The organism is Martinezella lusitana (genome assembly GCF_010668395.1).
In the GTDB taxonomy this organism is placed as follows: domain Bacteria; phylum Pseudomonadota; class Alphaproteobacteria; order Rhizobiales; family Rhizobiaceae; genus Rhizobium; species Rhizobium lusitanum_A.
In genome coordinates this window covers 1-90,161 of sequence record NZ_WUEY01000024.1, presented here as the reverse complement: position 1 = coordinate 90,161, position 90,161 = coordinate 1, and the positions used below count along the sequence as shown (strand labels likewise).

Sequence of the window (90,161 nt, the reverse complement as noted above, 5' to 3'; positions counted from 1 at the left end):
CCCGCTCCTGAACAGCACCTACAATCATATCAACTCCCCTCTTCCCACATAGGCAGCGCGCGACCAGCGCCATAGTTTTAAGCGCACGCAATCCCCCGCAGACCAACGACCTGATGGGACGGGCTTGTCCCACTGGCCGCTGTCTTCACGCAGCCTCGCCAGTCGTGGCGAGGCTGCGTCCTGCTTGCTTGGGAGGCAGGCGACCTGACGGAAATCTCAACCCGAGAAACTGAAGATCCCTTCGCGGCTCGGTCAGACGGGTGCTGGAATAACCCGCTTTTCAATCAGGCTCGTAAAGTGCTCCTTGAACATGTCTTCCGTGTCAATACAGTCCGAAAAGCCGTGTTTGCGCGCCTTGATCGTGCTGGTGATGTTGTCGTACGTGGTCTTCAGGACCAGATCGCCGAAGTTCCAGTTTGCGATTTCGTCATATGCGTAAGGCGCAAGACCATGGTCGCGGACAAGACCGTCCCAGATTGCTCTTTTGTCTGCCATCATCTCTTGCATCGAGAACGGAAGGGGGGCGCCGACCGGCAACTTGAAGAATTCGGCGATGCGCGGCCACAGCCGCACCCAACGGAAATAATCACCGTTGGTGATGTTGTAGACTTCGCCGCGTGCAGCATCCGTAGACCCGGCCCAGTCCGTCGCCTGCGCAAGGATCCGGGCGTCTGTCACCTGGTAAAGGGTATTGTACGAGGTATCGGTGCCAGGGAACGCTAGCGGAAGCTTGAGCGCCCGGCATATCGTCGCGTAGACAGCGATCACCATCAGCAGGTTCATCGGATTGCCGACCGCCATTCCGCAGACCGCTTCGGGTCTGAGGGCCGACCATGACCAATCCTTTCCTGTCGAATGTTCCCGAAGGAAGTCCTCCTGGTCATAGTAGAAATTCGGCGAGATATGTCTGGCGTCGTCTTCCCGTGCCGGCGTCGGGAACGGTCCAAGGTGACACCCATAGGCTTTCCCCCCCTGCATCAGCGTCACATGCTTCAGCGATGGAGACGTCTGCTCGACGGCCTTCACGACATTGCGCAGCATGGCAAGATTGGGCGCGACGAGCTCGTGACGTGTCGGAAGCTCTTTGTAGGCCGCATAGACGATGTGCGTCGTTCCGCTTGCCTCAGCAAGCTTCGACACCGTGTCGGCCTCGTCCAGAAGATCGACGGAGATGTGTTCGGCGCGGGTCTCGAATTCGGGACGGCGTCTGGACAGACCAATGATCCTGACATCTTTTTGCTGTTCGAAATGTGCAAGGACAGCGCGTCCGATGACACCGACGGCGCCCGCGACCAAAACTGTTTTCATGATGATTGTCTCCTTAAATGCTGGATGGATTACGAAGGCGGCCGTGGACAAAAGGCGTCACAAGCGGGCTTTACGGCGCCGAAGGCACATGTTTGATCGCACCATCGATCTGGCAAATCGAAAGCACGGCGAGAAAGAGGATTGCCAACCCAGTTTCAGCGCCTCACCCCCGGGATGGGGTCGGCCGACGACGACGGAAGCGATGATAGAAGACAGAACTTGATCATCCGTGGCCCGATAAGCGTGGTTCGAGCAGCCCACGAACACAAACCCTCCAGGCGCGCTCGAACCTCCGGTACTGGGAAACAGATTGCGTAAACGCCCGTCACTAGGCAAAGGCCGACGCACGCCAGGGATGACAGCAAAAATTCCAACTCGGGTCACCTCAACCTCCTCCGATGAGATGCATCACAATCTGATTGGCGCAGAACCTCCCGTAATTCGCGGCTTTCGTCAAGCAATTTTGATCAATCGATAATTTTTTTATAGCTGAGCGGATTTTCTAAGCGAATTCACCCGTCCAAGCCCGATACGCCATAAGAGGCACTGCCCTCGAGTCCCTCTCTGTAGGGGCCACAGCAACTCGCGGATTTCGCATCCTCTCTGATCTGAAATTGCCACGAGTCGATGATTGCCTAGATTCCCCGATCAGCCATTGACAAATTTTTATCGTTCGATCAGTTTTTCATGACGTGACCGATTTGGAGGAGATCCTGGCAGGCGCAAGAGCGGACGAAAGCGGAGGTCGTGCAGGGCTTTCCAGGTTGGAACCGGAACCACGCCGTTGTTTGCGCAAAATAGCGCTGGCTCGCCCTCGCCGTTCGGGAGACGGCGTACGGGGAGATGATCGGCCATAGACACGGTTGATCCAGGTGCCGCCGAAGCGTCGCTTCGAGACGTTGCGCCGTGCATCGCGTTTTGACGGTATTTTTTGAGCTGGAGGAGGGCTCGAATGGAGGATGAGGCGGAAGCCGGCATATTCACCTGGTCGCTTGCCGAGAATGCGCTTTATGCAGACACGGCTGTTGCGGCCCTCTTCGGACTTAATCCGGTGGCGACGCTGCTCGGCCTCTCCCCTGTTGACTACCTGGCCCGTGTCCACCAGGCCGATCGCGACGACGTCGTCAAACTTTGGTTGAAGGCCGTCGCCGACGGTCTGCCCTACAGCGCTGTCTACCGAGTAATGGATGGCACCGGGACGATCAGGCAAGTGATGGCGCACGGCAGATGTTTTCGCGATCGCACGGGCAGTCCCGCCCATTTCGCCGGCATTATCTACCCCTTCGAGACTCCAACGCCGAATTGAAGCAACGATCTGACGACGATCGGGATTTGAGCAAATGACAAAGCAGCTTTTCACGATGAACCATATCGGCATCAACGTCCCCGACGTGGACCTTGCCGTTTCCTGGTACCGAGACGTCCTTGGCTGTTTCGTCCTCGCCGAGCCGGCTGAGGCGAGTGACGACGGAAGTCACCTCGGCGCCATCGTCAAGGATATTTTCGGTGACGCTTTCGGCAAAGTCAGGATCGCCCATCTAACGACGGCCTGCGGTGTGGGAATTGAAATGTTCCAATTCATGGAGCCGAAAACGTACGTCCCTGAAAACACCTTCGACTTTTCTCGATCCGGAATTTTTCACATCTGTCTGACCACCGCAGACATTGACGCGACGGCCAAGCTGATCACGCAAAACGGCGGCAACGTATTGTCGAAGAAATGGCAGCTCTACCCCGAACAGAACATGCGTCTCGTCTACTGCATGGATCCCTGGGGCACGATCATTGAATTCTTCGAGGCGCCCTACGCACAATTTTGCGCCAATCGAGCGGTTCGGCCCAGTGCGTAGGGACCCTCCCCGTGAGTGAGCGGATCACCATAGGCCGCGCCGCAAGCGGCGCCTATCGAGGCATTGCGCCTTCGTCATCCCGTTCAGGACTGCACGCCCCGCCGCTGCGGGCAATCAATCAACCAAACAGCTTATCAAGGAGGAGACGAATGGAATACCGTCAGCTTGGCCGCTCAGGTCTGAAAATTTCGACGATCACAATGGGGACCATGACCTTCGGCGGCGCTGGCTGGGCGCAGAAAACCGGGGCTCTTGAGGTCTCCGAAGCCAGACGCCTCGTCGATCTCTGCATCGATAAGGGAGTCAATCTGCTCGACACGGCCGATGCCTATTCCGATGGCCGATCCGAAGAAATCGTCGGTGAAATTTTGCGGGGTAAGCAAAAAGACGGCGTCCTCATCGCAACGAAGGCGCGCTATCCGATGGGCAACGGTGTGAACAATGCCGGCAACTCCCGCTATCACCTCATCGAAGCCTGTGAGGCCAGCCTGCGCCGCCTGAAGACGGACGTCATCGATCTCTATCAGTTGCATCATTGGGACGGCCATACTCCCCTCGAAGAAACCATGGAAGCCCTCGATACGCTCATCCGGCAGGGCAAGGTCCGATACGTTGGCTGCTCAAATTTCTCGGGCTGGCATATCGTCAAGGCACTTGGGGTCAGCGAACGCAACATGCGCCAGCGGTTCGTCTGCCAGCAGATCCACTATAGCCTGGAATCACGCGACGCCGAGCATGAGTTGCTGCCGGTCGCGGTCGATCAGGGCCTTGGCGTCCTTGTCTGGAGCCCGCTCGCAGGCGGGCTGCTATCCGGCAAGCATCGCCGCAACCAGGCAGCACCCGAAGATAGTCGCCAGTTTGCCGGTTGGACAGAACCGCCGATCCGGGATGAGAACCGTCTCTGGAACATTGTCGAAACCCTCGTCTCGATTGCCGAAAGTAAGGGGGTCTCGCCGGCGCAGGTCGCATTGTCCTGGCTGATCGGCCGTAGGGCAGTTACCTCGATCGTCATCGGGGGGCGGACGGAAGCGCAGTTCCAGGATAATCTGGGGGCAGCCGAACTGAGACTTTCGTCAGACGAGCGCCAACTTCTCGACAATATCAGCAAAAGCCCTCTCCCCTACCCTTATTGGCACCAACGCAATGCGGCGAGCGACAGGCTGAGCGAAGCGGACATTGAAGCGCTCGCAGGGCACGAGAAATCCTAGAGGCATCCAGGCCGGCACTTTGGTGCCGGCTTTTTTCCTCGGTAGATGATGGCCCAATCGTCAGGAGGTGGAGCGAGCTCAACAGCTGGAAACAGTTGGCGGTGTTGGTGTGCCTAACCGAAAATGAGGGAAAATTGTCTTTTGTCGAACGGTCACCCAACCGTAATCTGCCGCGGTCTAAAAACGAGGCATATGATGGTTTTGAGAGTTGCGATCAACGGCTATGGCCGCATTGGGAGAAATGCGCTTCGGGCGCTCTACGAAAGCAATAAGCGTGATGCGATCGAAATTGTCGCCATCAACGATCTTGCGAGCGCAGAGATCAACGCGCATTTGACAGCATTCGACACGACCCATGGCAAGTTTCCGGCTGAGATCTCGGTTGCCGACGGAGTGCTTGTGGTCAACGGCGATCCTATCAAGGTTCTAGCGGAACGGGATCCGGCGAAGCTGCCATGGGGGGAGCTGGATGTTGATCTCGTTCTCGAATGCACCGGAATATTCGCAAACCGTGCGGCCGCGTCGGCTCATCTCACCGCAGGCGCAAAGCGTGTGATTATCTCCGCGCCGGCAGGCAGCGATATCGATGCAACCATCGTTTATGGTGTGAATGACAACGCCCTGAAGGACACCCATCGTATCATTGCGATTGGGTCCTGCACGACCAACTGCTTGGCAACAATCGCAAAGCCCCTGAACGACGCTGTCGGTATCATCGCGGGCAACATGACGACGGTACATGCCGTTACCAACGATCAGGTTTTAACGGACGTCTATCATCCCGATCCGCGCCGCGCCCGCTCTGCCATGGCATCCATTATCCCGACCAAGACAGGCGCAGCGTCGGCAATTGGCCTTGTCCTGCCAGAGCTGCAAGGTCGACTGGATGGATTTTCGATCCGCGTTCCGACCATCGACGTCTGCCTGTTGGTCGTAAGCTTTACTTGCGGGCGACCGACTTCCGCCGACGAGATCAACGCGTTGATGCGATCTGCCGCCGGCGAAGGGCCGCTGAGGGGACTACTGACCATCAGTGATCTGCCCCTGGTCTCCAGCGACTTCATCCATAATTCCGCATCGGCGATTTTTGATACGACACTCACCAAGGTCATCGGCGGTGGCGAGCACGCTACCGTCTATGCCTGGTACGACAATGAATGGGGTTTCGCGAATCGGTTGATCGACAATGCTGTCCAGTTTGGCAGGCTGCCGTTGGCCATGGGATAGCCGGCAACAGAACCGATCTCTGCGCATTGTCCAATTCGGCCGATTGCCGAGCGCCGTCAAGAGACACGCTTTCCCTTTCCCAATCGGCAAACACGTTACGATTCAAGCCAGTCGCTACATCATCGGCCGGCACGGCGGGGCGAACCCCTGTTGGCAACAAACGCCCAAAGGAAGAAACATATGAGGTTTGCACCGGATCAGCACCTGCATATCGGCTCGCTGATATTCGACCGCCTTGATCAGATCGACCTGACCGGTCCCTATGAAGTCCTTTCCGCTATTCCGAACGCGACCGTCCATATCGGAGCGAAGAAGATGGAAGTGGTGAAGGATTTCCACGGGCTGCCGCTCTATCCCACAACCACGCTGCGTGACATGCCAAAGCTCGACATCCTGCATGTCCCGGGCGGTCCGGGGCAGCAGAATTTGATGGAAGACGAAGAAGTCCTTGGTTTCATTCGCCGACAGGCAGCTGAAGCTGCCTTTGTGTTTTCCGTTTGCACCGGTGCACTCTTGGCTGGCGCCGCCGGCCTTTTGAAGGGCCGCCGGGCGACCACCCACTGGGCATCCATGGAAGTGCTTCCGCTTTTGGGCGCCATTCCAGTGAACGAGCGCGTCGTCATCGACGGCAATTGGGTATTCGCGGCCGGAGTGACCTCAGGCATCGATGGTGCGCTGCGCCTCGCCGCAATGGCGCGTGGGGACGATGTCGCCAAACAGATTCAGCTCTATATGCAGTATCAACCCGAGCCGCCCTTTGATAGTGGCACGCCTGAACAGGCACCGCCCCATATTCTGGCGAGACAACGCGACGCTGTCGCCGCGCTCACCGCCGCCCGCATCGAAACGGCGAAGCGTGTCGGAGAAAAACTCGGTCTCGTCTCCTCTGTCGTGGCCGATTGAAGCTAGAGGCCATGACCGGCCGATCAACGGAAAAGATTCGGAGGCCACCGCATCGGTCAGTCTTTGGCTGGAATCACAATCGGCTACCCGTTGATCAATAAGGCCAGGAACCAGGCTAGCATCTCGACTGCACGGGCCTCAGACGGTTTGCTCGATCTTCCGTACGCAGGCTTTGCGCTATTCTATCGACGACGAACTGGACGCCATGAATGTCATGAACGCCGCCAGACCTTGTCTGACGGCGTTTTCGAATTGGTCCCCGGGAAGGCCGCATTCAATGAAGCTCTGATGCGCTGGTGGAGCGGCAAGCGGAGACGACCGCACTACGCAAGCAGCTTTTTCTCGCGGGCGATCTTCAAGCGCGCGAAATCGTCGGCGGCGTGGTGGGACGAGCGGGTCAGCGGGCTCGAGGCGACCATTAGGAAGCCCTTGCTATAAGCGACCGTCTCATAGGACTTGAATTCCTCCGGCGTCACGAAGCTCATGACCTGATGGTGCTTGCGCGTCGGCTGCAGATACTGGCCGATGGTCAGGAAATCGACATCGGCGGTGCGCAGGTCGTCCATCAGCTGAAGGACTTCATTACGCTCCTCACCAAGGCCGACCATGATGCCGGACTTGGTGAACATGGTCGGATCCAGCTCCTTGACGCGCTGCAGCAGGCGGACGGAATGGAAATAGCGCGCGCCGGGACGAACCGTCAGATAATTGCCCGGTACGGTTTCCATGTTGTGGTTGAAGACATCAGGCTTGGCCGCGACGACACGCTCGAGCGCACCCGGCTTCTTCAGGAAGTCAGGCGTCAGGATCTCGATCGTGGTCGTCGGCGAAGCGGCGCGGATCGCCCAGATCACCTTCTCGAAGTGCTCGGCGCCACCGTCTGCCAGATCGTCGCGGTCGACCGAGGTGATGACGACGTGGCTGAGGCCCATCTCCTTGACGGCCTTGGCGACATTTTCCGGCTCTGCCATGTCGAGCGCGTTCGGCTTGCCGGTCGAGACGTTGCAGAAGGCACAGGCGCGCGTACAGATCTCGCCCATGATCATGAAGGTGGCGTGCTTCTTGTCCCAACATTCGCCGATATTCGGGCAGCCGGCTTCCTCGCAGACCGTGACGAGCTTGTGCTCCTTCACGATCGAGCGTGTTTCGGCATAGCCCTTCGACGTCGGCGCCTTCACACGAATCCAGTCCGGCTTGCGCAGGACTTCCGTGTCCGGGCGATGGGCTTTTTCGGGATGCCGCAAACGGAGAGCCTGGTGTTTGGTCGTATCCAAAATGGTCGTCATAGCCGTAACAACTTTCTGCCGCCGATCGCGGCGTCCCAATTTCTAATTCATCGTCGCAATCTGCCGCCTGGCGTCAAAGCGCCTCAGCCACGATGAGCGCCGGCACGGAGACGGTTGGAAATGCATTCCTCCCCCCTGCGCTCGAGCCCGCCGGAAATGTCCTTTCAGGGTGGCTCGAGCGGGCGACTAAGATATCAGTTCGCCGGTCATGATATTCAAGCGGTCAATCACCAATAAACATTTGAATTCGTTGGTTTACATCGCACGATTTTTCCAGATGCGGGATGTGGCCGGCGCCTGCTATCTCGACGATCTTGACCCCGCGCTGTTCCTTGGTTTTCTCCCCTGGGATGACCTTGTCTTCTGCGCCGAGAATGATCTGGATCGGGATGTTGATATCCGCGATTGCAGCACCGATCGATACCTTCTGCTCCGATCCGGGAAAGTTTGCCTCACGCACTGCGGTCAAGGCGGCTTGCGCACCGTCGAGACGCTTTGATTTCAGGATGTCTTCGACCATCTCGGTTGTCACCAGGCTCGGTTCAGCAACCAGCATTTCGACATAAGGCCGCAGTTTTTTGGCACGCGTCTCCCCGATAAACCCGTCGAAGAACGAACCGTTGATTTCAGACCCAAGGCCGGCCGGGGAGATGAGGGTGAGCGTTTTCACGATGTCGCCCGCATCCGAGGCAGCGATGGCTGCGACGGCGGCACCCAGGGAATGCCCGACCAGATGAACCTCGGTCAGGTTCATTTCAACGAGAAACGCCCGCAGAACGCCGGCAAGACCTTGCGCGGTAAAGTCGTCGGCCTGCTTGTACGATGCGCCGTGGCCTGGAAGATCGAGCGCGTAAGTCGGGTGACGCTCCGCGAGAGCAGCCTGATTGAGCAGCCAGCCCTTGTGATCCGCACCGAAGCCGTGCACCAGCACCACGGGCTCTCCCTCGTCAGGCCCGACTTTGAGATAGCTGACAAGTCCGCCCGCAAGAGTGATGGATTGCGCCACGGGGCTTGCTGTCGTTTGCACCACATCCTGCTGGTATTCGGCGATAAAGCCGTCAATCTCGGCATCACTGATCTCCTGTGGCGCGACCACCGCGATCAACGCACCGACCGGTACCACCTCCCCCTCTTGCACGACGACGCGTCGAAGGATGCCATTCACCGGACTTTCGTAAGCATTGGCGATTTTTGTGGTCTCGATATCGACGATTTCCTGGTCCTTGGAAACCGTATCGCCTGGGTTGACCGCCCACTTGGCGACGGTACCCTCTTCCATCGTCAAGCCCCATTTGGGCATCGTAATTGCTGTAATCTCAGTCATGACTTTTTTCCAATGATAGCAGCAGCGGCAGGCAAACGAGGCCCCGGAAGACCTCGGCGCCCTCAGGCTGCGTTAACGAGGGGGCCTCTTCCGACCGCGGCCAATATGGCGCCTGTGATTTTCTCGACCGATGGCAGGTACAGAGACTCAAGAACCGGGGAGAACGGCACCGGGGAATGCGGAGCCGTCACGACCTGCGGCGCAGATTTCAGTTGTCCAAAAATATTGGTCGAGACGAGGGAGACGATGTCGGTCGCCATCGAGCAGCGCGGCGTTGCTTCATCGACAACCACGAGGCGGCCGGTTTCACCGACCGTTTCAAGAATCGTTTCAACGTCCAGAGGCGATGTCGTTCGAGGATCGACGACCGTGCAGGAGATGCCGAGCTTCTGTGCTGCCTCCGCGGCAGTCAGCGCGAATGACACCATCCGGCCGAATGCCACGATCGTAACGTCATCGCCCTCCCGCAGGACATTCGCCTGTCCGAACGGTATCGCGTAGGGCTCATCTGGTACTTCACCCTGCGTGTCGTAGAGGGCCCGGTTCTCGAAGAAGATGACCGGATCGTTGTCGCGGATAGCCTGAATAAGAAGACCCTTGGCCTCGTAGGGGCTGGACGGGAGGACCACCTTGAGACCTGGAATATGGGTCATGATGGGATAAAGCGCCTGCGAATGCTGGGCCGCTCCATTGCCGCTCACACCATAACTGGTCCGGATGACAAGCGGTGTCGTGGCCTTGCCGCCAAACATGTAGCGAAATTTCGCAGCCTGATTCATCAGCTGATCGAGGCACACGCCGATAAAGTCGATATACATCAGCTCGGCGATCGGTCGCATGCCTGTCGCCGCGGCGCCGACGGCGGCGCCGATGAAAGACATTTCCGCCAGGTGAGTGTCGAGAACCCGGGTGGGACCAAACTGGGTGTAAAGCCCCTTGGTGACACCGAATGGCCCGCCCCATGCGTCCTGCTCACCGGCCGCCGCGGTGCCCCCCGAGACATCCTCACCCATCAGGATAACGGACGGATCGCGCTCCATTTCCTGGCGCATTGCCTCATTGATTGCTTGTCTATAGCTCTTCCTGGGCATGTATTTTCTCCTCCGCTTTTTGGGCTCAGTATTCGACGTAGACGTGGGTAAGAAGATCGGCTTCCTCTGGAAGCGGAGCGTTCTTGGCGGCGATCACGGCCTGTTCAAGCAAGTCTTTGACCTTGGTTTCGACAGCATCGAGGTCACCGCGCCCGAGAAGGGCGGCATCGAGAACACGGTTGCGAAACACGTCGAGAGGGTCGCGCTTGCGCGCTTCGGCGATCTCGTCCTTGCCGCGATAAGTCTGCGCGTCGCCTTCGAAATGCCCGTAGTAGCGCGTGAACTTTATGTGCAGGAGCGACGGACCGCCGCCCTCGCGGGCGCGCTCGATCATGCTTGCCGCGGTATCGTAGACCTGGAAGAAATCGTTGCCGTCGATCTCAGTGGCTGGAATGTCGAAGGCGTTGGCGCGACGCACCTGAGTCCCCGACACGGACCAGTGGGAAGGCGTTGCCTCTGCATAGCCGTTGTCTTCGATGACGAAGAGGACGGGAAGATTCCAGAGTTTGGCGAGATTGTAGGACTCGAGAATCGCGCCCTGATTGGAGGCGCCGTCACCGTAGAAAACAACGGAAACATCGTTCGTGCCGCGAAGCTTTGCCGTGAGTGCGGCACCGCACGCGATCGGGCCGCCGGCGCCGACGATCCCGTTTGCTCCAAGCATTCCCTTGGAAAGATCCGCAATATGCAGCGATCCGCCTTTGCCGCCGCAAAGTCCGTCGCGGCGGCCCATGATTTCCTTCACCATCCCTTCAATGTCACAGCCCTTGGCGACAGAATGGCCGTGGCCTCGGTGCGTCGAAGAGATCTTGTCGCCATCCTGCAGGAGCATGCAGATCCCTGCCGCAGACGCCTCCTCACCGCAGTAAAGATGAACGGTGCCGGGAATGCTGCCTGCCGCAAATTCGCGACGCATGGTTTCTTCGAATGTTCTGATCGCAAACATTCTCTCGTACGCGTCGAGCAATTCGCTTCGGCTTAATTGGATTGCGGCAATCATGATGTCCTCCCTGGAGAGATTGCGTAAGTAACTGGTTTCGAAGGCCCGTTTATTCCGATCGGTCGTGTTCAACGGAAACCTCTGTGGTAACCGAGCGCGCGATGAAGCAGATGTCATGAGCCTTGTTGTGCATCTTCTCCAAGGCGTCGTGATCGGGAATTTTGCCGGAAGGATCGAATTCGACACGTGGTCTGAGCACGACGCGCTTGACCCGAGCCAACGCTCCCTGGTCCTTCTCAAGATAGGCTGACGCCTCATCATAGTAGGAAAGAACCTTGCATCCCCGCATCTCCGCGATCGCAAGGAATGAAAGCATGTGGCAGCTGGAAAGAGACGAGAGGAACAACTGCTCGGGATCCGGCAGAGAAGCGTCTCCAAGATAGTCAGGAGAGGCCGATGCGCTGAGCGAGATATTGTGTCCGAAATCGACCATCAGGTTTCGGGAGTATGTATTCGGTTTGGACGGATGAGGGGCTTGCTTCCAGCTCGCCGTGATCTTGTGTTCGGCACTCACGATTTGTAATCCTTGGAACGAGTTTCGATGTCGATGAGGCTTCAATCGAAGCTGGTACCGCCGCAGACATTCAGGGCCTGGCCGGTGACATAGGCAGACTGTTCAGAAGAGAGGAACAGCGCCGGCCCGATGAGATCTTGAGGGTCGCCGAGACGGCTAAGGGCAGCGAGGCTCATCCAGTGACGCTGTTGTTCTTCAGTGCCCAATACTTTCCGTCCCATCTCGGTGACGATCACACCAGGGCAGATCGCGTTGACGCGAATGCCGAAGGTGCCGACTTCCTGTGATAGGACCCGCGTGAGGGTGATGACCGATGCCTTCGATGCGGCGTAATGGCCTTGGGTCGGTATGCCTCCCCGCCCTGCGATCGACGCAATATTGATGATCGACCCGGCCCGCCGCGCCTGCATCGACGGAAGTACAGCCTGGCAGCAGAAAAGAAGGCCTTTGACGTTGATGTTCATCGTCGCGTCGAAATCTTCTTCGCTCAGAACGTCGAGCGTCGATGGCCGCAAGATTCCAGCGTTGTTGATCAGGACGTCAATATGCTTGGCTTCCGACAGCACACGTTTCACAGCCGACTGGACATCCTTCTTGTCCGAGACATCCATCGTCTGCAGATAGGCGGCGCGCCCGTTGCGCTCGATCGCCGCCTGGGTTTCCTGCAGGCCGTCGATCTGGCTTTTCAGATCGCTGATCGCAACATCGTATCCGGCTTCAGAAAAGCCCACAGCGAGTGCACGGCCGATCCCGCGCGCTGCTCCCGTGACGAGAGCAACCTTGTTGCCAGCTTGTGTCATGTCATAGGTCTCCTGGGTTCGCGCGGCTGGGCGAATGGCCGCCTGCGCAGTTTGCTCGTTAAGAAATATTCAATCGGCTCCGCAACACAGACCCTTTGCCGAATCCGACAAAGCGCGCTTGCGCAAAAGCGCTCGGGTCCTGACGCTATTTTCGAGCGTGGCGCTGTTCGTCCGTGCAGTAGGTGATCAAGAAGATCCCGACGAGCAGCAGCAGTCCTTTGATCGTCTGGAAAATCGCATCCGTCCATCCGAGCAGGGCGCCGCCGCGGATCAGCACTGTCAGAACGAGCACGCTGAAGAGCGTCCCGAGAACATTCGGCCGACCGAGCCGGAGCATGGTTCCGCCGAGCAGGACCGCAGTTAACCCGTCCAGGAAGAGCGTGCTGGCGACCGAGGGTTGACCCGACGACAATTCGATCGTCAGCAACAATCCGCCCAGGACACCGCAGAGCGCCGAGAGCACAAACGCGCTTAGAACGACAACTCTTACGGGAACGCCTGCTTCGACGACGGCCTGCCGGTTCTCGGCCGTTGCATAGATGTAGTGGCCGACGCGAAGTCTTTCCTGCACGTACCATGCGCAGAGATAGACAACAGCGCAGAGGATAGCCAAGAGCGGGATCGGGCCGATCTGGGCAGACTCCATCGAACGCAGGACGTCCGGCACCACGATGGAAATCGACGATCCGTGTCCGACGGCCGCAGCAAGAGCGGTTGCAATGCCGCCTGTCGCGACCGTCGTCACAAGAGAGGGCAATCGAAGATATGCGACGAGGACGCCGTTGATGATCCCCACGGCAGCCCCCGCTAAAAGTGCCGCCGCACAAGCAAAGCCCCAGGAGTAATTGTCCGATACCAGACCTGCTACGAGCATGTTGCAGAGCGATGCGACCGAAACGAAGCTGACGTCGATTTCGCCGATGGCAAAGACCCACGTCAGTCCCATGAACATCAGGGCCGAGACGCTCGCTGAGCGGATCATGCTCGTCAGATTGTCCGAATGGGAAAAGGTGGGCGTTGCAATGCTGAACAGGACGACAAGGACCAGTAACGTCGTTGGCAGGCCGATCGTAAGATACAAATCGGCTCGTTTTGCATTCGATCTTTTCGAGATCGGGGGCGAGGAGACAAGCTCGTTTGTCATGAGATCACCTTTCGAGCAGCGACTTGTCGCGGGCACGCGGCCGCAACCTCTCGTGGATTAGGTTCAGGATTTCCGGTCTGAATACGGCGATCGCCATGATCAGGATGAAGCTCACGATGGCATCGCTGTAGAAATATGGCATCGACAGGATGCTGAAACCGTTCAAAAGCAGGGCCATGAGAAACGCCCCGGCAAGGGTTGCAGGAATAGTGGCGCCGCCAAACAATGCAGCTCCGAGATAGACTGCGGTATAGGCCGGCAGGAGAACGCGACTGCCCGCATTGACGGAAGCTGCACCAACGGCCGCAACGTTCAGGATAATCGCAGCTCCGACAGCGGCCCCGCAGATTGCAAAGCCGGCTGCGATATAGGTGCCAATCGTTACCCCCGATAGCCGCGCCGTGACGGGGCTTTCGCCGACGGCGTAGAAGCTCTGACCGTAGCGCGACATGTGCAACAGGTAATAGGCAACCGCCGCCGTTATCGCCAGGATGACGACTGGGAGGGGCGCAATCCAAAGCATGCTGTCGTTGATCCGCAGAATACCGGACGAGAAGAAGTGGCTCGAAAATATCGAAACGCCATAGATGAACGCCATGCCCGTGGCGATCGATCCCACGCCGATCGTCGTGACGACGTCGGGCAGTTTAAAGCGGGTTATGAGAATGCCGGACAACAGACCACAAAGGCCCCCGACGCAGATCGACCCCAACAAGGCCAGGAACAGATTGTTGGTTGCCGCCAAAATGGCCCCGAGTGTCATGGCGGCGAAAGACGCAACCCCGGCAAGGGATAGGTCGAACCTTCTGAGGACGATGACGAAGGTCAGGCCGATCGAGGCAATGCCGTTGACAGACATTTGTCTGAGAATTGCCAAGACATTGCGTTGGGATATGTAGCTCGGGGCCATCGTCCAGAAGACGGTGACGATAACAATGGTGAGCACCAAAAACATAATGGCGCGCCCGCGCAACTCTTTCATACTCATTGACGCCTCCCGACCAGACCGCCATCGAGAACCTCGTCCCTGGCCAAATCAAAACTGGGAGGAATGGACATTCTCCCACGGTAAAGACAGAAAATGCGATCGGCGACGCCGCAGACTTCATCAAAGTCAGAGGAAAGAACCAGGATCGCGGCGTGCTCGGACAAGCTGCGCATCACGTCATAAAGTTTCGAGCGCGCGCCAAGATCCACACCCACCGTCGGTTCGAGGAAGATATAGACGTCTGCCTGTCGAAACAGCCCCTTGGCCAACACGATCTTCTGCTGGTTTCCTCCCGAAAACTCTGTTGCATTGCGCCACAAATGCGGCGGTCGCAGTTCGAGCCGCTCCAGGAGGCCAGCAACCGTATCAGCGTTCTTCCGACGTCTCAGCCATCCGCCCCATCGCGAGGAAGCCCTGCCGAGGTGGGCCAAGGTCGCATTGAAGGTCACGTTCTTTGTCAGCGTCAGCCCTTGTGTCTTTCGATCACCAGGAACGAGAAAGATCCCCCGCCTCAGCGCATCCTTGGGGGTCTGCAGCGCCTGAACTGCGCCATTCAGGAGAATTTGCCCGTGGTCAAGCCGTCGATCTCCAAACAATGCAGAGGCGAGAACTTCGATGCCGGAACCGACCAGGCCGAAGCCTCCGACGATCTCACCGCGGCGGAGCTCGATATTGATGTCTTCGAGCGCGCCTTCCACACCGAGACTGCGGGTTTGAAGCAGGATGTCGCCGTCCGCGTCCGTCTGCGGGCGCTTGGCAGGATAAAGAGCGCCGAGCTCTTTCTGGAGCATCAGCTTTGACAGTGATTCCTCGGTGATCGATCCATCCTTGGCGCCGGTGACGATCTTGCGCCCGTCGCGGAAGACAGTGAAGCGATCGGCGATCGCAATCACTTCCTCCAGCCGATGCGTGATGTAGATGATCCCGATGCCGGAGCGCTTGAGGGTTTCCATCACCTCGAACAGCTTGCGGGCTTCCGGTAGGGTCAATGTGGAGGTCGGCTCGTCGAGGATGAGAACCTTGATATTGTCCTGGCGAAGGGCATGAAGGATCGCAACGATCTCTCGCTCCACGCTCGACATGTTTTCGACTTTGACCGACAGGTCGATCTCGATCGGAAATCGGGCCAGGAGTGCCTGGGTTTTCTTCTTGATCAGCTCCTGGTCAACGCGACGCAGCAGACCTTTGCCGGCGCCCTCCTGACCAAGAAAAATGTTCTCGATACCAGACAGGCTTCCGATCAATTCGGGATGCTGCTGTACGGTTGCGATACCCGATTCCATCGCGTCCGTGGGTTCGCGTATCGAAACCTCGACGCCGTTCATCAGGATTTTTCCGCCGTCGGACGAATAGACGCCGGATATGATTTTCACGAGGGTCGATTTTCCGGCACCGTTGATGCCCAGAAGCGCATGCGTCTCGCCCGCCCGAAGGTCGAAGTCGATATTGTCAAGAGCGAGTACCGAGCCGAAACGCTTCGATATGCCCGTCATTTCCAGCAAATTACTCATTCAGTTGTCCGCAAATCCTGGGTGCCCGACTTCTTGACGTAATGAAGCGGGCGGCGCCCGCCTTATCTACGGGCGCCGTGAAAGAAAGCCGCGTCTTGGCCTGAAATACATGTTCTTGGGGCTTTGCTTAAGCCACCATTGCCCAGCCTAGCTTGTCGGCGGCTCCAAACTGATCCCAGTTCTCGATATCGCCGCCCTCGCGGTTGGCAAGGTTTTCCTGTGTGACGCCATAGGCCTTGTTAACGATTAGGCGAGGTGACTGGCGGCCTGCGAGGAACTCGTGGGCGAAGTAGATGCTCTGGTACGCTTCCTGATAGAAGCTCTGCGCGACCGTGAAGAAGAATGGCGTGCCCGACTGAATGTACTCGAAGGCCTGCTTTCCGCCATCAATGCCGGTCACGAACATGTCGTTGCGCTGGGCGGCCATCACAGCAAGCGTCGCCTCGATTGCGGCTTGATCCCAGGCGGCCCAGATACCGTTCAGGTCGGGATGAGCCGTCAGCATGTTGTCGACGGCATCGCGCGGAGTGACTTTCAAGGTCGTGTCGAACGGCCATTCGACGACGACCTCGATGTCCGGGTACTGGCGCAGCGCGAAGCGCATTCCCATGCTGCGCATGGCCCAGCTTTCGTTTTGCGGGAGAGTCAGAATGCCGATCTTACCCTTACCGCCGAGCTTTTCAGCGAGCTTGCGGGCCGAGACTTCGCCCATGCCGAAGTGATTGTGCAGCGACGTCGAAACAGCGTTGGTTCCGAGGACATAACCGTCGGTGCAGAAGGTCGGCACGCCTTTGGCGACAGCAGCCTGCACGGCATTCGAGATGCCGCTCGGATCGATAGGAAGCACGATCAGGGCGTCAACGGCGGAAGAGACGAGCGTTGCAATCTGGTCGGCTTGCTTTTTCATGTCCCAATTGGAATCGACGATCGTCAGCGAGCCACCAAGAGCGTCCATCGCGCTCTTGTAACCGGCAATGATGTGCTCGTAGGATTCCTGCCCGCTATAGGGAATGGCGACGCCGAAGTGATAGTCCTTGGGATCCTTTCCCGCAGCGCGCGCCGGCGTGATGGAGAGGCCGGTCATTGCCGCCGCACCGATCGCCGCCGTGGCGCCGAGAAACGCTCTTCTGCCAAACTTGGGCAATGAGATAAGCCCGGGCACATTGGAATTATCGTTGAAATCAGTCATTTTATCCTCCCGTTGAATGAACGATGTGAGGCGGGCAATCCTGAGCGGCCGCGCCGCGATCTGCTTGCGTCACCTCAAGCCCGTTGCCGCGATCCCCTCCGAGACCAAGCCAACGGAACTTCTTTCAGGCTCTCGAGCACAGGCTTGAGTGCAGCTTTGTCGGTTTAGACCGCGGTATATCCGCCATCGACAACCATCTCGCTGCCGGTCATGAACGACGCCTCATCCGAGGCAAGGAACAGAACCGCATTCGCGATCTCTTCGGCACGCGCCGGGCGCCCGAGCAGCGAGGGACCGACCAGTTTGCGGGTCATGTCAGGATCGTTAGCGATGATGTCGGCGGTCATGGCAGTTGCCGTGAGGCTCGGGTGCACAGAATTGACCCGGATATTGTCCTTGGCGACCTCAGATGCGGTCGCCTTTGTCAGCAAGCGCACGGCGCCCTTCGACGCGACATAAGCGGCGGCATCAGGAAAAGCGACAAGGCCCCAGTTCGAGCAGACGTTGATGATCGATCCGCCGCCGGCTCGGCGCATATGCGGAATGACGAATTTCGATCCGAGGAAGACGCCTCGAACGTTGACCGCGAAGGTCTTTTCCCAGACCTCCAGGCTCGTCGATTCTGTCGTTCCGGAAAGATAGATGCCGGCGTTATTGACAAGGATGTCAATCTTGCCAAACTGGCTGGAAACTACATCGACGGCCTTGGACCAGCTGTCTTCAGATGAGACATCGAGCGCAATGAAATGTGCTTTGGTACCACGCTGCTCCAATTCCTTTACGGTCGCTGCACCCGCTTCGGCGTTGAGATCGGCAATCGCAATACTTGCCCCCTCTTTGGCAAGCGCGTCAGCGTGAGCGCGCCCCATTCCCAAAGCTCCTCCGGTAACGATGGCGACTTTGCCGGTAACTCGACCCATGGATATCTCCTCCAATATTTTTATCGATCGACCATAATTTCTGAATATGTGAGGATTTTGTCAAGCGAATTTATCGAGGTTTTTGCATTTCTGCCCGACGGCAACCCTTGGGTGCACACATGAAAAATCGCAATCATTAATGATGTAATCTGTATTTTTCGTCGCTTCTATGAAGTGACCGTCATCATAGCGCGCACGAAATCAGCTATTATTGAAATCTAATAAATATCTATGATTAGTAAATCTGTATTTATACAGAATAGATTTCATTTTATTGATTTCCTATATGATGTATAGTCGATAATTTCTCGAACAAATGATGTTAAGATTTCGCAATATGCTCTTACCCGATGAGATTTTCCACTGATTGCGATCACGAGAAAATTGGCTTCCGTTGACCGATTGACTAAATTTATCGATCGATTAAAACTCAAATCATTCTGCAAGCGACTGAGGAAGGGAAGCCGCGATGGACATTACAAATTTGATAGCGCGTGAAGGCTGGTCTCAAGACCTGGTCCGGGAGCTTGAGCGCAACAGGGACAACGGGCGCGTTGGCACGAAACTCGTCTCAGAGACGGACGATGTTCGCGTTTGGCATCTCGACGTGCCACCGGGCGAGCGGTTCGGATTCCACTGCCACGTGCTCAATTATTTCTGGACCTCGCTGACGCATGGGAAAGCCCGGTCGCGCTATGCCGACGGGCGCGTTGTCGAAGTCAGCTATCAGCCGGGCGACACCAAGCATTTGAATTTCGCGGCGGGAGAAATATCCTGGCACGACCTCGAGAATATTGGTCAGACCCCGCTGCAGTTTGTAACCGTTGAGTTCAAGGATAGCGGCAATGCCGCCCTTCCGATTTGAGCTCGACGATACCGCTAGCTTTAGGCCCCAGACGGCGCGGATCCAGCGGCTCCACACGAGAGGGCGGTTGACCAACCGCTCTCTTGCTGGTCAGCGGATACACCGGCGCGATCGAGCCTCGCGCGTAAAACTGGCAGGTAAAGGCGAAGAGGGACGATCGTCATCCGTCAAATCGTAGCGGACGGTGCAATGGGGGGCTCAACCGCTCCGAGGAGCAAGGCCAAGCTTTTTCTGGCCTAAAAGTTGCATATTACCGGACGGATCGGGTAACTCCTCGAAGGAACTAAGGAAGGCTATTCGCGTGAATTCAGATTCGACAAAAATGTGACCACACCCATTATGCAACGGGGCGCACAAGTCTCGAAAGGAATGCCGGGGACGGAAAGCGGGCATTTGTAGAGCCAAATGATTTCCGCAGTCCGCTCGATCGATGACAAAACGCTTGCAGTTAAGGACGAAGATCCCCATGCCGCCCAAGGGCCCAACGAAGACATACCTGTCCTATGCCAGTCGCGAAAAGCAGATCGTGGAAAAGGCAATCGATTATTTCTCCGAGAATGGCTTCCAAGCCAGCACGCGAGAGATTGCCAAGCACATTGGGGTAACGCAGCCTCTGCTGTATCGCTATTTCAAGACAAAAAACGAGCTTATCGAGCGGGTCTTCAATGAAGTATTCCTGACGCGATGGAAGGGTGAATGGCAGGTAGAGCTGCAAAATCGCGCCATTCCCTTTCGAGAAAGGCTCAAATCATACTTGATCGATTATTGCGACAGCATCCTCCATAGACAATGGATCAGGATATTTCTCCTAGGTGCGCTGAACGACCAGTCCATCAACAGGCGCTATATTTCTATGCTTCAGGAACGAACCTTTCCGATCATCTTGAACGAATTTTATCATTCCATCGGTGTGACCAATACCGATGAAGCCAACAGACAACTCGACAGCGAGATTTTATGGTCGTTCCATTCGAGCTTCTTTTATCTTGGCGTCCGGAAATACGTCTACCAGTTGCCCGTGCCAGAGGACATCGAATCCCTTGTAGACGCCAGGGTCAACGCGTTCCTGGACGGAGCCGCAAAGGAATTTACGGATCGCCGGCTAAAAGGTGGCAGGCGGATGCCTCCCGAAGGAATTCTCGACCCGCTTGCTGAACTCGGCTTTTTGAGCGGTCCGGGCGTTGGCGAGTCCAAGCGGAAGGCCGTAAAAAAGAAGAAGGCTTGACCTCGCCCTGCAGCCATACGGTGTCGATAAAGGGATCGCCAGAAACCATGGTCATCAGTGAACTCTTCTTATCAGGTCCGTCCATCTAAGGCTCAATGCAGCATGGCGCGGATGATAAGGCCGACGATCGCCACCGATGCGACGCCTGCCAGCCAAAGCCCGACGAAGTAACCGGCACGAGACAAAAACTTGCTCATCTTGATCTACTTTCAAAGGCAAGATCACTCAACCCGCCGGCGCCAAGATTCCTGCTGCTGATCCCGGATGACGTCCGATCGCATTGAGCTGGCCAGTCGAAACGCGTCGAACTTGACATTCACGCGCAGATCCTCGTGGCCATGCCGGTCTCTTTTTGCACTCGCAAACCGAATTGCTGATCAGGATTATTCCATAAGTGCCGTGGTTCAGTAAAAGTCATAATTCCCTCAAAATGCGCCATCAGGCTCGACCGCTCTTCGAGCATCGGCCGCCGGCCAAGCCTGCGACCGTTGCACTTGCGCTCAATGATAGCCGTCTTCCGGTCGAACCTTGCCGCGAAAAACCCAGTAGGCGTATCCGGTGTAGCTCAGGATTGTGGGCATGAGGACCGCTGTTCCTGCCAGAAGGAATTGCAGGGAAGTAAGCGGGGCTGCCGCCTCCCGTATCGTGAGCGCACCCGGAATGATGTAGGGATAAAAGCTGATCCCCAGCCCTATGTAGCTCAAAACGAACACGCCGAGCGTCGCCAGAAAGGGCTGGAGATCCTTGCCTTGTTGAAGCCCCATCAGCACAAGACAAGCGCAGATCGCCAACAGCAGCGGCACGAACGAGGAGAAGAAGGCGGTGGGCCATTGGAACCATCGCTGGAAGTAGATCTCGTTAATGAACGGGGTCCAGATCGACACGACGCCGATCAACGCAAGCAGCAGGATTGTCAGGTGCTTCGCCAATGATTGGCAGCGTGCCTGCACGTCACCTGACGTCTTCAGGTTCAGCCAGGTCGCTCCAAGCAGAGCGTAACCTGCAAGCAGGGCAAGCCCGCATAGGACCGAAAAAAGGCTTAGCCAATCCCAGGTACCACCGGCATAGGCATAGTTTTCAACCTTGATGCCCTGAATCAACGTGCCGAGCGTGATGCCTTGCATGATCGCCGCGAGCGACGAGCCCAACCAAAACGCTATGTCCCAGAGATGGGAGCCGGGCCTTGTTCGCCAGCGAAATTCAAAAGCGACACCGCGGAAGATCAGACTGATCAACATGATGATGATCGGGAGATACAGCGCGGGAAACACGATCGAATAGACGGGCGGGAAAACGGCCATCAGCCCGCCACCGCCCATCACGAGCCAAGTCTCATTGCCGTCCCATACCGGAGCGATGGTGTTTGTCATGAGATCGCGATCGTGTCGCTTCGGGAAGGCGGGAAATATTATGCCGATCCCCAGATCGAAGCCGTCAAGAATAATATAGGCGAAGACGGCAAAAGCGATGATCGCGGCCCAGACGAATGAAAGATCAATGGTCATGAGTTGCTCCTCGACCATCATCGAGCGTCAGTCCGGACATCATTCCAGCCGTTCTGATCGGCGCGGTATCAAGTTCGTGATCGTCGATCTCAAACGGCGGCCGCCGCATCAGCCTCAGGAGATACAAGACGCCCGCACCGAACACGATGAAATAGACGACGATGAAGATGATAAGAGAGGTACCGACGGCCGGAGCTGAAACCGGCGACAGACTGTCAGATGTCCTGAGCTGGCCGTAGACCGTCCAGGGCTGCCGGCCGACCTCGGTCGTGTACCACCCGGCTAGGACCGCGATAAATCCGGACGGACCCATCATCACGGCGAAACGATGCAGCAACCGCGACCTGTATAGATATCCTTTCCAGCGCGCCCACAGCGACCATAGGCCAAGCCCGAGCATCAAGAAGCCGAGGCCGACCATTACCCGGAAGGTAATGAAGGGCATCAACGCTGGCGGACGCTGATCACGTGGCCATTCTTTCAACCCCTTTATCTCCGCATTGGGATCGTGCTTCAGTATCAATGAACCGAGCTTCGGGATTTCGACTGCATATTCCGTTCGCTCTGCGCCGTCATTCGGGATTCCGAACAGGATGAGCGGGGCACCGTCCTTGTGCGTCTCGAAATGCCCCTCCATCGCTGCAATCTTGGCCGGCTGATGCTCGAGTGTATTGAGACCGTGGAGGTCCCCAAGCAGGATCTGCACCGGCGTTCCCAACGCGGCCATCCACATCGCCATCGAGAACATGATGCGGACCTGCCGATTGTCGTTTCGCTTCAAGAGGTGCCAGCCGCCCACGGCCCCGACGGCGAAAGCCGTTGTGAGGAAGGCTGCCACGACGGTATGGGCCATACGGTAGGGAAATGACGGGTTGAAGATGATCTGCCACCAGCTCTCGGGCACGAAGATGCCGCTGGCGTTGATGCTGAATCCAGCGGGCGTATGCATCCAGCTGTTCGCCGAGGTGATCCAAGTCGCAGAGATCAGGGTGCCCAACGCGACCATGGCCACGGCAAACATGTGGGCGCCGTCTCCGACGCGCTCTCGTCCGAACAAAGCGATGCCGAGGAACCCAGCTTCTAGGAAAAACGCTGTCAGAACCTCGTAGCCCATCAAGGGACCGATGATCGAACCCGCTCTTTGGGAAAGGACCGACCAGTTCGTGCCGAACTGATAGCTCATCACGATGCCCGAAACGACGCCCATGGCGAAGGTGACGGCAAAGATGGTTTTCCAGTATTCGAAGAGCTTCAGGTAGGCTGGATCTTTCTTCCAGAGCCAGAGCGCGTTGAGAACCGCAAGAAAGCTCGCTGTGCCGATGGAGAATGCTGGGAAAATGAAATGAAAGGAGATGGTAAATCCGAATTGTATTCGGGCAAGCATCTCTGCCTCTAGTCCGAAGAACTTCATCGATCGCTCCATCGGATAAAAACGTCATCGCCAAGGTCGCTGGCGATCTTAAGTAGCGACATGTGTTGTTTGGCGATGGCTATGGCGGGGTAAGGGCGCCATTCAAATAACGATCCCGCTTCAATATAAGCCTCCGGTGTGGTGACGACGGGCGTTAGTTCCACGTGGCAGGATGACGTAACCAATTTCAATTCGTGCCTCCTATTAAGGTTTATCAGCCGCTGAATAGGATTGAACGCACAGCGCTAATAGGACGGTGATCCCTCAAATTACGACACCGAGATGCAAACCCCATCTGTTGCGGCCATTGACCTAAGTGACGTGCGTCGGTTTGTCTCGCCATCGTTGTCGCCAGATAGGGTGTGCTTCAGTCCGGCGGGCTATTGGACAAAGCGGTGTCGTAATCCCCAAGCATGCAATATTGTCTCCTCCGCACCACAAGGGATCTTCCTAATCTTAACTTCGGTCAGTCAGATCGACGGTCACGGCACTGAACTAAGTGTTTCATTCAAGGCGCGCAGCATGCGTAGCTGTTGGTCGGATCATGGTGGAGGGAATCGAAATCTGGGAATTCCCCATCTTGCTGCTCTTCAACCTCGTTGTCAGGAGCGCTTCGGGGAATTTTGCGACTCACTAAATCGCGGAGTTTGATTGCGAGCGCATGGCAGCGCCTGCGCCTGACATTAAGCGTGAACGTTCGACTTCTGTCGTTACATCTCGCGGTTTAATTCTGAAAAACTCGGCCGATCTCATATCACGAGAGGAAGGCGGAACTGGTTTGTTCACTTGACTGTTTTTGCAAGTGAGAGTTTGAATGACGCGCCTTTTAACGTCTAGTCATGACGTACGCAACGTGCGTGCGTTTCTTGCAGTAGTCGAGCACGAGGGGCTTTCTCCCGCAGCGTTTCGGCTTGGTGTCAGTCTCTTCAGTATCAGCCGAGACCGAACAGCATTCGAGACACGGCTAGGCAACCTGCCGCTGCGCCAACCGGAGCGTATGATGCATAAGGTTTCCCTCGCTAGGCGGATTGCAACGCTTCGCGAGCGTATTTTCGGAGATCCAAAGTCTCTTTGTCCCCGATAGCTCCAAACATTCAGCCATCGCCGTTCATATTTATCGCCTCAGAGCGAGGGCACATCGAAAATACATAACCTACGTTTCGGTCGCGTTCGATATCCTTGATCTTTGGAGCATCCGGCCGTTTGGTGGTCGCCCCCATTTTGGGCCGGAGATTTTCAAGCCAGATCCGATCCTCCATTTTGCCGACCCGTTGACCCGCCGGCATATCAGGTCACCTGCTCAGACAAGAGTAGTTCGCTTACCGCAGTATCCATTATGTCTTTGAGCCTGCGCCAACCATAGAGATCACGCTCCCTCACTCGCTCCTGGGCATTTGTCGAATTCCTTCCGAAGACCCGATTGACGGGACGATGAATATATGGATATTTGACATTGTCGACAGTGGACTGTCGAACTAATCAAAAAAGGGGAATGCCTTATGAAGAATTTTTCGAAGCTCGCGCTTGCAAGTTCAGTTGGCATCGCTGTGGCATTCATGGGAGCTTTGCCTGCCCTGTCGGCGCAGAAGCTGACTGTCGCGCACTCGACATGGATCGGTTATGGTGCCCTCTACATCGCCAAGGAGAAGGGATTCTTCGATAAGGCCGGGCTCGATGTGAACCTCAAGATCATCGAGGCATCGTCAGATGCGCTCGCCGCCATGCAAGGCGGCCAGATCGACGTTGTCGCATCGACGATCGACAATTTTACCCTCTTCGCCGGCAATGGCGCCAATCTCACCCTTCTCACAACGCTGGACGAATCCTCAGGTGGCGACGGCATAGTTTCCAGGAAGGACATCAAATCGGTGGCTGACCTCAAGGGCCACAGCGTCGGTGTCCAGAAGGGTTCGATCTCACAATTCCTTCTTGCCGAGGCGCTGGACAAGGCAGGTCTCACCCTGAACGATGTTAAAACGATCGACATGAAGTCCGGCGATGCCGGCGCGGCCTTTGTGGCCGGTAGCATCGATGCAGCCGTTACATGGCAGCCCTGGCTGTCGAAAGCCGCCGCAACCAGTTTTGGCAAAGTACTGATCGATACCAAGTCGATGCCTGGCCTGATCGTGGATGCGCTGGCGACGCGCAGTGATTTCGCCAAGGATCACGAGGCCGATTTCAAGGCCTTCGTGAAAGCCTACTTCGAGGGCGTCGCGTTCATGAAGACAGACCCAGCCGCTGCAAACGAAATCATCGCGCGAAACCTAAAGATGTCGAAGGAGACGCTGGAGGCAAGCCTTGGCGACGTACGGTTCATCTCTGCAAATGACAATGAGACGTTCTTTACGGGAAGCGAAAGCCCGGCGGTCAAACTCGTGACAAATGCTGGGGAGTTCTACCACCGTATCGGCGTGCTACGCAAAGTGCCTGATGCACAGAAGCTCGTCGGCGTTGCCCCTGAATTGGCGAAGTAGGTCGGGAGGCGCTCGTGCGACAGCCAATCACGTCAGCCATGCTATCCATGGACAACTATAATGGCGCGCCGCAACGGCGCCCCACCCACCCCGCAATCCGACGTTTTCGCAGCTACCTGCGGCCGCGCGCGGCCCTTTCGGCCCGCGAACGGCTGACGATCTCGACGCTCGGCGTCGTCATGTTTTTCACAATCTGGCTGTTGGTGACCGAGGCCGGCTGGATTCAGCCATTCTTCCTGCCGAGCCCTTTAGCGGTCGCGCGTCGGTTGTTCGAGATGGTCTTCTTTGAAGGCTACCTTTTCGATGTCTGGGCAAGCGCCTGCCGCGTGTTCGGCGGCTTCCTCATCGCTGCCGTGGTGGCCATCCCGATCGGTATCCTGATTGGCAACTTTCCCTTCTTCCGCTCACTGATCGAGCCGCTGCTCAGCACTGCACGCTATCTTCCGGCAACCGCTTTTGTACCCCTGATGATCATCTGGCTTGGCATCAATGAATCGCAGAAGATCGCCGTCATCTTCATCGGCACCTTCTTTCCGCTGGCTCTTTTTATCGCTAGCATTTCCGAGGGTGTGTCGAGCGATTTGATGAACAGCGCCTATTCGCTGGGCGCCAGTTCGCGACAGGTATTCTTCAAGGTACTGCTGCCTGCCTGCATACCGAGCATCGTGGACTCCTTGCGCATCACGGCCGGTATCGCCTGGACCTACGTGATCGTCGCCGAACTCGTCGGTGCAGACTCAGGCATGGGCATCGCCATCCTGCAATCGCAGCGCTTCCTTCTGACCGATCAGGTCATTGCGGGCATCGTGGCGGTCGGGATTCTCGGCATCCTGACCGATTTGGTGTTTCGTTTCGCGCACGCCAAGCTCTTTCCTTACCTGCATTGAGGTCCATGATGTCTCAAGTCTTCATTGAAAACGTCAGCGTGGAGTTCTCGCGCCACCGCGAGGCAACCCAGATCGCTCTTGCCGAGACCAGCCTCACCATTGAAGAGGGCGAGTTCGTCTGCCTACTTGGACCCTCCGGCTGCGGGAAGTCGACGCTGCTGAACGTTGTCGGCGGTCTGATCGAGACCACCACGGGCCATGTGATCGTCGGCGGCAAGGCGGTCGCGCATCCCGGCCCTGATCGTGGCATGGTGTTCCAGAACTATTCGCTTTATCCATGGCTAACAGTCCGTGGCAACGTCGAGTTCGGGCCGCGGCTCAACAAGTGGTCGGCTGCCAAGGTCTCCCAAACCGCCGACGAACTGATCGAGATCGTCGGGTTGACGGATTATGCGGAGCAATTTCCAAAGGTGCTTTCCGGCGGCATGCGACAACGCGTTGCAATTGCAAGAGCCCTGGCCATGGAGCCGCATGTCTTGTTGATGGACGAGCCTTTCGCCGCGCTTGACGCCCAGACGCGCTCGCGCATGCAGGAACTTCTCCTCAACATATGGGCACGCAAGAGGAGCACCGTTATCTTCGTTACTCACGACATCGAAGAAGCGATCTTCCTGGCGGATCGCGTCCTGGTGATGAGCACGCGGCCCGGACGGATCATCGAGGATTTCAAGATCGAGCTTCCCCGACCACGCAGCGCAGACGTGGTGGCGAGCGACGAATTTACTCAATACCGCAAGCGGATGCTGCATCTGTTGCGACACTGACACTTACAAAGAGGTGAACCATGACTGACCAGAAATTCCAGCCCGTCGATTCTTCCGTGACGCCACGTTATGCGGAGATTGCAAGCTTCATGCGGGCGGCTAGAGCCGAGTTGACGTCCGAAGTGGACATTGCGCTCGTGGGCGTGCCGCTCGACCTCGGCGCGACCTTCCGATCCGGAGCACGTCAGGGACCAGCCGGCGTGCGCGAAGCCTCACGGCTGATCCGCCAGGTCAACCCGACGACGGGTGTGGCACCATACCGGATGGCCAATATCGCCGATATCGGCGATGCGCCGACTCATCCACTCAGCGTCGAAAAGAGCGTCGAACTGATCCAGGATTTCTATGTCAAAATCCACGCGGCGGGTGCGGTGCCGATTTCGATCGGGGGCGACCATACTGTCCCATTGCCGATCCTGCGCGCCATTGCCAAGGATGGCCCGGTCGGCCTGGTGCAGATCGACTCCCATTCCGACACCTTCGATGAGTTCATGGGCACCAAGTACAACCATGCGACCTTCGTACGCCGCGCAGTGGAGGAAGGTCTGCTCGATCCTAAGCGCATCATCCAGATCGGCCTGCGTGGCACGCGCTATGGCGACGATGATATCGTCTACGGTGAAAAAACGGGCATCCGCATGATCACCATGGACGAATACGAGGAGATGGGGCGCGCCAATGTGATCGCCGAAATCAAGCGGGTGATCGGCGGCGGCAAGACCTATTTTTCCATAGACATCGACGGTCTCGACCCTAAGGAAGCTCCGGGCACAGGCGTTCCAGAACCGGGCGGCATCATGATGCGCGATGCACAGATGATGCTGCGGGCATTGAACGGCATAGATCTGATCGGCGGGGACATCTGCGAAGTCGTGCCGTCGCTCGACCCCACTGGAATCACCTGCATAAACGCCGCAAACCTGATGTTCGAGCTGACCTGCCTTGCGGCGGTCGCGCATACGGTGCGTAAGAAGTAAGGGGCTTTCGCCCCTTCCACTCAATCATAAAAATCCGGGAGGACCCATGTCTGACGAAGACGCCATTCGCCAGATCGCCGAGACGTATTTCGATGCGATCTATAAATGCGACGCAAACCTGTTCGCCGCAATCTTGCACCCTGCCGCCATGCTCTACTGCTTTGCAGATGCAGAGCCTGTCATCATGAACGTTGAGACCTATCTGGAGATCGTCCGCGGCCGGGTCTCTCCTGAAACGCGTAACGATCCCCGCAAGGACGAAATAGTCCTGATCGAAATCCCGACTCCGACAACCGCACATATGCGAGTCCGGGAAATCTTCCTCCCCAAGCAGTTCACCGACGAACTGACACTCGTAAAGACCAAGGACGGCTGGAAGATCGTCTCCAAGGTCTGGCATTTCACTCTCACCGAACAATAAGATCAGGGCGGGCATCCAATGACACAGGCTAAGACGCTGGACACCAGCGCTGATATCTTCAATGCATTCATAGAGCGCTCCTGGCGATCCAACGCCGAGCGACAGCTCGCCAAGGGCGCGGAATTCGTCATCGGGCGGCGCGAGGGCGTTTATCTCTGGGATATCGAAGGCGACCGCCGCCTTATCGATTGCGGCGCCGGTGGCGGCGTTCACGCTCTCGGCCATCGCCACCCCGCTGTACTGAACGCACTGAGACAGGCACTCGACGATGGCCGCGATACCGGCCTGTGGTCGGTTCCGAATGCCGAATACCTGAAACTGCAGGATCGCCTGGCCGAGCTGGCACCAAAACCCTGGCTGAACCGAAGCGTCGTGACGCTCTGCTCGACGCTGTCAGTCGATCTCGCGACGATGTTCGCCTTCCGCGTAACGAAGCGCCAGCGGATGCTTGCATACCGCCACGGATATCACGGCCACACCGGCTTTGCTGCGATCGTTACCGGTTCGCCGGAAGAAGGCATCATCGACCACTACAATCTTCCGACACACGCAGACTTCCTGGAGACTTTCGGTGATGTGGACGAACTGGACAGAAAGCTGACCAAGAACATTGCAGCCTTCATCATCGAGCCGATGGACTACGAGACCTTTGCGCCGGCATCGAAGGAGTTCTTTGAGGCCGCATCCCGGCTCTGCAAGGAACGCGGCATCCTCTTCATCGTCGACGAAACGCGTGCCGGCCTTGGGCGGACGGGCACCCTTTGGGCGACCCAGCAATACGATATCGAACCCGCGATGCTGATAACCGGCAAGGGCCTGTCTGGCGGACTCTATCCGGCAAGTGCCGTGCTGATGCGTGAAGAAATCTACGAAGAATGCATGAATCAGCATCGTTTCGCCTATATCTCCAGTCTCGGCGGCAATGAGATCAGCTGCCTCGTCGCTGCCCAGGTGCTCGAGGTTGCCTCGAATCCGGCACTCCTCGAAAATGTGAAGTCGGTGAGCCGATATCTGACGGCAAAGATCAACGAGGTCTGCGGCCGTCATCCGGACATCCTGACAAGCGTGTCGTCATTCGGTCTCGCGATGTCGATCGGTCTTTCTGCCCGCGCAGCCGGCCGGACGCTCTACCGCGAAATCTTTGCGCAGGGTGTCTTATGCCACAGCGTCTCGGAGATCGATCCTCCAGGTTTGAAGCTGTTTCCGCCGCTGGTTCTCACCAATAAGCAGGCCGACGAGATTGCAGGTGCACTCGACAGAGCTTGCGATAAAGTTCGCGAAGGCAAGCAGCTTTGGCGTGAATCGGCCTGACGCCGGCGGTGGAAAACCTGTACGACAGCCGACAAGCGCTTGAATTTGTAGCTTTTGCGGTAAAATGTCGTGCTCATTTGAATGGATTGGCCGATGGGCTCCCTCTGGGTACCTATTGGTTGTAAGGAGCGATTTCATGGCATCCCTCAAGCAGGACGAGATACAGGCACCGGTGATCCAGAGGAATTCCGTCGCCAACCAGGTTTATCTTGACCTGCGCAGCCGAATTCTGTCCGGCCAGATTCCGCAGGGTGAACGGTTGGTCGAGGCTACCATCGCGCGATCTCTTGGCATTAGTCGGGCTCCGGTGCGCGAGGCCGTCAACCGCCTGATGGAGGGTGGGCTGCTGGAGAATCGAACGCATTTCGGTCCGTCGGTCATCAGCATGAGCCCGGAGAAGATTCATGAGCTCTATGCCGTTCGCAACTCGATCGAGGCGCTCGCCATCCAGGCGGTGACCAAAAAGCATTCGAAAGATGACTTGAAGGAGCTGCGCAGCCTCATTCAAGTCATGGCGGACCGCGCCGCCGCAGGCGACCTGGCCGGCGTCGTCGAGGCGGAGTTGGACTTCCATGAAGCCCTCTGGCGCATGGCTGGAAATCCGTACATCGAGAAGATCGCCGGTTTGCTTTTCGACCATATGCGGCTTGCATTGACCATCGACAACGCTGCCTATGGCAATCTGCTTGACGTCGCGCTCGAGCATGAGCCGTTGGTCGCGGCAATCGAAAGCGGTAATGCCGACAACGCCGCAGAAGCGCTGACCAGACATATTATGTCCTCATTGGACGCCTTCTCGCAATCCTGACGCCGGATTTCCGGCTCAGGGCATACGGGAAATCTCAACCCACCGTTTGGCGCTCAGCGCTTTCGCCTGGGATCACAGGACCATAAACCGGCAACCGGACAATTTCGTTGCCTTCATTGTCGACAGTAGACAAATTTGAGGAAGCTTGCATGCTGAAGAATACTGCGGGAGCCGCAATCGACGAGGCCATCAACCACCCCGACTTGATCGCAGCTTGCCAGAAAGTCGTGCAGATCGAGAGTTTGACCGGCGACGAGGCAGAGGTCGCGCATTTCGTCGCCAGCCAGATGCGCGCACAGGATTTCGACACAGTCGAGATCGACGCCAACGGCAATGTCATCGGAACAGTGTTCGGCGACGGCAGCGGTCCGTCGGTCATGGTCAACGGCCATATCGACCATGTACCTGTCGGCGCGATGCAGCAACCCTTCTCGGGCGAACTCGTCGATTCCTCCCGTTGGGGCGAAAGCGGAATGGCGATATTCGGTCGAGGCTCCTGCGACATGAAATGCAATGTCGTCGCCGCAGTCCATGCCATAGGCGCTCTGAAACGCGCCGGTCTGAAACCGGGCGGCGATGTGATCATGGTCGCCGATGTCGAGGAGGAAACGGATTCGCCAAACGGAGTAAAGTCCGTCATCGAACGCGGCCTGCGAGCCGATTTCGGGATTTCGGTCGAGTCCACCAAAGGCCAAGTCTATCTTGGCCATCGCGGCAAGCTGGAGTTCGAGGTGAAGTTTTTCGGCCGTACCTCACATGCCTCCGAACCGTCGGACGGCACCAATGCCATCTATCTCTCAACCGCCTTCATCGATAGACTGCAGTCCTATGCCGGCGGCCTACGCCAGGATGATCTGCTCGGGCCTGCCACGGTCACGATTACCGGCATGCATTCGTCGCCGGACAACGGCACTGCCGTCGTGCCCGACCTCGTGACCATGCGCGTCGATCGTCGTTACGTCCGCGGTGAAAGCCCGACGATCTGCCAGAGCGAGATCGAGGGTATTCTTCGAGCGACGAACACCAACGACGCGGAATGGAGCGTGGCGCTGATCAACCACTACCCATTGATGTACACGCCCGAGGATAGCCCTGTCACCCAGGCGGCGATCCTTGCCGCCGAAGATGTCGATGGTGTCACCCCGACGATCGCCGCCTGGCGTTTCGGCGTTAACGGAACCTTCATGAACGAAGGCCGCATACCCACGATCGGCCTTGGGCCGGGTGACGAAAAATGGGCCCATACGCCCGAGGAGCATATCGGCACCGCCGATATCGTCAACGCGACGCGGAAGATCGCGCGCGCCCTGCTTGCCGTCACGAAAGGTGGTGACGTGAAATGAGCACTGCGATCGACACCGAAAAGACCACCACTGTTGCCGACGCCATACTTCGGCTGATGGAGACCTATAAGGTAGATACCATCTTCTCCATCCCCGGCGTCCATACGGTCGACTTCTACCGTTCGCTCCCGGATCGCAAGATCCGCCATGTGACCCCACGGCATGAGCAGGGTGCTGCGTTCATGGCCTATGGCTACGCTTTCGCGACCGGCAAACCGGCAGCCTGCATGCTGATCACCGGCCCGGGCGTACTCAACGCTTCGACGGGGATTGCGGAGGCTTACGCGGACTCGATACCGATGCTGGTGATTGCGGCAAACAATCTCGTCGCGGAGATCGGCGTCGGGCGCGGCGCGCTGCATGAGACGAGATCGCAGTCGGCGGTACAAGAGCAAATCGCGGCTTTCTCGCATACCCTTCTCCATGCAGCGAATATCGAGGAAATCTTCCACCGCGCGATGTCGCTGATCGATATCGGCCGGCACCGCCCGTCGCTGATCGAAGTGCCCCGCGATCTTCTCGCTTCGGCGGCGCCGATACCCTCAGGGAGCAAGCCGTCCGTGTTTCGGCCGGGTCCGCAGCCGACGGCCATCGCCGAGGTGGCGAAGATGCTGGTTGAAGCCAAACGACCGCTGATTATTGCCGGCGGTGGCGCGCGCTTTGCCAGCGACAAGGTGCAGCAATTGGCGCGCCGGCTCGGCATTCCTGTCGTGACCACGAATACCGGCAAGGGAATCCTCCCTGAAGGCGACCCGCTGTCGCTTGGCTCCGCCCTGCCCTTCGAAGCGACAGCCCAGGCAATCGCTATGGCAGATGTGGTTCTTGCCGTCGGCACCGAACTCGGCGAGACCGATCTGCTCTACACCTGCAGGAGTTATGCAATCGGCGGGAAGCTGATACGCATCGACATTGATCCGAAGCAACTGACGATGAACTACCTTCCGACGATCGCACTTCTCTCCGATGCCGGCCTGGCGCTCGAAGCCATTCTCGCTGCCTGTCCGCAAGCCTTGTCGTCAAAAGCAGCTGAAGATCGAGTCGCCAAGCTGAAATCCGATATCGCTGCAGATGCGGGCTGGTCCATCGAATCGCCCAAGCATAAGCTGGTGCTCGACAAGATCGCCGAGACCTTGAAGCCCGATGCGATCATCTGCGCTGATTCCACCCAGCTTGCCTACACGGGAAATCACTATTATCCGTCCGGGACACCAGGCACCTGGCTCTTTCCCAACGGCTATGGAACGCTTGGCAGCGCCATGCCGGCAGCGGTCGGCGCCAAGATCGGTCGCCCGGATCGCCAGGTACTTGCGATCGTTGGCGACGGCAGCTTTCTCTACTCGATCGAGGAGCTGACCACGGCCGTCGAGAACCAACTCCCCTTGCCGATCATCGTTTGGAACAACAGAGCCTATGGCGAGATTCGCGACACGATGATCGCATCCGGCATCCCGACGATCGGGGTCGATCTCTACACACCCGATTTCCTGACAATCGCCCGCGGGTTTGGCTGCTGCGCGGTGCTGATCGAAACCATGGCGCAGTTCGGCGAAGAGCTTGAGGCTTCGTTTACTAGAGACCGGCCAACCATCCTTCAGATCGACAGCGATGCAGAAATCTTTGCGGACCTTGCAGCGAGATGACGATCGAGGAGATCAGACCGGCGCTTGAGGCAATCGTCGGCGCAGCCCATGTGCTGTCGAGCCCGGATGGACCACGTCTTGTCGTCCGGCCCGGCACGACTGATGAAGTCTCGGGTTGCCTTGCATTCGCAAATCGACACTCCATTCCTGTGGTCACTCTAGGCGGGCTGACTGGACTGGTCCGCGGCACGGAGCTTTTCGGCAACGTCGTCGGAATCTCGACCGAACGCCTGAACGGTGTCCTGGATTTCGACCCATTGCGTAGGCAGGTGACCGTCGGAGCCGGGATTAAGCTCGAAGAGGTTCACCGCTTTGCCGAGCGGCACGACCTTCGCTACGGCGTCAATTTCGGTGCTCGGGGCAGCTGTTCGATCGGCGGCAACATCGCGACCAATGCCGGCGGCAATTCCGTGCTGCGCTTTGGGATGACGCGCGCGAATATCGCCGGTCTCGAAGCGGTTCTGGCCGACGGTCGTGTGCTCTCCGACCTGGGCGGTCTCGTCAAGAACAATACTGGATACGACCTGAAGCAGCTTTTCATCGGCTCCGAGGGCTCGCTGGGCATCATCACCAAGGCAGTTCTGAAACTCAGCCGTCCATCAGTCGATACTGCAAGCGTTCTGCTTGCTCTCGACAGCCTCGATGATGCGCTTGCCGTGATGAGCGTGCTGGAGCTGAAATGCGGTGTCTCGCTTCTCGCCATGGAGATTATGTGGAACCGTTATTTCAAGACGGCAGGTGCCCTCGCCCTCAGGGGCTCGCCGTTGCCGCTGGCAGATCATCATCCGCTCTACATACTCGCACAGGTCGAAGGTGCCGGGAACGGCCCTTCAGCAGAAGACCTCGTCCTGGGTGCACTGGAAGGTATTGATTTCATTCCGGACAGCGCACTCGCAAGCTCGCAGGCGCAGCAGGAGGCGTTCTGGTCGATCCGTGATGGCTCCGAATATATCGAGGCAAGCCACCCGACAGTACTGTCATTCGACGTCAGCATGCGGCCTCAGGATTATTCCACTTACGTCGCGGGGGTAGAGGACGCACTAAGCCGAAGACTGCCTGAAGCGATCTCTTATTATTTCGGCCACCTTGCGGATGGCAATGTCCACTTCATGATCGCGCACGATAACAGCATTGATCATGCCGACGAAATCATCGAAGCCTGCGTTTACGAGACGCTTTCCGTCTATTGGCCGAGTTCCGTCTCCGCCGAACACGGAATAGGCCTAGAGAAGGCGGAGCATCTCTGGCGATCGCGGTCGGAAGAAGAGATTGCAGTGATGAACGCGGTGCGAAAGACCTTCGATCCGAACGGCATTCTCAACCCTCACATCCAGTACCGGTCGCGTCTAGACTAAGCGGCGCGCCCAGCTCAAACCGTTGTTTGAAGCATCGAAAACCCGCCTCCCCTCTCCGGCAGCTAAGACGGAACAAAACAAACATAGAGGGAATGATGACGACATATCCGGTTGGCGGGGCCGCGGAGGCCTTGAAGATTGACGGCATTCACAAGAGCTTCGGCCATATCGAGGTTCTGAAGGGCATATCACTGACAGCGCGTGACCATGACGTCATATCGATCATCGGGTCTTCCGGCTCCGGAAAAAGCACTTTTCTCCGTTGCATCAACCTGCTGGAGCGTCCGTCGTTAGGTTCCATCCGCGTCCGGGGCGAGGAACTTGCGCTGACGTCGCATCGCCACGGCGGGCTGAAGGCTGCAAACGGAAAGCAGCTTGCGAGGTTGCGATCTAGGCTCGCGATGGTGTTCCAGAGCTTCAACCTTTGGCCGCATCTTTCCGTTCTGGAAAATGTCATCGAAGCGCCGATTTCCGTGCTCCGCGTCCCGCGCAAGGAAGCGATCGAGCGCGCCGACGCAACGCTCGCCAAGGTCGGCATGTATGAACGGCGTTCATATTACCCGTCACATCTCTCCGGCGGGCAGCAACAGCGCGCCGCCATCGCCCGGGCGCTTGCCATGAACCCGGATGTGTTGCTGTTCGACGAACCGACCTCAGCTCTCGATCCCGAGCTTGTCGGCGAGGTGCTGAAGGTCATGCGGGCGCTCGCGGACGAAGGCCGCACTATGCTAGTCGTGACCCACGAGATTGCCTTTGCTCGGGATGTCTCGACCGAAGTCATGTATCTCCGTGAGGGGCTACTTGAAGAACAAGGGAAGCCGGAAGATATCCTGCTCAACCCTCGCTCGGAGCATCTGCAGAAGTTCCTCGCACGAACGAGGGCGTGAGTATGCTTGATCTCGTCGAACCCTACCTGCCTCTCATTCTGAGCGGCACGCTCGTCACGATCAGCGTTGCCATTCTGTCTCTTTCAGGCTCGCTCCTGATCGGGCTTGCCGGAGCCTTCCTCAGCCTTGCTGGCAATGACTTCTCCAGACGAATAGTCACCGTTTACACCACGCTCATCCGCGGCATCCCCGATCTCGTTCTGATGCTGCTTTTCTACTTCGGCGGACAGATGCTGCTCAACAACCTCGGCGCGGCGACGGGACTATGGGACTATGTCGAAATCAGCGCCTTCGGAGCAGGTATCGTGACGATCGCCGTCATCTTCGGCGGCTACATGGTCGAGACTTTTCGTGGCGCGGCGCTGGCAATCCCCAAAGGCCAGATAGAAGCAGGGCTTGCCTTCGGCCTGTCGCGCCGGCGCCTCTTTACCCGCATCATCTGGCCACAGCTCCTCGGCTATGCGCTGCCCGGCATCGGCAACAACTGGCAGATCCTGATGAAGACAACTGCACTCGTTTCAGTCATCGGTCTGCAGGACATGGTGTTCAACAGCTTTCAGGCAGGGCGGGCGACCCGACACATGTTCGTCTTTATGGGCGTCGCCATGTGCCTCTATTTGGTCATCACCATGATTTTGGGCTTTGTCATTCACGCACTGACCCGCCGCTACAGCCTTGATCCGGCAGCGAGGTGAACGTCATGCTCCAGACCATCACCGACTTCAGCAGCAACAGCTCACCGATCGATTTCGTTCTGATCCTGTCGCAGTGGCAGCTCTTTGCCCGCGGCCTCCTCAATACGCTGATCCTGTTCGTTGTGACAGCTACTGTCGGCGGCATTGTCGCCCTGCCCCTCGGCGTCGCTCGCGCTTACCGCGTTCCAGTGCTGAGCCCGATCATTCTCTGCTACACCTATGTCTTTCGCGGCACGCCGCTGCTGGTCCAGACATACATGCTCTACTACGGTGCCGGCGAGCTCGACTTCGTGCGCGACAGCGCTGTCTGGCCCATGCTGCGGGAAGCCTGGGGCTGTGCTTTCATCGCCTTTTCGATAAACACCGCCGCCTATGTGACAGAGATCATCTGCGCCGGCATTCGTGCTGTCCCGTCGGGAGAGGTAGAAGCGGCCAAGGCCTGCGGCATGCGGGCGCTGACACGGCTGCGGCGCATTCTTCTGCCACGCGCCTTCCGCATCATGCTGCCCACCTATTCCAACGAATTGATTTTTGCGTTGCAGGCAACCGTCGTTGCATCGACCATCACCATCATCGACGTGCTTGGAGCCGGGCGCACGCTGAACGGTATGTACTACCTCGCCTATGAGGGCTTTTTGACGGCGGCGGTGATCTACGTTTGCCTTACCTTCGGCTTGGCACGGCTGTTTGCCTTTCTCGAGGCAAGGCTCAACCATCATCTCCGGCCATGTACGACAAGCTAGAGCCTTTCATGCTGAACTCGTCATCAAACATTGGTTTTAGAATTCAGCATCGCCTAGCAGCCGCCCGCCGATAGAGTTTCCCTGCACAATCAGTGCCACCATCAAGAAAACCGGCATTTCAGAGGGATAACGTGAAAAAAATTCTTGCCACATTCATGGTCGTGCTCGCCGCGACCGTCTCACTCAACCCCGCGTCGGCGGAGGAAAAGCTTCGCATCGCGACAGAAGGCGCATATCCGCCCTTCAATCAGCTTGAGCCCGATGGAACGCTTTCAGGCTTCGACGTCGATATTGCCAAGGCGATCTGCGCTGACATGAAAGTCACCTGCGAGTTCATGAAGCAAGACTGGGACGGACTCATTCCCGGCCTGCTGGCAAAGAAGTTCGACCTTATCGCCGCATCGATGACGATCACCGCAGACCGCAAGAAGAAGGTCGACTTCACCGAGAAATACTACCAGACCCCCTCGCAGTTCAGCGCCAGGAAGGGCTCCGGCCTCGGCGTCGATCCGGAGAGCCTGAAGGGCAAGACGATCGGCGTCCAACGCGGCACCATCCAGGCTTGCTACCTTGAAAAGTTCTATTCCGGCAGTAGCGTGAAGGTCTATCCGAGCCAGCTCGAAGCCTTCAACGATCTGGTGGCAGGCCGCGTCGATGTTGTCTTCTCCGATCGCGTTGGTGCGCAGGAACAACTGCTAAAGGGGCCGGATGGCGCCAACTACGAACTGCTTGGTCCGGCACAGAAAGATCCTGGCTGCCTCGGCGAAGGTGTGGGTATAGCGCTGCGCAAGAACAGCGATGACTTGCGGACAAAGATCAATACGGCGATCCAGCATATCCGCGCCGATGGGACCTATGCCAAGATCAATGCAAAATACTTTGCTTTCGACCTCTATGGTGATTGACAACTGAGACGGGCGTCAGTTTGTCCAAGGACGGTCTGGCTGACGCGCCTGTCATAGCGTGATGGATATGATGCAAGACCGAAACACCCTCTCGATCCTCGAACGGCTGGTCAGCTTTCCATCCGTCTCGCGCGATTCCAATCTCGATATCGCCGAATATGTCGCCATGTTTGCGATTGAGTGCGGCGGCCGGGTCGAACGTTTCCCTTCTCAGGACGGCGTCAAGGAAGCGCTGCTGCTCGCTTTCGGACCGAGCGTCGAGGGCGGTGTCGTCTTGTCGGGTCATATGGATGTCGTTCCGGTCGACGATCAGGTCTGGACTTCCGATCCTTTCCGGCTTCGCCAGGCCGATCAGCGCCTCTATGGCCGCGGCGCAGTGGACATGAAAGGCTTCCTGGCGATTGCGCTCGCCACCGCGGGAGCGGTCAACCTCAAGAGGCTATCGAAGCCGCTCTACCTTGCCTTTTCCTACGACGAAGAAACAACTTGCCAAGGCGTCCGACCGGTCGTTGAGCATATTCGCCGCTCCGTGCCGACCCCCGCGGCCGTAATCGTCGGCGAGCCAACTGAGATGCGGCTTGTAGGCGCCCACAAGGGTGCTGTCGACTGGTCCGTTCGCGTCCGCGGAAAGGCTGCCCACTCCAGCCGTCCGCATCTCGGCGCCAATGCCATCCACGCTGCCGCCCACATCATCGCCGAAATTGACGCAATTGGCCGCGAGCTGCAGGCCAAGCCGTCGACTTTGGGAGAGCTATTCGATGTGTCCTACCCCACGGTCTGCGTAGGCCGGATAGAAGGCGGGACTGCAGGCAATGTCATTGCTTCTGAATGCACATTTCACCTCGAGATGCGCCCGCTGGAAGCGGGCCAGGATGCGTACGTCGCCCAAAGGGTGCTGCGTTTTGCGGAAACGGAGATCATTCCCGAACTGAAGCGAACCGCGCCAGAGGCGAGCGTCACACTCACTATGCTCGATTCGATACCGCCGCTGGTAAGACAGCCGTCCAGTACGGCCGAATGCCTGATCGGCACGCTCGCCGGCTCTGATCACGTCGAAGCGGTCTCCTACGTGACGGAGGCCGGGATTTTCCAGTCAATCGGCCTTCCGACCGTAGTCTTCGGGCCCGGCAGCATCGAGCAGGCCCACCAGCGTGACGAATACATCACCATGAGCCAGTTTCGTGAAGGCGAGAATTTTTTCCGCAAGCTTGCGGAGACCCTATACTGATTGCTTCAACGCTGCCGATGCATCCAGCACATCCTTCCTCAGGGTGTTGAGAAGCACCGATTGCCGATCGCCTTTCCGGGTGACCAGAAAAACCGGCCAATCCACGTGGAAACGCTCCGGGTTGATCTTGCGCAGCAGTCCGCGTTCCTCCCAAGCGGCAGCGTAATGATCCGGCAAATAGCCGATATGCAGGCCGGTCAGAATCAGCTGCAGGGTCGCCTCGGTGTGCATCGACGAAACGCTGGAATTCCAGTCGGTTTCGACCATTTCCTGCTTTTGCGTGACGAAACCGCGGCGGATGAAGTCGACATCGGCGAGCTGCTCATCGGTCAGGTCGAACCGCGCCGCCTCGAAAAGCGGATGAGCCCGGCCGCAAAACATGGAGATGCTCTCGGTATGAAGTTGCTCGTAAAGGAGGTCCGTAAGATCCGATCGACTGCCGGTGATACCGAGGTTACATCGCCCATCGTATACCGCCCGCTCGACGTCGTTAGATGGCACGACGTTGACGGCGATCTCCACGGAGTTCGGCCGCGATCGAAACCGCTGGAACGCCAGTATCACCGGATTGAGCGGGTCAGTGGCGATATTGTCCATCTGCCAGACTGACAGCTCACCCATCAATGTGCCCTTGGCGCCGGCAACCGTCGTGCGAAAGCTGTTGAGCTCGGTAAACAGCCGCAGCGTCGCTTCGTAAACGACAACGCCCTCCTGGGTGAGTGAGAAGCCTGCCGGCCCTCGCGTACAAAGTTTGATACCGAACCGTGTTTCGAGGTCCGAGATATGAATCGAGATTGTCGAGCGGCTCAGATTGAGGGTCTCTTCTGCCGCAGCAAATCCCCCGCACTCCGTCACGGCCTTGAAAACTTTAAGAAGCCGGATGTCGACCCTATCGAGCGGCGGTATGTCAAAGCGCATGAAGCCTCTTTCCTGCAGCTATCCGGCCATAACTTAGCGCAGAAGGATGAGGATTTCGCTTCCAGACTGGCTTCAGCACGACTGCATCTTCAGAAAGATGTTCTCCGCCTCATCCGGTCGGGACGTTGTTCCGTGGTCCCTCTTCAAGCACCCATACTTCGCGTAGATAAGACTCGGACGAGAGCTTGCAGGACGTGGCAGACCATAAGCGCAAATGCTGAGGGCGCAAAATATCCCGATCATGCAGATGGCAATGGTTCTCTTTGAGATCATGATTGCACCTTGTCAAATACCAGAGCAGAAGCGTGATAGCCGCTCCATGCCCTTGCGGATTGTCTCATCCGATCCCGAAAAGGAGATGCGGACGAAATTCTTCATCTCCGCGCCAAACGCAACGCCAGCGACGATGGCAAGCTTCTCCTGCGCATAAAGCTGCTCGGCAAATGCGGCACCTGAAAGTCCGGTCGCACTGACATCGATGAAACAGAACATGCCCCCTTCAGGCCGCGTGAACACCAGCTGAGGAATGCCTGATAGAGCGGTGAGCATCAGGTCGCGCCGCCGCTTGAGTTCGTCGGCGAAAAAGTGCATTTCCGCATCCCCCGCGGTTTCCAGCGCCAGGGCTGCGGCGTCCTGGATGAAGGTCGGAGAGCCGAACAGCATGCACTGGGCAAGATTTTCTAGATGCACCGCCGCGGATTTCGGGCTGAGAGTCCACCCCAATCTCCAACCGGTCATGGCATGTGACTTGGACAAGCTGTTGACAATGATGGTCCGCTCCATCATTCCGGGCAACGAAGAGACGGACAGGAACTCACCATCGAAGACCGTGCTGCGATAGACCTCGTCGCTGATGACCCAGAGATTGTGGCGGTCGGCGAATGCTGCGACGACCTCCAGATCCTGTCGGCTGAATACGTAACCGCCCGGATTGTTGGGGGAGTTGAGCAGTATCGCTCGGGTGCGCCCGTTGATGGCGGCACCGAGAATTTCCTCCGAAATCTTTTGGCGCCCATTGTCCAGCGCCAGCATGACCGGCCGCGCGATTGCTCCGCCAACTCGGATCGATGCTTCATAGGTTGCATACCATGGCGCCAGGCAGATCACTTCATCACCGGCCCCGGCAACCGTCATCAAAGCTGCAAACAGGGCATTTTGCGCTCCACCAAAGACTATCGCTTGCTCTGGCGACCAGCCGTAGCCATCGAAGCGTCTTTGGGCTGCTGCAATGCTATGGCGCAGCGCCGGCGTGCCCGGCACGGGCGCATAGTGGGTGCGCCCCTCGCGAATGCTGCGGATGGCTGCCTCGGAGATACGCGTCGGCGTATCGAAGGACGTATCGCCGAGGCAGAGACTGACGACATCTTCACCGCGATCCAAGGCATCCGCCGCGGCATCGGCGATTGCCCAACCGGCAGACCCATCGCTGGCGATCGCACGCGTGTGTTCCGAAAAACGGCGCAGGTTCTCCTCCACCTGCGGTTGGCGCAGTGGCTGCATTTTCAATTCCTCCTATGACACATCAGCTAGCAAGCTGGACGTAAATACTCTTGGTGGTCAGAAAGCCGTCCAGCTGCTCAGGTCCCATGTCCTTGCCGAATCCGGACGATTTGATGCCGCCAAACGGCATGGCTGGATCCAGTATTCCGTGCGCGTTGATGTAGACGTTTCCTGCCTTGATACGCCGCGAAAGCGCGATCGTCTCATCCACATCCTGCGAGTAGATGGCGGCCGCCAGTCCGTAAATGCTGGAATTGGCCCGCTCCACTGCGTCATCCAGCGTTTCGAACCACGCGACACCGAGAACTGGACCGAAGATTTCCTCGCGGAAAATACGCATATCCTCTGCGCAGCGGTCAAAAATCGTCGGACGCAGGATATTGTCCTGGCGATACGGAATGTCTTTTCCCTCGCCGGTAACCAGCGTCGCGCCCTGCGCGTGCGCGCTGCCTATGTGCTCCAGTACGCGAGCACGATGGTTTGCCGAAACCAGCGGCGTGATCTTCGACTGCGGATCGAGACCGGGGCCGATGGGCAAGTTTTCGGCGCCGGCTTTCAGCTTGGCGACCAGCTCCTCATGGATATCGGCGTGGGCATAGATGCGCGAACCCGCATCGCAGACCTGGCCCGAGTTCATGAATATTCCAGACAATATGGCATTGGCGGCTTTATCGGTATCCGCTTTGGCGGTGACGATGACAGGCGACTTGCCGCCCAGTTCGAGCGTCAGGCGCTTCATGCTATCGAGCGCCGTCTTGCCGATCGCGGCACCGACGGCGCTCGAGCCGGTAAAGGAGAGCTTGTCCACCCCCGGATGCTGTGCCAGCGCCTGCCCGACAACATGACCGAAACCATTGACAATATTGATGACGCCGTCCGGAAAGCCGACCTCCGTAGCAAGCTGGGCCAGTCGCATCGCTGACAATGGCGTGAGTTCCGAAGGCTTACAGACAACCGTGCAGCCGCAGGCGAGCGCCGCTCCAAGTTTCCACGACAATATCTGGAGCGGGAAATTCCAGGGTATGATCGCCGCTACCACCCCAAGCGACTCTTTCACGGTATAAGTCAGCGTCTCTCCGGGCAACGCAACGGCGCTGGTTGTTCTGCCATCGAGCTTGCTCGTCCATCCGGCAAAATACTCAAAGTTCGCGATCGCTCCTGGAACATCGATGTAGCGCGCATCGGATATGGCTTTGCCGACATCGATCGCTTCGAGATGCGCGAGAAAGTCAGCATCGGCCTCCATCGCCTCCGCCAGCCGCAGGATGAGCTTCTGGCGCTCGAGAGGCAACAGCCGACCCCAAGCCCCGTCGAACGCCTTCCGTGAGGAGCGCACCGCCTGGTCGACAATCTGCAAATCCCCGGTGGCAAGTACGGTCAACATCCTTTGTGTGAATGGCTCCACGAGATCGATGGCATCCTGAGCCGACAAGATTTCACGCCCGTCGATGAAATGGCCGACAGGACGGTTGACGAACGATACGACCTCCGCGGGAACCGAAAATCGTTCGAAATAGTCTTTTACATCTCGATCCATTGGCTCTCCCATCCGATAGCACCACATCTAACGACGGCATGACGCAACTGAAATGAGAGAATGCCAAACCGACGTTTGACAATGCACCGAGTTATTTCATCGTCCTTACAGCGGGGGGATGGAGCGCTGATGTGCAATCTTTATCGAATGGAAGACAAGGACTGGGTGAACAAGTGGGCTCAGGACGCCGAGTGTCTGTTCAACCTGATGCCTGCCTATCAGATGAACCCGGACCAGATGGGGCCGATCGTCCGAAACACAGCAGACGGAGGCAGGCCGCTCATCCATGTCCGTTGGAGACGTCCCTCCCCAAGGTTCGTCCTTGAAAAGGCAGCACAAGCCAAGGCCGAGAAGTTGCGACCCAAGGGCAAGGAGGTGGATTTCGAGCAGCTGGTACGCGAGCAGGTCGATCGTGACGTCACCAATGTCCGCAATCTGAAGCTTCTGCATTGGAGGCGCTGGTTCGGCGTCGAGAACCGCTGTCTCGTTCGCGTCACCAGCTTTGCCGAACCCGATCCGGCAAGTCAGGAGGACGGCGGCAATGTGCCGAACGCTGGTTCGCGCGCGATGAAGCCAAGCCGCTGATGTTCTTTGCCGGCATTCATGTTCCGCAGTGGACCTCCGTGCGCAAGGCCTAACGACCTCGTCAAACCCATTCATGGTAAGGCCATGCCGGTGCTCCTGTTGACCAAGGAAGAGACTGGTATCTGGATGTTTCTCGCCGGAGCGGCCTGAGATCGGGGCTGTCCGTCGGGGTCCAGATGTAATCTCCGGTCAGGCTGATATGCTGCCAGCCGAGCGGTGCTTGAGGCCAAAGTCAATCTAGGTCCCGAGACTAGCCACCGGGTAGGGCTTCCCGTAGGTGATACAGGTTGGCGCCAAAGACAAAAGGGCAACCCTTCACAGATGATTGCTTGTACACTGGCGCTATAATGAAATTGGAGACCATCTGTCCATTCCTTCTGGATTTGCTGTCCGAATATAATTTCGCTGCTTCGTAAGTTGATATGCCCCCGATAAATTATGCCCTTTAGAGGGGTTCAAATCAAATGGCCGCCTGACACCATTGCGTCGAGAGGAAAGACTTGTAGCCGCCGCTCTCGCCCGGAGGCTGTCAAAGGCGCAGGCGGCCACGCTCTGTGGCATTTCGTTGAAGATCCGTGCCGCCGGACCAAGCGGTTCAGACTATCCAGTCGTACGGCGATGTTGATCGCGTCCCGCAAGCAGCCCGCGAGAAACGGGCAAGACACTTGTGAACGGATCATCAGTCTTCGCCGACAGCGCCTGGCCGGCAAGCACATCGCCGTGGGGACCGGCCCTCTCTCCCTCGCCATTGTCAGGCGTGCTCAGGCGGGCCAGCAAAGTCAGTGAACGCGGGATTCGGAGTTGAAGAGTTAATCTAGCGTCAAGGACACATATAGGTTCGTCAAAAACGGAGCTTCCCCATCTTAAGCGATGCTAGGTGCGGAGGCCTCCTCAAACCGAATATAGTATCGCGGCCGTTCATTTCAGACGCATGCTGGGAATATTGATCCGATCGCCATTCACTTTGCAAGATATCCGCCATCCGCCTCAAAGCATGCGCCTGTGACGAAGGACGCGGCATCTGACAGCAAGAAGAGGATCACATTGGCGATCTCGTCCTCCCTTCCAAGACGTTCCATGGGATGAAGCAGCGCGGCGGCTTTCTTCTTCCCTTCGCTCAAATGAGCAAGTAACGGCGTTTCGACGAACCCGGGCGCGACAGCATTGATACGGATGCCCTGCGTTGCGTGGTCAAGCGCGGCGGCTTTGGTAAGGCCGATCACACCATGTTTCGCAGCCGTATAGGCTGGCTGACCGGCGAAGGCGCGAAAACCCATGATCGACGCGACATTCACGATGGAGCCGCCGCCTCGTGCCAGCATTGCCGGAATTTGAGATCGAACCGCATGAAAGACACCTGTCAGGTTTACGGCCATGATCTTATCCCAGTGTTCGACTGGATACCGGGCCGTCTCGCAGCGTGGAAGGTCGACGCCAGCGGAATTGACCGCCAGGTCCAGTCCGCCGAAATGGCTAACTCCGCACATCACAGCCTGCTCCACGCTCGCCATGGAGGCCACGTCGACCGAAAGAGCGAGGACGTCCTTTGTGCCAAGCGTTGTGGCAAAAGCGGTAAGCCGCTCCGCGTGGCGATCGGCAAGGACGAGGCTGGCGCCCATCTTGGCGAGTCTTCGGGCGGTCTCAGCGCCAATTCCAGAAGCAGCCCCTGAAACAAACGCAACCTTGCCGGCAAAGGACGCAGACGCTTGAGTGGAAGATATCATAGCAATATGGCCTTTGCGGCGGTCTCAAAGCGGGTCGAAGCTACTGGTATACTCCAACCCAGATGATGATCGTCGGTTGGGTTTTCGATGGATTGCGGGAATGATAGGTAGAGGAGCGACTGAAGCAGTAGCTATCACCTTCGGAAAGTTCAAACTTCTCCTCGTCGATCCACAGCTCCAGGCGCCCTTTCAAGATATAACCATATTCAGCGCCCGCGGTCGGCACGTTTTTGCGTTCCGTCTCGAGCCCCGGCTCGAACGTGGACATCATGAATTCGACGTTCGAATCGAGTTGCGGCGTCAGAAGCTCGGTTCTTGCTCCTCGATGCGACATGAAGCGACGCTGGTTGCCCCGGACGATGAAATTTTTCTCTCGCTCGGCTTCCGGTTGCTTTTCTTCCAGATCGACGAACCAACTCATCGGAACGCCGAAGATCGTACAGGCGGCGTAGAGATCTTTCAGCGTAGGCTGCGAGAGGCCCCGTTCGAGTTGGCTGACGTACCCCGTCGAACGGTTCAAACCATCGGCGAGTTGCTGGATGGTAATGCGGCGTGACCGCCGCAGTTCACGCAACGTCTTACCGACGTGATCCGGCGTCTTGGCCTCGGCAACGGATTTGGGCATCGTACATAACCTGACAAGTTCACTTTCATGATGGAATCGAGCAAATACTTCATGAAGTCAATGCTACCCAGAATTTACTCGCGGCCTCGGGCCGATTGTCCCCACCTCTCATCCAAAGGTGCCCGCCGTCGTGCCGCCATCGAGCACATAAATCATTCCGTTGGCGTAGCTCGCCTGTGGCGATAACAGATGGACAACGGCATCGGCGACCTCCTGCGGCCGCGCAAAACGGCCAAGCGGCACGCGCCGCTCATAGAACGTACGATCATAGCCGCCGCTCTCTTTCAACAGAGCCTCGGCCATCGGCGTATCGACAAAGGATGGGCAGACGACATTGCTACGCAATCCTTGCGGACCATGATCGAGCGCCATGCAGCGGATCAGGCCAATGACACCATGCTTAGAGGCGCAATAGGCGGCATAGCCACGCGATCCGCGCACGCCGGAATCTGAGCTAATCGCGACAAAAGCAGATACGCGACTGCGTAACAGGTGCGGAACCGCATGCCGCGCCAGCAGGAACGGGCCTGTCAGGTTAACGGCCAGCGTTGCATGCCACGCTTCATCGGAAAGAGTCGTGACATCGCCTTTACACGCAATGCCTGCCGCGGCGACTACCCCAGAGAGAAAGCCGTGCGTATCGACCGCCCTGTCTACCGCGGACGCCACGTCACAATCCGAAGAGGCGTCAGCCGCCCTGTCAAGCACAGCCGCGCCCTTATCCCGACAGGCATCCGCGACCTCGGACAATGCGGCCGCATTGCGATCGAACAGCGTCAGCGCAACACCGCTCTCGGCCAATGCAAGCGCGGTCGCCCGCCCGATCCCGGAGGCAGCCCCGGAGATCAGGATGGAGGTGTCACATTCCAGCATGGATCTTTTCCTTCTCTCACGCGCCAAGATAGGCGGCTTTGAGATCGGGATCGTTAAGCACATTATGCGCCCCGCCCTCTACCGAGCAGCAACCCGCATCGATCACATAGGCATAATCGGCGATCTCAAGCGCCACCGCCGCGTTCTGCTCGACGACGACGAGGCTGATGCCCGATTTCGAGAGCGTTATGATGATTTCGAAGATCTGATTGATGATTTTGGGCGCAAGACCGAGCGAGGGCTCGTCCAGCATTAGCAGTTCCGGTGTCGCCATCAACGAACGGCCGATCGCCAGCATCTGCTGCTGTCCACCACTCATGCGGCTTGCCAACGAATGACGCCGTTCCTTGAGGATCGGGAATATGTCGTAGACCTGGGTGCGGATCTCGTCGAAACTGCGTCCGCGGCCCTGAATATAGCCGGCAAGCAAGTTTTCCTCGACCGTCAATCGCTGAAGGATCTGCCGTCCCTCCGGGCAGTGCGCGAGACCGAGCCGGGTGATTTCCTCCGGAGGCAGCCCCTTGATCGGCCGCCCCTTGAACTCGATGTCGCCGGCATAGACCTGAGTCAGGCCGGAGATCGACCGCAAGGTCGAGGTCTTGCCGGCGCCGTTCGCGCCGATGATCGTGACGATCTCGCCAGCGCGGACTTCGAGGTCAATGCCGAACAATACCTGCGTTCGACCGTAACCCGCCTTGAGCCCGGCGACTTTGAGCAAGCTTGCGGATGTCGTCGAGTTCTTCCGTGGTTCCAAGATAGGCCTCCTGCACTCTTTCATTCGTACGCACCAGCTCCGGCGTACCTGAGCAAAGCAACTCGCCATGGTTCAAGACGTCGATACGGTCGGAAATGGACATGACCATATCCATGTCATGCTCAATAAGGATGATCGCGCGGTCCTCGCGTTTCAGACTGGCGATCATTGCCGCCATTTCCTTCGTTTCGGTGTGGTTGAGACCGGCGGCCGGTTCGTCGAGCAGCACGATCGGCGCCTCAGTCACGAAGGCTCGCGCCAATTCCAGCATCTTCTGGCGGCCATAGGGTAGGTCGCCGGCCAGCGAATCCGCCACATCAGACAGGTGGAAGCGTTCCAGGCAGGCGCGGCAGATCTCCAGTCGCTCGGTCTTCGCGAGGCGCCTTACGCCGCTCAGCAGGGCCGGCCATGATTGTGGGAAAAAGCAGACCTCCAGGTTTTCCAGCACCGTCATGGCATCGAACAGGCGCAGGTTCTGGTAGGTGCGCGCCACGCCGAGCCGGGCGATGCGATATTTCGGGAGTTTGCTGAGCGTTGTCGAGCCTAGCCGGATCGTGCCCGACGTCACGCTGTAGGAACCCGCAATCATGTTTACGACGGTCGACTTGCCGGCGCCGTTCGGGCCGATGATCGAATAGATCGAGCCAACGCCGAAGGAGAGCGACAGGTTCCTGATCGCCACCAGCGATCCGAAATGCTTGCTTACATTTTCGAGGGCGAGAGCCATAGCGTCCGAACCTTTCGAAGGATAAAGCCGAGGTTGAAGCGCGGCGAGATGAGCCCACCCGGCCGTAAAACGATGACCGTCACGAGAACGACGCCATAGATGAGGAGGCGGTATTGCGCGGCGAAATGCAGGACTTCCGGCAGGATGACCAGCACCACCGCCCCGGCGATGACGCCAATAATGTTGCCAACCCCGCCAATGATGATGATCAGCACCACAAGCAATGATTCCTGAAAGGTGAAGCTTTCCGGGCTGACAAAGCGTTGGAACGAACCAAAGATCACCCCACCGGCCCCACCGATAGAGGCGCTCAACGCAAAGGCAAGCAGTTTCAGCGTCGTTGTGTTGATGCCGAGGCCACGCACCACGTCTTGATCCTCACGCAGCGCCCGCCAGGCTTTACCGAGGATCGACCGTTCCATGTAGTAGACGCTTGCGCAAACGATGATGGTGAGTGCCAGCAGCAACCAGTAGAAATGCACCGGGCTGGTCAACGGCAGACCAAAAAGCGTCGCCCGATCAAGTCCAGCAATGCCCTGCGGCCCGTTGGTCAGGTCATCGGCATTATTGATGGCAATGCGGATGATCTCGCCGAAGCTCAGGGTGACGATGGCGAGATAGTCGCCGCGAAGCTTCAGCACAGGAAAGCCGAGCAAGATACCGGCCAGCGCCCCGATGGCCGCACCGATGAACAAGATCAAGATAAACGGCAGGTGGATATCGAACTGCCCGCTGGCGAGAAGGGCATAGGCATAGGCGCCGACCGCATAAAAGGCGATAAAGCCCAGATCGAGCAGGCCCGCATAGCCGACCACCAGATTGAGGCCGACGGCGAGGATGATATAGATGAGAATGCTGTCCACCACGCGGACATAATAGGGCGACATTTGTGGCGCCAGCGCCAGCAGAACCGCGCATAGCGCAAGGGCTGCCAAAAGGCCGAACCGCCGGGCGATCACCGAATTCCCCATGGGTCAGTAATCCTTCTTTGCAACGGTCGTTTCTTCCGAGACGGTCTCGCCGAGCAGGCCGGCGGGCTTGAACAGAAGAACGAGGATAAGAACGGCGAAGGCGAAGACGTCGCGATATTCCGTGCCGATGAAGCCGCCGGAGAGAATCGGCAGGAAGGCCGTTCCGAAGGTCTCGATCGCGCCGAGCAGGAAGCCTCCGAGCATGGCGCCCGGAATGGAGCCGATGCCGCCGAGGATTGCCGCGGTGAAAGCCTTAAGGCCGATGACAGAGCCCATGGTCGGCTGCATGATGCCATAATAGGAGGCATACATGATGCCGGCTATGGCGCCGAGACCGGGGCCAATAAAAAAGACCAGGCTGACGGCGCGGTTGACACGGATGCCAAGCAGACTGGAAGTGGTCCAGCTTTCTGAAGCCGCGCGGATCCAGATGCCGAGGCGCGTGCCATTGACGAACAGCGTCAGCCCCACCATGAGCAAGATCGCGGCGGCGAGAATACCGACCTGCACCGTTGTCGCCATACCGCCGAGCGCGGCGATCGGCTCGCTCGACACGATGGCCGGGAAGCGCTCCGGCTGAGGGCCGACGGTGACACGAACTGCGCTTTGCAGCACGATGGACATGCCAAGTGCGCTCAACATCGGGGCCAAGCGGCCATAGGCGCGTAGTGGTCGATAAGCAAAGCGCTCGATCGCTACGCCGAGCAGGCCGACGACCACGAAGCTTACGACGATCGCGATGACGGAACCGAGAGCCGGCGCTAGACTGCCAGCGCCCAGAAGTCCGCTGAAAACGAAGGTATAGATGTACGGACCGAGCATAAAAAACTCGCCGTGGGCGAAATTGATCAGACGCATGACGCCGTAGACCATTGTGTAGCCCAACGCTATCAACCCGTAGATCGCGCCAATTGCCAATGCAAAGATCAATTGTTGAAGAAAATAATTGAACAAGGGACCGCCTCTATGACGATGGATCGGCACGGAACGCGCCGATCCCGTTGGAACAATGTCCGGTTGATCAGTTCTTGACCAGCTCGAACTTGCCGTTCTTGACGACATAGAGGTACATGGGAGCAGAGGTGTTTTCGCCGTTTTCATCGAAGGACACTGGACCGAGAAGCGTATCGACCTTTACTCCGTGAAGTTGGGCAAGGACGCCTTCGCGATCCATCGTCCCTGCTTTCTCCACGGCCGCGGCCATGACCTGAGCGTTGGCAAAGCCGAGCGAGGCATAGGGCCCGGGGGTTCGGCCAAATCGAGCCTGGTGACGTGCCGCGAAATCCTTCAACTCCGGCGAAGAGTCGTAAGGTGGGAGCTGGAATGTCATCAGTGCGCCCTCGGCGGAGGCAGCGCCTACCTGATTGATGAAATCGACCGTAAAGCCGATATCCGGGCCGATGAACTGCGCCTTGAGGCCCTGCTCTCGCATTTGTTTGAGAAACAGCGCGAGTTGGGGCATCCCGGCGCCCATATAGACTACATCAGGATTTTCGAGCTTGATTGAGGCAATCAGCGCGGAGAAATCCACGTCTTCCGGATTTGCGCCGAAGGTCCCGGCGACCTTTCCGCCACCGGCTTCGAAATTCTGCTTGAAGACGCTCGCAATTCCCTGCCCAAATACCGTCTTGTCGTGTACGAGGACAGCTTTCTTCAGGCCGAGTTTCTCAGTGGCATATTTTGCCGGAAGGGCGCCTTGGACGAAATCATTGGCGACTGGACGGACAACCGTCTTATAACCCATGCGCATTAGCTGGGGGTTAGTCGCAGGGACAACCTGCGGCATGCCGCATTCCGAATAGATATCCAGTGCCGGCATCGTGACGCCGCTATTCATGTGGCCGATAACGCCGATTACGGCTTTGTCGTCACAAAACTGCTGGGCGACAAGGGTGCCCTGGCGCGGGTCGGCGCGATCGTCGAGCGCGCGGAAGACGATCTTGTTGCCCTTAATGCCACCTTTTTCGTTCAATTGGTCGAAATAGAGCTGGGCACCGTCGATCTGCGACTGACCGAACTCAGCCTGTGCGCCGGACATTGGAGCACTGCCACCGAGAACAATATCATCCGCCATCGCTGGCAATACGCTCGACACCAGCAGCAACGCTGCTGCCGAAAGAAGTATGCGTGTCTTGGTCATTGAAGTTCCCCTTTTTCTTTGCTGAGCCGGCTGCGTGGAACCGTGTGCTGGCAACGCAGCCATGAATTTTTTATTAGTATTATTCATTTAAGTGATCGCGCATGGCCTAGCAGGCGCGTTACTCCTCCCTGCTTAAGTCGCCAGATAACCTCCATCCACCGCCAGAACGTGGCCGGTGGTCATTGTTGATGCAGATCCGGCGAGGAAGATCATTGCAGAAGCGACCTCCTCAGGTTCTGCCAGGCGTTTCATAGGCGTGAGAGAGCGGATCTTTTCCATCTGCGCTTCGTCCGCCATCAGATGATTGATCAGCGACGTCCTGACCCAGGTCGGCGCTATGGCATTCACACGAATATCGTTCCCGGCCCATTCGACAGCGAGCGTTTGCGTGAGGTTGACCACGCCAGCCTTGGTCGTTTGGTAGGAAATGTTCGGATGGAGACCACCGCCCGAATAGCTCATGATCGATGCAGTGTTGATCACCACCCCCGGCACGCCACGACCGATCCATGAACGGGCGGCCGTGCGCGAGCAGAGGAACATACCGGTCAGGTTGACCGAGATAACACTGTCCCACTCCTCAAGCGTAAGCTCGATCGAGGGGCGGCGGATCGAAATGCCTGCATTATTAACGAGCACGTCCAGTCCGCCCGCTTCGCGCTGGGCCTGCTCAAAGACCGAGAGAACCTCTGCCTCATCGGTTACATCAAGCGCGAAGACGCTCGCCCTGCCACCGAGTTCCGTCACCTCACAACATACGGCCCGCGCGGCCGCCACGTCCCAGTCGAGAACCACGACATGCGCCCCAAAGGCAGCAAACATCAAAGCCGCCGCACGACCGATACCGCCACCGCCACCGGTGATGAAGACCCGCTTTTCATCGAGCCTAAACATCTTCTCCGGGGTCTTTGCGCACCTCATGTGGACGAATCCCTGAAATTCGAGCCTTCAGCCGATAATCTTGCCAAAAGCCAGGACGAAGTTGGCAACGACCATTTCCGCGCCGACGACCTCGCGAATGTGGAAATCGGAGAAAGGATCGTTGGCATTGCCGCCAATCTTGATATCGGCTTTTCCGAAGGCATGGCGAAGTGTCTCGGACTGACCGAGCGAATTTTCAATGATCTGCGTTTCAGCGGCTGCGTTTTCCGGCGACGGGATGATACGCGTCTGGAAGCGCGGATGCAGCACCGGCTTATCGAAGGCCGGGCCATCGGCCTTAAAGTCGATTTCGATCAGCGACGTGCCGCGGCGCGACAACTTGGCCGACACCGATGTATCGGTCGCATTCCAATCGACTTCACCCATTTTCTTGGGATAGCCCCAAACTTCCCGGCCAACCGCCATGGAATCGTCGTTGGTAACAATCTCGTAAAGCACATGGCCGCCCGGACGACCCTGATAGTTCATGGGCACGACGATTCCACCTTCCGCGTAAGAACCGAGCGATCCGCCGGCCGGGACGTCCATGATGAAGAATTCGATCACATCTCCGCGGAGATCGAACTGCGTCGGCAGCGCCGCCCGAATCGCCGCCTCGTCGACACGGCAGAAGACGCTAACCTTGGCGAACGCCTTGTAGTCGAACGGAGGCGCCTGATAGAGCGGCGCGCGCTGCGGGAGGGTATAAGCCTGCTGGGACATAAGGGCTGGTCTTTCCTGCCTGTTGACTTCGATTTCATTTCACTACAATGAAAAATCTATGTCAATATTTCATTTGAGTGACCTCAGAAATTCGTCTGCGAAACGAATTTGATCGTCTGGAACGTCTCCAGCGCCTCCGCCCCTCCCTCGGAGCCATAGCCAGAATCCTTTATTCCGTTAAAGGGCACCTCCGCATAGGCAAGGCCATAATCATTGATCGACAGCATTCCCGCTTCGATGTCGTCCGCGAAACGCTGTGCATTCCTCTGCGTCCGCGTGAAGGCGTAGGCGGCCAGGCCGACGGGCAAACGATTGGCTTCGTCGATCGCCTCATCGATCGACGAGAATCGATTGACGACGGCCACCGGCCCGAACGGCTCCTCATTCATGATAGCAGCCTCCTTCGGCACCTCGGCCAATACCGTCGGCTCGAAGAAGAAGCCGGCATTGCCGATGCGATTGCCGCCGGTCAGCAGGCGTCCGCCCCTGGCGACGGCATCACCGATCAGCCTGTCCATCGCATCCAATCGGCGCGCATTCGCCATCGGCCCCATATCGACACCGCCTGTGAAACCATCGCCGATCCGGATCGCCTTCACCGCCGTGACGAAATCCTCAAGCACCCTATCGTAAACAGGTTCCTCGACAAGCACGCGTGTCGGCGCGATGCAGACCTGGCCGGCATTGTGAAACTTGTGCTCCGCCAACATCGATACGGCTTTGGGAAGATCGGCATCGGCGCAGACGATGTAGGGCGCATGCCCGCCAAGCTCCATCGTTACTCGCTTCATATGCGCACCGGCCAAAGAGGCCAGACGTTTGCCGACCGAAGTCGAACCTGTAAAAGATACCTTGCGGATCGCCGGGTGCGGAATAAGATATTCCGAAATTTCCGCCGGAATACCGTAGAGAAGATTGATCGCCCCGTCTGGAAAGCCCGCATCGGCAAAGGCGCGAACCATCGCCGCGCAGGAGGCCGGCGCTTCCTCGGCAGCCTTCAAAATGACGGTGCAGCCGGAGGCGAGCGCGGCGGAAATCTTGCGGATCGCTTGCGCCACCGGATAGTTCCACGGCGTGAAAGCGGCAACGACGCCGATCGGTTCCTTCATGACCATTTGCTGCACCCCACCCCTGCGGGCCGGGATGAGACGGCCATAGGAGCGAATGCCCTCCTCAGCAAACCAGCGGATCACGTCGTCGGCATTGCGCAATTCTGATCGCGCCTCGGCGAGCGGCTTGCCTTGTTCCATGGTTAGAATCGGCGCGATGTCCTCGAGGCGCGCCTTGAGATTGTCGGCGGCGGCGTGTAGGAGTTTCGCGCGTTCACGGGCCGTCGTCTTGCGCCATTGCCTGAAAGCTCTCTCGGCGGCCACAAGCGCACGATCCATCTCGGCTTTGCCCGCCTTGGCGACGCGGCCGATCTCGCCGCCGGTCGCCGGATTAAGGATAGGCAGCGTCACGCCGCTCGTGCCATTGGTCCATTCGCCGGCAATGAAAAGCTCCGTATCGGGATACATCTTCGTCTCGTCCTGTTGTCTGAGGATCATTGTTCAAAGCACACTAGGGTGCGGGCAAGAACGCCCTGTTCCAGCCAACGGAAGGCGTCATTGATCTCATCCAGCGCCACACGCTCGCCGATCTGGCGATCAAGATCAAAACGGCCGGCACGGTAAAGAGCGAGGATGCGCTCGAAATCATGCTCTGGCATGCCGCCGCCGTAGTTGCTGCCGATGATGCGCTTCTGGGTATTGGGCAAAGTCGAGGCTTGAAAGCAAACCATCTCGCCCTTGGCCGCGATGCCGACGGAAATGACAGATCCGCCCGGCCGCGCAGTATCGTAGGCAAGCGCGATGGCCGCAGGGCGTCCAGTGCAGTCGATAACGCTGTCGGCGCCCCGTCCCCGGCTCAGCGCCCTGATTTCGGCGGGAACGTCCCGCGTTGCGGAATTGAAGAAATGCGTGGCGCCGAATGAGCGAGCGACCGTTTCCTTCTCCGGATTAATGTCGATGGCCGCGACGGCTTTCGCGCCGGCAAGATGGGCTGCATGAATGGCGTTGATGCCGACGCCGCCGACGCCAATAACGCCAACGACCTCACCTGGCTCGACGCGCGCATCGTTGACGACAGCGCCAAAACCGGTTGTCACCGCGCAGCCAACAAGGGCAGCGACTTCGAAAGGAATGTCCTTCTCGATTTTCGAGCAACCGGATTCTGGCACAACCGCCAGTTCGGCAAAGCTCGAAAGGCACGTGAAGTGGTGGATCGGCCTCTCAACAGTGCCGAGCCGACGCGCACCGTTCCAGAGTGTGCCGTTACCGGCAGCCGCCCCATATGTGTCGCACATGGTCGGCAGACGCTTCTGGCAGTAGAAGCATTCGCCACAGTTTGGCGCCCATGAAAGGATGACGTGATCCCCCTTCCTTACCTTGGAGACTGCCGAACCAGTTTTCTCGACGATGCCTGCCGCTTCATGCCCGAGGATGATCGGCAGAGGTGGACGTGATTTGCCTTTCAAAGCGCTGAGGTCGCTGTGGCAGACACCGGTTGCGATAATCCGGACTAGAACTTCTCGGTCGCCAGGGTCGCCAATCGGCACGTCCTCAATCAAGAGGTCTTCGTTATAATTGTAAAGTACGGCAGCCTTCATTGCGGTTATCTCCCCGTGGGATATGGGTTCGCCTGTTTCAGGAAGTTCATTGACCAGCGCTTTCCAGCCTGTCCCAACTTCCTTCGAGAGATGTGGGAAGCCTGTGTTTCATGATGCGTTGGCTCGGTGTGCGTTCGAACTCCTCGATCACGGCGAGGTAACGCGGATTCTGAAACGGCGCCAATCTTTGGGCGAGCCAGCCGGAGAAGGACACAAAGTCAATATCCGCTCCGGCTTTAGGCTTTAGGAACAGCTTGATCTCCTGTTCGCCGACCTCAGCGTTCACACCGATCATGGCGCAATCCTCGACCAGCGGGTGACTGCCCGCCACATGTTCCACCTCGAAGGCCGAGACGTTTTCGCCCCGAACGCGTACGCTGTCCGTCAGTCGACCGAGAAAATAGAGATTGCCGTCCGCATCGAGCATCCCGAGGTCACCTGTGTGGAACCCGTCCGATCGCAAGGCTTTCGAGGTTGCTTCCTCATTGCGAAAGTAGCCGGTAAAGACCGCGCCTTCCTGCCGCGAGCGGACGACGATCTCGCCGGAGGTGCCCATCGGCACGGGCTTGCCGCACTCATCGAGGACCTCCACCGACAGCCACGGTACCGACCTACCGACAGAGCCCAGCACGCCGGTTTCGTTGAAAGTGGTAATGCTGGAGGATTCCGTCATGCCGTAGCATTCGCGCAGTGGCATGCCGAAGCGTTCTTCAAAAACACGCCAGATATCGCGCGGACAACCGCCGCCCCAAGCTACGCGGACCTTGTGATCTCTGTCGCGCGCGCTTTGGGACTGTTTTAAAAGAATTTGCAACACGCCGCCGAGATAGTGGATCTGGGTGGCGCCGCATTCCCGCACCTGGTCCCAAAAGCGGCTGGCGCTGAAGCGCTGTACCATGGCAAGCCGAACCTCGCGTAGAAGCGGGATGGGCATCAGCTGTGCGCCGCCGATATGATAGAGGGGCTCCCAGACAAAGAAAACATCGCCGTCGCGAGCGTCGGAGCAAAGGATTGCTCCTTCCGATGCGTAGCGCAGCATGCGGTGAGTAACGCAGACCGCCTTCGGCCGGCCCGTCGTGCCTGATGTATAATTCAGCGCAAACAGATCGTCTGCCGCAGGCAGGTCTTCCGAAAAAACATGACAGCCGTCGGCAAGCCGGTCGAGTGATTCCGCCTCACCCGTTTCGGCGATAAGGCGGAAGGCGGAACCGTCTACGCCACATTCCAGAATGTTCGGGAAAAAATCGCGGTCGGCAAAGACGATACGCGGATTGCAATGTTCGAGAATGTATTTAAGGCCGTCGCCGCGCAGTTGCACATTTACCGGCACCCATATGGCGCCGCACTTTGCGATGGCGAACAGCGCGGCGAGGCTATTCTGGCTGTTGCTGAGCATCAGCGCCACCCGGTCACCCTTTGAGACGCCGAGGCGCCGCAGTTCCACCGCTACGCTGTCCGACGTGCGATGCAGGTCCGCAAAGGTGATCGGCTCACCATCGAAGGTGGCATAAATAGTATCTGGCGAGGCGTTGGCCCTAATTGCCAGGAAGGATATAAAGCCTTTATCTTCCACGTCATAATCCCGAAAATCGTCAATATCGCAATGTCGACCCGCTTTAGACGGATGACTTGCCGGATCGAGTGGACAGGAACCGTTCCATCATTCGGTTGGGCTCGCCGTCGGTATAAGCGATGCGCTGATTACGCACGCCGGATGCAAGCGCATCGCGGAAGCGCGCTTCGGTAACCTCGCGGAAGCGCTGCTTGTTGAGCTTCATGGCAAGGCGCGGCTTGACGGCGAGTTCCTCGCCAAGGGAAAGCGAAGCCGCAAGCACCTCCTCCTTCGGTACGATCCGGTTAATGAGGCCGATAGCCGCACATTCTGACGCCGGCATCATGCGGCCGCTGAGCGTCAGATCGGTTGTGCGCGCAAGGCCGATCATTTCCATCATGATCCAGGGACCGGTCGTGCTGGCAATGCCGGAATTAATCTCGGGCTGGCCCATCTTGACGCCGTCATGACCGATACGGAAATCGCCAAGCAGCGCCACCTGAAAGGCGGATCCCGCGGCAAGACCGTTGAGCGCCATGATCAGAGGCTTGGAGAGGCTGCGGATACGGTCATAAAGACGCTCCCACTCTCCGATCCAAAGTTCCGCCCGATCAGGGTCAAAGGTTTTGGTCTCGTTGAGATCCTGGCCGGCGCCAAAGGCCCGCTCTCCCGCACCTGTCATTATGATTGCGCCGACCGAGGCATCCTGCTCTGCGGCTTCGAGAGCAAGCGCGAGGTCAGCGCGCATTTGGGCGTGCCATGCATTCAATACTTGCGGGCGATTGAGGGTGATCACGCGGCAGGAGCCGCGCTGTTCAGTCAGAATGAAATTTGTCATGTGCACCATCGTATTGCAATGTAATACGACGTATTGTATTTCGATGCATGAAAAAGTCAACGCGATTTTTCATGACGCAAAATTTCAGTGCAGAAAGCCACGGCCAAGGTTGGTGGCCGGTACAAAGGGGAGAGCGGAACGCCGGCCTCCGCCGCACATCCTAGAAGGTGGACGAAGCCTGCGAAATCGAGCGCGCTGCGGCAACGACGAGGGATGCCAAAACTTCCTCGGCCTTTTCAGGCGTATAACGCGCACTGGAAACACCGATATTAACGGCGGCGACTGGACGCGACGTGCGATCGAGAATAGCAGCAGCCACTGAAAGATCGCCGGGGAAAAACTCCTCCCAAGCCGTGGCGTAACCTGTTTTACGCGCCGTATCGAGCCGCGCGACAAGCGCATCGATCGTATTGACCGTATGCGGCGTAAAGGCTCGCAGACGGGAGCGTTTGAGTAGCGATAAGGCTTCTTCGGCCGGCAAACGGGAGAGGATAGCCCTGCCTGGCGCGGTGCAGAAGGCCGGCATGCGCGTTCCGACAACGACGTCGGTGTTCAGCATGTGCCGGCTCATGAAGCGGGCCGCAAAGACAATGTCCGAGCCGTCGGGCAAAGTCAGGTTGACCGTCTCCTCCGTCTCGCGGCTGAGATGGAGGAGATAGGGCATGGCCTGATTGACCAAGGGATTGGCGGTGATGAAATGACGCGCCATTTCGAGACTGCGCAAGCTCAGCTCGAAACGCTTTGTAACAGGATCCTTCTGCAGATAGCCAAGCTTCTTCAAAGTATGGGTGAAGCGCTGCGCAGCGCTCTTGTCGAGGCCGACATTCGCGCAAATCTGCGCAAGGCTGAGGCTGCGATTTGCCCCGTCGAAGGCCTCAAGCACGCGGAACGCTTTTTCCACCGACCGCACCATCAGGGGATCGCTGTCGTCATCATTCTTCATTTCCTCTGAGGACAAGCTCATCACCTTGGGTATCGCTTCGACACGCCCAAACGGGCGGCATGCAGAATCCTTCCCGTGTAACGCGGGCTCCTCTCACAGGCAAGTCTGCCGAGTGTCTCGGAAAAGCCGAAGCGACAAATTCAGGAGGAGCCCTTGAACAACAGGTCGCGCACGCGGTCGGAATCATGGACGACATGGTTGCGCATGAGCGTCCGCGCTGTCTCACTGTCACCGCCCATAATCGCCCTGGCGAGCGGGCGGTGATCCACCGATTCCGGCGTCGGCGATGGCGCGCTTTGATTGCAGAAATACCATAGGCGCAAAGCTAGATTGAAATTTTGCGTCAGCATGACTGCAAGGTAATCGTTGCGCGCCATTTTGTAGATTTGGCGGTGCAATTCGGCGTCCCCGGCAATCTGCGCGGAAATGTCGGTCTCCATCGCGAGCTTGTCAGCCAGCTTGACCAGGGACTGCCGCTCCTGGGGCATAGCACGCATAGCCGCGAGCGCCGCCGCCAGTCCTTCGATCTCGAGCCGGACTTCTTTGATCGACTGCTGGTCTCTCAAGCCTATATCGGCCGCAAAAATGCCGCGACGCGGATAAATGACGACGAGATGCTCGCCTTCCAGGCGCCGGAGGGCTTCCCGGATCGGCGCTAGACCGATCTCCAGTTCGAGGGTCAACTCCCGCTCATTCAACGGCTGGAGCGGCTGGTAATGCAAGCGAACCAGGCGCTCGAGCAGGATGCCATAGGCCTTGTCGCTAAAGCGGCTTTCTGATTTGGCCGCCTTCTCGCTGCCGGGAAGCATGGCCGCGATATTCATCATCCCTCGTCCTTCCATCTGCACGCACCCAAGATTGCCGCATCCGTCTCAAAGCCGCCCTGCGGCGGTGACCCGGCGCAGGAAGGACCGGGTCGCCGCCTCCCGCGGCGATCCGAACACCTGCTCTGGCGGGCCCTCCTCCAGAATTCTGCCCGCATGGAGAAAACACACTTTGTCCGAGATTTCGCGCGCAAAATTCATTTCGTGTGTGGTCAGTAGCATTGTCATGCCCTGCATTGCCAGATCACGCACCAGATCGAGCACTTCCATTACGAGTTCTGGATCGAGAGCCGAAGTAATCTCATCGAGAAGCAGCGCTTCTGGCTGCATGATCATGGTTCGGGCAATAGCGACGCGTTGCTGCTGGCCGCCGGAAAGCTGATCGGGAAAGGCCTTTGCTTTGTCGCGCATGCCAACGCGCTCCAGCATCGTCAGCGCGCGCGCCTCCGCCTCGGTCCGACTGCATGAGTGGGTCGTAACCGGTGCGACTATGCAATTGTCGAGAACAGACATATGCGGAAACAGATTATAGCTCTGGAACACCATACCGATGCGCCGTCGCAACGCCACATGATCGATACCAAGGCCGGAAATCACCTCGCCGTCAAAGCGAATCTGTCCTTGCTGGATATCTTCCAGGCCGTTGAGGCAACGCAGCAATGTCGATTTGCCCGATCCCGACGCGCCTATCAATGACACCACCGAATGTCGCGGGATGTCTAGATCTATCCCGTCAATGACCCGGAGCTTGCCGTAGGATTTGCCGATGCCTTTAAGTTCGATTAACGGCCTCGCCATTTCAGCGGCCCTCCTTGAGGTCGGCACGAGAAACGAGATAGTCGACCAGTCTGGTTTGCGGAATGGTGATGGCTATGAACAGGATGCAAACAACGGTCACCGAGGATAGATTGTAGTAGTTCGCCGAGTAGATCTTGGCCTGGGTGAATGCATCGACAATGCCGACGATATTGACCAATGCCGTATCCTTTTGAAGTGCAATGAAATTACCGAGCATAGGCCCAGCGATGCGACGTATGGCCTGCGGCAGCACGATCAGGCGCAGCACCGCGCCGGGCGGGATACCGAGCGACTGGGCGGCGGAGATCTGGCTACGATGGATACCCTGCAGCCCGGCGCGGAACTGTTCGCCATTGTAGGCTGAATAGGTGAGCGAGAGCGCGGCGATCGCATACACCATCGGCTCTCCGTCGCTCAGTATAGGAATACCCATGAGCGGCACACCGAAGCAGACGAGATAGATGATGACGATCGCCGGCAAGCTGCGGAAAATATCCACATAGAAGATGCAGACGCCGCGCACCAGCACAAAGCTCGATCCTTGCAACGAGCGGCCCACAGCCAGCATCAGACCGAACAGCATCGAGAGCAACTGCGCCGCCACGGCGATGGACACGTTGACCCCAAAGGCTTTGGTGACGTCGATCAGGCTGGCGAGGATGACATCGCCGCGCAGGAAAGTCTTGTAGACCACCGCATCGTTGATGGACAGAAAGATTGCGATGGCAAGAAAGGGCAGCAGAAAACCAGTGATGCCCATCGCCGTGAAGGCATGGTGGCGCGAGTGAGCCGCTTGCTCGCGCGCGCCAATATAATCGCCGGCGCCCCATGCATTTGCCGAGCGAGCACGAGTGCGAAGCGCTCGTCCGATGGGCGCCACCAGTACAAGGGCGACACAGAGCGCCGCGAGTGCGGCGCCGTATGAGCGGATATGGACGCTGACCAGCGCAGCGACATCGCTACCAGCCAAGGTAGCGATGCCAACCGAGGCTGCCGAAAGCACGGCGGCTATGGCGACGGGCCACGCGGTCGGCAACGGTGGAGTCTGCCGGGTCGTCCCGCCAGCCGCCGCCACCAAAACCAGATCGTCCAGAGGTTTTGCCATCGTCATTCTGTCGACCACTCAGCGATGCTGGAGACAGGCGCTCCTAGGATCGGCGCCAGCCACTTGAGCTCGATGGCCTCTAAAGAGCCATCAGCCCGCATGTCAGCCAGGATTTGATCCGTGGGCGCGACATTCTTCGAGTTTTTGGGGAAGAGGATCGCCACATCGCCGCCGATTGGATAACGACCGAAGACCTTAAGCACGCCATTGGACGCCGTAGCGCGAGGCAGCGCGGTCTCCGTATCCGCCAGCGCCGCGTCAATCTGGTTCGCCATCAACGCGGCCCACATGTCGTCGTTGGATTGAAAGATGCGCACGTCGCCAGTTGGCTTCAACTTTTCACGCACGAATTTTTCCTGCACCGAGCCGAGCAGCACGCCGATGCGCTTGGTGCCCAACGTCCTGGCTGTAACATCGCTACCCGCCTTGGCTATCACGCCGGTATCGGTGAACCGGTAGCTGCCGGAGAAATCGACAGATTTCTTGCGCTCCTCAGTCGGAAAGAGATCCCAGATCGACATGTCGAAATCAGAAGCTTTGCCGGTCACCAACGACTCGAAGGAGGCATTCTTCACGACGATCTTTTCGAGACCGCCGCGATTGGCAATCTCCGCGCCGAGGCAATAGAGATACCCGCCGTCGATAGTTTCCGGCGTGTTGCCCTGATAGGCCTGCGGCGAAGGCAACGGCACCGCTATGGTGAGTACGCCCTGATGGGCCGGGGTCAGCGCGTGCTTGGCGGGATTCTCGCGCAGTTCGCAGCGGCCGAACGCGCCCTCCCCCGCAACTGCAGGAACAGTCGCGACACAGGCGAATAAGACCGCCGATGCCAGCAGCGATTTCATGAATACCTTGCTCATTTTTTGTTCTCCCCTCAGGATTGAGCGTTCATATTGGTATCGAGATTTCGGATCGCCCCTTTTAGAATTATGGCGGGTTGAAAAGAGCGACCCAGCTGGCGCTCGCCGGCTCATACGTCAGACGAGCGACGCCACCACGGTCGGTACGCCATTTTCGGGCGTGGATGCGAAATCGCCGATTGTATATTCGGCGCCGAGCACCTCGATCACGCGTAACGTCTCGTCGCCAACTGCAATCGTCGGCCCCAGCGAAATCGTGCCACGTCCAACCTTACGCTCGGTCAGCTTGTAGTCCTTGATGGTGTTACGGCTGATGATGTCGAAGGACTGGAAGCCCGGCCCATTAACCTCTGGAACCGCACGCACCTGGTAATGCGGGAAAAGGGACAGATCCGCCCAGGCGTCACGGCTGGCAGAGCTATCGAAATCGACGGAAATCTCGAACATGAGATCATCGTAGAGCGAAGCCTTCCCACGCACGCCACTCGCCGTCTGCTCCAGTTCGATACGGGCGAAATGTTTGGGGTAACCCCACAGCTCTCGGCCGCCCGCAACGGTCGTATGCTTGTCCTCATATTCAAAATAGTAGGTGCCCCCTACATGATCGCCGTAACGGATCGGCACGATCACCGCAGCATCGAAATAGGTGCGACCGGAATTATTGCCGAAATCGGCGATCGATACGACGAAACGATCGTCCGCCAGTTCGAAGGGGAGCGGCTCAAGCAATCGCTCCATCTGTGCTTTGTCGCCTCGACAATAAACCGAAAGCGTCTTCAAATCTGGGCAGGCATAAGTGACGTTGCCTGGTCCAAAACGCAGGAAATTCCAAAATTTAAGCGGGTCGTAGTGTTTCATCGCATCCACTGTCGTTTTTCGTTGTCGTTCATCTTTAATTACACTGACATTTCAGTTCAATTTTTTTAACCTGTCAAGCGGGATCGCGGACAGTAAGCCATGGCATTACGGTAGGTTACTGTTTTTATTTGCTTATTTCTACGAATCGATAAAGGATTATATGACGTCAATGGATTAGAACAGCAGCTATGTGATGCAGATCGCATGAAATTTTCTTGACGCAATGTTCTAACCGGATAGAGTTCATGTAAATGAATTTTTTCGTGAATTATTTCATTTCAGAGATAGCCGGTTGAGGACAAAGATGACCCGCATTCCCCTTCACAATGCCAACAACATACCGTTGCAGGCGCCGCTGATTCCCGATCCTTTTGTGCCATATGAATGCCCGGGTAACCGCAGTCTCAACGCCATCTGCCAGGGTGACGCTGCAATCCTCACCCAATATCTGGAGAACACGCCGTTCACACTCGCAAGCGACCGTTTTCTCGTCTACGTTTCCGATTTCACGAATTGTCGGAAAGCACCATTCATGGATGCCGGCATTGTCATTCCGGTTCGGTTCGGCAAACGCGAGGGCGGCTACTTCCTATTCGAATATGAAGACAACGACGCAGCCATCGCTGCCGGTCGCGATCTGTGGGGATATCCGAAGAAATTCGGCGAGATCGAATTGACGGAACACGAAGACGGCGCAACGGCGAATGTCGCACGCCATGGTATTCCGCTTATTTCCATCGAATGCCGTTTTGATGGTGTCGAGACGGAACCGTTGAAAACCACGCCGCATCTCAACATCCACATCCAGCCAGCTCCTGACGGTACAATCCTCAATAAGCGGGTGATCGCCCGCGACACCTCCCCGGATTTCCGTATGACCTCCTGTCGCTGGGGTTCGGCCAACGTTAAGCTTGGCGCCTTGCATACTGACCCGCTATCACCCTTAGGTCCGGTGCGGGTGCTTGCGGCGAACTATGTTGTCGGCGATTTCTTCGCGACCGAACAAAATGGCTGGGGCAAGACCATTGCCGATCTTATCGTCAGCGGCGCTCCGATCGAAGGAAATGTCGAATGAGCCAACGCGAAATGACGGGCGAACTGCTCCTGATCGGTTACGGCAATATGGGGCAGGCGATGCTTCGTAGTTGGCTGGAGGGCAGCTTCGTACAATCCGAAAACGTACATATCGTGGAGCCTGCCGAAGAGTTACGCGCTCAATCAGCGAGGTTGGGGATGAGGACCTATGACACCGCTGCCTCGCTAAACCCCGCCTTTCGCCCTGAGATCGTCATTTTCGCCATAAAGCCTCAAGTCATGCCTCGGATCATGCCAGATTACCGGCGTCATGCGACAAAAGCTGTTACGATAAGTATCGCAGCCGGCATTTCGATCAGCCTCATCGAAGAAGGACTTGGCAAGGTGCCAGCGATCCGAGCAATGCCCAACATACCGACTGCCATTGGCAAAGGCTCAACGGTTGTATTCGCGAACGATCTTGTCCGTCCGGAGCAGAAGCTGCTAGCTGGCCGACTGCTCTCGACAGGCGGCGCCGTACACCAAGTTTTGGATGAGGCATTGATCGACGCTGCGACCGCCATATCGGGCTCTGGACCCACCTACGTATTTCATTTTATCGAAGGGCTGTTCTCAGTTGCGACACAACTAGGCCTTCCTTCGCAAATAGCCTTATCGTTGGCAAAGGAAACCGTATACGGCGCTGGTGCATTGGCCATAGCCGAGAGCGCTACCCCGCAAGAGTTACGCCGTCAGGTGACTAGCCCAGGCGGCACCACGGAAGCAGCGCTGCGCGTACTCATGCAAGGAGGAGCACTGCAAAACCTGTTGCAACAAGCCGCATGTGCAGTGCACCGGCGTGCCATCGAGCTAGCGCAGAACTAGCCATTTCCGCCTGAACTGCGCGACTGAACCGCCGCCACTTTCGACCGGACACTCGGCATAAGCAGGAAGGCTCAAGCACAGACTTGAGGATAGGCTTATGTCTAACGAGTTTCGACAGGTTGATCTGATGATCGGGGACGTCCGGCGGCGACGCTGGACAATGTCCTACGGAGAACGGCGACAGCCATTTCCTCTCGACGTAGTGGTGTCAGTCGGGTGTTCTTCTTGTGGACGTTCATTTGGAGCAGTCCTGGAACACTGAGGTGTGGTCACTCCAGTCACCCGAGATCGGGGAAAGGGGACAACAATGCCGGATGCACGTCCAAGTCAGGCCGCTCATCACAGAGCTCTGACATTCCAGCATCGGCAACCTTGCAGCCAGGGAATATGGTTTCATCAAATCTCCAGTCACGGCGATGGCCCTGCATCAACCAACTTGGATCCCGCCGCTTACAGTCACGCATTCAGTTGAAGAAGCTGTTTTGGCTACCCAGTTGCCTCCCCGCCCTTTTAAGGAAGGTGTGCGAATATGCCGGCCGGAGCCCCGCCAAAAAGCGAAAACGACCCCGCACCGGCGGCGGCCAAAGCGAAGAAACCGCCGGCCATGGTGACGTTTTTCAAAAGTTCGGTGATATTGCCCCTATGTGCGTCATATCCTGTAACGAGGCACCACAGACCTAACAGGATACCTGCTGTACGCGCTGGATAGCCGGCGACCAACGCGATGCCACCGACAAGTTCACAGAATCCGACCAGGTAGGCGAAAAATACAGCGTCGGGCAAACCTAGAGCTCGAAGGCCCGGCACCAATTTGGCCTCGCCGCCACGCAACTTCAGTATTCCCCATACGATAAACGGTACTCCTAAAAACAATCGCGCAATTAAAAGGCCCTCGTTGTACATATTGGCAGCCCTCCATCCGGCTGTTTTTTCGCCAGGACCATTAGCCATTGCACTCATAAGTCGAATAGCTGCGATTTGATCAAAAATTTCCACGACATATGAAGTTGACGGCGTACAATTATACAGTTAGATCGCAAGCAACAATCATGCCAGTTTAAAATATACATTATATCAATGGCATAAGACACATTGTCGTCCATCGGGCGACAATTTTCCAAGCTAGATCGGGACAAATTGTCCAACACCCAAATTTAAGCGTCGCGCGCAGCGGAGCTATCAGTTCCAGCATTCTACGCAGGTGGGCGTTTTGGAGATTTAACTTTTGAGCCAGTTGTCGCCTCAACTGGTTGATCTCTTCGTCAAGACACGTCACTTCGTCAACGAAAGCCCCGACGTGCTGGAAGGCATGTCAGTGTTAACAGAGCCCATAGTCGCCGGGTGCGCAGCTTTGCATCGGTCTGATATTTCGCCATCCCTCCCTGAGCTCTGTGCAGCAATGTGGCAGGGACTTTTTTCTCTTCTCGCGCCTTGGCGCCGAAGGTTAGGTATTCATTTGGCATGTGAACTATTTTATCCACCAGGAGCGTAATCGCAACTACGCCGAACAGTTTGCGGTAAAGGCGGCCAATACTTGTATGAATGTTCCTCCAGCAGATCTCATATTCCCGCAGCTCGCGTTAGCTATAATCAGATTCGATCAAGGGGTTTCAGCGAACGATGTTGAAAGAATTTGCGAACCACACCGGCAACCACACGTTCAAATCAGAAGGGTCAGCCGACCGTATTGTCTGGATAGACCTTCTTGAGCCTTCTCCAACGGAGGTGGCAAATGTAGAAACCCTTATCAGCGCCAAACTTCCGTCCCTTGGAGCTCTCAGCGAAATCGAATCTTCCAGCCGGCTCAAGAGTGAAAACAGCGTATTGTATATGAGTACGCCGTCGGCTGCTCAGCGACCGGAAGGGGCACGGGTGACGCCTCCACTGGGGTTTGTCCTGTCGGCCGATCGACTGGTTACGGTGCGATTTATGCCATTGCCTGCTTTCGATACAGTCGCCGGGAAATTCGCCGACCAGCATAATGCTCCGAAGTCGGGAGTCGAAGTCTTCACAATGCTTTGCGAGGAGATCGTCGATCGTGTCGCTGATGCACTCGAACATCTGGCAGCCGAATTGAATGGTCTATCGGCCGAAACGTTTCACGCTGACGACACCCGTGGTCGCCAGGCCGCCAAGGCAAATCGTATTCTGAGAGTCCAGTTGCGCCAGGTAGGGCGCCTGGGTGACCGGCTCTCCGAACTGCAGGACGGCCTGCAAGGCTTGGGACGTATCGTTGCCTATGCCGATGAGAGTGCGTGTAACTGGTCGGGTGGAAAATTAACGCAGCGCATCGTCAGATTACGCCAGGACATCCATTCTCTGTCCGACTACGAAGAGCAGCTCGCCAACAAAGTGCAATTCGTCCTGGATGCGCTGGTCGGCCTGATTGGCATAGCTCAAAATGATGTCTTCAAAGTTTTGACGATCGTTTCCATTGTTGGCATTCCACCTACCCTGATGGCGGGTGTCTACGGCATGAATTTTAAGAGCATGCCGGAATACGATTGGACATGGGGATACCAATATGGTTGGGCAGTCATCCTTATCAGCGCCATCGTACCGTTGATTTGGTTCAAGGCAAAAGGATGGTTTTAGCCCCCATCTGCCATCGGCTCCGCGACCCAGCGGCTTTAGACGGCTGCGATATTGGCAGCTCGTTACGAGGGCGGCATCCTTGGGGCTTGGTTTGGATCGAGCCCTGAACCTCGGCAAACGCTTGCTCGATCGCTTCAGGTAGACCTCCGTTTCAACCTCCGCGGCTGCGGTAGTCTGAACGAGTCGATTCGGCGACGTGGATGACCGCTTCGAACGTGGCGTGAACTATCTCCCCGTCAACTTTTGGGTCGTGATCGAGCGGAAATCCGCAGGCCGGTCAGAAGGCAGCGAAGAGGATTTACTGTCCATTCGATCTTAATGTGTCGATGGGAAACAGATATCGTACGACCCGTAAGATGATATCACGATGGTCGATCGCGCAGTCTGCGGGATGTGGGCGCGCGGCAAGCCCATCCACGACGATGCGAAATTCATGGCGATCATAGAGTTGTGGATTTCCGATGAAATCGAACGCATGTATGCGCGCTATAGTGCATAGGTAGGGGAAAGATCGCAGCAAAAAAGCCGTCGCTGACGATTCGTCCCGCTTTGCTAGAGCAAGCCGCAGGCGATCACTTCGCGCCGATCGACGAGAGCAAAACGAAAGCAGACATTGAAATCTCCACGGAGGATCCAAATGAGAACCCCGCGCCGCCCCGCCAATCCTCTTGACGCAGCCGAGGCCTTGTTCAAGCCTGGCAAGAAGGTTGCGCCATCTCCTGCCGTCGAGCGGCGCGCTCTGCCCGGCGTCAAGGAGCAGGTTACTTTAAAGCTCGACAGCGATATACTTGCCTGGTTCCAGGCAGACGGTCCGGGCTGGCAGGAGCGTATCAACGATACCCTCCGCGCTGCGATGAAAGGCGATTGCTGACCGAGATCGCCCTGGTCGTCGTTACTTGCAAGGCGCGCGGTTCACAAGGAAAGTGGGCTCATTCGCCGGGTATCGAAAAACAGGCCGGTGAAATTGCAGCCCATGCGAAGCGAGGCGTCAAAGTATGCGCTCTTGCACCTACGCCATGACATTGTTCTGAAAATGGAGGAGATCAATGAGGACTTCCGCGAGACGGACATCGTAATTGTCATCGCCTCGAACGATATCGGGATCGAGACCCCGCTTTTCTATAAGTCGAACACCCGCATGGTCTACGGTAACGCGCGAGGATTGACAGCTGACTGGCAGGAGAAGAAAGCCTTGCAGAGCCGTTGCAGGACAACGATCCAGGCGAAACCGATCCCCGATCAGACATGCTTAATCGGGAACGCGAGAGTGCGTCGCAAAAATGCCGACTAAGGAAAGTGGAAATGGCCAACTTTCGATATTGACTTTGCGCAACTGGCAATCGAATGCTTTTTCGCCTGACAGAGGAGATAGCTGATGGCCGATGAGACAACCACTGGAAATACTGCCGATGGAGTTGAAAGCGAAACGTCTGCGGCGATCCCCGCCGTGAAAAAGACCCGTGCGCCAAGGCGCACAAAAGCTGCCATGGAGGCTGCTGCCACAGCACCGTCCGCTGTGAAGGAAAAACCGGCGAAGGCTGTGCGCGCGAAACGTGGATCCAAAATCGCTGCCGCCAAGACCGGGACGGCTGTAACCGCTCCAGAGAAAACCGTCACAGCTAAAGCATCTCCTCTAAAGGCGAGCGTGCGAGAGAACCCTGCCTCCGCTGACATCCTGGACGGTATTGCAGACCTTATCCAGCTGGAAGAAGAGAACAAACGCCTCCGGAAACAGTTAGCTGAAAAGCTCCGTGCAGAAAACGCGGATCTGCGTAAGCGCCTGGGGCAGGCTTGAACTCAGGGCTGGGCAGTGTGGTTCATGCCCAACGCAAAAGCCGCCGGGCTTAGAGGATTAGGCCCGGCTCGTCATATCGCAGTTATGCCTTCATACCACTTGCTTGAGGTTCGGATTCGATGAGAACACCATGGAGATTTCTTGCGGACCTCGTGTCGCGGAAGACAGCGGAAGACACCTCTGAGGTTCAACGCTCGAATCCGTCCAAGACCCATGTAATCGAATTTCACCCGAAGGTCGAAGAGCAACTTCAGGAAGCTGCACCTGAAGCTCCGGAAAAGCCAGCCGAAGCGGACCAAACGATATCTGGAGAACTAAGCCCACCCGAGTCTGACGCTGATTCAAGATCAGATCAGAATGCCGGCGAGGCGATCGAGCCATGGTCGGATGCCACAGTCCCGCCACCTGCAGAACAGGAGCCCTCAGATAATCAAGTCAGTCCCCTCGAACCGAAGACCCAACAATCCGATCAAGTCGGAGTGGTAGCCGTAGCTCCAACGACGAGGCGCGCAAGGGGAACACGTGAGACCCTTCGCGAGACGTCAGGGAAAGCTGCTGATCGCGATGGTGACGTCGAACTACAACATCGGGTCCCGAAGACTTTGTTTGACGAAATGAGCGAGCTCGACGAAGAGATTGCGGTGCTTCGATATAAACTGGCGCGCAAGCTTGTCGAACAAAACGCCCAACTGAAGAAAATGCTCGCGCGATTTGACACTGAATAGTTGCGCGTAGGTATTGCACGGAACCGTTTTCCCGTCCCATTCGCACGAGCGGTTTTGCTCCTGGATCGCCTGGGGGAGCTTGATTGTGCCTCCCAGTCGGCGTTAGTGGTTTTGAATTTAGCGATTGTTTCGACTACCTGGCTCAGCTTCAACAACGCCTGTCCAGCGGGAAGTGGCGCGTCGTGGATATGAAGATAAACAGAAATTTCCTGTGGAATTGATGTGTCTTCGCGAAATGGCAAAGAGGATCAATTCGACCTGGAAATCAATGACACGATATCAACCTGCCCCAAGGTGTAACGAGAGCAAGCACCCGGGCCACCTACTCTTCGCCGCGTTCGTGTAGAAGCACATCAAGTCGGCAATCGACAGATGCCCTGCGGCGGTAAGTTCTGCGGCGCCTTATTCGCGATAGACAGCGCCTGGATCGAACGCTGCTGCTGGGTTTGCGTCGCGTTGATCTGCGCGGAGGCTTCCTTCATGTCGGCATCGACAAGACGGCCCACGCCGCTGCCGATGCTATCCTTGAGCTTACTGGCGAATTCTATCCGGATGTCGATCCGCTTGCTCAACGAGCCGAGCTTAGACGCGGCCTCGGTGATCCTGTTCACGCAATTCCCAATATAACTCAAATAACTATCGATCAGATCCGGATCGTATACGACATCTATATCGAGGAACTTCAAGGTCGGGATGAGCTCCATGTTGACGTTTATATTTGCGAAGCCAAATCCGGATTTCTCACCTGAGATTCGGTCATTCATGACATCCGTTTTCATTCCGATGCCGCGTACACCGTTGTCGGCAATAATAACATCCGGGCGCGCAATCAGAGAATTCGGCAGCGTCGCAGTGGATCGATGATGCCGTTCAGGCTCGCCGCCTTGTTCCGCTTTGCACGTGTTCTACGCTGAGACTTCGACGCTGTCCGCAACGCAATCGACTTTTCGTCAATGTTCAGCATTTAGGTGGAGGAAGAATCTTCCCGAGCGAGATTCATAGGGCGGGCCATACGAATGGAAGAGGCTGCGGGCTGGTTGGCGGCAGGTATCGATTCAGATCAATCACTTGAGCTGCTATCGCAGTTTTTTTGGCTAGAAACCCGCAGACCTAAAACTATCCAGTGTATTGAAGCAAGATTTCAACGGCTTTCAGCCGCGTCGCGCCGAGAGACGTCGGACTGATCGGCGCCGGCTCTGCTCTCGTGCGAAGACATTAGGCGTAGAGCCTACATGATGGCGAAACCGTCGCGTAAAGTGGCTCTGGTCTGAGAAACCTGTCATCAGTGCAATTTCTGCAAGCGCGTAATCCGTATCAACAATCAATGATTGCGCGCGACGTATGCGGCATTGTTCGATAAAGCTCATTGCCGTGCAGCCGGTGCTACGCTTGAACAGTCTAGTGAAATGGAACCGGCTCACCTTCGCGATCGCCGCGAGTTCCGCAAGCCCAATCGTGCGATCGAGATTATCTTCGATATACGCCGTCAAAAGCGCAAGCTCCTTTCTACTAAGTAAGGCTACGTGGCTCTCCTCGAGGGTCTCAAAAGCGTTGTAACGCCGAAGCATATGCGCCGCGACGGCTGTTGATACTGCATCGATAATAAGCGTCTGGGCTGGGTGCGGCTTCAGATCCATCTCTGCGAGCAATACAAGCGCGAGGCGCTCAATCGCATGATCGCGCACTTCGAAGACATTGCGAATTTCTATTTGGGATGTACTCCGCTGACCGAGTTGATCCGCCGCCATCGCGATAAGTGACTGCGGAATGCGTAAACGCGCGGACAAGCCCGAATCACCTTCCCAGGTCGACTCGTAACCGGCCGGCATGATGTAGGACATGCCGGCTGAAATCACACTCTCATGCACGGTACCGGCTCGTCCCTGAAGCAATCTTGATCGTCCGGCGGGACAATAGCATATCAGGTGATGATCCAGGCCAGAGTAGCGCTCAGTACAGTTGAAGTACGGGGAATGGAGGTCAACCGTCACCCCGTCCCAGCTCCGTCCGCGAGTAGTCATTTTGGGTAACTGGGATCGCGCGTGAAGAATATCCTCTATAGTGAGTAGCCGTGACCGGTCCGACGGACCGAAGCCAAGTTCCCCCTTCATGACGCACGAACCTCCCGACAAACCTAGCGATAGCGTAGCGAGATATCGAGCCCTCCCCAAATTGGGCCAGACAATTTCGACGTACTCACCCTTACGAAACGCGCTGCCGAGTGAGGCTGCGTTTGATAGTCGATGAGGCGCCCCGCTCAGCTTAGTGTTACTTATTTTTCGCGGTAGAACAATATTGCTCGGAATCGGTGGGCGGCCAGCCCGCCAAACATTATGAATGTGGCTGTCTCACGCGCCAAGCAAAACCTATGTGTGGTCGGCTCGGCTGCAGCATGGGCCGGGGCGGGAACCGGCCTGCGGGTCCTGCAGCGGCAGTTGGCGCAATCAGCCTGAAATATCCGAGGCGACATTCGTTGTTGACCGCGTATGGCAGCGAACCTTCAAATCGCCTCAGTAATGGACCGGCTGCTTTCGGCCCAGCCTCTACCATCCATTGTGTCCGAGCGAACAACCGGATCGGGGTGAAGAAAGGTCAGGTAGCTTTCCAAGCGGCTGGCCAGAAATCAGCCCTTAGGTGCCTCAACCCTTCGCCGATATGTCATGAAATTCAGCATCTTGCGACGAAAAGTATCAGAGTAGCGAGACGCCCGCATGCAATTGACCAATGACCAGTCGCGTGCGCCGCGTCTCGCGCGTTATTTGCTCCCTGCCGGAGCCCAATCAACGGTGAACTGCACTAGTAGAGATCTTCCGCATGGACGCTTCGAAGCAAAATTGCGTTCCATTCGCTTCATCAGATTCGATCTCTAAAGCGGACTCCCAAGCCACCTCCACTTTCTGGAATGAATTAGATCTGGAACTATTCAAACGCCTGCTTCACACGCTGAAGTGCGCTTTTTCGTAGGCCCTCGCCTCGTTCCGGCTGACTAATCGCGTGTGGACACGTCATCCGCCTTAGCAAGTTTGCGTACATCCCATTCAAGCGCGGTACGCGCCATCCTGCATTAAATTACGTTCATATCATAACACTATGTGTCAGGTGTTTGCTCACTATTCGGCTTCTTGAAGCGCACACCGACGCCACCGCCATTCTCTGCGATAAATTCTATACCGGCATCTTCCAAAGTTATCTTAATCAGTTTGAGGTTCGCTGCAGTAATCGAGGGCCGTCCATCTTCTGCTTCTGCACGGCGTACCGTCGTAACGCCAACGCTTGCAGCATTAGCCAGATCTTCCGCGGACCATCGGAGTAGCGCTCTTGCCGCCCGTATTTGAGCTCCGGTTATTCCGTTCATCTTTCTCAATTTCTCATTGCAGATTTTACGCCAACATGATATGAAAACAACCATATCGGCTGAAATCGGTGTTTCGACCACCGATTTCAGCCTAACCACAACCCAAGCTTTAGGGAGCTCGAGTCATGGCTGATTCTGAGAATAGCAGAACTTTGCCCGCAAATACCCGCGTAAACATTCTTTCGTGCACGACGGATTTTCTGGCGGGATTGAGGGATCGTGCGGTTGATGCTGCCGACACCGATCCGGCCTTGGCAAAATGGCTGGAATGGCATGAAGCGCACCGTGAATTCGGCCTGCGCTGCCGTCTGCAGCAGCATCTCGAAACTCAGTTGGTCCACACCGTCGGCTTCCCTTCGATTCATATCGATGTTCCCGGCCATTCCGATACCGGCTTCGTACGAGATGAGGCCGATATCGAATTTCTGCTCAAGGGTGACAATCTCGCCGAAGCGCGAGATGAAGCGAAGAAAGCCCTGGCCGCCCAGATCGGTCTTTGGAACACCGCAGACAAATTCGTGGGATATACGAAAGCCAAGGAAGCCGAGCGCGTGGCGTGCGATCGCGATTTCGCGCTGGCTGAGGAGCTATCGGATATGCCCGCACGGTCCATCGCAGGTGTTATTGCCAAGCTGAATGTTGTCATGTCACTTGGGATACCATCGCCCGATTCCGACGAGCTCCCGTGGCCGCAGCTATGTTCCGTGATGAGCGATCTCCTGGATCTCCATAGGAAGCAGTCCGATCTTCCGGCCGTCGACAAAGCAGTGGCCCCTATTCCTGAGGTGGCGGCTTTGCGAACTCGTCAACGCTGATGCCAAGCGCCGCGGCGAGTTTGGTCACTTTCTCCCACTTCGGCGAGTGCTTGCGGCATTCATAGTGGTTGATCATCGTCCGGTGCACGCCGATCATGAAGGCGAGCTCTTCCTGGCTCAGCCCTCGCTTGTTCCGCCAGAAAACCAGACTTCGCGCAAAGGTATCTCGATCATCCATTCGAACACTTATTGCGATCTGTAGAGTATTCCTCTACAGAGTATACTCTACAAAACGACGAACACTTGGCCTTCGAGTCCGCTCGCAAGGCAGGGAGACGTGCGCGGTTAAAATCCGATCATCCATTTCGGGAGCCGCAATAACCAGAAAGGGAACTTCGTAATGGCGTTCATCAGCAAATTCCGCCCGGTCCTGTTCAGCGCAGGCGTTGTGGTCATGACACTCGGGGCCACCTTTTCTCCCACAGCCGCGCAGGAGGTGAAGATCGCGACATCTTACAAGCTGATGACTCTCGATCCGCAATATGCTGATCTCAACGAAAACACCTCTCTCCTGTCCCACATCTTTGAACGCCTGATCTACCAGGACGAAACAATGCAGGCCCGGCCGGGCCTTGCCGCCTCCTGGAAGCGGCTCTCCCCCACGCAATGGGAGTTCAAACTGCGCGAAAATGCGCGGTTTCACGATGGATCGCCCTTCACCGCCCAGGACGTCATTTACTCGATCGACCGTGTACAGCACTTCCTGAAGCCACCAGGCGGCGGCTTCGAAGCCTATGTCCAGGCTATCAAGTCGGTTACGGCATCCGATCCATTGACCGTGATCATCGAGACAAACGGCGATGTGCCGACCCTGCCGCTTTCGCTCTCGTCGATCTTCATCATGCACCGTCAGGATAAGGGCTTTGAAACGACGGACGAGCTCAATGCTGGTTCGTCGGTGGTCGGAACCGGACCCTATAAATTTGCCAGCTGGCAATCGGGCGAGGTGTTGAAGCTCATCAGAAACGACGACTACTGGGCAGGTAAACCCACCTGGAGCGCGGTCACCTTCCGCGTGGTCGAGAGCCCCGCCGCCCGCGTTGCAGCGCTGACGACGGGAGATGTCGATATCGCCGATTATATCCCGGCGCGTGATGTCGCGACGCTCAAGAGCCGTGGCATCAAGATCGACAGCACGAGTGCGGCCCGTTCCAACTTCCTGCAATTTGATGTATCGCGGGAAACGCTGCCCGGCGTCACCGATAAGTCGGGAAAGCCGATCCCCAATCCCTTCCGTGACGCTCGCGTGCGCCACGCGCTTGCCATGGCGACCGATCGTCCATTTCTTGCCGAAAAGATCCTGCAGGGCTACGGCACGGCGGCGAGCCAGCTCTTCCCGACGGGCATGCCCGGCACATCGTCCAAGCTGAGCGTGATTAAGCCGGACTACGAGACGGCGAAAGCCTTGCTTGCAAAAGCGGGCTATCCAGACGGGTTCAATGTCGTTCTCGGTGGACCGGCAGGTCGCTATCCAGGCGATAGCGAAGCCTTGCAATCGGTCGCCCAGAACTGGGCCCGGATCGGCGTGAAGGCGCAGCCGACCGTCGCACCTTACTCGGTCTATGCAAACAAGCTCGATCACGGCGACTATGCGGCATGGTATGCCGGTTGCTCGGGCAATGCCGTGACCGTCTGCCTTGATGCCGTGCTGGCGACAAAGAACGACGAGCGGAAAACCGGCTCGCTGAACTATGGCGGCTACAGCAACCCCGCTTTCGACGACATGCTGACAAAGGCCGAGACGATCGATGTCGGGCCGGAGCGGGACGCAGCCGTCGCCCGGGCTACGGATTTCATCATGCCCGATGATCCCATCATCCCGCTCTATCATTTTCATCTGATCGTCGGCCACGGACAGCGTGTCGCCTCCTACACCGTTCATCCACGCGGTTGGACGACCGCGATGCAAGCGGTCCCGGCGGGAGAATAAGATCATGGGACTGATTACCGTCGCCACGAGACGGCTTTCGCAAGCCATTCTCCTGCTTTTTCTGATGTCCCTCATCGCGTTCCTGGGAATTCATAGCGTCGGCAACCCCGTCTATAACATTCTGGACATGGAGACAGCCAGCGCCGACGACATCCGTCGCGCCACGATCGCCCTTGGCCTGGATCAGCCGATCTGGTGGCAATATCTGCTCTTTGCGAAAAGCGTGGTGACCGGTTCGTTCGGCACCTCCTACATCTATCATGTGTCGGCCTTCGGACTGGTGTTAAGCAAACTGCCGGCAACCCTCGAACTCGCGTCGATCGCCATGCTGATCGCCGCGCCACTTGGCGTCCTGCTCGGTCTCTTGGCTGGCCGCCGGAATGGAACGGCATTCGACCGAACGGTTCTGAAGGCAAGTGTTTTCGCGCTCAGTATCCCCTCCTTCTGGTTCAGCATGGTGCTGATCCTTGTCGGCGCCGTCCTGACGGGCTGGTTTCCGTCGGGCGGCCGTGGAGAGACGACCGGCCTCTTCGGTCTGCAATGGAGCTTTCTGACAGCAGACGGATTGCGGCACATCGTGCTCCCTGCCCTGGCGCTGGCTATTCCGAACATCGCGCTGATTGCGCGGCTTGCGCGATCCGGCACGATCGAAGTCGAATCCCTTGACTTCACCCGCTTCTGCCAGGCGAAGGGCCTGTCGCCGCGGCGTGTGTTGTTCCGCCATACCCTCGCGAACATCAGCGTACCGGTCGTGACGATTATCGGGCTGCAGTTCGGCGGCATGCTGGCATTCGCCGTCGTCGTTGAGACGATCTTCGCCTGGCCCGGCGTCGGCAAGCTTCTGATCGACTCCATCCAGTTGCTCGATCGCCCGGTTGTCATGGCGACACTGACCTTCGTCTCCGTCGCCTTCGTCGCTCTCAACGCGCTCGTCGACCTCTTCCATGCCGTGCTCGATCCGCGCGTGCGCCGTTCTTCCCAAAGGTGAAACCATGAAGGCCGAAATCATTCGGGTGTTCTGGAAGGGCCCATTCCGCCATTCCATCACTCTCTCGAAATGCATCCTTGCCGTCTATATCCTGCTCGCCGTCGCGACGCCTTTGATCGCGCCGCAGAATCCCTACGACCCGCTGCAAATCTCGGGATGGGAAGCATCCTCCCCTCCCGGGACGCTCGGAAGCGGCGGATACATTTATCTCCTCGGCACCGACGGTCTTGGCCGCGATATCGCCAGCACCATTCTCTACGGGCTGCGCATCAGCCTGGCAGTGTCGATCACAAGTGCGGCCATCGCAGCATTGATCGGACTGACGGCAGGCGTCAGTGCTGCCTATTTCGGTCGGTGGGTCGATGTCGTCATCATGCGTGCGGTCGATCTGCAATTGAGCCTCCCGACGATCCTGATCGCCCTGATCGCGATCGTCACGCTCGGACCCGGCGTCGATCGCATCATTCTGGCGCTGATCATCGTTCAATGGGCTTCCTATGCCCGTGTGGCCCGCGCCGTCGCCCTTAGCGAGCGAAGCAAATCCTACATCGATGCCGTGCAGTTACTGAGGCTGCCCACCTTGCGGATCATCTTCAGGCATCTGCTCCCCAACAGCATCGCTCCCGCCATCACGCTGATCCCGATCGAAGTCGGATCCGCCGTGGCGCTCGAGGCGACGCTTTCGTTTCTCGGCCTTGGCGTGCCGATCGACCAACCATCTCTCGGTTCCGCCGTCGCGAATGGGTTTCAGTATCTGCTGACCGGCCAGTACTGGATCAGCTTCTTCCCCGGCCTCGCTCTGTTCGTTCTGATCGCCAGCATTAATTTCGTCGGCGAGGACATCCGTCGCAATCTGGATCCCAGGAGCCGCACGCTATGACCCAGGAAACCGCACAGCCGCCTCTGCTCGAAATCTCCAATCTCACACTGCGCTACCGCTCGAAAGCGGGTCAGGCCACCATCCTGCAGGACATCAGCACGACGCTGTCCAAGGGCGAAATTCTTGGAATTATCGGCGAATCCGGCGCCGGTAAATCGACGCTGGGCAACGCCGTGATCGGCCTGCTCGGGCCCCAATTCGAATTGACCTCCGGGTCGATCACGTTCAATGGCACGGCCCTGAACGGTATGACGTCGCATGAATGGCAATCTATCCGCGGACGCCGCATAGCGGCGATCTTCCAGGATCACACGGCTTCGCTCGACCCATTGATGTCGATCGGTGCGCAACTGGAAGAAACGATCCGTGCGGCCGACGAACGGCTTTCGCGCCGGCAGCTGCGCGAGAGCGCGATGACTCTGCTTCGCAATGTCGGCATTCCGGAGCCGCGTCAACGGTTTCATGACTACCCCCATCAATTTTCCGGTGGTCAGCGTCAGCGCATCGTCATAGCGATCGCGATGGCCGGGAAGCCGGACATCATCATTGCGGATGAACCGACGTCCGCTCTCGACGCGACAGTTCAAAAGCAGATCCTCCTGCTCCTGCGTAAACTCGTCGACGAAACCGACGTGTCGATCATGCTGGTCACGCATGACATGGGCGTTATCGCGGAAATTGCCGACAAGGTGCTGGTGATGCGGCATGGCCGCGTCGTGGAGCAGAACGCCGCAAGCGCAATCCTCGATGCTCCGCAGGACGACTATACCTGCAAGCTGTTGTCCGCCGTTCCCTTGTTGCGTGTGTCGGGGCTCGCGGAAAACCGAGAGCCGGGCTTCGTCGATCGTGAGGCGATGTCCGCCAGATTTGTGAAGCCTGGTGAGGCGGACATCCTCATTGCTCGCGATATTTCGAAGACCTTTCATACAGGCGGGCTGCCATGGCCCTTCGCCAACGGCGCATCACATCAGGCGCTCAACGACATCTCCGTCAAGCTACGCCGAGGTAGCGTTAGCGGGATTGTCGGCGAAAGCGGCAGCGGAAAGACAACGATCGGACGGATCATCGCCGGCCTTGAAACCGCAAGCAGCGGAAAGATCACGATCGGAGGCATGGACTTTGATGCCTCGCAGCCCGGCCGCAAAACCGGGCTCCTCGGCCGCGTCCAGATGATCTTTCAGGATCCGGCCATGTCGCTCAACCCACGCAAGACCATCGGCGACACACTGGAAGAAGCCATCCAATTCAGCGCCGGTTCTGGTCCCCATGGAGCCTGGCCCACACTCGACCAGACGCTCGATCGCATCGGTATTGCGCACAGCTTCCTCTCTCGCTACCCCCATCAACTTTCCGGAGGCCAGAAGCAGCGCGTCTGTATTGCGCGGGCGCTTCTTGCGCGACCGGAAATCATCGTCGCCGACGAGCCGACCTCAGCGCTGGATGTCTCTGTTCAAGCCGAGATCGTTTCGCTCCTGAAGGAAAGCGTTGTCGAACGCGGCATCTCGATGCTCTTTATCTCGCACGACCTTGCGCTCGTGCAGCAGATATGCAGCTCGGTCTACATCTTCAGGAATGGTCGCGTCGAGGACGCAGGTCCGACGGACGTCGTCTTCTCCCAGTCGGCGAATGCCTACACGCGGAGCCTGATCGAGGCGCGCTCCATGCGCTTCATGCACTGAAACCTCGCCGGCCCCTGTCCGGCCCACACCGTCCCGCTCTTCCCGACATTTGAAACGGACAGTTCAATTCTGCCAAGGAAAGTCGATCCATGAAGCAAAGTTTTAAGGTAGCAGTCACCGGTCAGTCCCTCATTCATCACGATGTTCGCAGCATCACGGCCCCGGCCTTTCAGGGTGTCTGCACTCTGCTGCGAGACGCGGACCTTTCCTTCACCAACTTCGAGGGCACGATCTTCGGGCGCTTCGAAGGCTGGCCACTCAAAGGATCCTATTTCGGATGCAGCGATCCCGCCGTGCTCGACGCGCTGCAGACAATGGGATTTCGCGCCTTGTCGCTATCCAACAACCACGCCTTCGATCTCGGTCCGTCCGGCATTCTTTCAACATTGGAGGAGGTCGAGCAACGAGGATTTCTGCATGCCGGCATCGGACGCAATCACGGACAGGCAGCACAGGCCGGCAAAGCCACGATCGGTGGGCGACAGGTCGCGGTCGTCGCTATGGACGGAGGACCGGGTCCTGACTTCATGTATGCCGCAGACGCCGGACGAGGTCGGCCGGAGCGACCGGGCGTCAATCGCCTCGGCGTGACCCAGGTGCTGGACGTGGACGATAGCGCATTTACTTCCCTTCGCTTCATACGTGACGCGCTTGGTTACAATGCGATGGACCTGGCAAACGATAGCCAGCCGAATGATCCTCCGCATGTGGACGGCGATACAGAAGTCTGTATCGCCCGCGCGGTCTTCAGGCGAGCAGACCACTATGCCCGCAACGTCAGGGTGGATGAAACCGATCTTTCCAGGAACCTCGCCGCCATAGCCGGCGCGGCGCAGGACGGCTCAATGGTCATCGCCTACCTCCATCACCACCATTGGGCACGCGACTGGACCCAGGTGCCGAAATGGGTAAGCTACGTTGCGAGGAAATGTATAGATGCTGGCGCTGCCATGTTCGTGAGCCACGGAGCGCCTGTCCTTCAACCGGTCGAGATCTATAGGAAGCGACCGATCTTCTACAGCCTTGGCAATTTTATCTTCCATGTAAAATCCGAGGAATCGGCCTGGACTGCACCCGAGGTTTGGGAAAGCGTCGTTGGATCGTGCAGCTTCGATGACGACAACAATCTCATTGAAGCCAGGTTTTCGCCGGTCGTCATTGGAGGCCACGATGCCCTCCAAGATGGCGAGCTTGAGAAGCGCCTGGTCCCGCAACTGGCAATCGGCGCAAGCGCGGAACGGATACTTCGCCGCTTCTGCGAACAATCCAGCCGATTGGGCGCAAGGGTCGAGATTTCAGACGGTACCGGGATCCTGCGCCTGTAGCTTAGGAAGACACCGATCAGCCCCTGACACAAGTCGAGGCCGCCCCACCGACCCGGCGATGGCGGGGCGGCATCTATTCTCAATAAGGAAGCACGAAAATGGATATTCGTAGCAATCTCGTCGAGCGGTTCTTCCGCTATGCCGCGATAGAGAGCCAAAGCAATGCCAGCTCGTCTGTCCTGCCCTCTTCGACGGGTCAGCAGGAACTCGCACGGCTGCTGGCAGGCGAACTTGAAATGATGGGTATCGACGATGTCGTTCTCGATGACGTTGCTATCGTCACCGGCGTCAAGCGTGGCAGCCTGCCTCACGCGCCACGCATCGGCTTCATCGCGCATCTCGATACTGCCGACGTCGGATTGTCCCCGAACATTCGACCTCAAATCCACCGTTTCGTCGGCGATAACCTGTGCCTGAACGCCGGCGAGGACATCTGGCTACGCGTTGCCGACCATCCTGAGATCGGCCGTTGGCGAGGGCAGGACATCATTACCAGCGATGGCACCAGCGTACTTGGTGCGGACAACAAGGCTGCCATCGCAGTGATCATGACCTTGCTGGAGTATCTTGAAGATCGGGGTCCGCACGGCGATGTGTTTGTTGCCTTTGTTCCCGACGAGGAAATCGGGCTGCGTGGTGCAAAGGCGCTGGATCTTGCCCGCTTTCCCTGCGAATTCGCCTACACGATCGATTGTTGCGAGATCGGCGAGATCGCCCTCGACAACTTCAACGCCGCATCAGCGGAGATCACGTTTACCGGGGTCAGCGCCCATCCGATGGCGGCTAAGGGTACACTTGTGAACCCCCTTTTGATGGCGGTCGACTTCATCAACCATTTCGACCGAAATGATACGCCTGAGCACACAGACGACCGGGAAGGCTTCTTCTGGTTCTCGGATCTCCTCGCCAATGATAGCAGAGCCACCTTGCAGGTCCTGATCCGCGATTTCGACCAATCGCGCTTCGACCATCGAAAGCGCACAATTATGGCGGTTGCGGAGGCTCTTCGGCTGCAATATCCCGCCGGGACGATTGAGTGCAAATTGACGGACACCTATTGCAACTTCGGTCCAAGTCTTTGCCGGGATCGACCGCCGGCGGATCTACTCTTTGGAGCCCTGGAGAAACTAGGAATCGACCCGAAACTCATCGCCATGCGCGGCGGCACTGACGGTGCCGTGTTGTCCGAACGCGGAATCCCGACACCGAACATGTTCACCGGCGCTTACAACTTTCATTCGCGGTTCGAATTTCTTCCAATCCCGGCGTTCATCAAATCGTTCGAGGTTGCGGCGATGATGTGCAGTCTCGCTTCAAAGGGCGCTAGCCAAAAGGCGGCGTTCTCCTGAATGGAGATCGGCGCTGCTAACCTCTGGGACGAGGCGCCAACGCTACGAGACCCTTATTTCCCGATATCCGAAGCGGAGTGGTCTCCGTGACTTGCCACGGGCGTGGTCGACTTGATCAGGTCACTCGGCTCAACCTCGAGAATCTCTGCGAGAGTGGCGAGCATATCGATGGTCGGACTGTAAACGCACCTTTCCAGGGAGCTCACATAGGTACGATCGATGTTGGCCAAATGCGCAAGCTTCTCCTGAGACAAGCCTTTGGCGTGACGCGACCTGCGAAGGTTCAGCGCAAAAATCTCACGAATATTCATATTCGCAGTCATGCGCGTTGCTGCGCATTCATCTACGGAGTATACTCGTCATCACGTGTCGGTCAGGCGTATTCGGCGCCTCTAACGATAGCTGGATAATTCGTCACCAGTCCGCGTGAGGACGTGTCATGATCGGCCACCCGCGAATTGCGATAAAGCCCCCCGGCGCCGAAAGGTTTCCGCAAACTCACCAGATCGGCCTGGTTTTCGGCTGTCTGGCCAACTCCTGCCATAGCGGGTCCTCCGAAAATCCGGGCAGGCTACCGCTGCTCCTGCCGAGCGTCATTTGACCGGAATACAAGAGCATCTCGTCGGTTCCACTCGTTCCGGCTGCGGACAGGAGGCTCCAGGGGTCCTCACGGAACGGCGCGATGGTTCGGTGCCCCCAGACGCCGGGCGCGTCATCCTGGGCGATCGCCAGCGCCAATTGTCGGTTGGATGGAGAGGAAACTGTCTCAAGCGTTGATAGAAGTAGATGCCTCATGATGGGATAATAGACGACCTGCCGGCTGCCACCCAATACGCGCGTTCCAGGCAAGATCGACAATACCAGGAATGTGATGAAAAGGTTGGGGACGATCTCGCCACTCATGAGCGCGCTCGCCAGCGGCAAAGGCGAGCAATGAACGACGTAGAGGCCCGTCTCGTCGACCAACCTGTCGTCGATCAACCTCAGCGGTCTGAGCCTTCCGCCGACAATCAGCCAAAAGAAGTCCGTCGTTCGTCTGAACCACTTGCCCCAAATGTCGCCAGCGAGTGCGTTTGCAGCTCTGAGAAACGCCTGCACCATTCCAGAAGCGCCGAAGAACTCTGCGGCGAGCCAAGACGACCCGTCCATAAGGTGCGTTGCCGTCAACTCGGCGACATCGGTGTCGTCGATCTGCAGAAAATTAAGTCTTTGCCCGAAACAGTATCGCCATAAGTTCAGATTGGCCGCTTTGATTGCCTCCGAAGCCGACGGAAAATCCGACCTAGGAAGGCATGCCTTCAAGCTGTCCACGAGCGGATGATTATCCTGCGGACCGTCGACCGCGAGTTCGAACTTCTGTCGCGCCTGTCGTCCGCATATGCTGAAAGGATCCATCTTGCGGCGAGAAAGGCCGAAAACATTGATGCTGCGGTCGTCCAGCAACAACCAACCCGGACCCTTTTTTTGGCGCTCAGTGAATTTTACCGTCGAAGATCCATAAGAGACATACCAATTGTCGGAATACGCCTCGATGCCAAGAACGCTGAAAAGATGCGTAAAGAACGCATCCGGCTCTATGAGCAGGTGACAGTGTGGGCCTGTTTGAATGACCGGCCTTCGTCGCAGCTGGTCGATCAACCGCTGAACCTCGATCACGGTGTATCCAGTATCCCCCGCTCTACGGCTAAGCAGGGAGACCAGCAGGGCGAAGGCGTCTTGTCTGACATCGTTCCGTACCGGCTGAAACTCTTCGAAAAGTGCGGCCGCGTAGGCGCGCAGCGGCCGATCCCAATAGTCATCAACCACGGGCAGAAGCCGTCGCAGTGTCATCCGCAAATCCGAAATCACCGGCTCGTCCCTTGACGTAAGCGGCGCCCGATCTTCCGTCGTACAACCGGCGCCGACATTGCGACGCACGCAACCGAAACCGTCACGAGACCGTAGGTCGCAAGAATTATGGAAGTTGACGTCAGCTTCGCCGCCAAGCCGATTGAAACGTAAACGACAAACCCGAAGCCTGCGGCAATCGTCTCCAACGCTCCCTTGACGCGTCCGATTGACGCCTTGTCGACCGACTGTTGCACAAGGGCGTCGATACTGACCCGACAAATATTGTAGAGCCCGCCCAGAATGAGGAATGTAAGACCGGACATCAACGGCATCTGAACCACGTGAAGAGCAGTGAGCGCCAGCCCCATCAGGAGCAGCACGCGCGCAGGGCCAGCCCTTGTGAGAACTACGCCAGTCCTGAAAACCAACCCAAAGCACGCAACGATGGCGCCAATCGCCCATGCCGATTCGATCCGGCCAAACAAAATGACGTCACCGCCAAGTTCTTTTGAGACATATCCCGAAAGCAGCACGTTTATCAGGATCGAGACCGCAGAGGCGACACAATACAGGATGATCAGCCCAAGAAGGCGCGACGGCGCAATCCGCAAAGCGGGGAATATCTCCTTCCAGCCTGAAATCGACGAGCCAAGACCGCTGATCCGAGCGTCAGGCGGGTATCGAAAGAGCGCTAGCATCGATGCTGATATCGCGAATGCGCCAGCATTCGCCAACAGCACAGCGCCATGCGCCATATGATCGAGCAGGATAGCCACCAGGAGCGCGCCAAAGAAGTTTCCTGACTGCATCATAAGATAGAACAGGGAATTGGCGCCAATAGTCCGATCTCGAGAAACAAGATCCGGAATCATGCTTTGCATCGTGATCAAATAGCCTCGATCTGCCATCGAGTAGAGAGCGATGGAGGTAAACAGGATCCAAGGTCTTGCGCCTGCTATCTCAAGTATACCCGTCACGGTCACTATCGCGGCTCGAAGCAAGTCCAAACCGAAAGACAGCCGCCGCTTGTCAGTGCTGTCAGCGACCAGTCCCAGTAGGCTGCTCGACAGAAATACGGCCGCGCTGCTCGTGAGCAATAGCCAGCTCACGGCCGCAACGCTTCCCGTTCGGCTGAGCACAGCCCAGGCCATGCCGACAAAATACGCGTTCCGCCCGATATTTGAGACGAGTATCGCTGCCAAGAACGACGCCACGCCAAAACAGTCCTTCGGAACGCGGAACTCCACCCGAGCTGGCTCTCCCATCACTTTACCTTCGATACGGACCGAAAGCCTGGCAATTCCGATGAAAGCCCCTGCAAGCTAAGCGGTAGGCCCTCATAGACATATTCCTCGGGAATGCAGGGCTCACACATGCGTCCAACCAAGTCCGCAAGGTTGTCGGCGTCGTCGCTTGCGGCAACCGCATAAAAGTTTCCGCTGTTCCAAGTGATACAGGCGTATTGAAAATGCCTGCCAATCGCCTCGCCCATTTCGGAAAGCGTCACTTCGTTCAAATTCATGCGGTTAAGGATGACCGCATTCTTTTGAGCAATCTCGTCGGGGGAAAAGAATCGCACCTTGTAGCCATAATCCTTTTGCAGCTCTCGTCTGACATATTCCAAGGCGTCAGTCTGCCGGAACTTCTCGACGAAGAGCAGTAATCCGCCAGGCTTCAGGAAACTCTTCACAAATCCGATCTGCGCTTCCCGGTTGGGAGAGTACATCTGGAACGTCGTATCCTCGAAAATGACATCGAACTTCTTCGATAGGGGCTTCAGTATGGGATCGGCCATGAGAAAGGAAGGTGCAAGCTTGTGAAAAGGCCCAAGGAAAAACGAAGCAAACTCGGGTCTCCCATGGAAGAAAAAGCTCTCCTCGTTCTCCTTTGTAGGACTGCACGACAGCGTCCGGATCGAGCCGGCCGCCATACTCGCCAAGGTTCGAGCAAGAGTGCCTTCCGCAGCTCCCAATATATAGTATCCCACCGGCGCTTCCAGGCTACCCCTCTCCCTCCCATATTCCAGCAGTGCGACGCCAAGCCTCACCTCCTCTTCGAGGCGATATGGAATGCTACCGAAATAATGAGGGTCGAATTTCCCCCACAGTTCCCGATGGACGGCTGCAAACCGAATAAGATCAGGATCGCGCTCGAGCAACCGTGGATCTGCCACCGGCACCTTCTGCGGGACACCAGACATACCCCCGGCCGTTGCAGAGAAAAACGCCGACATTTCGTTCAGCCTCGGCGCGCTTTCGCACTCTCGCATGAAATCTTCTGACGTGAACATAGTGGTCCTCCTCCTCTGGTGATCGCCCCAAGCCGCAACAGATCGAATGCCGCGGCGCTGTCCACGACACCCGTTTCAACGAAACGATGCAGCTGAAAAAGGGGCAACTGATGAGAGAAATCTGGCAGATAATCGACTTGCGTCAATTTATAAGCTCTTATACATATAATGATTACCTGATCTAATACCCGACTAAGAATCCACATGAACGATGCAGATGTTAAGGGCGTAACCGTCCGCCATCTTGAGATTTTCAGAGCTATTATGGAAGCTGGCTCAGCGAGAATGGCAGCGAAGAGATTGGGTATAACACAATCAGCGGTGAGCCAGGCTCTAAAGCATCTCGAACACCTGACGAAGACGAGCCTGTTCGATCGGACCGACTATCGCTTGGTTGCGACAGGTCCGGCAAACCGGCTGTATCGGCTAACAAATCAGCTTTTCTACGAAGTAAATCGTGTTGAAGATGTCGTCTCAGAAGCCGTTAGTGAAGAGCGGCTCGTCAGCATTGGCGTCCCACATATTCTGGGCCTGACCCTCATACCTCAGGTAGTGAACTCTGCGTCGAGAAGCGACAAAAATACAATCTATAAGATTGCCGCCGGCCATTATAGCGAAATAGTCGATAGAGTGATATCCGGACAAATCCAACTCGGCATCGCGCGTCTCCCACTCGACCCGCAACTGCTTGATTGGAAACCGTTATCATCGGCACGCAGCATATGTCTGCTTCATCCCGGCCACCGCCTGACGGAAAAGGATCATGTTTCGATCACCGACCTGGCAGGCGAACGTTTGATCGCAATAGAGCGCCAACATGCATCGGCCCACATGGGCAGCAAATCGGCGCTGTATACGATGGTCGAACCGGATATCTCGATATATTTTGACGCGATAGGACACGAAATTGCATTTGTCGCGCAGGGTAATGGCGTTGCCGTTACGAACTCTTTCATTGCAAGTCAGTGCCACGCATTTGATGTCGTTTCCCGTCCATTTCTTCCGTCGGGCTCATACGAGTATGTGATTATTTGGCGCAAGGGGCGGGTGCTTTCGAACAAGGCCATGGATGTTATCGAGGCCATCTTCGAAGCGGTTAACCGGCCTCACTAGGATTGCTAAGTATGTCGATAAGGGAACCATCCGGCGCGCAAGCTCTACATGAATTGGGGAATGTCAAGATCAGATGCAAGGCGATCGGTCGCGGCAATGCCGTGATGAAACGGTCGCTCCGCCGATCAATGCTTAATTCGTTTGAACCAGTTGCAAATCGCCGACACCTACGAGGCCGTTGAAGTTTATGAATTGTTTCCGTAGAAGATAATTGCATAGCAAGGGCGGTAAGTTTCCTGAATTTGTTGAGCCCTTGGAATTGCTCCGGAAATATTGGGTGCCATCCTCACCGGGATGGCCGCCCGAAGCCGGATACGGTTGTCGTCTCCGAAGTCGGTTCAAGCAAACAGCTTAGCTTGATCAGGATCGCCGTCGTCACCCGTCCTGTGTGATGGAAAATGTCAGATTAATTCTTATGATATAAGTACCTTAACGGATTAACCGGCACACCATGATGATCTCGTCGATCTCTCTCCCATCCTGAAAAAAGCCATTGGGTATTCTCCCGGCCGCGACAAAGCCTTCACGCTGATAAAATCGTATTGCGGCTAAATTCTCTGCACTCACAACCAGTTCCAACTGACGAATTCCGCAATATCGGGCATAGTCTGTAACGACCTGAAAAAGATTCCTGGCAAGTCCGCCGCCACGCAAGCCCTTGCGCACATAGACCATAACAATCGTGGCACGGTGAACCATCTTCCTTGGACGTTGTCTAAGCAAGCCTATTAAGCCCACAGGTTCGTTATTCTCAAATGCGACGAACACGGGTTCGCTCAGACGTTGTTTCCATTCCTCCGCTGAAAAAGCGGCCCAGTCCTCATAGCTACTCGCATAGGATGCAGGTTCAGCGCTGAGAGCTTCCAGACGGATGCGCCTAAACGCATCTACGCTCTCAGCATCAATGCGTCTGATTGTTATGTTCCGTCCAACCATCAGCGCCTCCGCGCTATGCAGCTAAACTCGATAGACGTCACTTGCTATCGCAATTGGCGCTAAGTCAATAGCTTCCGTCTACAGTATCGCTTTCCATTTATTTGCGTAAACGCCGCCTCAGCGACTTAACCAAGTTGCATGCGCACTCGATCGTAGAAAGAGCATTTAGTTTGGTTGTTTGACTTGCCTGTCCCCTCATATGAAAACCGGATTTCGACGGGCAAGCGCCTGGCAGTCTTCACATCGCGGCGGCGCTGGACAATCTCGGCGAGAACCTACTGTTCTGATCGACAGCAGGTCAAAGCCAGAGTGCTCGAACTGGAAATCGCTGGTCATGTTATCGATTGCTATGACGGATACTCGTCCAGCAGAGAAGATAGGCTTATGCTCGGGAAAGCGAACCGGCATTGCCCAGCCCAAAAAGGTGGTTGGGGAGACCGCCTAGAACACGAGTGAAGCCCGCATCCGCAGACTTCACCGTTTTCGATGTTTTATACCTTTGCCTTGCGCCCACGCTTAGGCCCGTC

86 protein-coding genes and 2 pseudogenes are annotated in these 90,161 nt (G+C 57.3%); 39 read left to right on the top strand and 49 right to left on the bottom strand.

What is annotated here, in order from left to right; genetic code table 11:
- Positions 1-252: 252 nt before the first annotated feature.
- Positions 253-1,359 (bottom strand): SDR family oxidoreductase, encoded by a 1,107-nt coding sequence (locus GR212_RS31310; RefSeq protein ID WP_246726115.1) that lies wholly within the window; start codon positions 1,357-1,359, stop codon positions 253-255.
- Between the two features lie 901 nt (positions 1,360-2,260).
- Here GR212_RS31310 and GR212_RS31305 point away from each other — a divergent pair.
- From GR212_RS31305 to GR212_RS31285, 5 genes are all read left to right on the top strand, one after another.
- Positions 2,261-2,614 (top strand): PAS domain-containing protein, encoded by a 354-nt coding sequence (locus GR212_RS31305; RefSeq protein ID WP_163992916.1) that lies wholly within the window; start codon positions 2,261-2,263, stop codon positions 2,612-2,614.
- Positions 2,615-2,648: 34 nt separating this feature from the next.
- On the top strand, positions 2,649-3,158 hold the full coding sequence (locus GR212_RS31300) for a VOC family protein (protein WP_163992914.1): 510 nt from the start codon (positions 2,649-2,651) through the stop codon (positions 3,156-3,158).
- A gap of 149 nt (positions 3,159-3,307) precedes the next feature.
- Positions 3,308-4,366, top strand: coding sequence for an aldo/keto reductase (locus tag GR212_RS31295; protein WP_163992912.1), 1,059 nt, complete (start codon positions 3,308-3,310; stop codon positions 4,364-4,366).
- Between the two features lie 195 nt (positions 4,367-4,561).
- A complete protein-coding gene (gap, locus tag GR212_RS31290; RefSeq protein ID WP_163992938.1) occupies positions 4,562-5,593 on the top strand; it encodes a type I glyceraldehyde-3-phosphate dehydrogenase in 1,032 nt (343 codons plus the stop codon).
- Positions 5,594-5,773: 180 nt separating this feature from the next.
- The gene (locus GR212_RS31285; protein ID WP_163992910.1) at positions 5,774-6,496 is read left to right on the top strand and encodes a DJ-1/PfpI family protein; all 723 of its coding nucleotides are present in this window, start codon (positions 5,774-5,776) and stop codon (positions 6,494-6,496) included.
- Between the two features lie 323 nt (positions 6,497-6,819).
- On the opposite strand, the gene lipA is transcribed toward GR212_RS31285, so the two are convergent.
- The 11 genes from lipA to GR212_RS31230 form a co-directional block, all read right to left on the bottom strand.
- On the bottom strand, positions 6,820-7,782 hold the full coding sequence (lipA, locus tag GR212_RS31280) for a lipoyl synthase (protein WP_163992908.1): 963 nt from the start codon (positions 7,780-7,782) through the stop codon (positions 6,820-6,822).
- 223 nt (positions 7,783-8,005) lie between these two features.
- Positions 8,006-9,106: an acetoin dehydrogenase dihydrolipoyllysine-residue acetyltransferase subunit gene (locus GR212_RS31275; RefSeq protein ID WP_163992906.1), complete on the bottom strand. Its 1,101-nt coding sequence runs from the start codon at positions 9,104-9,106 to the stop codon at positions 8,006-8,008.
- Between the two features lie 62 nt (positions 9,107-9,168).
- Positions 9,169-10,197, bottom strand: coding sequence for an alpha-ketoacid dehydrogenase subunit beta (locus tag GR212_RS31270; protein WP_163992904.1), 1,029 nt, complete (start codon positions 10,195-10,197; stop codon positions 9,169-9,171).
- 25 nt (positions 10,198-10,222) lie between these two features.
- On the bottom strand, positions 10,223-11,194 hold the full coding sequence (locus GR212_RS31265; RefSeq protein ID WP_348643579.1) for a thiamine pyrophosphate-dependent dehydrogenase E1 component subunit alpha: 972 nt from the start codon (positions 11,192-11,194) through the stop codon (positions 10,223-10,225).
- A gap of 52 nt (positions 11,195-11,246) precedes the next feature.
- The gene (locus GR212_RS37315; RefSeq protein WP_163992900.1) at positions 11,247-11,711 is read right to left on the bottom strand and encodes an OsmC family protein; all 465 of its coding nucleotides are present in this window, start codon (positions 11,709-11,711) and stop codon (positions 11,247-11,249) included.
- A 41-nt stretch (positions 11,712-11,752) separates the two neighbouring features.
- Entirely contained in the window at positions 11,753-12,511 is a 759-nt protein-coding gene (locus tag GR212_RS31255) for an SDR family NAD(P)-dependent oxidoreductase (RefSeq protein WP_163992898.1), read from the bottom strand.
- A gap of 145 nt (positions 12,512-12,656) precedes the next feature.
- Positions 12,657-13,592, bottom strand: coding sequence for an ABC transporter permease (locus tag GR212_RS31250; RefSeq protein WP_163992896.1), 936 nt, complete (start codon positions 13,590-13,592; stop codon positions 12,657-12,659).
- Positions 13,593-13,659: 67 nt separating this feature from the next.
- The gene (locus GR212_RS31245; protein ID WP_163992894.1) at positions 13,660-14,643 is read right to left on the bottom strand and encodes an ABC transporter permease; all 984 of its coding nucleotides are present in this window, start codon (positions 14,641-14,643) and stop codon (positions 13,660-13,662) included.
- Positions 14,640-16,136 carry a sugar ABC transporter ATP-binding protein gene (locus tag GR212_RS31240; protein ID WP_246726119.1) on the bottom strand — a complete coding sequence of 499 codons (1,497 nt, stop codon included), beginning with the start codon at positions 16,134-16,136 and terminating at the stop codon, positions 14,640-14,642. The genes GR212_RS31245 and GR212_RS31240 overlap by 4 nt, the downstream gene beginning before the upstream one ends.
- A 145-nt stretch (positions 16,137-16,281) precedes the next feature.
- Positions 16,282-17,343: a sugar ABC transporter substrate-binding protein gene (locus tag GR212_RS31235; protein WP_163992891.1), complete on the bottom strand. Its 1,062-nt coding sequence runs from the start codon at positions 17,341-17,343 to the stop codon at positions 16,282-16,284.
- Between the two features lie 164 nt (positions 17,344-17,507).
- Positions 17,508-18,263, bottom strand: coding sequence for an SDR family NAD(P)-dependent oxidoreductase (locus tag GR212_RS31230; RefSeq protein WP_163992889.1), 756 nt, complete (start codon positions 18,261-18,263; stop codon positions 17,508-17,510).
- A 469-nt stretch (positions 18,264-18,732) separates the two neighbouring features.
- On the opposite strand from GR212_RS31230, the gene GR212_RS31225 reads away from it, so the two are divergent.
- Positions 18,733-19,128: a hypothetical protein gene (locus tag GR212_RS31225; RefSeq protein ID WP_163992887.1), complete on the top strand. Its 396-nt coding sequence runs from the start codon at positions 18,733-18,735 to the stop codon at positions 19,126-19,128.
- A 466-nt stretch (positions 19,129-19,594) separates the two neighbouring features.
- Positions 19,595-20,353 carry a TetR/AcrR family transcriptional regulator gene (locus tag GR212_RS31220; RefSeq protein WP_204326842.1) on the top strand — a complete coding sequence of 253 codons (759 nt, stop codon included), beginning with the start codon at positions 19,595-19,597 and terminating at the stop codon, positions 20,351-20,353.
- A 500-nt stretch (positions 20,354-20,853) separates the two neighbouring features.
- Here GR212_RS31220 and cydB read toward each other — a convergent pair whose 3' ends face one another.
- Genes cydB through GR212_RS31205 form a run of 3 tightly spaced genes read right to left on the bottom strand, consistent with a single transcriptional unit; the run spans position 20,854 to position 23,460 of the window.
- On the bottom strand, positions 20,854-21,858 hold the full coding sequence (gene cydB / locus GR212_RS31215; RefSeq protein ID WP_163992934.1) for a cytochrome d ubiquinol oxidase subunit II: 1,005 nt from the start codon (positions 21,856-21,858) through the stop codon (positions 20,854-20,856).
- Complete coding sequence (locus GR212_RS31210; protein ID WP_163992886.1) at positions 21,848-23,269, bottom strand: cytochrome ubiquinol oxidase subunit I; 1,422 nt, start codon at positions 23,267-23,269, stop codon at positions 21,848-21,850. Before GR212_RS31210 ends, cydB begins: the two co-directional genes overlap by 11 nt.
- Entirely contained in the window at positions 23,266-23,460 is a 195-nt protein-coding gene (locus GR212_RS31205) for a hypothetical protein (protein ID WP_163992884.1), read from the bottom strand. Before GR212_RS31205 ends, GR212_RS31210 begins: the two co-directional genes overlap by 4 nt.
- 1,308 nt (positions 23,461-24,768) lie before the next feature.
- Between GR212_RS31205 and GR212_RS31200 the strand changes: the two genes are divergently transcribed.
- The 15 genes from GR212_RS31200 to argE all read left to right on the top strand — a co-directional run bounded on the left by GR212_RS31200 (position 24,769) and on the right by argE (position 39,707).
- Positions 24,769-25,743, top strand: a complete 975-nt coding sequence (locus GR212_RS31200) for an aliphatic sulfonate ABC transporter substrate-binding protein (RefSeq protein WP_163992882.1) — start codon at positions 24,769-24,771, stop codon at positions 25,741-25,743.
- A 203-nt stretch (positions 25,744-25,946) separates the two neighbouring features.
- Positions 25,947-26,630: an ABC transporter permease gene (locus GR212_RS31195; protein ID WP_348643578.1), complete on the top strand. Its 684-nt coding sequence runs from the start codon at positions 25,947-25,949 to the stop codon at positions 26,628-26,630.
- Positions 26,631-26,635: 5 nt separating this feature from the next.
- Positions 26,636-27,394, top strand: a complete 759-nt coding sequence (locus GR212_RS31190) for an ABC transporter ATP-binding protein (RefSeq protein WP_246726111.1) — start codon at positions 26,636-26,638, stop codon at positions 27,392-27,394.
- A gap of 20 nt (positions 27,395-27,414) precedes the next feature.
- Entirely contained in the window at positions 27,415-28,371 is a 957-nt protein-coding gene (speB, locus tag GR212_RS31185; protein ID WP_163992880.1) for an agmatinase, read from the top strand.
- 46 nt (positions 28,372-28,417) lie between these two features.
- Complete coding sequence (locus GR212_RS31180; protein ID WP_163992878.1) at positions 28,418-28,792, top strand: nuclear transport factor 2 family protein; 375 nt, start codon at positions 28,418-28,420, stop codon at positions 28,790-28,792.
- A gap of 18 nt (positions 28,793-28,810) precedes the next feature.
- On the top strand, positions 28,811-30,103 hold the full coding sequence (locus GR212_RS31175) for an aspartate aminotransferase family protein (RefSeq protein ID WP_163992876.1): 1,293 nt from the start codon (positions 28,811-28,813) through the stop codon (positions 30,101-30,103).
- 136 nt (positions 30,104-30,239) lie between these two features.
- On the top strand, positions 30,240-30,911 hold the full coding sequence (locus tag GR212_RS31170) for a GntR family transcriptional regulator (protein WP_163992875.1): 672 nt from the start codon (positions 30,240-30,242) through the stop codon (positions 30,909-30,911).
- A 149-nt stretch (positions 30,912-31,060) separates the two neighbouring features.
- The gene (locus GR212_RS31165; RefSeq protein WP_163992873.1) at positions 31,061-32,254 is read left to right on the top strand and encodes a M20 family metallopeptidase; all 1,194 of its coding nucleotides are present in this window, start codon (positions 31,061-31,063) and stop codon (positions 32,252-32,254) included.
- Positions 32,251-33,894, top strand: coding sequence for a 5-guanidino-2-oxopentanoate decarboxylase (locus GR212_RS31160; RefSeq protein WP_163992871.1), 1,644 nt, complete (start codon positions 32,251-32,253; stop codon positions 33,892-33,894). The genes GR212_RS31165 and GR212_RS31160 overlap by 4 nt, the downstream gene beginning before the upstream one ends.
- A complete protein-coding gene (locus GR212_RS31155) occupies positions 33,891-35,249 on the top strand; it encodes an FAD-binding oxidoreductase (protein ID WP_163992869.1) in 1,359 nt (452 codons plus the stop codon). Before GR212_RS31160 ends, GR212_RS31155 begins: the two co-directional genes overlap by 4 nt.
- A gap of 95 nt (positions 35,250-35,344) precedes the next feature.
- Positions 35,345-36,136: an ATP-binding cassette domain-containing protein gene (locus GR212_RS31150; RefSeq protein ID WP_163992928.1), complete on the top strand. Its 792-nt coding sequence runs from the start codon at positions 35,345-35,347 to the stop codon at positions 36,134-36,136.
- 2 nt (positions 36,137-36,138) lie between these two features.
- Positions 36,139-36,831 carry an ABC transporter permease gene (locus GR212_RS31145; RefSeq protein ID WP_163992867.1) on the top strand — a complete coding sequence of 231 codons (693 nt, stop codon included), beginning with the start codon at positions 36,139-36,141 and terminating at the stop codon, positions 36,829-36,831.
- Between the two features lie 5 nt (positions 36,832-36,836).
- The gene (locus GR212_RS31140; protein WP_163992865.1) at positions 36,837-37,574 is read left to right on the top strand and encodes an ABC transporter permease; all 738 of its coding nucleotides are present in this window, start codon (positions 36,837-36,839) and stop codon (positions 37,572-37,574) included.
- A gap of 155 nt (positions 37,575-37,729) precedes the next feature.
- On the top strand, positions 37,730-38,479 hold the full coding sequence (locus GR212_RS31135; protein WP_163992926.1) for an ABC transporter substrate-binding protein: 750 nt from the start codon (positions 37,730-37,732) through the stop codon (positions 38,477-38,479).
- Between the two features lie 67 nt (positions 38,480-38,546).
- The gene (argE, locus tag GR212_RS31130; RefSeq protein ID WP_163992863.1) at positions 38,547-39,707 is read left to right on the top strand and encodes an acetylornithine deacetylase; all 1,161 of its coding nucleotides are present in this window, start codon (positions 38,547-38,549) and stop codon (positions 39,705-39,707) included.
- Here argE and GR212_RS31125 read toward each other — a convergent pair.
- The 3 genes from GR212_RS31125 to GR212_RS31115 form a co-directional block, all read right to left on the bottom strand.
- Positions 39,699-40,625, bottom strand: a complete 927-nt coding sequence (locus GR212_RS31125) for a LysR family transcriptional regulator (RefSeq protein WP_163992861.1) — start codon at positions 40,623-40,625, stop codon at positions 39,699-39,701. The two genes, argE and GR212_RS31125, sit on opposite strands and share 9 nt — an antisense overlap.
- A 285-nt stretch (positions 40,626-40,910) precedes the next feature.
- Positions 40,911-42,125: a pyridoxal phosphate-dependent aminotransferase gene (locus GR212_RS31120; protein WP_163992859.1), complete on the bottom strand. Its 1,215-nt coding sequence runs from the start codon at positions 42,123-42,125 to the stop codon at positions 40,911-40,913.
- Between the two features lie 22 nt (positions 42,126-42,147).
- Complete coding sequence (locus tag GR212_RS31115) at positions 42,148-43,662, bottom strand: aldehyde dehydrogenase family protein (RefSeq protein WP_163992857.1); 1,515 nt, start codon at positions 43,660-43,662, stop codon at positions 42,148-42,150.
- Positions 43,663-43,791: 129 nt separating this feature from the next.
- Here GR212_RS31115 and GR212_RS31110 point away from each other — a divergent pair.
- Positions 43,792-44,376 (top strand): annotated as a pseudogene (locus GR212_RS31110) (SOS response-associated peptidase); the annotation flags it as partial.
- An 830-nt stretch (positions 44,377-45,206) separates the two neighbouring features.
- On the opposite strand, the gene GR212_RS31105 reads toward GR212_RS31110, so the two are convergent.
- The 20 genes from GR212_RS31105 to GR212_RS31010 all read right to left on the bottom strand — a co-directional run bounded on the left by GR212_RS31105 (position 45,207) and on the right by GR212_RS31010 (position 64,130).
- Positions 45,207-45,971 (bottom strand): SDR family NAD(P)-dependent oxidoreductase, encoded by a 765-nt coding sequence (locus GR212_RS31105; RefSeq protein WP_163992855.1) that lies wholly within the window; start codon positions 45,969-45,971, stop codon positions 45,207-45,209.
- Positions 45,972-46,011: 40 nt separating this feature from the next.
- Positions 46,012-46,596: a helix-turn-helix domain-containing protein gene (locus tag GR212_RS31100; protein WP_163992853.1), complete on the bottom strand. Its 585-nt coding sequence runs from the start codon at positions 46,594-46,596 to the stop codon at positions 46,012-46,014.
- 108 nt (positions 46,597-46,704) lie between these two features.
- On the bottom strand, positions 46,705-47,469 hold the full coding sequence (locus GR212_RS31095) for an SDR family NAD(P)-dependent oxidoreductase (protein WP_163992851.1): 765 nt from the start codon (positions 47,467-47,469) through the stop codon (positions 46,705-46,707).
- Between the two features lie 16 nt (positions 47,470-47,485).
- Positions 47,486-48,139 carry an ABC transporter ATP-binding protein gene (locus GR212_RS31090; protein ID WP_348643577.1) on the bottom strand — a complete coding sequence of 218 codons (654 nt, stop codon included), beginning with the start codon at positions 48,137-48,139 and terminating at the stop codon, positions 47,486-47,488.
- Entirely contained in the window at positions 48,126-48,950 is an 825-nt protein-coding gene (locus GR212_RS31085) for an ABC transporter ATP-binding protein (RefSeq protein ID WP_204326840.1), read from the bottom strand. Before GR212_RS31085 ends, GR212_RS31090 begins: the two co-directional genes overlap by 14 nt.
- Positions 48,926-49,921 carry a branched-chain amino acid ABC transporter permease gene (locus GR212_RS31080; protein WP_163992846.1) on the bottom strand — a complete coding sequence of 332 codons (996 nt, stop codon included), beginning with the start codon at positions 49,919-49,921 and terminating at the stop codon, positions 48,926-48,928. Before GR212_RS31080 ends, GR212_RS31085 begins: the two co-directional genes overlap by 25 nt.
- 3 nt (positions 49,922-49,924) lie before the next feature.
- On the bottom strand, positions 49,925-50,875 hold the full coding sequence (locus GR212_RS31075; RefSeq protein WP_246726108.1) for a branched-chain amino acid ABC transporter permease: 951 nt from the start codon (positions 50,873-50,875) through the stop codon (positions 49,925-49,927).
- A gap of 67 nt (positions 50,876-50,942) precedes the next feature.
- Positions 50,943-52,148, bottom strand: a complete 1,206-nt coding sequence (locus GR212_RS31070) for a branched-chain amino acid ABC transporter substrate-binding protein (protein WP_163992842.1) — start codon at positions 52,146-52,148, stop codon at positions 50,943-50,945.
- 45 nt (positions 52,149-52,193) lie between these two features.
- On the bottom strand, positions 52,194-52,955 hold the full coding sequence (locus GR212_RS31065) for an SDR family NAD(P)-dependent oxidoreductase (protein ID WP_163992840.1): 762 nt from the start codon (positions 52,953-52,955) through the stop codon (positions 52,194-52,196).
- Between the two features lie 54 nt (positions 52,956-53,009).
- Positions 53,010-53,705 (bottom strand): acetoacetate decarboxylase family protein, encoded by a 696-nt coding sequence (locus GR212_RS31060; protein WP_163992838.1) that lies wholly within the window; start codon positions 53,703-53,705, stop codon positions 53,010-53,012.
- 83 nt (positions 53,706-53,788) lie between these two features.
- Positions 53,789-55,222, bottom strand: a complete 1,434-nt coding sequence (locus GR212_RS31055) for an NAD-dependent succinate-semialdehyde dehydrogenase (protein WP_163992836.1) — start codon at positions 55,220-55,222, stop codon at positions 53,789-53,791.
- Between the two features lie 26 nt (positions 55,223-55,248).
- On the bottom strand, positions 55,249-56,352 hold the full coding sequence (locus tag GR212_RS31050; RefSeq protein ID WP_163992834.1) for a Zn-dependent alcohol dehydrogenase: 1,104 nt from the start codon (positions 56,350-56,352) through the stop codon (positions 55,249-55,251).
- A gap of 46 nt (positions 56,353-56,398) precedes the next feature.
- Positions 56,399-57,925 carry an AMP-binding protein gene (locus tag GR212_RS31045; protein ID WP_163992832.1) on the bottom strand — a complete coding sequence of 509 codons (1,527 nt, stop codon included), beginning with the start codon at positions 57,923-57,925 and terminating at the stop codon, positions 56,399-56,401.
- Between the two features lie 43 nt (positions 57,926-57,968).
- Entirely contained in the window at positions 57,969-58,742 is a 774-nt protein-coding gene (locus tag GR212_RS31040) for an enoyl-CoA hydratase/isomerase family protein (protein WP_163992830.1), read from the bottom strand.
- Between the two features lie 160 nt (positions 58,743-58,902).
- Positions 58,903-59,685: an IclR family transcriptional regulator gene (locus GR212_RS31035; protein WP_246726106.1), complete on the bottom strand. Its 783-nt coding sequence runs from the start codon at positions 59,683-59,685 to the stop codon at positions 58,903-58,905.
- Between the two features lie 140 nt (positions 59,686-59,825).
- Positions 59,826-60,512 carry a GntR family transcriptional regulator gene (locus GR212_RS31030; RefSeq protein ID WP_163992828.1) on the bottom strand — a complete coding sequence of 229 codons (687 nt, stop codon included), beginning with the start codon at positions 60,510-60,512 and terminating at the stop codon, positions 59,826-59,828.
- Between the two features lie 45 nt (positions 60,513-60,557).
- Positions 60,558-61,307 (bottom strand): amino acid ABC transporter ATP-binding protein, encoded by a 750-nt coding sequence (locus GR212_RS31025; protein WP_163992826.1) that lies wholly within the window; start codon positions 61,305-61,307, stop codon positions 60,558-60,560.
- 1 nt (position 61,308) lies between these two features.
- Positions 61,309-62,412, bottom strand: coding sequence for an amino acid ABC transporter permease (locus tag GR212_RS31020; protein ID WP_163992825.1), 1,104 nt, complete (start codon positions 62,410-62,412; stop codon positions 61,309-61,311).
- A 2-nt stretch (positions 62,413-62,414) separates the two neighbouring features.
- Entirely contained in the window at positions 62,415-63,272 is an 858-nt protein-coding gene (locus GR212_RS31015; protein ID WP_163992823.1) for an ABC transporter substrate-binding protein, read from the bottom strand.
- Between the two features lie 117 nt (positions 63,273-63,389).
- Positions 63,390-64,130: an acetoacetate decarboxylase family protein gene (locus GR212_RS31010; RefSeq protein WP_163992821.1), complete on the bottom strand. Its 741-nt coding sequence runs from the start codon at positions 64,128-64,130 to the stop codon at positions 63,390-63,392.
- A 304-nt stretch (positions 64,131-64,434) separates the two neighbouring features.
- Between GR212_RS31010 and GR212_RS31005 the strand changes: the two genes are divergently transcribed.
- The gene (locus GR212_RS31005; protein WP_163992819.1) at positions 64,435-65,205 is read left to right on the top strand and encodes an acetoacetate decarboxylase family protein; all 771 of its coding nucleotides are present in this window, start codon (positions 64,435-64,437) and stop codon (positions 65,203-65,205) included.
- Entirely contained in the window at positions 65,202-66,029 is an 828-nt protein-coding gene (proC, locus tag GR212_RS31000) for a pyrroline-5-carboxylate reductase (protein WP_163992817.1), read from the top strand. The genes GR212_RS31005 and proC overlap by 4 nt, the downstream gene beginning before the upstream one ends.
- Before the next feature lie 137 nt (positions 66,030-66,166).
- Here proC and GR212_RS37845 read toward each other — a convergent pair.
- Positions 66,167-66,268 (bottom strand): annotated as a pseudogene (locus GR212_RS37845) (IS481 family transposase); the annotation flags it as partial.
- Positions 66,269-66,539: 271 nt separating this feature from the next.
- A complete protein-coding gene (locus GR212_RS30995; protein WP_163992815.1) occupies positions 66,540-66,932 on the bottom strand; it encodes a DoxX family protein in 393 nt (130 codons plus the stop codon).
- A 717-nt stretch (positions 66,933-67,649) separates the two neighbouring features.
- Between GR212_RS30995 and GR212_RS30990 the strand changes: the two genes are divergently transcribed.
- From GR212_RS30990 to GR212_RS30970, 6 genes are all read left to right on the top strand, one after another.
- Positions 67,650-68,624, top strand: a complete 975-nt coding sequence (locus GR212_RS30990; RefSeq protein ID WP_163992812.1) for a magnesium transporter CorA family protein — start codon at positions 67,650-67,652, stop codon at positions 68,622-68,624.
- A gap of 367 nt (positions 68,625-68,991) precedes the next feature.
- Positions 68,992-69,123, top strand: coding sequence for a hypothetical protein (locus GR212_RS37575; protein ID WP_281411091.1), 132 nt, complete (start codon positions 68,992-68,994; stop codon positions 69,121-69,123).
- A 138-nt stretch (positions 69,124-69,261) separates the two neighbouring features.
- Positions 69,262-69,495: a BrnA antitoxin family protein gene (locus tag GR212_RS30985; RefSeq protein ID WP_163992810.1), complete on the top strand. Its 234-nt coding sequence runs from the start codon at positions 69,262-69,264 to the stop codon at positions 69,493-69,495.
- 162 nt (positions 69,496-69,657) lie between these two features.
- Positions 69,658-69,915: a hypothetical protein gene (locus tag GR212_RS37840; protein WP_432444422.1), complete on the top strand. Its 258-nt coding sequence runs from the start codon at positions 69,658-69,660 to the stop codon at positions 69,913-69,915.
- An 84-nt stretch (positions 69,916-69,999) separates the two neighbouring features.
- The gene (locus GR212_RS30975; RefSeq protein ID WP_163992808.1) at positions 70,000-70,419 is read left to right on the top strand and encodes a SyrB-like regulator; all 420 of its coding nucleotides are present in this window, start codon (positions 70,000-70,002) and stop codon (positions 70,417-70,419) included.
- Between the two features lie 119 nt (positions 70,420-70,538).
- A complete protein-coding gene (locus tag GR212_RS30970) occupies positions 70,539-71,144 on the top strand; it encodes a hypothetical protein (RefSeq protein ID WP_163992805.1) in 606 nt (201 codons plus the stop codon).
- A gap of 353 nt (positions 71,145-71,497) precedes the next feature.
- Here the strand turns inward: GR212_RS30970 and GR212_RS30965 are convergent, their stop codons facing one another.
- The 3 genes from GR212_RS30965 to GR212_RS30955 all read right to left on the bottom strand — a co-directional run bounded on the left by GR212_RS30965 (position 71,498) and on the right by GR212_RS30955 (position 74,499).
- The gene (locus GR212_RS30965; RefSeq protein ID WP_163992804.1) at positions 71,498-71,923 is read right to left on the bottom strand and encodes a flagellin; all 426 of its coding nucleotides are present in this window, start codon (positions 71,921-71,923) and stop codon (positions 71,498-71,500) included.
- A gap of 372 nt (positions 71,924-72,295) precedes the next feature.
- A complete protein-coding gene (locus GR212_RS30960) occupies positions 72,296-72,985 on the bottom strand; it encodes a helix-turn-helix transcriptional regulator (RefSeq protein ID WP_246726103.1) in 690 nt (229 codons plus the stop codon).
- A gap of 1,247 nt (positions 72,986-74,232) precedes the next feature.
- Positions 74,233-74,499, bottom strand: a complete 267-nt coding sequence (locus GR212_RS30955; RefSeq protein ID WP_163992920.1) for a helix-turn-helix transcriptional regulator — start codon at positions 74,497-74,499, stop codon at positions 74,233-74,235.
- Positions 74,500-74,624: 125 nt separating this feature from the next.
- Between GR212_RS30955 and GR212_RS30950 the strand changes: the two genes are divergently transcribed.
- A complete protein-coding gene (locus GR212_RS30950) occupies positions 74,625-75,314 on the top strand; it encodes a hypothetical protein (protein WP_163992800.1) in 690 nt (229 codons plus the stop codon).
- Here the strand turns inward: GR212_RS30950 and GR212_RS37835 are convergent.
- Complete coding sequence (locus GR212_RS37835) at positions 75,274-75,411, bottom strand: helix-turn-helix domain-containing protein (RefSeq protein WP_432444423.1); 138 nt, start codon at positions 75,409-75,411, stop codon at positions 75,274-75,276. The two genes, GR212_RS30950 and GR212_RS37835, sit on opposite strands and share 41 nt — an antisense overlap.
- 243 nt (positions 75,412-75,654) lie before the next feature.
- On the opposite strand from GR212_RS37835, the gene GR212_RS30940 reads away from it, so the two are divergent.
- The 6 genes from GR212_RS30940 (at position 75,655) to pepT (ending at position 83,465) form a co-directional block, all read left to right on the top strand.
- Entirely contained in the window at positions 75,655-77,244 is a 1,590-nt protein-coding gene (locus GR212_RS30940; protein ID WP_163992796.1) for an ABC transporter substrate-binding protein, read from the top strand.
- Between the two features lie 4 nt (positions 77,245-77,248).
- A complete protein-coding gene (locus tag GR212_RS30935) occupies positions 77,249-78,232 on the top strand; it encodes an ABC transporter permease (protein ID WP_163992794.1) in 984 nt (327 codons plus the stop codon).
- 4 nt (positions 78,233-78,236) lie between these two features.
- Positions 78,237-79,112, top strand: coding sequence for an ABC transporter permease (locus GR212_RS30930; RefSeq protein WP_163992792.1), 876 nt, complete (start codon positions 78,237-78,239; stop codon positions 79,110-79,112).
- Positions 79,109-80,791 (top strand): dipeptide ABC transporter ATP-binding protein, encoded by a 1,683-nt coding sequence (locus GR212_RS30925; RefSeq protein WP_163992790.1) that lies wholly within the window; start codon positions 79,109-79,111, stop codon positions 80,789-80,791. Before GR212_RS30930 ends, GR212_RS30925 begins: the two co-directional genes overlap by 4 nt.
- Positions 80,792-80,880: 89 nt before the next feature.
- Positions 80,881-82,116, top strand: coding sequence for a CapA family protein (locus GR212_RS30920; RefSeq protein ID WP_163992789.1), 1,236 nt, complete (start codon positions 80,881-80,883; stop codon positions 82,114-82,116).
- A gap of 98 nt (positions 82,117-82,214) precedes the next feature.
- Entirely contained in the window at positions 82,215-83,465 is a 1,251-nt protein-coding gene (gene pepT / locus GR212_RS30915; RefSeq protein WP_163992787.1) for a peptidase T, read from the top strand.
- A 53-nt stretch (positions 83,466-83,518) separates the two neighbouring features.
- On the opposite strand, the gene GR212_RS30910 is transcribed toward pepT, so the two are convergent.
- The 4 genes from GR212_RS30910 to GR212_RS30895 form a co-directional block, all read right to left on the bottom strand.
- Complete coding sequence (locus GR212_RS30910; protein ID WP_163992918.1) at positions 83,519-83,776, bottom strand: helix-turn-helix domain-containing protein; 258 nt, start codon at positions 83,774-83,776, stop codon at positions 83,519-83,521.
- A gap of 187 nt (positions 83,777-83,963) precedes the next feature.
- Positions 83,964-85,313, bottom strand: coding sequence for a hypothetical protein (locus GR212_RS30905; RefSeq protein WP_163992785.1), 1,350 nt, complete (start codon positions 85,311-85,313; stop codon positions 83,964-83,966).
- Positions 85,310-86,560, bottom strand: coding sequence for an MFS transporter (locus tag GR212_RS30900; protein WP_163992784.1), 1,251 nt, complete (start codon positions 86,558-86,560; stop codon positions 85,310-85,312). Before GR212_RS30900 ends, GR212_RS30905 begins: the two co-directional genes overlap by 4 nt.
- On the bottom strand, positions 86,560-87,585 hold the full coding sequence (locus GR212_RS30895; RefSeq protein WP_163992782.1) for a class I SAM-dependent methyltransferase: 1,026 nt from the start codon (positions 87,583-87,585) through the stop codon (positions 86,560-86,562). The genes GR212_RS30900 and GR212_RS30895 overlap by 1 nt, the downstream gene beginning before the upstream one ends.
- Positions 87,586-87,789: 204 nt before the next feature.
- On the opposite strand from GR212_RS30895, the gene GR212_RS30890 reads away from it, so the two are divergent.
- Complete coding sequence (locus GR212_RS30890; protein ID WP_163992780.1) at positions 87,790-88,698, top strand: LysR family transcriptional regulator; 909 nt, start codon at positions 87,790-87,792, stop codon at positions 88,696-88,698.
- 429 nt (positions 88,699-89,127) lie between these two features.
- On the opposite strand, the gene GR212_RS30885 is transcribed toward GR212_RS30890, so the two are convergent.
- Positions 89,128-89,634, bottom strand: coding sequence for a GNAT family N-acetyltransferase (locus GR212_RS30885; protein WP_163992777.1), 507 nt, complete (start codon positions 89,632-89,634; stop codon positions 89,128-89,130).
- Positions 89,635-90,161: the final 527 nt, after the last annotated feature.

Excerpts from the sequence above, each read along its gene's own strand:
- GR212_RS31305 (WP_163992916.1), top strand. The coding sequence starts at position 2,261 with ATGGAGGATGAGGCGGAAGCCGGCATATTCACCTGGTCGCTTGCCGAG.
- GR212_RS31300 (WP_163992914.1), top strand. The coding sequence starts at position 2,649 with ATGACAAAGCAGCTTTTCACGATGAACCATATCGGCATCAACGTCCCC.
- GR212_RS31295 (WP_163992912.1), top strand. The coding sequence starts at position 3,308 with ATGGAATACCGTCAGCTTGGCCGCTCAGGTCTGAAAATTTCGACGATC.
- gap (WP_163992938.1), top strand. The coding sequence starts at position 4,562 with ATGGTTTTGAGAGTTGCGATCAACGGCTATGGCCGCATTGGGAGAAAT.
- GR212_RS31285 (WP_163992910.1), top strand. The coding sequence starts at position 5,774 with ATGAGGTTTGCACCGGATCAGCACCTGCATATCGGCTCGCTGATATTC.
- lipA (WP_163992908.1), bottom strand. The coding sequence starts at position 7,782 with ATGACGACCATTTTGGATACGACCAAACACCAGGCTCTCCGTTTGCGG.
- GR212_RS31275 (WP_163992906.1), bottom strand. The coding sequence starts at position 9,106 with ATGACTGAGATTACAGCAATTACGATGCCCAAATGGGGCTTGACGATG.
- GR212_RS31270 (WP_163992904.1), bottom strand. The coding sequence starts at position 10,197 with ATGCCCAGGAAGAGCTATAGACAAGCAATCAATGAGGCAATGCGCCAG.
- GR212_RS31255 (WP_163992898.1), bottom strand. The coding sequence starts at position 12,511 with ATGACACAAGCTGGCAACAAGGTTGCTCTCGTCACGGGAGCAGCGCGC.
- GR212_RS31245 (WP_163992894.1), bottom strand. The coding sequence starts at position 14,643 with ATGAGTATGAAAGAGTTGCGCGGGCGCGCCATTATGTTTTTGGTGCTC.
- GR212_RS31240 (WP_246726119.1), bottom strand. The coding sequence starts at position 16,136 with ATGACGGGCATATCGAAGCGTTTCGGCTCGGTACTCGCTCTTGACAAT.
- GR212_RS31235 (WP_163992891.1), bottom strand. The coding sequence starts at position 17,343 with ATGACTGATTTCAACGATAATTCCAATGTGCCCGGGCTTATCTCATTG.
- GR212_RS31230 (WP_163992889.1), bottom strand. The coding sequence starts at position 18,263 with ATGGGTCGAGTTACCGGCAAAGTCGCCATCGTTACCGGAGGAGCTTTG.
- GR212_RS31225 (WP_163992887.1), top strand. The coding sequence starts at position 18,733 with ATGGACATTACAAATTTGATAGCGCGTGAAGGCTGGTCTCAAGACCTG.
- GR212_RS31220 (WP_204326842.1), top strand. The coding sequence starts at position 19,595 with ATGCCGCCCAAGGGCCCAACGAAGACATACCTGTCCTATGCCAGTCGC.
- cydB (WP_163992934.1), bottom strand. The coding sequence starts at position 21,858 with ATGACCATTGATCTTTCATTCGTCTGGGCCGCGATCATCGCTTTTGCC.
- GR212_RS31210 (WP_163992886.1), bottom strand. The coding sequence starts at position 23,269 with ATGAAGTTCTTCGGACTAGAGGCAGAGATGCTTGCCCGAATACAATTC.
- GR212_RS31200 (WP_163992882.1), top strand. The coding sequence starts at position 24,769 with ATGAAGAATTTTTCGAAGCTCGCGCTTGCAAGTTCAGTTGGCATCGCT.
- GR212_RS31190 (WP_246726111.1), top strand. The coding sequence starts at position 26,636 with ATGATGTCTCAAGTCTTCATTGAAAACGTCAGCGTGGAGTTCTCGCGC.
- speB (WP_163992880.1), top strand. The coding sequence starts at position 27,415 with ATGACTGACCAGAAATTCCAGCCCGTCGATTCTTCCGTGACGCCACGT.
- GR212_RS31180 (WP_163992878.1), top strand. The coding sequence starts at position 28,418 with ATGTCTGACGAAGACGCCATTCGCCAGATCGCCGAGACGTATTTCGAT.
- GR212_RS31175 (WP_163992876.1), top strand. The coding sequence starts at position 28,811 with ATGACACAGGCTAAGACGCTGGACACCAGCGCTGATATCTTCAATGCA.
- GR212_RS31170 (WP_163992875.1), top strand. The coding sequence starts at position 30,240 with ATGGCATCCCTCAAGCAGGACGAGATACAGGCACCGGTGATCCAGAGG.
- GR212_RS31165 (WP_163992873.1), top strand. The coding sequence starts at position 31,061 with ATGCTGAAGAATACTGCGGGAGCCGCAATCGACGAGGCCATCAACCAC.
- GR212_RS31160 (WP_163992871.1), top strand. The coding sequence starts at position 32,251 with ATGAGCACTGCGATCGACACCGAAAAGACCACCACTGTTGCCGACGCC.
- GR212_RS31155 (WP_163992869.1), top strand. The coding sequence starts at position 33,891 with ATGACGATCGAGGAGATCAGACCGGCGCTTGAGGCAATCGTCGGCGCA.
- GR212_RS31150 (WP_163992928.1), top strand. The coding sequence starts at position 35,345 with ATGACGACATATCCGGTTGGCGGGGCCGCGGAGGCCTTGAAGATTGAC.
- GR212_RS31145 (WP_163992867.1), top strand. The coding sequence starts at position 36,139 with ATGCTTGATCTCGTCGAACCCTACCTGCCTCTCATTCTGAGCGGCACG.
- GR212_RS31140 (WP_163992865.1), top strand. The coding sequence starts at position 36,837 with ATGCTCCAGACCATCACCGACTTCAGCAGCAACAGCTCACCGATCGAT.
- GR212_RS31135 (WP_163992926.1), top strand. The coding sequence starts at position 37,730 with ATGGTCGTGCTCGCCGCGACCGTCTCACTCAACCCCGCGTCGGCGGAG.
- argE (WP_163992863.1), top strand. The coding sequence starts at position 38,547 with ATGATGCAAGACCGAAACACCCTCTCGATCCTCGAACGGCTGGTCAGC.
- GR212_RS31125 (WP_163992861.1), bottom strand. The coding sequence starts at position 40,625 with ATGCGCTTTGACATACCGCCGCTCGATAGGGTCGACATCCGGCTTCTT.
- GR212_RS31120 (WP_163992859.1), bottom strand. The coding sequence starts at position 42,125 with ATGCAGCCACTGCGCCAACCGCAGGTGGAGGAGAACCTGCGCCGTTTT.
- GR212_RS31115 (WP_163992857.1), bottom strand. The coding sequence starts at position 43,662 with ATGGATCGAGATGTAAAAGACTATTTCGAACGATTTTCGGTTCCCGCG.
- GR212_RS31105 (WP_163992855.1), bottom strand. The coding sequence starts at position 45,971 with ATGATATCTTCCACTCAAGCGTCTGCGTCCTTTGCCGGCAAGGTTGCG.
- GR212_RS31100 (WP_163992853.1), bottom strand. The coding sequence starts at position 46,596 with ATGCCCAAATCCGTTGCCGAGGCCAAGACGCCGGATCACGTCGGTAAG.
- GR212_RS31095 (WP_163992851.1), bottom strand. The coding sequence starts at position 47,469 with ATGCTGGAATGTGACACCTCCATCCTGATCTCCGGGGCTGCCTCCGGG.
- GR212_RS31085 (WP_204326840.1), bottom strand. The coding sequence starts at position 48,950 with ATGGCTCTCGCCCTCGAAAATGTAAGCAAGCATTTCGGATCGCTGGTG.
- GR212_RS31080 (WP_163992846.1), bottom strand. The coding sequence starts at position 49,921 with ATGGGGAATTCGGTGATCGCCCGGCGGTTCGGCCTTTTGGCAGCCCTT.
- GR212_RS31070 (WP_163992842.1), bottom strand. The coding sequence starts at position 52,148 with ATGAATAATACTAATAAAAAATTCATGGCTGCGTTGCCAGCACACGGT.
- GR212_RS31065 (WP_163992840.1), bottom strand. The coding sequence starts at position 52,955 with ATGTTTAGGCTCGATGAAAAGCGGGTCTTCATCACCGGTGGCGGTGGC.
- GR212_RS31060 (WP_163992838.1), bottom strand. The coding sequence starts at position 53,705 with ATGTCCCAGCAGGCTTATACCCTCCCGCAGCGCGCGCCGCTCTATCAG.
- GR212_RS31055 (WP_163992836.1), bottom strand. The coding sequence starts at position 55,222 with ATGTATCCCGATACGGAGCTTTTCATTGCCGGCGAATGGACCAATGGC.
- GR212_RS31050 (WP_163992834.1), bottom strand. The coding sequence starts at position 56,352 with ATGAAGGCTGCCGTACTTTACAATTATAACGAAGACCTCTTGATTGAG.
- GR212_RS31040 (WP_163992830.1), bottom strand. The coding sequence starts at position 58,742 with ATGACAAATTTCATTCTGACTGAACAGCGCGGCTCCTGCCGCGTGATC.
- GR212_RS31035 (WP_246726106.1), bottom strand. The coding sequence starts at position 59,685 with ATGAAGAATGATGACGACAGCGATCCCCTGATGGTGCGGTCGGTGGAA.
- GR212_RS31030 (WP_163992828.1), bottom strand. The coding sequence starts at position 60,512 with ATGATGAATATCGCGGCCATGCTTCCCGGCAGCGAGAAGGCGGCCAAA.
- GR212_RS31025 (WP_163992826.1), bottom strand. The coding sequence starts at position 61,307 with ATGGCGAGGCCGTTAATCGAACTTAAAGGCATCGGCAAATCCTACGGC.
- GR212_RS31020 (WP_163992825.1), bottom strand. The coding sequence starts at position 62,412 with ATGGCAAAACCTCTGGACGATCTGGTTTTGGTGGCGGCGGCTGGCGGG.
- GR212_RS31015 (WP_163992823.1), bottom strand. The coding sequence starts at position 63,272 with ATGAGCAAGGTATTCATGAAATCGCTGCTGGCATCGGCGGTCTTATTC.
- GR212_RS31010 (WP_163992821.1), bottom strand. The coding sequence starts at position 64,130 with ATGAAACACTACGACCCGCTTAAATTTTGGAATTTCCTGCGTTTTGGA.
- GR212_RS31005 (WP_163992819.1), top strand. The coding sequence starts at position 64,435 with ATGACCCGCATTCCCCTTCACAATGCCAACAACATACCGTTGCAGGCG.
- proC (WP_163992817.1), top strand. The coding sequence starts at position 65,202 with ATGAGCCAACGCGAAATGACGGGCGAACTGCTCCTGATCGGTTACGGC.
- GR212_RS30995 (WP_163992815.1), bottom strand. The coding sequence starts at position 66,932 with ATGTACAACGAGGGCCTTTTAATTGCGCGATTGTTTTTAGGAGTACCG.
- GR212_RS30990 (WP_163992812.1), top strand. The coding sequence starts at position 67,650 with ATGTTGAAAGAATTTGCGAACCACACCGGCAACCACACGTTCAAATCA.
- GR212_RS37575 (WP_281411091.1), top strand. The coding sequence starts at position 68,992 with ATGGTCGATCGCGCAGTCTGCGGGATGTGGGCGCGCGGCAAGCCCATC.
- GR212_RS30985 (WP_163992810.1), top strand. The coding sequence starts at position 69,262 with ATGAGAACCCCGCGCCGCCCCGCCAATCCTCTTGACGCAGCCGAGGCC.
- GR212_RS37840 (WP_432444422.1), top strand. The coding sequence starts at position 69,658 with ATGGAGGAGATCAATGAGGACTTCCGCGAGACGGACATCGTAATTGTC.
- GR212_RS30975 (WP_163992808.1), top strand. The coding sequence starts at position 70,000 with ATGGCCGATGAGACAACCACTGGAAATACTGCCGATGGAGTTGAAAGC.
- GR212_RS30970 (WP_163992805.1), top strand. The coding sequence starts at position 70,539 with ATGAGAACACCATGGAGATTTCTTGCGGACCTCGTGTCGCGGAAGACA.
- GR212_RS30965 (WP_163992804.1), bottom strand. The coding sequence starts at position 71,923 with ATGAAAACGGATGTCATGAATGACCGAATCTCAGGTGAGAAATCCGGA.
- GR212_RS30960 (WP_246726103.1), bottom strand. The coding sequence starts at position 72,985 with ATGTCCTACATCATGCCGGCCGGTTACGAGTCGACCTGGGAAGGTGAT.
- GR212_RS30955 (WP_163992920.1), bottom strand. The coding sequence starts at position 74,499 with ATGAACGGAATAACCGGAGCTCAAATACGGGCGGCAAGAGCGCTACTC.
- GR212_RS30950 (WP_163992800.1), top strand. The coding sequence starts at position 74,625 with ATGGCTGATTCTGAGAATAGCAGAACTTTGCCCGCAAATACCCGCGTA.
- GR212_RS37835 (WP_432444423.1), bottom strand. The coding sequence starts at position 75,411 with ATGATCGGCGTGCACCGGACGATGATCAACCACTATGAATGCCGCAAG.
- GR212_RS30940 (WP_163992796.1), top strand. The coding sequence starts at position 75,655 with ATGGCGTTCATCAGCAAATTCCGCCCGGTCCTGTTCAGCGCAGGCGTT.
- GR212_RS30935 (WP_163992794.1), top strand. The coding sequence starts at position 77,249 with ATGGGACTGATTACCGTCGCCACGAGACGGCTTTCGCAAGCCATTCTC.
- GR212_RS30930 (WP_163992792.1), top strand. The coding sequence starts at position 78,237 with ATGAAGGCCGAAATCATTCGGGTGTTCTGGAAGGGCCCATTCCGCCAT.
- GR212_RS30925 (WP_163992790.1), top strand. The coding sequence starts at position 79,109 with ATGACCCAGGAAACCGCACAGCCGCCTCTGCTCGAAATCTCCAATCTC.
- GR212_RS30920 (WP_163992789.1), top strand. The coding sequence starts at position 80,881 with ATGAAGCAAAGTTTTAAGGTAGCAGTCACCGGTCAGTCCCTCATTCAT.
- pepT (WP_163992787.1), top strand. The coding sequence starts at position 82,215 with ATGGATATTCGTAGCAATCTCGTCGAGCGGTTCTTCCGCTATGCCGCG.
- GR212_RS30910 (WP_163992918.1), bottom strand. The coding sequence starts at position 83,776 with ATGAATATTCGTGAGATTTTTGCGCTGAACCTTCGCAGGTCGCGTCAC.
- GR212_RS30900 (WP_163992784.1), bottom strand. The coding sequence starts at position 86,560 with ATGGGAGAGCCAGCTCGGGTGGAGTTCCGCGTTCCGAAGGACTGTTTT.
- GR212_RS30895 (WP_163992782.1), bottom strand. The coding sequence starts at position 87,585 with ATGTTCACGTCAGAAGATTTCATGCGAGAGTGCGAAAGCGCGCCGAGG.
- GR212_RS30890 (WP_163992780.1), top strand. The coding sequence starts at position 87,790 with ATGAACGATGCAGATGTTAAGGGCGTAACCGTCCGCCATCTTGAGATT.
- GR212_RS30885 (WP_163992777.1), bottom strand. The coding sequence starts at position 89,634 with ATGGTTGGACGGAACATAACAATCAGACGCATTGATGCTGAGAGCGTA.